At 72.8% G+C, this 112,733-nt stretch carries 106 protein-coding genes and 1 pseudogene (1 of these 107 running past the window's edge); 59 read left to right on the plus strand and 48 right to left on the minus strand.

All coding sequences use genetic code 11. From position 1 onward, the window contains the following. Positions 1-50 precede the first annotated feature (50 nt). Positions 51-836: an electron transfer flavoprotein subunit beta/FixA family protein gene (locus tag AMK29_RS25270; RefSeq protein ID WP_073817265.1), complete on the plus strand. Its 786-nt coding sequence runs from the start codon at positions 51-53 to the stop codon at positions 834-836. A 37-nt stretch (positions 837-873) separates the two neighbouring features. Continuing rightward, positions 874-1,830, plus strand: coding sequence for an electron transfer flavoprotein subunit alpha/FixB family protein (locus AMK29_RS25275; protein ID WP_073817266.1), 957 nt, complete (start codon positions 874-876; stop codon positions 1,828-1,830). A gap of 80 nt (positions 1,831-1,910) precedes the next feature. On the opposite strand, the gene AMK29_RS25280 is transcribed toward AMK29_RS25275, so the two are convergent. The 4 genes from AMK29_RS25280 to AMK29_RS25295 form a co-directional block, all read right to left on the minus strand. Then, positions 1,911-2,300: a zinc ribbon domain-containing protein gene (locus tag AMK29_RS25280; protein ID WP_073817269.1), complete on the minus strand. Its 390-nt coding sequence runs from the start codon at positions 2,298-2,300 to the stop codon at positions 1,911-1,913. Between the two features lie 132 nt (positions 2,301-2,432). Beyond that, positions 2,433-3,104, minus strand: a complete 672-nt coding sequence (locus AMK29_RS25285; RefSeq protein ID WP_198942336.1) for a TetR family transcriptional regulator — start codon at positions 3,102-3,104, stop codon at positions 2,433-2,435. A 138-nt stretch (positions 3,105-3,242) separates the two neighbouring features. Beyond that, a complete protein-coding gene (locus tag AMK29_RS25290) occupies positions 3,243-4,004 on the minus strand; it encodes an SDR family NAD(P)-dependent oxidoreductase (protein ID WP_073817274.1) in 762 nt (253 codons plus the stop codon). A 103-nt stretch (positions 4,005-4,107) separates the two neighbouring features. Continuing rightward, positions 4,108-5,262 (minus strand): acyl-CoA dehydrogenase family protein, encoded by a 1,155-nt coding sequence (locus tag AMK29_RS25295; protein ID WP_073817277.1) that lies wholly within the window; start codon positions 5,260-5,262, stop codon positions 4,108-4,110. A 115-nt stretch (positions 5,263-5,377) separates the two neighbouring features. On the opposite strand from AMK29_RS25295, the gene AMK29_RS25300 reads away from it, so the two are divergent. The 4 genes from AMK29_RS25300 to AMK29_RS25315 all read left to right on the plus strand — a co-directional run bounded on the left by AMK29_RS25300 (position 5,378) and on the right by AMK29_RS25315 (position 8,461). Next, positions 5,378-5,983, plus strand: a complete 606-nt coding sequence (locus tag AMK29_RS25300; RefSeq protein ID WP_073817279.1) for a TetR/AcrR family transcriptional regulator — start codon at positions 5,378-5,380, stop codon at positions 5,981-5,983. A 160-nt stretch (positions 5,984-6,143) separates the two neighbouring features. After that, on the plus strand, positions 6,144-6,779 hold the full coding sequence (locus AMK29_RS25305) for a TNT domain-containing protein (protein ID WP_073817847.1): 636 nt from the start codon (positions 6,144-6,146) through the stop codon (positions 6,777-6,779). Next, positions 6,776-7,042, plus strand: coding sequence for a hypothetical protein (locus AMK29_RS25310; RefSeq protein WP_073817281.1), 267 nt, complete (start codon positions 6,776-6,778; stop codon positions 7,040-7,042). Before AMK29_RS25305 ends, AMK29_RS25310 begins: the two co-directional genes overlap by 4 nt. A gap of 111 nt (positions 7,043-7,153) precedes the next feature. After that, positions 7,154-8,461, plus strand: coding sequence for an ROK family transcriptional regulator (locus AMK29_RS25315; RefSeq protein ID WP_107422692.1), 1,308 nt, complete (start codon positions 7,154-7,156; stop codon positions 8,459-8,461). Between the two features lie 79 nt (positions 8,462-8,540). On the opposite strand, the gene AMK29_RS25320 is transcribed toward AMK29_RS25315, so the two are convergent. The 5 genes from AMK29_RS25320 to AMK29_RS25340 form a co-directional block, all read right to left on the minus strand. Beyond that, complete coding sequence (locus AMK29_RS25320) at positions 8,541-9,677, minus strand: XdhC family protein (RefSeq protein WP_073817284.1); 1,137 nt, start codon at positions 9,675-9,677, stop codon at positions 8,541-8,543. Between the two features lie 45 nt (positions 9,678-9,722). Next, complete coding sequence (locus tag AMK29_RS25325; protein ID WP_073817286.1) at positions 9,723-11,198, minus strand: NCS2 family permease; 1,476 nt, start codon at positions 11,196-11,198, stop codon at positions 9,723-9,725. Between the two features lie 270 nt (positions 11,199-11,468). After that, positions 11,469-13,868, minus strand: coding sequence for a xanthine dehydrogenase family protein molybdopterin-binding subunit (locus tag AMK29_RS25330; protein WP_073817289.1), 2,400 nt, complete (start codon positions 13,866-13,868; stop codon positions 11,469-11,471). A gap of 2 nt (positions 13,869-13,870) precedes the next feature. Further along, the gene (locus AMK29_RS25335; RefSeq protein WP_073817291.1) at positions 13,871-14,467 is read right to left on the minus strand and encodes a (2Fe-2S)-binding protein; all 597 of its coding nucleotides are present in this window, start codon (positions 14,465-14,467) and stop codon (positions 13,871-13,873) included. Between the two features lie 2 nt (positions 14,468-14,469). Beyond that, positions 14,470-15,360, minus strand: coding sequence for an FAD binding domain-containing protein (locus tag AMK29_RS25340; RefSeq protein WP_073817294.1), 891 nt, complete (start codon positions 15,358-15,360; stop codon positions 14,470-14,472). 305 nt (positions 15,361-15,665) lie between these two features. On the opposite strand from AMK29_RS25340, the gene AMK29_RS25345 reads away from it, so the two are divergent. Together AMK29_RS25345 and AMK29_RS25350 are read left to right on the plus strand one after the other, a co-directional pair. Then, positions 15,666-17,363: a PucR family transcriptional regulator gene (locus AMK29_RS25345; protein ID WP_073817297.1), complete on the plus strand. Its 1,698-nt coding sequence runs from the start codon at positions 15,666-15,668 to the stop codon at positions 17,361-17,363. Between the two features lie 291 nt (positions 17,364-17,654). Then, positions 17,655-18,443, plus strand: a complete 789-nt coding sequence (locus AMK29_RS25350; RefSeq protein WP_073817299.1) for a hypothetical protein — start codon at positions 17,655-17,657, stop codon at positions 18,441-18,443. A 45-nt stretch (positions 18,444-18,488) separates the two neighbouring features. On the opposite strand, the gene AMK29_RS25355 is transcribed toward AMK29_RS25350, so the two are convergent. After that, entirely contained in the window at positions 18,489-20,156 is a 1,668-nt protein-coding gene (locus AMK29_RS25355; protein ID WP_073817302.1) for a WD40 repeat domain-containing protein, read from the minus strand. Between the two features lie 212 nt (positions 20,157-20,368). Continuing rightward, the gene (locus AMK29_RS25360) at positions 20,369-21,217 is read right to left on the minus strand and encodes a GntR family transcriptional regulator (RefSeq protein WP_073817304.1); all 849 of its coding nucleotides are present in this window, start codon (positions 21,215-21,217) and stop codon (positions 20,369-20,371) included. A 193-nt stretch (positions 21,218-21,410) separates the two neighbouring features. Between AMK29_RS25360 and AMK29_RS25365 the strand changes: the two genes are divergently transcribed. Both AMK29_RS25365 and AMK29_RS25370 read left to right on the plus strand, forming a co-directional pair. Next, positions 21,411-22,277, plus strand: coding sequence for a (2Fe-2S)-binding protein (locus tag AMK29_RS25365; RefSeq protein WP_073817851.1), 867 nt, complete (start codon positions 21,411-21,413; stop codon positions 22,275-22,277). Between the two features lie 203 nt (positions 22,278-22,480). Continuing rightward, entirely contained in the window at positions 22,481-23,605 is a 1,125-nt protein-coding gene (locus AMK29_RS25370) for a DUF2637 domain-containing protein (RefSeq protein ID WP_073817307.1), read from the plus strand. Between the two features lie 36 nt (positions 23,606-23,641). Here the strand turns inward: AMK29_RS25370 and AMK29_RS25375 are convergent, their stop codons facing one another. The 4 genes from AMK29_RS25375 to AMK29_RS25390 all read right to left on the minus strand — a co-directional run bounded on the left by AMK29_RS25375 (position 23,642) and on the right by AMK29_RS25390 (position 31,215). Beyond that, on the minus strand, positions 23,642-24,046 hold the full coding sequence (locus tag AMK29_RS25375; RefSeq protein WP_073817309.1) for an ATP-binding protein: 405 nt from the start codon (positions 24,044-24,046) through the stop codon (positions 23,642-23,644). A gap of 71 nt (positions 24,047-24,117) precedes the next feature. Continuing rightward, positions 24,118-25,860, minus strand: a complete 1,743-nt coding sequence (locus AMK29_RS25380) for a pyruvate dehydrogenase (RefSeq protein ID WP_073817311.1) — start codon at positions 25,858-25,860, stop codon at positions 24,118-24,120. 27 nt (positions 25,861-25,887) lie between these two features. Next, a complete protein-coding gene (locus tag AMK29_RS25385) occupies positions 25,888-27,330 on the minus strand; it encodes a protein phosphatase 2C domain-containing protein (RefSeq protein WP_073817313.1) in 1,443 nt (480 codons plus the stop codon). Positions 27,331-27,453: 123 nt separating this feature from the next. Further along, positions 27,454-31,215: a S8 family peptidase gene (locus AMK29_RS25390; RefSeq protein ID WP_073817316.1), complete on the minus strand. Its 3,762-nt coding sequence runs from the start codon at positions 31,213-31,215 to the stop codon at positions 27,454-27,456. A 232-nt stretch (positions 31,216-31,447) separates the two neighbouring features. On the opposite strand from AMK29_RS25390, the gene AMK29_RS25395 reads away from it, so the two are divergent. Continuing rightward, positions 31,448-32,431 carry a helix-turn-helix transcriptional regulator gene (locus tag AMK29_RS25395; RefSeq protein WP_073817319.1) on the plus strand — a complete coding sequence of 328 codons (984 nt, stop codon included), beginning with the start codon at positions 31,448-31,450 and terminating at the stop codon, positions 32,429-32,431. 70 nt (positions 32,432-32,501) lie between these two features. Here AMK29_RS25395 and AMK29_RS25400 read toward each other — a convergent pair whose 3' ends face one another. The 4 genes from AMK29_RS25400 to AMK29_RS25415 form a co-directional block, all read right to left on the minus strand. Then, a complete protein-coding gene (locus tag AMK29_RS25400; protein WP_073817852.1) occupies positions 32,502-32,984 on the minus strand; it encodes a DUF456 domain-containing protein in 483 nt (160 codons plus the stop codon). Positions 32,985-33,096: 112 nt separating this feature from the next. Next, positions 33,097-34,455, minus strand: a complete 1,359-nt coding sequence (locus tag AMK29_RS25405; protein WP_073817322.1) for a DNA-3-methyladenine glycosylase 2 family protein — start codon at positions 34,453-34,455, stop codon at positions 33,097-33,099. A gap of 100 nt (positions 34,456-34,555) precedes the next feature. Then, on the minus strand, positions 34,556-35,668 hold the full coding sequence (gene rsgA, locus AMK29_RS25410; RefSeq protein ID WP_073817323.1) for a ribosome small subunit-dependent GTPase A: 1,113 nt from the start codon (positions 35,666-35,668) through the stop codon (positions 34,556-34,558). A 279-nt stretch (positions 35,669-35,947) separates the two neighbouring features. Next, positions 35,948-37,072 carry a YihY/virulence factor BrkB family protein gene (locus AMK29_RS25415; RefSeq protein ID WP_073817326.1) on the minus strand — a complete coding sequence of 375 codons (1,125 nt, stop codon included), beginning with the start codon at positions 37,070-37,072 and terminating at the stop codon, positions 35,948-35,950. 17 nt (positions 37,073-37,089) lie between these two features. Between AMK29_RS25415 and AMK29_RS25420 the strand changes: the two genes are divergently transcribed. The 15 genes from AMK29_RS25420 to AMK29_RS25485 all read left to right on the plus strand — a co-directional run bounded on the left by AMK29_RS25420 (position 37,090) and on the right by AMK29_RS25485 (position 51,713). Continuing rightward, positions 37,090-38,745 carry an acyl-CoA dehydrogenase family protein gene (locus AMK29_RS25420; protein ID WP_073817327.1) on the plus strand — a complete coding sequence of 552 codons (1,656 nt, stop codon included), beginning with the start codon at positions 37,090-37,092 and terminating at the stop codon, positions 38,743-38,745. A 284-nt stretch (positions 38,746-39,029) separates the two neighbouring features. Further along, positions 39,030-40,322 (plus strand): GAF domain-containing protein, encoded by a 1,293-nt coding sequence (locus AMK29_RS25425; protein WP_073817855.1) that lies wholly within the window; start codon positions 39,030-39,032, stop codon positions 40,320-40,322. Positions 40,323-40,496: 174 nt separating this feature from the next. Continuing rightward, positions 40,497-41,066 carry a GNAT family N-acetyltransferase gene (locus AMK29_RS25430; RefSeq protein WP_073817330.1) on the plus strand — a complete coding sequence of 190 codons (570 nt, stop codon included), beginning with the start codon at positions 40,497-40,499 and terminating at the stop codon, positions 41,064-41,066. Positions 41,067-41,210: 144 nt separating this feature from the next. Continuing rightward, complete coding sequence (locus tag AMK29_RS38015; protein ID WP_351188065.1) at positions 41,211-41,294, plus strand: putative leader peptide; 84 nt, start codon at positions 41,211-41,213, stop codon at positions 41,292-41,294. A gap of 135 nt (positions 41,295-41,429) precedes the next feature. Then, entirely contained in the window at positions 41,430-43,127 is a 1,698-nt protein-coding gene (locus AMK29_RS25435) for a nitrite/sulfite reductase (protein WP_073817332.1), read from the plus strand. Then, positions 43,124-43,303, plus strand: a complete 180-nt coding sequence (locus AMK29_RS25440) for a hypothetical protein (RefSeq protein ID WP_073817335.1) — start codon at positions 43,124-43,126, stop codon at positions 43,301-43,303. The genes AMK29_RS25435 and AMK29_RS25440 overlap by 4 nt, the downstream gene beginning before the upstream one ends. Beyond that, on the plus strand, positions 43,300-44,025 hold the full coding sequence (locus AMK29_RS25445) for a phosphoadenylyl-sulfate reductase (RefSeq protein ID WP_073817336.1): 726 nt from the start codon (positions 43,300-43,302) through the stop codon (positions 44,023-44,025). The genes AMK29_RS25440 and AMK29_RS25445 overlap by 4 nt, the downstream gene beginning before the upstream one ends. Further along, positions 44,022-44,588 carry an adenylyl-sulfate kinase gene (gene cysC, locus AMK29_RS25450; RefSeq protein WP_073817339.1) on the plus strand — a complete coding sequence of 189 codons (567 nt, stop codon included), beginning with the start codon at positions 44,022-44,024 and terminating at the stop codon, positions 44,586-44,588. The genes AMK29_RS25445 and cysC overlap by 4 nt, the downstream gene beginning before the upstream one ends. After that, entirely contained in the window at positions 44,585-45,520 is a 936-nt protein-coding gene (gene cysD, locus AMK29_RS25455; protein ID WP_073817340.1) for a sulfate adenylyltransferase subunit CysD, read from the plus strand. Before cysC ends, cysD begins: the two co-directional genes overlap by 4 nt. Beyond that, entirely contained in the window at positions 45,520-46,863 is a 1,344-nt protein-coding gene (locus AMK29_RS25460) for a sulfate adenylyltransferase subunit 1 (RefSeq protein WP_073817343.1), read from the plus strand. The genes cysD and AMK29_RS25460 overlap by 1 nt, the downstream gene beginning before the upstream one ends. A gap of 203 nt (positions 46,864-47,066) precedes the next feature. Further along, the gene (locus AMK29_RS25465) at positions 47,067-48,176 is read left to right on the plus strand and encodes an aliphatic sulfonate ABC transporter substrate-binding protein (protein ID WP_073817344.1); all 1,110 of its coding nucleotides are present in this window, start codon (positions 47,067-47,069) and stop codon (positions 48,174-48,176) included. Between the two features lie 58 nt (positions 48,177-48,234). Then, positions 48,235-49,029: an ABC transporter ATP-binding protein gene (locus AMK29_RS25470; protein ID WP_073817346.1), complete on the plus strand. Its 795-nt coding sequence runs from the start codon at positions 48,235-48,237 to the stop codon at positions 49,027-49,029. Beyond that, positions 49,016-49,909, plus strand: coding sequence for an ABC transporter permease (locus AMK29_RS25475; RefSeq protein WP_073817347.1), 894 nt, complete (start codon positions 49,016-49,018; stop codon positions 49,907-49,909). The genes AMK29_RS25470 and AMK29_RS25475 overlap by 14 nt, the downstream gene beginning before the upstream one ends. A 7-nt stretch (positions 49,910-49,916) precedes the next feature. Then, the gene (locus AMK29_RS25480) at positions 49,917-50,663 is read left to right on the plus strand and encodes a sirohydrochlorin chelatase (RefSeq protein ID WP_073817350.1); all 747 of its coding nucleotides are present in this window, start codon (positions 49,917-49,919) and stop codon (positions 50,661-50,663) included. A 183-nt stretch (positions 50,664-50,846) separates the two neighbouring features. Beyond that, the gene (locus AMK29_RS25485) at positions 50,847-51,713 is read left to right on the plus strand and encodes a D-alanyl-D-alanine carboxypeptidase family protein (protein WP_107422693.1); all 867 of its coding nucleotides are present in this window, start codon (positions 50,847-50,849) and stop codon (positions 51,711-51,713) included. A 53-nt stretch (positions 51,714-51,766) separates the two neighbouring features. On the opposite strand, the gene AMK29_RS25490 is transcribed toward AMK29_RS25485, so the two are convergent. From AMK29_RS25490 to AMK29_RS25510, 5 genes are all read right to left on the minus strand, one after another. After that, a complete protein-coding gene (locus tag AMK29_RS25490; protein WP_073817354.1) occupies positions 51,767-52,393 on the minus strand; it encodes a mycothiol-dependent nitroreductase Rv2466c family protein in 627 nt (208 codons plus the stop codon). A gap of 76 nt (positions 52,394-52,469) precedes the next feature. After that, positions 52,470-53,024, minus strand: coding sequence for a DUF1697 domain-containing protein (locus AMK29_RS25495; protein ID WP_073817356.1), 555 nt, complete (start codon positions 53,022-53,024; stop codon positions 52,470-52,472). A gap of 141 nt (positions 53,025-53,165) precedes the next feature. Continuing rightward, the gene (locus AMK29_RS25500; RefSeq protein ID WP_073817358.1) at positions 53,166-54,458 is read right to left on the minus strand and encodes an ABC transporter substrate-binding protein; all 1,293 of its coding nucleotides are present in this window, start codon (positions 54,456-54,458) and stop codon (positions 53,166-53,168) included. Next, entirely contained in the window at positions 54,455-55,297 is an 843-nt protein-coding gene (locus AMK29_RS25505) for a carbohydrate ABC transporter permease (protein ID WP_073817361.1), read from the minus strand. Before AMK29_RS25505 ends, AMK29_RS25500 begins: the two co-directional genes overlap by 4 nt. Further along, the gene (locus AMK29_RS25510) at positions 55,294-56,238 is read right to left on the minus strand and encodes a carbohydrate ABC transporter permease (RefSeq protein WP_241845707.1); all 945 of its coding nucleotides are present in this window, start codon (positions 56,236-56,238) and stop codon (positions 55,294-55,296) included. Before AMK29_RS25510 ends, AMK29_RS25505 begins: the two co-directional genes overlap by 4 nt. Positions 56,239-56,401: 163 nt before the next feature. On the opposite strand from AMK29_RS25510, the gene AMK29_RS25515 reads away from it, so the two are divergent. Both AMK29_RS25515 and AMK29_RS25520 read left to right on the plus strand, forming a co-directional pair. Further along, on the plus strand, positions 56,402-57,259 hold the full coding sequence (locus AMK29_RS25515; RefSeq protein ID WP_073817859.1) for a phosphotransferase enzyme family protein: 858 nt from the start codon (positions 56,402-56,404) through the stop codon (positions 57,257-57,259). Positions 57,260-57,304: 45 nt separating this feature from the next. Beyond that, positions 57,305-58,129 carry an alpha/beta fold hydrolase gene (locus AMK29_RS25520; RefSeq protein ID WP_073817861.1) on the plus strand — a complete coding sequence of 275 codons (825 nt, stop codon included), beginning with the start codon at positions 57,305-57,307 and terminating at the stop codon, positions 58,127-58,129. A gap of 33 nt (positions 58,130-58,162) precedes the next feature. Here the strand turns inward: AMK29_RS25520 and AMK29_RS25525 are convergent, their stop codons facing one another. From AMK29_RS25525 to AMK29_RS25540, 4 genes are all read right to left on the minus strand, one after another. Beyond that, positions 58,163-58,888, minus strand: a complete 726-nt coding sequence (locus AMK29_RS25525; RefSeq protein ID WP_073817363.1) for a 3'-5' exonuclease — start codon at positions 58,886-58,888, stop codon at positions 58,163-58,165. A gap of 86 nt (positions 58,889-58,974) precedes the next feature. Continuing rightward, complete coding sequence (locus tag AMK29_RS25530; RefSeq protein WP_073817366.1) at positions 58,975-60,258, minus strand: SAV2148 family HEPN domain-containing protein; 1,284 nt, start codon at positions 60,256-60,258, stop codon at positions 58,975-58,977. A 110-nt stretch (positions 60,259-60,368) separates the two neighbouring features. Next, a complete protein-coding gene (locus AMK29_RS25535) occupies positions 60,369-61,712 on the minus strand; it encodes a copper amine oxidase (RefSeq protein ID WP_073817367.1) in 1,344 nt (447 codons plus the stop codon). Between the two features lie 56 nt (positions 61,713-61,768). Continuing rightward, complete coding sequence (locus AMK29_RS25540; protein ID WP_073817370.1) at positions 61,769-62,638, minus strand: Tat pathway signal sequence domain protein; 870 nt, start codon at positions 62,636-62,638, stop codon at positions 61,769-61,771. Between the two features lie 139 nt (positions 62,639-62,777). Here AMK29_RS25540 and glgX point away from each other — a divergent pair, with 139 nt between their 5' ends. Beyond that, positions 62,778-64,898, plus strand: coding sequence for a glycogen debranching protein GlgX (glgX, locus tag AMK29_RS25545; RefSeq protein ID WP_073817373.1), 2,121 nt, complete (start codon positions 62,778-62,780; stop codon positions 64,896-64,898). On the opposite strand, the gene AMK29_RS25550 is transcribed toward glgX, so the two are convergent. Further along, positions 64,867-66,093, minus strand: a complete 1,227-nt coding sequence (locus tag AMK29_RS25550) for an MFS transporter (RefSeq protein WP_073817864.1) — start codon at positions 66,091-66,093, stop codon at positions 64,867-64,869. The genes glgX and AMK29_RS25550 overlap by 32 nt on opposite strands. 90 nt (positions 66,094-66,183) lie before the next feature. On the opposite strand from AMK29_RS25550, the gene treY reads away from it, so the two are divergent. Further along, the gene (treY, locus tag AMK29_RS25555; RefSeq protein WP_073817375.1) at positions 66,184-68,529 is read left to right on the plus strand and encodes a malto-oligosyltrehalose synthase; all 2,346 of its coding nucleotides are present in this window, start codon (positions 66,184-66,186) and stop codon (positions 68,527-68,529) included. 201 nt (positions 68,530-68,730) lie between these two features. Here the strand turns inward: treY and AMK29_RS25560 are convergent, their stop codons facing one another. The 3 genes from AMK29_RS25560 to AMK29_RS25570 all read right to left on the minus strand — a co-directional run bounded on the left by AMK29_RS25560 (position 68,731) and on the right by AMK29_RS25570 (position 71,056). Continuing rightward, positions 68,731-69,228: a hypothetical protein gene (locus tag AMK29_RS25560; RefSeq protein ID WP_073817378.1), complete on the minus strand. Its 498-nt coding sequence runs from the start codon at positions 69,226-69,228 to the stop codon at positions 68,731-68,733. Positions 69,229-69,331: 103 nt separating this feature from the next. Then, on the minus strand, positions 69,332-70,378 hold the full coding sequence (locus AMK29_RS25565) for a cytochrome P450 (RefSeq protein WP_073817381.1): 1,047 nt from the start codon (positions 70,376-70,378) through the stop codon (positions 69,332-69,334). A gap of 129 nt (positions 70,379-70,507) precedes the next feature. Continuing rightward, positions 70,508-71,056 carry a DUF1707 and FHA domain-containing protein gene (locus AMK29_RS25570; RefSeq protein ID WP_073817382.1) on the minus strand — a complete coding sequence of 183 codons (549 nt, stop codon included), beginning with the start codon at positions 71,054-71,056 and terminating at the stop codon, positions 70,508-70,510. 297 nt (positions 71,057-71,353) lie between these two features. Between AMK29_RS25570 and AMK29_RS25575 the strand changes: the two genes are divergently transcribed. Further along, positions 71,354-72,340: a GNAT family N-acetyltransferase gene (locus tag AMK29_RS25575; protein ID WP_073817385.1), complete on the plus strand. Its 987-nt coding sequence runs from the start codon at positions 71,354-71,356 to the stop codon at positions 72,338-72,340. Positions 72,341-72,417: 77 nt separating this feature from the next. Further along, entirely contained in the window at positions 72,418-74,169 is a 1,752-nt protein-coding gene (gene treZ, locus AMK29_RS25580) for a malto-oligosyltrehalose trehalohydrolase (protein ID WP_073817387.1), read from the plus strand. An 18-nt stretch (positions 74,170-74,187) separates the two neighbouring features. On the opposite strand, the gene AMK29_RS25585 is transcribed toward treZ, so the two are convergent. The 4 genes from AMK29_RS25585 to AMK29_RS25600 form a co-directional block, all read right to left on the minus strand. Next, the gene (locus AMK29_RS25585; protein WP_073817390.1) at positions 74,188-75,330 is read right to left on the minus strand and encodes an aminopeptidase P family protein; all 1,143 of its coding nucleotides are present in this window, start codon (positions 75,328-75,330) and stop codon (positions 74,188-74,190) included. 110 nt (positions 75,331-75,440) lie between these two features. Continuing rightward, positions 75,441-76,400: a hypothetical protein gene (locus AMK29_RS25590; protein WP_073817392.1), complete on the minus strand. Its 960-nt coding sequence runs from the start codon at positions 76,398-76,400 to the stop codon at positions 75,441-75,443. A gap of 50 nt (positions 76,401-76,450) precedes the next feature. Beyond that, positions 76,451-77,332 carry a LysR family transcriptional regulator gene (locus AMK29_RS25595; RefSeq protein WP_073817395.1) on the minus strand — a complete coding sequence of 294 codons (882 nt, stop codon included), beginning with the start codon at positions 77,330-77,332 and terminating at the stop codon, positions 76,451-76,453. A 12-nt stretch (positions 77,333-77,344) separates the two neighbouring features. After that, positions 77,345-77,869, minus strand: a complete 525-nt coding sequence (locus AMK29_RS25600) for a tetratricopeptide repeat protein (protein ID WP_073817397.1) — start codon at positions 77,867-77,869, stop codon at positions 77,345-77,347. Positions 77,870-78,178: 309 nt separating this feature from the next. On the opposite strand from AMK29_RS25600, the gene AMK29_RS25605 reads away from it, so the two are divergent. Together AMK29_RS25605 and AMK29_RS25610 are read left to right on the plus strand one after the other, a co-directional pair. Further along, a complete protein-coding gene (locus tag AMK29_RS25605) occupies positions 78,179-78,898 on the plus strand; it encodes a CTP synthase C-terminal region-related (seleno)protein (protein WP_073817866.1) in 720 nt (239 codons plus the stop codon). A gap of 143 nt (positions 78,899-79,041) precedes the next feature. Then, positions 79,042-79,587: a PD40 domain-containing protein gene (locus tag AMK29_RS25610; RefSeq protein WP_073817399.1), complete on the plus strand. Its 546-nt coding sequence runs from the start codon at positions 79,042-79,044 to the stop codon at positions 79,585-79,587. A 43-nt stretch (positions 79,588-79,630) separates the two neighbouring features. On the opposite strand, the gene AMK29_RS25615 is transcribed toward AMK29_RS25610, so the two are convergent. Further along, on the minus strand, positions 79,631-80,257 hold the full coding sequence (locus AMK29_RS25615; protein WP_073817401.1) for a nucleoside/nucleotide kinase family protein: 627 nt from the start codon (positions 80,255-80,257) through the stop codon (positions 79,631-79,633). Between the two features lie 503 nt (positions 80,258-80,760). On the opposite strand from AMK29_RS25615, the gene AMK29_RS25620 reads away from it, so the two are divergent. Further along, positions 80,761-81,168 carry a VOC family protein gene (locus AMK29_RS25620; protein ID WP_073817403.1) on the plus strand — a complete coding sequence of 136 codons (408 nt, stop codon included), beginning with the start codon at positions 80,761-80,763 and terminating at the stop codon, positions 81,166-81,168. Between the two features lie 106 nt (positions 81,169-81,274). Here AMK29_RS25620 and AMK29_RS25625 read toward each other — a convergent pair whose 3' ends face one another. Next, positions 81,275-81,853, minus strand: coding sequence for a TetR/AcrR family transcriptional regulator (locus tag AMK29_RS25625; RefSeq protein ID WP_073817406.1), 579 nt, complete (start codon positions 81,851-81,853; stop codon positions 81,275-81,277). A 91-nt stretch (positions 81,854-81,944) separates the two neighbouring features. Here AMK29_RS25625 and AMK29_RS25630 point away from each other — a divergent pair, with 91 nt between their 5' ends. After that, positions 81,945-82,391 (plus strand): DUF1772 domain-containing protein, encoded by a 447-nt coding sequence (locus AMK29_RS25630; RefSeq protein ID WP_073817409.1) that lies wholly within the window; start codon positions 81,945-81,947, stop codon positions 82,389-82,391. A 284-nt stretch (positions 82,392-82,675) separates the two neighbouring features. After that, positions 82,676-82,921 carry a hypothetical protein gene (locus AMK29_RS37400; RefSeq protein WP_241845708.1) on the plus strand — a complete coding sequence of 82 codons (246 nt, stop codon included), beginning with the start codon at positions 82,676-82,678 and terminating at the stop codon, positions 82,919-82,921. Between the two features lie 178 nt (positions 82,922-83,099). On the opposite strand, the gene AMK29_RS25640 is transcribed toward AMK29_RS37400, so the two are convergent. Beyond that, positions 83,100-83,768 carry a hypothetical protein gene (locus AMK29_RS25640; protein ID WP_073817868.1) on the minus strand — a complete coding sequence of 223 codons (669 nt, stop codon included), beginning with the start codon at positions 83,766-83,768 and terminating at the stop codon, positions 83,100-83,102. Positions 83,769-83,956: 188 nt separating this feature from the next. Between AMK29_RS25640 and AMK29_RS25645 the strand changes: the two genes are divergently transcribed. Together AMK29_RS25645 and AMK29_RS25650 are read left to right on the plus strand one after the other, a co-directional pair. Beyond that, positions 83,957-84,208 carry a hypothetical protein gene (locus AMK29_RS25645; RefSeq protein WP_073817415.1) on the plus strand — a complete coding sequence of 84 codons (252 nt, stop codon included), beginning with the start codon at positions 83,957-83,959 and terminating at the stop codon, positions 84,206-84,208. A 21-nt stretch (positions 84,209-84,229) separates the two neighbouring features. Further along, complete coding sequence (locus AMK29_RS25650; protein WP_079197140.1) at positions 84,230-84,484, plus strand: DUF6332 family protein; 255 nt, start codon at positions 84,230-84,232, stop codon at positions 84,482-84,484. A gap of 87 nt (positions 84,485-84,571) precedes the next feature. Here AMK29_RS25650 and AMK29_RS25655 read toward each other — a convergent pair whose 3' ends face one another. Continuing rightward, on the minus strand, positions 84,572-84,982 hold the full coding sequence (locus AMK29_RS25655) for a RidA family protein (protein ID WP_073817417.1): 411 nt from the start codon (positions 84,980-84,982) through the stop codon (positions 84,572-84,574). A gap of 401 nt (positions 84,983-85,383) precedes the next feature. Here AMK29_RS25655 and AMK29_RS25660 point away from each other — a divergent pair, with 401 nt between their 5' ends. Next, entirely contained in the window at positions 85,384-86,958 is a 1,575-nt protein-coding gene (locus tag AMK29_RS25660; RefSeq protein ID WP_073817419.1) for a S8 family peptidase, read from the plus strand. A gap of 413 nt (positions 86,959-87,371) precedes the next feature. Beyond that, positions 87,372-89,402 carry an elongation factor G gene (fusA, locus tag AMK29_RS25665; RefSeq protein WP_073817422.1) on the plus strand — a complete coding sequence of 677 codons (2,031 nt, stop codon included), beginning with the start codon at positions 87,372-87,374 and terminating at the stop codon, positions 89,400-89,402. An 85-nt stretch (positions 89,403-89,487) separates the two neighbouring features. On the opposite strand, the gene AMK29_RS25670 is transcribed toward fusA, so the two are convergent. Continuing rightward, positions 89,488-89,964: an ATP-binding protein gene (locus tag AMK29_RS25670; protein ID WP_073817425.1), complete on the minus strand. Its 477-nt coding sequence runs from the start codon at positions 89,962-89,964 to the stop codon at positions 89,488-89,490. A 157-nt stretch (positions 89,965-90,121) separates the two neighbouring features. Between AMK29_RS25670 and AMK29_RS25675 the strand changes: the two genes are divergently transcribed. The 11 genes from AMK29_RS25675 to AMK29_RS25725 all read left to right on the plus strand — a co-directional run bounded on the left by AMK29_RS25675 (position 90,122) and on the right by AMK29_RS25725 (position 101,231). Beyond that, positions 90,122-90,979 carry a helix-turn-helix domain-containing protein gene (locus AMK29_RS25675; RefSeq protein ID WP_241845709.1) on the plus strand — a complete coding sequence of 286 codons (858 nt, stop codon included), beginning with the start codon at positions 90,122-90,124 and terminating at the stop codon, positions 90,977-90,979. After that, positions 90,976-91,215 (plus strand): DUF397 domain-containing protein, encoded by a 240-nt coding sequence (locus AMK29_RS25680; protein ID WP_073817427.1) that lies wholly within the window; start codon positions 90,976-90,978, stop codon positions 91,213-91,215. Before AMK29_RS25675 ends, AMK29_RS25680 begins: the two co-directional genes overlap by 4 nt. An 83-nt stretch (positions 91,216-91,298) precedes the next feature. Further along, a complete protein-coding gene (locus AMK29_RS25685; protein WP_073817429.1) occupies positions 91,299-92,084 on the plus strand; it encodes an SDR family NAD(P)-dependent oxidoreductase in 786 nt (261 codons plus the stop codon). Positions 92,085-92,248: 164 nt separating this feature from the next. After that, positions 92,249-92,644, plus strand: coding sequence for a hypothetical protein (locus AMK29_RS25690; protein ID WP_073817432.1), 396 nt, complete (start codon positions 92,249-92,251; stop codon positions 92,642-92,644). 81 nt (positions 92,645-92,725) lie between these two features. Then, positions 92,726-94,978 (plus strand): hypothetical protein, encoded by a 2,253-nt coding sequence (locus AMK29_RS25695; RefSeq protein ID WP_073817435.1) that lies wholly within the window; start codon positions 92,726-92,728, stop codon positions 94,976-94,978. A gap of 31 nt (positions 94,979-95,009) precedes the next feature. Next, positions 95,010-96,407 (plus strand): hypothetical protein, encoded by a 1,398-nt coding sequence (locus AMK29_RS25700; protein ID WP_073817438.1) that lies wholly within the window; start codon positions 95,010-95,012, stop codon positions 96,405-96,407. After that, on the plus strand, positions 96,407-97,735 hold the full coding sequence (locus AMK29_RS25705; protein ID WP_241845710.1) for a serine/threonine protein phosphatase: 1,329 nt from the start codon (positions 96,407-96,409) through the stop codon (positions 97,733-97,735). The genes AMK29_RS25700 and AMK29_RS25705 overlap by 1 nt, the downstream gene beginning before the upstream one ends. Then, entirely contained in the window at positions 97,732-98,937 is a 1,206-nt protein-coding gene (locus tag AMK29_RS25710) for a protein kinase domain-containing protein (protein WP_073817440.1), read from the plus strand. The genes AMK29_RS25705 and AMK29_RS25710 overlap by 4 nt, the downstream gene beginning before the upstream one ends. A gap of 14 nt (positions 98,938-98,951) precedes the next feature. Beyond that, entirely contained in the window at positions 98,952-99,662 is a 711-nt protein-coding gene (locus AMK29_RS25715) for a vWA domain-containing protein (protein ID WP_073817443.1), read from the plus strand. Then, entirely contained in the window at positions 99,659-100,174 is a 516-nt protein-coding gene (locus AMK29_RS25720) for a hypothetical protein (RefSeq protein ID WP_073817446.1), read from the plus strand. Before AMK29_RS25715 ends, AMK29_RS25720 begins: the two co-directional genes overlap by 4 nt. 13 nt (positions 100,175-100,187) lie before the next feature. Then, positions 100,188-101,231 carry a hypothetical protein gene (locus AMK29_RS25725; protein ID WP_073817448.1) on the plus strand — a complete coding sequence of 348 codons (1,044 nt, stop codon included), beginning with the start codon at positions 100,188-100,190 and terminating at the stop codon, positions 101,229-101,231. A 30-nt stretch (positions 101,232-101,261) separates the two neighbouring features. Here the strand turns inward: AMK29_RS25725 and msrB are convergent, their stop codons facing one another. From msrB to AMK29_RS25745, 4 genes are all read right to left on the minus strand, one after another. Beyond that, the gene (gene msrB, locus AMK29_RS25730; RefSeq protein WP_073817450.1) at positions 101,262-101,666 is read right to left on the minus strand and encodes a peptide-methionine (R)-S-oxide reductase MsrB; all 405 of its coding nucleotides are present in this window, start codon (positions 101,664-101,666) and stop codon (positions 101,262-101,264) included. A 28-nt stretch (positions 101,667-101,694) separates the two neighbouring features. Beyond that, positions 101,695-103,086, minus strand: a complete 1,392-nt coding sequence (murC, locus tag AMK29_RS25735) for a UDP-N-acetylmuramate--L-alanine ligase (RefSeq protein WP_073817876.1) — start codon at positions 103,084-103,086, stop codon at positions 101,695-101,697. Between the two features lie 163 nt (positions 103,087-103,249). Further along, a complete protein-coding gene (locus AMK29_RS25740; protein ID WP_073817453.1) occupies positions 103,250-103,732 on the minus strand; it encodes an indole-3-glycerol phosphate synthase in 483 nt (160 codons plus the stop codon). 106 nt (positions 103,733-103,838) lie between these two features. Next, entirely contained in the window at positions 103,839-104,630 is a 792-nt protein-coding gene (locus AMK29_RS25745) for a pyrimidine reductase family protein (protein ID WP_073817456.1), read from the minus strand. Positions 104,631-104,666: 36 nt separating this feature from the next. On the opposite strand from AMK29_RS25745, the gene zapE reads away from it, so the two are divergent. The 5 genes from zapE to AMK29_RS25770 all read left to right on the plus strand — a co-directional run bounded on the left by zapE (position 104,667) and on the right by AMK29_RS25770 (position 109,610). After that, the gene (zapE, locus tag AMK29_RS25750) at positions 104,667-105,752 is read left to right on the plus strand and encodes a cell division protein ZapE (RefSeq protein ID WP_073817458.1); all 1,086 of its coding nucleotides are present in this window, start codon (positions 104,667-104,669) and stop codon (positions 105,750-105,752) included. A gap of 33 nt (positions 105,753-105,785) precedes the next feature. Next, on the plus strand, positions 105,786-106,211 hold the full coding sequence (locus AMK29_RS25755; protein ID WP_073817460.1) for an OsmC family protein: 426 nt from the start codon (positions 105,786-105,788) through the stop codon (positions 106,209-106,211). Between the two features lie 136 nt (positions 106,212-106,347). After that, complete coding sequence (locus AMK29_RS25760) at positions 106,348-107,709, plus strand: alkaline phosphatase PhoX (protein ID WP_073817463.1); 1,362 nt, start codon at positions 106,348-106,350, stop codon at positions 107,707-107,709. Between the two features lie 101 nt (positions 107,710-107,810). After that, entirely contained in the window at positions 107,811-108,692 is an 882-nt protein-coding gene (locus tag AMK29_RS25765; RefSeq protein ID WP_073817466.1) for a PPK2 family polyphosphate kinase, read from the plus strand. A gap of 78 nt (positions 108,693-108,770) precedes the next feature. Beyond that, positions 108,771-109,610, plus strand: a complete 840-nt coding sequence (locus AMK29_RS25770; protein WP_073817467.1) for a polysaccharide deacetylase family protein — start codon at positions 108,771-108,773, stop codon at positions 109,608-109,610. A 6-nt stretch (positions 109,611-109,616) separates the two neighbouring features. Here AMK29_RS25770 and AMK29_RS25775 read toward each other — a convergent pair whose 3' ends face one another. The 3 genes and pseudogenes from AMK29_RS25775 to AMK29_RS37830 all read right to left on the minus strand — a co-directional run. Further along, on the minus strand, positions 109,617-109,802 hold the full coding sequence (locus AMK29_RS25775) for a hypothetical protein (protein ID WP_073817470.1): 186 nt from the start codon (positions 109,800-109,802) through the stop codon (positions 109,617-109,619). A gap of 14 nt (positions 109,803-109,816) precedes the next feature. Continuing rightward, a complete protein-coding gene (locus AMK29_RS25780) occupies positions 109,817-110,467 on the minus strand; it encodes an ABC transporter (RefSeq protein ID WP_073817472.1) in 651 nt (216 codons plus the stop codon). 323 nt (positions 110,468-110,790) lie between these two features. Continuing rightward, positions 110,791-111,594: pseudogene (locus tag AMK29_RS37830) on the minus strand (ABC transporter ATP-binding protein); the annotation flags it as partial. Positions 111,595-111,723: 129 nt separating this feature from the next. Between AMK29_RS37830 and AMK29_RS25790 the strand changes: the two are divergent. Together AMK29_RS25790 and AMK29_RS25795 are read left to right on the plus strand one after the other, a co-directional pair. Beyond that, positions 111,724-112,419: an aminoacyl-tRNA hydrolase gene (locus AMK29_RS25790; RefSeq protein ID WP_073817475.1), complete on the plus strand. Its 696-nt coding sequence runs from the start codon at positions 111,724-111,726 to the stop codon at positions 112,417-112,419. 82 nt (positions 112,420-112,501) lie between these two features. Then, positions 112,502-112,733: the 5' end (the start) of a DUF692 domain-containing protein gene (locus tag AMK29_RS25795; RefSeq protein ID WP_073817477.1), read on the plus strand. It continues 1,235 nt past the right edge of the window; the window shows 232 of its 1,467 coding nt (coding positions 1-232); its start codon is at positions 112,502-112,504; its stop codon lies off the right edge, out of view.

The raw sequence follows: 112,733 nt of genomic DNA on the forward strand, positions 1-112,733 counted from the left end.
CATGGCCCGCAACCTCCCGTAACTCCCTGCCCGTTGAAAGGAGACAGGCCGTGACCCTGAAGATCGCTGTCTGTGTGAAGTACGTCCCCGACGCGACCGGCGACCGCGGTTTCGCCGATGACCTGACGACCGACCGCGAGGCCGTCGACGGTCTGCTCTCGGAGCTCGACGAGTACGCGGTCGAGCAGGCCCTCCGCATCTCCGAGGACGCCGACGACGCCGAGGTCACCGTGGTGACCGTGGGCCCGGACGACGCCAAGGACGCGCTGCGCAAGGCCTTGTCGATGGGCGCCGACAAGGCCGTCCACGTCAACGACGAGGACATCCACGGCTCCGACGTGATCGCCACCTCCGCGATCCTGGCCAAGGCCCTGGAGAAGACCGGCTTCGACCTGGTCGTCTGCGGCATGGCGTCGACCGACGGCACGATGGGCGTGCTGCCCGCGCTGCTCGCCGAGCGGCTGTCCCTCCCCCAGGTGACGCTGCTCTCGGAGCTCTCCGTCGAGGACGGCGTGGTGAAGGGCCGTCGTGACGGCGACGCCGCCACCGAGCTCCTGGAGGCCCCGCTGCCGGCCGTCGTCTCGGTCACCGACCAGTCGGGCGAGGCCCGCTACCCCTCCTTCAAGGGGATCATGGCCGCCAAGAAGAAGCCGGTCCAGGAGCTGGACCTGGACGACCTCGACATCGACGCCGACGAGGTGGGCCTCGCCGGGGCCTGGACCCTGGTCGACGCGGTGGCCGCGCGCCCGGCCCGTACGCAGGGCACGATCGTCACGGACGAGGGCGACGGCGGCAAGCAGCTCGCCGCCTTCCTCGCGTCCCAGAAGTTCATCTGACCGACCGTCAGCCACACCCACTCAGGAGCAACGAATCATGGCTGAGATCCTGGTTCTCGTGGACCACGCCGACGGTGCGGTCCGCAAGCCGGCCCTCGAACTGCTGACCCTGGCCCGCCGCATCGGCGAGCCCTCGGCGGTCGTCCTCGGCGCCGGCCAGGCCGCGGCCTCGATCGCCGCCACCGCCGGCGAGTACGGCGCGGCGACGGTGTACGTCGCGGACGGCGCCGAGTTCACCGAGCAGCTGGTCGTGCCGAAGGTCGACGCGCTCACCCAGCTCGCCAAGGAGAAGGGGGCGGCCGCCGTCCTGGTGACCTCCTCCGGCGAGGGCAAGGAGGTCGCGGCCCGCGTCGCGCTCCGCCTCGGCTCCGGCCTGATCACCGACGCCGTGGAGCTGGAGGCCGGCGAGGACGGCCCGGTCGCCACCCAGTCCGTCTTCGCCGCCTCGTACCAGGTGAAGTCGCGGGTCTCGCACGGCGTGCCGGTCATCACCGTCAAGCCGAACTCCGCCGCCCCGGAGGCCGCTCCGGCCGCCGGTACGGTCGAGGACGTCACGGTCGCCTTCTCCGGCAACGCCGCGAAGGTCGTCTCGCGCACCCCGCGCGTCTCCACCGGCCGCCCGGAGCTGACCGAGTCCGCGATCGTGGTCTCCGGCGGCCGCGGTGTCGGCGCGGCCGAGGGCTTCGCGGTCGTCGAGAAGCTGGCCGACTCGCTCGGCGCGGCCGTCGGCGCCTCCCGCGCCGCCGTGGACGCCGGCTGGTACCCGCACGCCAACCAGGTGGGCCAGACGGGCAAGCAGGTCTCGCCGCAGCTGTATGTCGCGGCGGGCATCTCGGGTGCCATCCAGCACCGGGCCGGCATGCAGACGTCGAAGACGATCGTCGCGGTCAACAAGGACGCGGAGGCCCCGATCTTCGACCTGGTCGACTACGGCGTGGTCGGTGACCTCTTCGAGGTGCTGCCTCAGCTGACGGACGAGATCGGCGCCCGCTGACCGTCCCGCTCGCCCACGACGAAAGGGGCGGGTGGGTGGCACTCTGTGCCACCCACCCGCCCCTTTCTGTCGTTCCCGTGTCAGATCCAGCCGTCGAGCGGGACCTCCTCGCAGAGCCGGACGACCGGCCTGCGGCCGGTGACGCCGACCCCGGAGGAGAGCTTGACCCGGACCCCGGGGCGCACCGCGTGCAGCGGACCGTCGACGCGGCAGCGGACCGTGAAGCCCTCCGTCATGTACACCGGCCAGAGGTCGGCATCGGCCGCGGCGACCCCGCGCCGTACGGAGATCACGCCTTCGCCCTCGCTGAGTTGGGGCGTGAGCTCCGTCGACCCGCAGGTCGGGCAGAGCAGTCGCTGGAACGTCGTGGTGTGGCACCAGCGGCAGCGCTGGAAGTAGAGCTCGGCGTCGGGGGCCGACTCCTCTGCGGCCCGGACGGCGGTCCCGCTCCTCATTCCCGTGTGGAACACGATGCCTTCTCCTTGCACTCGGCGGCTCGACCGTGCATGGAGCAAAGATATGGCACTGAGTGCCATCAAATAAAGACCTGAGTTCCCCGAATTAGAGATACCGCGAACCCCGGCGGCCGCGGCCGGTTCGCGTCAGTCCTCGCCGAGGCTCGATTCCACCTCGCGCACCACGCGCCACATCGGGGTGGACCGCTTGGTGATGACCACCACGACGTCCTCGGTCTCCTCCGCCGGCGCGGCCACCACCGCGTCCGGGCTCCAGGTGGCACGGACGAACTCCAGGGCCCGGTCGACCTCGGCGAGCGGGTCGCCCTCCCCTCCCGAGCGCAGCCAGTGTCGCAGCGCGTGGTTGTGGGCGGCGACCACGGCCGCGGCTGCCACGTTGGCGCGCAGGGTGCCGTCCCTGCGGTCGGCCCAGCGGGTGCGCAGATAGTCGCCGAGGGTCTTCTCGTACCGCCAGACGACGGAGAGCTCGTAGGTGCGGAGCCCGGCCACCTCCCGCGTGAGCCGGTAGCGCTGGACGGAGAAGGTGGGGTTCTCGGCGTACATCCGCATGACGAGACGGGCGGCGCCGCACACCCGGACCATCGGGTCGTCGGTGTCGGCGCTCGCCGCGAGGAAGCGGGTCATGTCGGCGAGGCACTGCTCGTGGTCGGGGAAGACCACGTCCTCCTTCGACGGGAAGTACCGGAAGAAGGACCTGCGCCCGACGCCCGCGAGCGTGACGATGTCGTCGACCGTGGTCTGCTCGTAGCCCCGCTCCAGGAAGAGCTGGAAGGCGGCGGCGATGAGGGAGTCCCGCATCGCTGGCTTCGTGGAGTTCGTCGACGCTGTTCCCATGGGCCGAACCTAACATTCGACACACCAGAGCGCGGCACTAGATGCCGGAGGAATCCGGCACCCAGTGCTCTGCCGAGGGTACGGAGGTTCAGCGCCCCCGGTTCAGCGGGCCGCCATGCGGAGCGCGCCGTCCATGCGGATCGTCTCGCCGTTGAGGTAGTCGTGCTCGGCGACCATGGTCACCAGGCGGGCGTACTCCTCGGGGCGGGCGAGGCGCTGCGGGAAGGTGACGGTCGCGGCGAGGCCGGCCCTGACGTCCTCGCCGAACCCGGCCATCATCGGGGTGTCGACGATGCCCGGGGCGATGGTGACGACCCGGATGCCGAACTGCGCCAGGTCCCGCGCCGCGGTGACGGTCATGCCCGCGACGCCGGCCTTGGAGGCGGCGTAGGCGATCTGCCCGACCTGGCCCTCGAAGGCGGCGATCGAGGCGGTGTTGACGACGAGACCGCGCTGCCCGTGCTCGTCGGGCTCGTGCCGGGCGATGGCCTCGGCGGCGAGGCGCATGACGTTGAACGTGCCGAGCAGGTTGACGTCGAGCACGGTCCGGAACAGTTCGAGGTCGTGCGGTCCCTTGCGGCCCAGGATGCGGGCGGAGGGGGCGATACCGGCGCAGTTCACGGCGAGCCGCAGTGCGGCGCCGTCGGTGTCGATCGCGGCGAGGGCCTCGCGGACCTGCTGCTCGTCGGTGACGTCTGCGGCGAGCAGCCGGACGCCTTCGGGCAGCGGTCCCGCGGCGGCCACGGCCTTGTCGAGGTCGACGCCGTAGACGGCGGCGCCCCGTGCGGCGAGCGCCGCAGCGGTGGCGGCCCCGAGGCCGGAGGCGGCGCCGGTGACGAGAGCGGCGGAGCCGGCGATGTCCATGGAACTCCTCGTTCGTGTCGTGTGTCGTCGTGGTGGTGCGTGTGTCGTCGAGTGTGGGGCGCGGCGCGGGTGTCACACGGGTGCGACCCCCGCAGCCGGGCGGCTACTTCTCGGTGCGGGCGAGTCCCCGACTGATGACGAGGCGCTGGATCTGGTTGGTGCCCTCGAAGATCTGGGTGATCTTGGCTTCGCGCATGTAGCGCTCGACCGGGAAGTCGCGGGTGTAGCCGTAGCCGCCGAGGACCTGGACGGCGTCCGTCGTGACCTTCATCGCCGTGTCGGTGGCGATGAGCTTGGCCGCGCTGGCCTGGCGGCTGAAGGGACGGCCGAGGTCGCGGCGGCGGGCCGCGTCCAGGTACGTGGCGCGGGCCGCGTCGACGGCGGCGGCCATGTCGGCGAGGAGGAAGCCGAGGCCCTGGTGGTCGACGATCCGGCGGCCGAAGGTGGTGCGCTCGTTCGCGTAGGCGACGGCGGCGTCCAGGGCGGCCTGGGCGAGGCCCGTGGCGCAGGCGGCGATGCCGAGACGGCCGCTGTCCAGGGCGCTGAACGCGATCTGGAGGCCCTGCCCCTCCTTCCCGACGAGCCGGTCGGCTTCGAGGAGGGCGCCGTCCCAGTAGGCGGAGGTGGTGGGGACGGCCTGGAGGCCCATCTTCCGCTCGGGGGCGCCGAAGCTGAGGCCCTCGGTGGCACCGGGGGCGAGGAAGCAGGAGATGCCGTGGCTGCCGGGCGCGGTCCGGGCGAAGAGCGCGTAGAAGCCCGCCCTGCCGCCGTGGGTGATCCAGGCCTTGGTGCCGGTGACGCGGTAGCCGCTGCCGTCCTCCTGGCGCTCGGCCTTGCAGCTGAGGGCGGCGGCGTCGGAGCCGGCCTGCGGCTCGGAGAGGCTGTAGCCGCCGACGGTCCGGCCCTCCAGCATCCCGGGCAGCCAGCGTTCCTTCTGCTCGGCGGTGCCGAAGGTGTGCAGCGGGTGGCAGGCCAGGGTGTGGACGCTGGTGGCGACGGCGACGGCCGCCCAGCGCGCGGCGAGCTCCTCGAGGACCTGGAGGTAGACCTCGTACGGCTGGCCTCCGCCGCCGTACTCCTCGGGGTACGGGAGGCCGAGGAGCCCGGCCTCGCCGAGGGTGGCGAAGAGCCCTTCGGGATAGGTCTCGGTGGCCTCGTGCTCGTCCACCCGCGGAGAGAGCTCCTTGTCGGCGATCTCCCGGGTGAGGGCGATGAGGTCCGCTGCCTCGGGGGTGGGAAGCAGGCGGTCGACATCCATGGCGACTCCAGCGGCGCGCAAAGTGGTACTGAGGAAGGTACTGCAGTACCGCCGAGCGTAGCGCAGAAGGGTGCCGCCGTAACCCCCGCCAAAAGCGGCCTGGAATACTGGCCGGGTGATCGAGACCTCAGCCGCCGACACCCCGAAGCTCACGGGTCGCGGTGCGGCGCGCCGCTCCGCCCTGTTCGAGGAGCTCGTCGCCCTCCTCGTCGGCGAGGGCTTCGCCCGGCTGACGCTCGACGACCTCGCCGGGCGCCTGCGCTGCTCCAAGCGGACCCTGTATGGCCTCGCCGACAGCAAGGAGCAGCTGGTGCGTGCGGCGGTCGTGCACTTCTTCCGCCGCGCCACCGCCCGGGTGGAGGCGGTCCTCGCCGCCGAGGCCGACCCGGCGGAGCGGCTCGCGGCCTATCTGCGGGCGGTCTCGGCGGAGCTGGCGCCGGTCTCGCCGCAGTTCTTCGACGACGTGGCCGCGTTCGAGCCGGCGGCGGAGGTCTACGAGCGCAACACCCGCGCGGCTGCCGACCGGGTCCAGCAGCTCATCGAGGAGGGCGTCCGCGCCGGGGTCTTCCGCCAGGTCCACGTGACCTTCGCGGCCGACGTCATCTCCTCGGTGATGGTCCGCATCCAGCGCCGCCAGGTCGCCGCCGCGACGGGCCTGGCCGACGCGGAGGCGTACGAGGAGCTGGCCGAGCTGCTCCTCAGCGGCCTCCGCAAGGCCTGAGACACCCCGACGGACGGGCATGGCCGGTTCTCGCCCTCGTTCGATCACTCTGCGCATCCGATCCATTACCGTGTGCGGCGTCACCGACCACCGCACCCAGGGAGACCTCCACGTGGAGCGCAGCCGTACCGTCCCGAGGATCCGAGCCGTACTCGCCGCCATGGGCGTCACCGTCGCCCTCGCCGCCGCGCCGCCGGCGCAGGCGGCCCCCGCGGAGAGGCCCGCCGCCGCTCCCCCGGCTCCCTGCACCGGGGAGTTCCAGGGCGACAGGCGGCTCGGACCGAAGCACCTGCCGAAGAAGTGGCAGGAGCCGGTGGGGCCGCTGCTCAACCGGTACCACCGGACCGGGCAGCTGTCCCCCGCCGACTTCCTCAAGAAGTACTGGGAGGGTCCCGCCGACACCGGCGGCTGGAAGTACCCGCCCAACGACGGCTTCGGCGAGGTCAACGGCACCGTCGACAAGGCGCCCGAGCTCCTGACGGAGGGCGAGCGCCTGGACCGCTTCGGCTCCGAGTACGGCGCGTACCTGGCGCCGGCCGGTGACGCCTACGCCGAGCGGGCGCTGCCCCCGCAGAACCTCAACACCCGGGACGCCGCCTTCCCCTGCGACTACCACCTGTACGAGGTGGCGCGGTCGTTCGTGGTCTGGGAGGGCTCCATCGCGCCCTGGTTCGAGCAGCCGGGAGGCGGCCGGCAGATCAAGCTGGACCCGGCGTTCCTCGACCCGGGCGAGGGGCAGCGGCTCAACGTCAAGTGGCTGCTCGACCACGGCTACCTGGTACGCGTCGCCGCGTGACCGACCGCCGGGCGCTGGACCGGGCACTCCGGGAGGCCGGGGTGCCCGAGGCGTACTACTGGATCGAGGACGTCCACGAGCCGGCGCCGACCCCGCCCGACTTCGTCTATCTGCGGACGGATCCGGCCGGGGGCGGCTGGGAGACCGGGGTGTACGAGCGGGGCGCGTACGAACCGGTCGCCACGCACGCCACGGAGGCGGAGGCCTGCGCCCACCTCCGGAGCCTGCTGGGGGACCAGGGCGGGACCGCGTTCAGACCCTGAAGATCCACGGGCTCTTATTTCAAGAGGTGACTTAAACCCCAAGAGAAGAGCGCGCCGGGAGCCTGACAACGGTATGTTGGCGTTCAGGACTATTCCACCAGGGGGCTCCCAGTGACCATGCGGAACGGCCGCACGGTGCGTGACCTGCGGCGCGAGAACCGTACCGCCGTCCTCCAGCGCCTCTACTTCGACGGGCCGATGAGCCGCTTCTCGCTCGGCCCCGCGACCGGCCTCAGCTCGGGTTCGGTCAGCAACGTGGTCGCGGAGCTCGTGGCCGAGGGCCTGGTCGAGGAGGCGGGCAGCGTCGACTCGGCCGGCGGTCGCCCCCGCACCCTGCTGCGCGTCACCCCGGGCAGCGGCTTCATGATCGGCGTCGACGTCGGCGAGACCCGCGTCAGGATCGAGCTGTTCGACCTCATGCTCACCGAACTCGCGCGCGCGGACCGGCCCTTGGAGGTCGCCAGCCCTCACCCGCACGAGCGGTACGAGGTCGGGGTGGTCGTCGACCACGTCCGCGAGGGCATCGCCGAGGTCATGCGCATCGCCGACGTGCCGGCGGAGCGTCTGCTCGGTGTCGGTGTGGGTGTGCCGGGGATCGTGGCGCGTGACGCGGAGGACGGTGCGGTGGTGCACGGTCAGACGATCGGCTGGGACGCGGTGCCGTTCGAGCGGCTGTTGCGGGCGGCGGTGGATCTTCCCGAGGCGGTGCCGTACTGGATCGACAACGGTGCCAAGACACTGGGCCAGGCGGAGATGTGGTTCGGTGCAGGGCGGGGTGCGCGCAGTGCGGTGGTGGTCCTGTTCGGCTCGGGTGTGGGTGCCTGTGTGGTGGCCGATCCGCTGGGGCCGGGGCGGGCGATCGAGTGGGGTCATCTGACGGTACGGGTGCGGGGCCGGCGCTGCCGCTGCGGTGCCCAGGGCTGCCTGGAGGCGTACGCGGGCGCGGAGGCGCTGCTCGAACGGTGGCGGGAGGCGGGCGGGCTGCTGCCGTCGGGCGCGGACGAGGAGACGGCCCTGACCGCGATGCTGGCGGCCGCCTACCCGGCCGACCCGGAGGACTCCGACCTGACCGCGCTGACCGTACTGGAGGAGACGGCCGAGTACCTCGGCGCCGGCTTCGCCGACCTGATCAACCTCTTCCAGCCCGAACGCATCCTCGTCGGCGGCTGGGCCGGCCTCCAGCTCGGCACCCGCTTCCTGGAGACGGTGACGGAGCACGCGAAGGAGTACGCCCTGACGTACCCGGCGGCGCGGGTCAGCATCGGCCTCGGCACGCTCGGCCCCGACGCGGTCACGGTCGGCGCGGCGATCCTGCCGCTCGCCGACTTCTTCGCCCGGGGCGGCCGACGGGCCGACCCGGAGACCGCCGGGGAGCAGCCGGCCTGGGCCTCGACCGTCAGGGAGAGGACGGCGCACTGAGCCGCGAGCACACGGCCGGGGACTGTGCCGCCGATCGGGACGGTTCCGCGTCGCGAGCCGGGCGGGCCCGACCGGTGTTCTAGGCGACGGAACCTATCCGCCCCGCGGGTTCGCGGGGCCCGTCGTGGTGGATCGGGGTGTGGGCGCCGGTGAGGGAGACGCCGCTGCCGCCGCGGCGGTTGGCGACGATCTCGGCGCCGATGGAGAGGGCCGTCTCCTCCGGGGTACGTGCGCCGAGGTCGAGGCCGATCGGGGACCGCAGACGGGCGAGTTCGAGATCGGTGACGCCGACCTCGCGCAGGCGCTTGTTGCGGTCCTCGTGGGTGCGGCGGGAGCCCATCGCGCCGATGTAGGCGACGGGAAGCGTGAGGGCGGCCTGGAGGAGGGGGACGTCGAACTTGGCGTCGTGGGTGAGGACGCAGAGGACGGTCCGGCCGTCGGTCTCCGTGGACTCCAGGTAGCGGTGGGGCCATTCGACGACGATCTCGTCGGCCTCGGGAAAGCGGGCCGGCGTCGCGAAGACGGGCCGGGCGTCGCAGACGGTGACGTGGTAGCCGAGGAACTTGCCGACCCGGACGAGGGCGGCGGCGAAGTCGATGGCGCCGAAGACGATCATGCGGGGGGCGGGGACGGAGGACTCGACGAGGAGGGTCAGCGGCTGTCCGCAGCGGCTGCCGTCCTCGCCGATCTCGACCGTGCCGGTACGGCCCGCGTCGAGCATCGCCCGGGCCTCGGCCGCCGCGGTGCGGTCCAGCTCGGGGTGGCCGCCGAGCTTCCCCTCGTACGAGCCGTCGGGACGGACCAGGAGAGCCCGGCCCATGAGGTCCTCGGGGCCGGAGACGATCCGGGTCAGGGCGGCCGCCTCGCCGGTGGCGGCGGCCGCGAACGCGGCGGGGAAGACCCCGCCGCGGACCGGGGTGACGAGGATGTCGATGACACCGCCGCAGGTCAGACCGACCGCGAAGGCGTCCTCGTCGCTGTAGCCGAAGCGCTCGACGACGGTCCTGCCGTCGTCGAGGGCCTGCACGCACAGGTCGTAGACCGCGCCCTCCACACACCCTCCGGAGACCGAGCCGATCGCCGTGCCCTCGCTGTCGACGGCGAGTGCGGCACCCGGCTGCCGGGGCGCGCTGCCGCCGACGGCCACCACGGTGGCCACGGCGAAGTCGCGTCCCTGCTCGACCCACCGGTTGAGCTCTTCGGCGATGTCCAGCATCTCGGTTCTCCTCTGGAAGGTGTGGGGAGGGCGGCGGGGGCGGCGTCAGCCGACGCCGAGCCAGCTCTCGATCGGGTGGATCGCGAAGTACACGATGAAGATCGCGGTGAGGCCCCACATGAAGGCACCCACCTCGCGGGCCTTGCCCTGCGCCACCTTGATGACGGCGTAGGAGATGACACCGGCCGCGACACCCGTGGTGATGGTGTACGTGAAGGGCATCAGGACCACGGTGAGGAACACCGGGATCGCCACGGAGCGGTCGCTCCAGTCGACGTGCTTGGCGTTCTGCATCATCATCGCGCCGATGACGACCAGGGCGGCGGATGCGACCTCGGCCGGAACGATCGCGGTGAGCGGGGTGAAGAAGAGGCAGAGGGCGAAGAAGGCGCCGGTGACGACGGAGGAGAGGCCCGTGCGGGCACCCTCGCCGACGCCGGTGGCCGACTCGACGAAGACGGTCTGTCCGGAGCCGCCGCCGACACCACCGATGACACCGCCGGCGCCGTCGATGAACAGGGCCTTCGACAGGCCCGGCATGCGGCCCTTGTCGTCGGCGAGGTTGGCCTCGGAGCCGACGCCGATGATGGTGGCCATCGCGTCGAAGAACCCGGCGAGGACCAGGGTGAAGACGATCATGGTGATCGTGATGTAGCCGACGTCGCCCCAGCCGCTGAAGGAGACCTCGCCGATGAGCGAGAAGTCCGGTGCGGAGACGGCGCTGCCGTTGAGCTCCGGCGCGCCGGAGAACCAGGCGCCCGCGCCCTTGGCCGGGATGTCGGCCACGGCGTTGACGATCATGGCGACGACGGTGCCCGCGACGATGCCGATGAGGATGGCGCCGGGGACGTTGCGGGCCTGCAGCGCGAAGATCAGCAGCAGGGTGACGGCGAAGATGAGGACGGGCCAGCCCATGAGTTCACCGGCCGGGCCGAGGGACACGGGACCGCCGCCCGGGGCGGGGTTCTCGTGGACGAAGCCGGCCTTGACGAAGCCGATGATCGCGATGAAGAGGCCGATGCCTATGGTGATCGCGTGCTTGATCGCCAGCGGGATCGCGTTCATGATCATCTCGCGGAGGCCGGTGACCACCAGGAGACAGATGATGACACCGTAGGCCACACACATGGCCATCGCCTGCGGCCAGGTCATGACGGCGATGACCTGCGAGGACAGGACTCCGGAGACACTGAGACCGGCCGCGAGGGCGAGCGGGACCTTGCCCCAGAAGCCCATCAGGAGAGTGGTCACAGCGGCGGCGAGCGCGGTCGCGGTGATGAGCGCGGGCTGGCTGAGTACGTTGCCCGCGACGTCCTTGCCGCCGAGGATCAGGGGGTTGAGCAGGAGAATGTACGCCATCGCCATGAAGGTGGTGACGCCGCCGCGGATCTCCGTCGCGACGGTGGATCCTCTCTCCGAGATGTGAAAGTACCGGTCGAGCCAAGAGCGGCCGGCGGGGACGTTGGAGCCGGAGCCCGCGTCCTCCGATGCGGTCTTGGGCTCCACAGACGACTGGGTCATGGGGCCTACTCCCAAGGTTCAAAGGGGCACCCGCATCAGACTTCGAAGGGCTTCTGATCTGGTGAAGCTGCGGGATTTGGGATGCTGCGTGGGCTGCACGACCCGGGGGACGGCCCGAGACGAACGGAGTGAATCGGTACTGCGGGGACTGCGGTGACTGCGGGTGTTGCTGGTACAGCGCGTGTTTCCGGCGGTGCCGGGGTTACTCCGGGCGGCACGGGCGGGGGGAAGTGTGACGTTCCCGGGGAGGCACGTACCGCCCGGAGAGTCCTACAGGGTGCCGGTGAGCGCCTCGGGGCGGACCGGCGTCTTGTTGAGCTCCAGGCCCGTCGCGGCCCGGATCGCCGCGAGGACGGCCGGGGTGGACGACAGGGTCGGGGCCTCACCGATGCCGCGCACTCCGTACGGGGCGTTCGGGTCCGCCAGCTCGAGGTAGTCGACCGGGATGGTCGGCGTGTCGAGGATGGTGGGGATCAGGTAGTCCGTGAAGGAGGGGTTGCGCACCTTCGCGGTCTTCGGGTCGACGATGATCTCCTCCATCACCGCGACGCCCAGGCCCTGGGTGGTGCCACCCTGGATCTGGCCGACGACGGAGAGGGGGTTGACCGCCTTGCCGACATCCTGGGCGCACGCCAGCTCGATGACCTTGACGAGGCCGAGCTCGGTGTCGACCTCCACCACCGCGCGGTGCGCGGCGAAGGCGTACTGGACGTGGCCGTTGCCCTGGCCGGTGACGAGGTCGAAGGCCTGGGTGGGGCGGTGCCGCCACTCCTCCTCGACCTCCACGGCCTGGTCCTCCAGGACGTCGGCGATGGTGGCGAGGGCCTCGCCGCCGTCGGTGACGACCTTGCCGCCCTCCAGGAGGAGTTCGGCGGTGGCCCACGCCGGGTGGTACGAGCCGAACTTGCGCCGGCCGATCTCCAGGACCTTCTCGCGGACGAGCTCGCAGGAGTTCTTGATGGCGCCGCCGGTCATGTACGTCTGGCGGCCCGCGGAGGTCGAGCCGGCCGAACCCACCTGGGTGTCGGCGGGCTGGATGGTGACCTGCTGGACGCCGAGCTCGGTACGGGCGATCTGCGCGTGGATGGTCACGCCGCCCTGGCCGACCTCCGCCGCGGCGGTGTGGACCGTGGCGACGGGCTCGCCGTTGATGACCTCCATGCGGATCCTGGCGGTCGAGTAGTCGTCGAAGCCCTCGGAGAAGCCGACGTTCTTGATGCCGACGGCGTAGCCGACGCCCCGCACCACACCCTCGCCGTGCGAGGTGTTGGACAGGCCGCCCGGCAGCGCGCGGACGTCCGCGCCCTCGCCGGCGGTCTCCCACTGGCGCTCCGGCGGCATCGGGCGGGCCTTGACCAGGCGGAGGAGCTCGGCGACCGGGGCGGGCGAGTCGACCAGCTGCCCGGTCGGCATGATGGTGCCCTGCTCCATGGCGTTGATCTGCCGGAACTCGACCGGGTCCATGCCCAGCTTGGCCGCCACCTTGTCCATCTGCGCCTCGTACGCGAAGCACGCCTGGACCGCGCCGAAGCCGCGCATGGCGCCGCAGGGCGGGTTGTTGGTGTAGAGGCCGACCGCCTCGATCTCGACGTCGTCGACGACGTAGGGGCCGACGGAGAGGGAGGCGGCGTTGCCGACGACCGAGGCCGTGGACGACGCGTAGGCGCCGCCGTCGAGCACGATCTTGCACTTCAGGTGGGTGAGCTTGCCGTCCTTGGTGGCGCCGTGCTCGTACCAGAGCTTCGCCGGGTGCCGGTGGACGTGCCCGAAGAAGGACTCGTACCGGTTGTAGACCATTTTGACCGGCTTGCCCGTGCGCAGCGCGAGCAGGGAGGCGAGGATCTGCATCGAGATGTCCTCGCGCCCGCCGAAGGCACCGCCGACGCCGGCCATCGTCATGCGGATCTTCTCCTCGGGCAGGCCGAGGCAGGGGGCGATCTGCTTGAGGTCCGAGTGCAGCCACTGGGTCGCCACGTACAGGTCGACGCCGCCGTCCTCGGCCGGCACGGCGAGGCCGGACTCGGGGCCGAGGAAGGCCTGGTCCTGCATGCCGAAGGTGTACTCGCCGCGGACGATGACGTCGGCCCGCTTGGCGGCCTCGTCGGCGTTGCCGCGGATGATCGGCTGGCGGTGCACGATGTTCGGGTGCGGGACGTGACCGGAGTGGTGGTCGTCGCGGCCCTCGTGGACCAGGATCGCGTCCGGAGCGGTGGCCGAGGCCTCGTCCGTGATGAGCGGGAGCTCCCGGTACTCGACCTTGATCTTGGCGGCGGCGCGGCGGGCGGTCTCCGGGTGGTCGGCGGCCACGAGGGCGACCGGCTCACCGTGGTGGCGGACCTTGCCGTAGGCGAGGACCGGGGTGTCCTGGAACTCCATGCCGTAGTTCTTCGCGGCGGGCAGGTCCTCGTGGGTCAGGACGGCGTACACGCCGTCCATGGTGAGGGCCTCGGAGGTGTCGATGGAAACGATCTCGGCGTGCGCGACGGTGGACCGCAGGATCTGGCCCCACAGCATGTCCTCGTGCCACATGTCCGAGGAGTAGGCGAACTCGCCGGTGACCTTGAGCGTGCCGTCCGGGCGGAGGGTGGACTCGCCGACGCCGCCCTTGACGTGCTTCTGGGTGACGTCGGTGGGCGTACCCGCCGGAACGGTGCGTGTGTTCTGAGCCATCGTCAGACCGCCTCTCCCTGACGCTCCTGGCGCGCGGCCGCGAGGCGGACCGCGTCGAGGATCTTCTCGTAACCCGTGCAGCGGCAGAGGTTGCCGGACAGGGCCTCGCGGATGTCCGCGTCCGTCGGGGACGGGTTGCTCTCCAGCATCTCGTCGGCCGCGACGAGCAGACCGGGGGTGCAGAAGCCGCACTGGACGGCGCCGGCGTCGATGAACGCCTGCTGGATCGGGCTCAGTTCGACGCCCTCACCGGTCTGGGAGTCCTGACCGGGCTTGGCCTCCCACTTCTTGGCGGCGTCGAGCGAGGTGCCGCAGGCGCCGGAGGCGCAACCGCCGTGCTCGTCGCGCTGCTTGGCGTACTCCGCCAGGCCCTCGACCGTGACGACCTCGCGGCCCTCGACCTGACCCGCGGCGACCAGACAGGAACAGACCGGTACTCCGTCGAGGCGGACCGTGCAGGAACCGCACTCGCCCTGCTCGCAGGCGTTCTTGGAGCCGGGCAGACCCAGACGCTCACGCAGAACGTAGAGGAGGGACTCGCCCTCCCAGACGTCGTCGGCTTCCTGCGGACGTCCGTTGACCGTGAAATTGACGCGCATGGTTATGCAGCTCCCTCAAGCGAGCGGCCGGTGCCGCGGTACTGCTCCCAGGTCCAGCCGAGCTGGCGGCGGGCCATGATCCCGACGGCGTGGCGGCGGTACTTGGCGGTGCCTCGGACATCGTCGATCGGGTTGGCGGCGCCGGAGCAGAGGTCGGCGAACTGCTTCGCGATCGACGGAGTGATGATCTTGCCGCTGTCCCAGAAGCCGCCCTCCTCCAGAGCCGCGTTCAGGAAGGCCTCGGCCTCCTTGGCGCGGATCGGGGTCGGCGCGGCGGAACCGATGCCGGTGCGCACGGTCCGGGTCTCCGGGTGCAGGGCCAGGCCGAAGGCGCAGACGGCGATGACCATCGCGTTGCGGGTGCCGACCTTGGAGTACTGCTGGGGGCCGTCCGCCTTCTTGATGTGGACGGTCTTGATGAGTTCGTCGGGCTCGAGCGCGTTGCGCTTCACGCCCGTGTAGAACGCGTCGATCGGGATGAACCGGCTGCCGCGCACCGACTCGACCTCGACCTCGGCGCCCGCGGCGAGCAGCGCCGGGTGGGCGTCGCCGGCGGGCGAGGCGGTGCCGAGGTTGCCCCCGACGCCACCGCGGTTGCGGATCTGCGGGGAGGCGACCGTGTGCGAGGCGAGCGCCAGACCGGGCAGCTCGGCCCGCAGGTTCTCCATGATCCGGGTGTACGGGACGGAGGCGCCGAGCCGTACGTTCTCCTCGCCGACCTCGTACTCGCGCAGAAGCTCGATGCGGTTGAGGTCCAGGAGGTACTCGGGGCGCCGGTGGTCGAAGTTGATCTCGACCATGACGTCGGTACCACCGGCGATGGGCACGGCCGTGGGGTGCTCGGCCTTGGCGGCGAGCGCCTCCTCCCAGCTGGCGGGGCGAAGGAAGTCCATGGTGGCTCTCTTCTAGTGATTCTGGTGATCGGGGGTCGCGCAGGGTTCCGGGGGGACGGCCGGCCCTCGACTTCATGTTCATGTGCTGTTCACGCGGTGTGTGGCCTAGTACACAAGCCCACGATCGCCCGGGTGCAGTCACCGAAAACATGAAGGAGTTGGCTGGCTCCCGTTGTCGTCTTGTAGATTCGAACGAAAGGCGGGAAACAGCAACCTCGCTGTTTTCCCCTGGAAACGGTGGCACCACTGCACCGTCGACAACGCGACACCTATCACCCCACTCATCAAGGAACGGCGGCGACACGATGCGGCTGCGCGCACTGCTGGAGAACGACGCGCTCGGGCTGCGCCTGCTCGGCGGCGAGGACGAGCTGGACCGCACCGTCCGCGGCGTGATGACGACCGACCTCAAGGACCCCAGCCGGTACCTTTCGGGCGGCGAGCTGGTGCTCACCGGCCTCGCCTGGCTGCGGGAGCCGGCCGACGCCGAGCCGTTCGCCCGCATCCTGGCCTCGGCCGGGGTCGCGGCCCTCGCCGCCGGTGAGGCGGAGCTCGGCGACATCCCCGACGATCTCGTACAGGCGTGTTCGCGCCATCGTCTGCCGCTTTTCGCGGTGAACGAGTCCGTTGCGTTCGCGACGATCACCGAACACGTTGTTCGACAGGTCTCGGGCGAGCGGGCCGGTGACCTCGCCGCCGTGGTCGACCGGCACCGGCGGCTGATGACCTCGGGCCCGGCGGGCGGCGGCCCGGAGGTGGTCCTCGACCTGCTCGGCTCCGACCTGGACCTGCGGGCCTGGGTCCTCTCCCCCACCGGCCGCCAGATCGCGGGTGCGGGCGAGCCCCTCCCGCCGGGTCTCGCCGCCACCCTGGCCGGTGAGCACCTGGCCGCCACCCGGACGGGACGGCGCGGCCCGCACCGGCTGAGCACCGGCGGGACGGCGTACTCCCTCTTCCCGATCCGCAACACCGGCCGGGGTGCCGTCCCGGCCGCCAGAGACGTGCGCGAGACGGTCCTGTCGGACTGGCTGCTCGCCGTCGAGGCGGACGCCGGGGACTGGCCCGCCGCCCGGCTCGACCTGCTCCAGGGCGTCACCCAGCTCATCGCCGTCGAGCGGGACCGGCGCGACGCGGCCCGTACGGTACGGCGCCGGCTCGCCCAGGAGGTCCTGGAGCTGGTGCAGACGGGCGCGGCGCCCGCCGAGATCGCGGCCAGGCTGCGGGTCGCCGCCCCGGTGCTGCTGCCCGGCCTGGGCACGGCCCCGCACTGGCAGGTGGTCGTCGCCCGGGTCGAATGGGAGCAGGAGGCCGGGCAGGGCACCGCCGTGGACGGCGGCCCGGTCGCCCAGGCGCTGCTCGAGGAGATCCTCGTCGACCCGGCGACCGTGGGTGCCGAGTCGGCCGACCGGATCGCCGTGGCGCACAGCGGCGACGAGGCCATCGCCCTCGTACCGCTGGCGGCGGGCCCGCTGCCGGACAGCGAGGACGACGGCCCGGCACAGACCCTCGGCCTGCACGCGGACGCGCTGCTCGCCGCCGTACGGGCGCCGCTCTCGGCCGGCCTCGCCGACGACGGGCGGCTCACCCTCGGAGTCAGCGCGGCCGTGCACTCGGCGGAGGGCCTGCGCGGGGCCCTGGAGGAGGCACGGCACGCCCGCCGGGTCGCCGCCGCCCGCCCGGGCCGGGTCTGCGCGGCCGGACACCACGAGCTGGCCTCGCACGTGCTGCTGCTGCCGTTCGTCCCGGACGACGTCCGGCGCGCGTTCACGGCCCGGCTGCTCGACCCGCTGCGCGACTACGACCGGCGTCACCGCGCGGAGCTGATCCCGACCCTGGAGGCGTTCCTCGACTGCGACGGCTCGTGGACGCGCTGCGCGACCCGGCTGCACCTGCACGTGAACACGCTGCGCTACCGGGTCGGCCGGATCGAGCAGCTCACCGGACGCGACCTGTCGCGGCTCGAGGACAAGCTCGACTTCTTCCTCGCCCTGCGGATGAGCTGAGACTCCCCGCACCGGATTCATCCCTTCGGGCGAGTCCGGTGGAGTGGCGTCCGGGCCGGTGCGGCCCGGACGCCGGGGTGGCCGCCGGGCCGCCCCGGGGCCTGATCACGGGCCTCGCGGCGATCTGACGAGCTGTCGGCCGCGGCGCCGGCGGCGGTACCCCGATCCACCGCCCTCTTGTGAAATCTTTCACCTGACCCCTTGGCCAGGTACTCCCCTTCGTGCTGAGATGCGGGTCTCACTCAACAGCTCAATGGCGCGCTCGGGGAGGGCAATGTGGCGGATACCGCCATGTCTGGTTCCGAATCAAGGGGCGGCGAAGATCCGTCCCTCGCCTACGGCAAGGAGACCCCCGTCGAGACCGCCATATGGCGGCTCCGCTCCCGGGGATGCTGGACGGACGCGGCGGCGCTGCTCGCCCCGCACGCGGCGGAACCGGCCGCCGCACTCGAACGGGCCGCGCTGCTGATCGAGCGCTGTCTCTACACCGAACAGGGCTGGGCCGACGCGGAGGAGGCGCTCCGGGCGGCCGAGGCGGTGGCCCGTACCGACGAGGAGCGCGGGGCCGCGGCCTGCGAACGCGGCTATCTCGCCTACGCGTCCACGCTTCTCGGCGTACGCGACCGGGCCGACGAGGCGCGGATGGCCCTCGGCCGCGCGGCCGCCCTCATCTCCCCCTCCGCCGAGGGCCGGCCCCTGCTCGACCTGCGGCGCGGGCTGATCGCCCAGAACCTCGGCGACTCGCCGCAGGCGGCACGTGCCGCGTATCGCAGGGCGCACGCCGGGGCCGCGGCCCAGGGGGACTCGCTGCTGCTGTCGTCCACCTGGCGGCATCTCGCCGGACTCGCCCTTCGTGAGGGGGAGTTGGCGGAGGCCCGGCACGGCTTCGCCGAGTCGCTCCGCATCCGGGAGGAGCTGGGCTACCTGGTCGGTACGGCTCCGGCGCTCACCGCACTCGCCACCACGGAGACGGAGCCGGAGGCGGGCCGGCTGCGCGCGGAGGCCCGCCGTCTCTTCCGGCTCCTCGGCGGGGTGCCGACCTGGCTGGCGAGCCAGCTGACACCACAGACGGCAGCCTGAAGTCCCGCCGTCGGAGGCCCTGCTGACGGAGCCTCACCGGCGGGGTCAGCTCCTCGGCGCGAGGCACACCAGACTCTCGTCGGTGCCGATGAGCAGGGAGCCGGAGCCGGTGACGGCGACCGCCCGGACCGGGGGGCCCGGACGGAACGACAGCGTCCGGCCTCCCTCGGGGCGATGGAGGGCGACGAGTCCGTCGGCCCAGGCCACGGCGACCAGCGGACCGTGCGGGGTCTGGGTCGCGTGCAGGGAGACCACCGGCGAGGCGCGTTCGGTGAGGGGTTCGGGGCGCGGATCGCGGCCCGGGGTCCACATCCGGACCGTCCCGTCGGTGCCGCCGGAACAGACGAACGGGGTCTCGGAGTCGACCGCCGAGACCGCCGTGACCCGGCCGCTGTGCGAGGCCGCCTGGTGCAGGCCCGTCAGGCCGAAGGCGTGCACGGAGCCGAGCCGGTCCCCCACCACCACCGAGCCCGCGATGGCCGCGAGGGCCGTCCCGGGATGGCGGGCCAGGGTCGTGGAGACCGCCTCGGTGAGGCGATCCAGGTACGGGGCGCGGGGCGCCGCCCCCCGGACGGTGTGGAGCCGGCCCCGGTCGTCCAGGAGGAGCACCGTGCCGTCGGGGGCGGGCGCGAGCGCGGTGATCCGGCCGGGCACGGTGTGGGCGAGGCGCCCGGCGGGGCTCGCGTCGGCCTCGTGGAGCAGGCGCACGGTGCCGGTGCGGTCACCGACGAGCAGCGTGCCCTCCAAGGGCCCGCCGGCCGCGCCGAGGACGGTGACCGGACCCGGCCAGGGCGGGGTCAGATCGCCGCGGTGACGGGCCCAGCGGAGCCGCCAGGGAGAGGCGGCCGCCAACTCGGCCAGGGCGGGGCGCAGTCGGGGGTCGGCGCCGTCGCCGAGGGCGGCGAGCAGGACCGAAGCCCGGTCGGCAGGCGTCTGTTCACGGCAGAGCGACTGTCCGGCCCGCATCCAGGCGGCCCGCAGCCCGCCGTGGTCCTCGGCGGCGTTCTCGCCGGGGCGGGAGGGGGGCTCGGGGCCGTCGAGGGTGCCCGGGAGTCCGGCGGCGGCGGAACCGGTGACGTACGCCGTGGTGACGAGCAGCGGGTCCGCCGTGCAGACGGCCACCGGGTCGGAGAGGTCCGGCTGCGGCCGGCCCCGCTCGTGGGCGGGGCCGTCGGCGGGGTCGGCGTCGCCGTCGAGGTCCACGACGGTCACCCTGCGGTCGGTGCGCAGGGCGTCGGGGGCGTGGGTGCCGCTGCGGGCCTCGACGACGAGACGGATCCGGCCGACACCGGCGAGTTCGGCGATCAGCTCGGTGAGCGCGGCGGGTTCGGCCGCGTCGTGCAGGTCGGTGAGGAGGAGGACGGTACGGCCGGCGGGCCGGGCCTCGCTGGTGGCGAGGGCGTGCACGAGGTCACCGGGCGCCCTGGCCACCACGCCGAGGCGGTCGGCGATCGTCCAGGTCGCGCCGAGGGCGCTCTGGCCCGCGAGCGGCACGAGCACCCGGGCCGCGCGGCGGCGCGGCCGGCCGGCGCGCGCGTACGTGGCGAGCCAGCCGAGCAGGGCCGTCTTGCCGCTGCCGGGGGCGCCGGTGACGAGGCAGAGCCGGGGCGCGTCCGGATCGGTGAGCCAGCCGAGCAGGGCCGTGGCCCCGGCTTCCGTGCCGGTGGCGGGTCGGCGTCCGTCCCATGCCGGGGACGGGGTCGCGGACGGCATGGGACACCTCACGGGCGACGCGGTGCGGGCGGCTGACGTCAACGACCTTAGTGGTCCGGGGCCCTGGGAGGGACCTTGTCGATCAGGCCGGATCAGGGAGCGGCCCGATGCGGAGGCTCCAGGGAGTCTCTTGTCGATCAGGCCGGATCAGGGACCGGCGTCGAGGTGCGGCACCGGGCGTCGCGAGCCCGGCCCGGTGGACAGGACGCCCTCTAGCCGTCCGAGCCCGTGAAGTGCTCCCGTACCAGCGCCTCGACGACGGTCAGGTCCTGGGCGATCAGGGCGTCCAGCAGGGCCGTGTGCTCGGCGGCGTCGGCGACGAGTACACCGTGGCGCAGGGCGGGGGCGCTGAGCAGGGGCCACTGGGAGCGGCGGTGGAGGTCGTCGGCGACGGCGAGCAGCTGCTCGTTCCCCGCGAGGGAGAGGACGGCGCGGTGGAAGGCCCGGTCCGCCTCCGCGTAGTGGGCGCGGTCGCCCCGGGCGGCGGCGGCCGACGTGGCCTCGGCGAGCGGGCGGAGTCCGGCCCAGCGGGCGGCCGGGACCGTGCGGGCGAGCCGCAGCATGACGGGGACCTCGATGAGCGCCCGGACCTCGGCGAGTTCGGCGAGCTCCCGGGGGGTGCGTTCGGTGACGCGGAAGCCGCGGTTGGGCACGACCTCGACGGCGCCTTCGACGGCGAGGCGCTGCATGGCCTCACGGACGGGGGTGGCCGAGACGCCGAAGCGCTCACCGAGGGCGGGGGCGGAGTACACCTCGCCGGGGACGAGCTCGCCGTCGACGAGGGCGGCGCGGAGGGCGTCGAGGATCTGGCCGCGGACGGAGTGCCGCACGACACGGGGGGCGGGGAGGCCGACGGCTTCCGGTTCACCGTGGGTGTGCTCCCCCCGGGCGTACACCCCCTGCCGCCCGCCGCGGGCCTGCTCCGGGACACGGGAGGCGTCGGCGCGGCCGGGGTCGCCGGCACGTCCGCCTTCCGTACATTCCGCGCCCGCGCGGCCGGGGTCGACGCGAGGCGGGGACGGTCTCTCCGTCGCCCGCTCGCGCGCTGCGCCCTGCTCCACCCGGGTCCTCCTGCGGCCTCGTGCCGGGCCCGGCTCGCATCGCCGGGGTCCTCTGTGCACCATAGGCGAACGGACCGGCATCAGGGGTGTGAGGGCTGCCTCGCTGGTGAGGGGCGTGGACCGGTGGTGAGAGGTGACACCGAATCGGGTAAGGTAAGGCTAACCTGCCAACGCTCGCGATTCGGTGGTCCGCATGACCGTCCCCGCCCTGTTGCCCGCCCCTCCGGCCTCGCCCGTCGCGGCCGCCTACGCGCGCCTCGCCGAGGTCTTCCCCCATCTGCGGATAGAGGAACCCGCCCCGGGTGAGCGGCTGCCGCGCGGTGCCGGCTGGGTCGGCGCGGAGGAACTCGCGGCCGGCGGCCCCGATCTCGACGCCTTCCTCGCCTGGGACAACGCGCAGGTGCTGCGCGACTACGGCACCCAGGCCCGCCCCGACGTCGTCGCCAGCTTCGGACTGCACCGGTACGCCTGGCCCGCCTGCCTGCTCGTCACCGTCCCCTGGTTCCTGGAGCGCAGGGTCCCCCGCCTCCCCGCCCGGAACGTCTCGTTCCAGCGCGCGCTCGGCCGGCTCGCCGTACGGGTGGAGGAGTTCGCCTGCCTGCCCGGCGACCCGGCCGCCGCGCTGCCGGGCGCCCGGGTCGTCGCCGACGAGGACGCGCTGCGGGCCGAGGTGCGCGCCTCGCTCGCCGAGCACTTCGAGGCGATCCTCGACGGCTTCGGCTCCCGGATGAGGCGCGGCCGCCGGGCGCTGTGGGGGATGGCGACGGACGAGATCGTCGAGGGCCTCTGGTACGTCGGGACGCTGCTCGGCGAGGAGCGGCGGGCGATGGAGGAGCTCGACCTCCTCATGCCGGGCACGGCCAAGCCGTACAAGCCGTACGCGGGCGCGGCGGGCTTCCGCGAGCTGCCGGGTTCCGAGGGGCCGGACGGGGAGCCGCGCGCCACCCGCGACCGGGCCACGTGCTGCTTCTTCTACACGCTGCGGCCCGACGACACCTGCATCACCTGCCCGCGTACCTGCGATGCCGAGCGGGTCCGCCGACTGGCCGCGACCGCCTGAGGCTCCCGGGTGATCACACCACCCGGACGGGTGGCGTGAATCGAACTCAAAATTCCTTATCGGTAAGGGTGTTCGACCAGATCGCCCCTATTCGTATGTCCCATCGCCCCGATGGCGTGCTCTTGCTCCGAAACCCCTTGAGCGCCCCGCGGGGTCGGCCAGTATGGCGGCCAAACGCCCTACTGCGATGCAAGGGACACCGCATGAGACTGACCGACATATCGCTGGACTGGCTGCTTCCGGGCGGCGTGATGGTGGCCGGAGTCCTGACGGCGGTGGCGGTGCTCGCGCGCGGGAAGCGCGCCGGTGACCAGGCCGCGGCCGAGGACTCCTGGGAACGCAGCGAGGAGCGCCGCAGACGCAAGGAAGCCGTGTACGGCACCGCTTCCTACGTCCTCCTCTTCTGCTGTGCCGCGGTCGCCGCGGCGCTCTCCTTCCACGGCCTCGTCGGCTTCGGCCGGCAGAACCTCAGCCTCACCGGAGGCTGGGAGTACCTGGTGCCCTTCGGCCTCGACGGCGCCGCCATGTTCTGCTCGGTGCTCGCGGTCCGCGAGGCCAGCCACGGCGACGCGGCCCTCGGCTCGCGTCTGCTCGTCTGGCTGTTCGCGGGCGCGGCCGCCTGGTTCAACTGGGTGCACGCCCCGCGCGGCCTGGGCCACGACGGTGCCCCGCAGTTCTTCGCGGGCATGTCCCTCTCGGCGGCGGTCCTCTTCGACCGGGCCCTCAAGCAGACCCGCAGGGCCGCGCTGCGCGAGCAGGGCCTGGTGCCCCGCCCGCTGCCGCAGATCCGGATCGTCCGGTGGCTGAGGGCGCCCCGGGAGACCTTCGCCGCCTGGTCGCTGATGCTGCTGGAGGGCGTACGGACTCTGGACGAGGCCGTCGACGAGGTACGTGAGGACCGACGGGAGAAGGAGCAGAACCGCATCCGCAGGCGCGACCAGGTCAAGCTCGACCGGGCGCGGCTCAAGGCGATCAACCGCCAGCACCGGGCCTTCGGGCTCGGCAGGGGCGGCGGGCGGCAGGTCGAGATGGCCGCGCTCGGCGCCACACCCGGGGCCGGAGCGGGCCCGGGTCCGGGATCCGGCACCGGCCCGGGTTCCGGTTCCGCCTCGGCGTCCGTGCAGGCCGCCGTCGCGGAACCCGCCATAGCGGACCCGGGACAACTGCCTCTTCGGCCCCGGCCCTCCCTCCAAGCCGTCAGGGGTCGTGACCTCCACACGAGCGACTCCCGGACGGTGGACCTCACGGCGGAGGACGACACCCAGACGCTGCCCCGTCTCGACTCCCTGGAGCGCAAGCTCAAGGAGATGGAGCAGCAGTTCGGCTGAGCACCACCGTCCACCGCACGACGGCGGGGCCGCCTCTCAGGCGGCCCCGCCGTTCAGTTCGAACCACACCACCTTGCCCACCTCCTGGTCCTCCACCCCCCAGGAGTCGGCCAGGGCCTCGACGAGGACGAGCCCCCTGCCGTGCGTACCGTCGTCGGCGGGCGGTACGAGCGGCGGGGCGATCCCGGGGACGAAGTCGCGGACCTCGACCCGTAACTGCTCGGGCACGACCGTCGCGGTGACGACGGCCCCGTGCTCGGTGTGGATCAGGGCGTTCGTCACCAGTTCGCTGGTGAGCAGCTCCGCCACGTCGGCGGCGCCCGGTCCGCCCCACCTCCGCAGCAGTTCGCGCAAGGCGTGGCGCACCTCCGGCACCGCGGTGAGATCCGCGCATCCCACCTTTCTGAGCAACTGAGTCGGCTGTCGTGCCTCCCCGGCCATATCCCCCCACCCACAGGTCGCGTCGAACAGGCTCACGGGGATGCATGCCCTGCCGAAACGCCCGCATTCCTTCAGGGCCGGGGCACGTTGCGCAGGTTGGAGCGGGCCATCTGGACCATCCGGCCCACTCCCCCGTCCAGGACGATCTTGCTGGCGGAGAGGGCGAAGCCGGTCACCATGTCGGCGCGGATCTTCGGCGGGATGGACAGCGCGTTGGGATCGGTGACGACGTCCACGAGCGCCGGGCCCTTGTGCTTGAAGGCGTCCTTGAGGGCGCTCGCCAGCTGTTTGGGCTTCTCGACGCGGACGCCGTAGGCGCCGGCGGCGCGGGCGATGGCCGCGAAGTCCGGGTTCTTGTTCGTCGTTCCGTACGAAGGGAGTCCGGCGACCAGCATCTCCAGTTCGACCATGCCGAGCGCGGAGTTGTTGAAGACGATCACCTTCACGGGCAGGTCGTACTGCACGAGGGTGAGGAAGTCGCCCATCAGCATGGAGAATCCGCCGTCGCCGGAGAGCGAGACGACCTGGCGGCCGAGGTCGGTGAACTGCGCGCCGATGGCCTGGGGCAGGGCGTTCGCCATCGAGCCGTGACTGAAGGAGCCGATGATCCTGCGCCGCCCGTTGGGGCTGAGGTAGCGGGCCGCCCACACGTTGCACATGCCGGTGTCGACCGTGAACACGGCGTCGGGGTCGGCCAGTTCGTCGATGACGGAGGCGACGTACTCGGGGTGGATGGGGACGTGCTTCTCGACCTTGCGGGTGTAGGCCTTGATGACTCCTTCGAGGGCGTCGGCGTGCTTCTTGAGCATCTTGTCGAGGAAGCGCCGGTCGCTCTTGGCCCGGATCCGCGGGGTCACGCAGCGCAGGGTCTCGCGGACGTCGCCCCACACGGCGAGGTCGAGCCGGGAGCGGCGGCCGAGGTGCTCGGGCCGGACGTCCACCTGCACGATCTTCACGTCGTCGGGGAGGAACGCGTTGTACGGGAAGTCGGTGCCCAGCAGGATCAGCAGATCGCACTCGTGGGTGGCCTCGTAGGCGGCGCCGTACCCGAGGAGGCCGCTCATCCCGACGTCGTACGGGTTGTCGTACTGGATCCATTCCTTGCCGCGCAGGGCGTGGCCGACGGGGGCCTTGAGCCGTTCGGCGAACTGCATCACCTCGGCGTGCGCCCCGGCCGTGCCGCTGCCGCAGAAGAGCGTCACCCGGTCGGCCTCGTCGATCATCCGGACGAGGGCGTCGATCTCGGCGTCCCCCGGACGGACGGTCGGCCGGGTGGTCACGAGGGCCGTCCCCAGCGCCTTCTCCGGGGCCGGCTGGGAGGCGATGTCGCCGGGCAGCGAGACCACGCTGACGCCCCGGCGGCCGACGGCGTGCTGGATCGCCGTGTGGAGCAGCCGGGGCATCTGCTGCGGGTTGGAGATGAGTTCGCTGTAGTGGCTGCACTCGCGGAACAGCTGGTCGGGGTGGGTCTCCTGGAAGTAGCCCAGGCCGATCTCGCTGGACGGGATCTGCGAGGCGAGGGCCAGGACGGGGGCCATCGAGCGGTGGGCGTCGTACAACCCGTTGATCAGGTGCAGGTTGCCCGGTCCGCAGGAGCCCGCGCAGGCGGCGAGGCTGCCGGTGATCTGCGCCTCGGCGCCGGCGGCGAAGGCCGCGACCTCCTCGTGCCGCACCTGGATCCAGTCGATGCCCCGGGTACGGCGGATCGCGTCGACGACGGGGTTGAGGCTGTCCCCGACGACGCCGTACAGGCGTCGCACGCCCGCGCGCACGAGGATGTCGACGAACTGTTCCGCCACGTTCTGTTTGGCCATGGCTCCATCAACACACGGCCCGGCGGGTTACGCCTCCCAGACGCCCACCCCTGTACGGTCGTCGGCGTAACCGGTCACCCGCAGCTGGGTGTCGGCGAGGAAGGCGGCGAGTCCGGGCGCCTCCGCGTCGGCCCAACGGGCGGCGAGCTCGCGGGCGAGCTCGGGTTCGCCGCGCATCGGCTCGGCGAGGCCGGGCGAGGCGAGGAGCAGGGTGTCACCGGGACGGGCGACGGAGGCCCGGAAGCGGAACGGCTCGGCGGGCGGCGGCACGGGTTCCTCGACGAGCGGCGCGGGAGCGGTGGTGATGCCCAGGTCCATGGTGAGCCGGTCGCCCTCCTCGGTCTCGGAGGCGACGGCCTCCGCGGGCGGGCTCGGGGGCGGCGAGCCGAAGCCGACGACGGGGGCGCCGGTGACGGCGGCCGGCTCGGGCAGGAGCGGTTCGATGTCCTGCCAGGCGCCGTCGCGCAGCCGGAAGAGACCACCGCCGCCGATGCCGAAGAAGACCCGGGTGCGGCAGGCGGGGTCGGCGGGGACGAGCAGGCAGCGGAGGGTCGCGGTGTACTCGTCGGCGGCGAGCCCCCGGTCGGCGGCGCGGGCCCGGAGCTTGCCGTACGTACGGTCGGTGAGCCGGTGCAGTCCGGACTTAAGGTCGCCGCGGCGACCGGTCCTGATGTCCTCGGAGAGCCGGGCGTGGCTGCGGCAGACGGCCTCGGCGATCCAGCGGCAGACGTCGGCGGCGGCGAGGTGGGCGTCCTCGGCGGCGCGGGATCCGGCGGCGACGGCGACGAGGACGAGCGCGGTCTCGTCGTGGCCGAAGCGGGCGGTGAGCAGGGCGTCGCGGCGGGGCTCGCCCCGGTAGCGGGCGGAGTCGCCGCGTACGGAGGCGGCGCGCACGGTGCAGGCGCCGTAGCGGGCGCCGTCGAGGACGGTGTCGGGGACCAGTTCGCCGAGCTCCCCGGGCCGGGCGACGGGCAGGGCGGTCGGCTCGGGCTCGTAGGTGGGCGGGCGGCTGCCGACGAAGCCGGTGCGGGGCCGGGGCACGGAGACCTCGACGGTGAGGTCGGCCTCGGTCTCGGACTCGGCGCCCTGCTCGGCCGCGTCAGGGGCAGCGCCGGGGGGCGGCGGCAGCGGCACGTGGACGGTGGGCGTCTCCACGGGGGGCGGGACGGGTGGCGGCGGTGAGGGGAAGGTGCGGGGTCCGGCCGCCCGCGACTCCCAGGGGGCCCGGCCGTCGGTGACCTCGGCGGGCGCGGGAGGCGTGGGAGGCGCGGGAGGAGCGGGAGGCGCGGGAGGCGTGGGAGGCGTGGAGGCGAGGACCTGACCGGGTGACGGGTCCGGCGGGCCCGTGGTGGCGCGGGTCGCCGCGGCGAAGTGGTCGTCGAGGGTGTCGCCCGAGACCGCCGGGGCCGTGTCCGGCGCCGACTCGTCGTAGAGCTTGTCCCACCAGTTGCTGTCCCCCTGCTGAGTCATGCCCCTATTTTCCACCGCGCACGGCGTCCGAAAACGGGACATCAGGAAAACCGTCGCCGCGAAGGGGTGGTCCGCCGGGCGACCCCACCCCCCACGGGAAGGACGCCCGGCGGACCGGCGTGGTCAGCGCACGTCGTAGGCGCGGACCACGGTCTGGGTGACGGAGTTGCCGTTGGCGTCCGTCAGTTCGGTCTTCAGGGTGACGGGCCTGCCGGTCGCGCCCGTGTGGTTCACGGTCGCGGTCCAGTGACCGCCGTGCTGGGAGACCCGCGCTTCGGTCCAGGTCGTACCCCCGTCGTAGGAGTACGAAAGCTTCGCCGAGGTGAGCGCTGCGGGGGTGTAGCCCGCGTGACCCGTCGCGGTGAGGCCGATGTGCTGGCCGTCGGTCGCGGCGAGGGTCTTGAGTCCGTCCTCCGGAAGATCGTACCGGGGGAAGAGAATCGGGATGCCCTGAGAATAGACGCTCTCGTCAAGCTTGGAGGTGAATTTCCAGATCGAGTTGACGGAAGTGGAGCGGGCCCACACCTTGCTGCCGATCTTCATGGTGTTCTGTTCGAGCGTGTACGTCCCGGCTTCGGCCGGTACCTCGAAGACGCCGAAGGGCCAGGAGTTCTCGCCGAGGAGTTCGCCGTCGCGGCTGAGCCGAACGTTGCCGATGTCGCCGAAGGAGCCGGGTTCCGCGTGGTGGGTGCCGTCGCCCCACATGGCGTTCGCGAAGCCGATGAGGTTGCCCTGCCGTTCGGAGACGAGGACCGGCTCGCCGGTCGTGTCGCGCGGGGCGGTGGGGGCGATGACTCCGTCGTACCAGCGCTCGGTGCGGCGCTCGCCGGGTGTGTAGGCGTGACGGGCGCCGATCATGAGCTCACCGAACGGGAAGCTGCTGTTGACCATCTGGCTCCAGGCGGTGTCACCGGCGGTGTGGTACTCGGTGCGGGTGCCGGGAGCGGGGACGGTCTCGAGGGAGCCGAAGGAGACGGCGACGCCGTTGGGACGGTGGGCGGTGGGGAAGTCGGTGAAGTCGGTGGTGATGCCGGCCGAGCCGTAGGTGGCGTCGGTACGGCCCAACTGGGCGTCGCGGACGCGGTAGTTCCTGTCGTCGCGGAGTGCACGGGTCTCGGGGAACGCGAGGTTGTAGACGTACGGGGTCTTCGCGGTGGCCTGCCAGGCGAGGGTGACCTCGCCCGCCGCCAGCCTGCCCAGGAGCGCGGTCGCCTCCGTGGACGGGACGGAGAGGACCGGCAGGCCGAGGCCGGTGAAGCCTCCGCCCGGGTACCAGCGGCCGGGGGCCGAGTGGTACGCGACGACGGCGACAGCGCCGGCGGCCTTGGCATCGCGTGCGAGGGCGCCCGCGCCGGTGGCGCCGTCGGGCAGCCGGACCAGGGCGACGCGGCCCTGGACGCCGGCGGCCCTCAGCTCCTCCGGGGTGCCGGTGCCCGCGTCGACGAGACGGGCGGAGCCGGTGCCGTCGAGGTTGTCCGAGGCGAGGGAGGCGGTGAGCGGGTGCAGGGTCAGGCCGTCGGTGGTGCGCAGCGAGGTGATCTGCGGGGCGGCGGCGCGCCAGTAGCTGCCGAACTCGAAGTCGCCCTCGTCGGTGGTTCCTTCGACGGAGGCGTAGTAGCCGCGGAGGGTGCGCGGTCCGGCGGCGGTGCCGGCGTGCAGCCAGGTGTCGTCCCAGGAGCGGGCGAACGCGAGGGTGGCGCCGCGCAGTTCGGTGGGCCGGTCGGCGCGCACCGTGAGCCTGTGGGCCTTGCGGGCGTCGAGGGCGACCGTGGTGTCCTTCTTCAGCTCCAGCTGGGGGCGGCCGAGGTAGCTGAGCGAGTCGTTGAGTGTGGCGCCCTCGCCCGCGTCGGGTGTGGTCACGAAGGAGGAGAGGAAGTAGCTGCCGGGGCGCAGGCGGTAGACCTGGTCGGCGGCGCCGTCGTTGAAGCGGCGCTCGCCGCTCGCGTCGTCGGTGCCGATGACGTCGAGGGAGGAGGCGCCCGACGCGGGCCGGCCCAGGCGGTCGATCAGCTTGACGCGGAGGGTGACGGTCTCGGGCTCGACGTGGAGCGAGAACGGGGTGGAGACGTGGACGCCGCCCGTGCCGGTGGCGATCACGCGACCGGTGACGTCGCCGTACTGGGCGCGGTCCAGGTGGGCCGTGGGATCGAGGTGCAGCGGGACCCGGACGGTGGCGCCGGCCGGGACGGTGACGGTGCGCCGGTCGAGCCGCGCCACCGCGCTCCGTATGCGGGAGCCGTCGTTGCCGGTGACCTTCTCGACGGCCAGGTTCAGGGTGACCGGGGCGGCGGAGGTGTTGGTGTACGGGACGGAGACCGTGGTGCGGTCGGTCCGGTCCTGCGGCCAGGCGAAGGTGCCGCCCTGGACGGCGGGCGAGCCGAGGACCGTCTGGTCGATCGCGGCCTTGACGTCGAGGCGGCCGCCGCCGACCTCGCGGACGTCACCGGGGACGGAGCTGTCGGCGGAGGCGACGAGCGCGGACTTGATCTGCCGGCCGGTCCAGTCGGGGTGGCGCTGCTTGACGATGGCGGCGGCGCCCGCGACGTGCGGGGTGGCCATCGACGTACCGGACATCGACCGGTAGGCGTAGACGCCGCGGCCGCCCGCCGCCGCGGCGGAGATGCCGACGCCGGGCGCGGCCAGCTCGGGCTTGAGGGTGTGGTGGACGATCGTCGGGCCGCGGCTGGAGAAGTACGCGGTGGAGTCGTCGCGGTCGGTGGCGCCGACGGTGAGGACGCCGGGGGCGCAGCCGGGCGAGGAGACCGTGTTGAGGGCCGGGCCCGAGTTGCCGGCGGCGACGACGAACAACGTGCCGTCGGTCCGGGCGAGTTCCTCGGCCGCGACGCTCATCGGGTCGGTGCAGTCGGTCGGTACGGAGCTGCCGAGGCTCATCGAGACGACGTCGGCGCCCTGGGCGACGGCCCACTCCATGCCCGCGATGATCCAGGAGGCGGCGCCGGATCCGGAGTCGTCGAGGACCTTGCCGTTGAGGAGGGCGGCGCCGGGCGCGACGCCCTTCTTCCTGCCGTCGCTCGCCGCGCCCGAGCCGCCGACGGTGGAGAGGGTGTGGGTGCCGTGGCCCTGGAAGTCGCCCGTGGTCGGCGAGTCGGTGAAGTTCTGCGAGGCGGTGACGCGGCCCTTGAGGTCGGGGTGCTCGACGTCCGCGCCGGTGTCCAGGACGGCGACCGTGGTGCCCGTGCCGTCGTAGCCGGCGGCCCAGGCCTCGGGGGCGTGGACCTGCCCTGTCGAGCGTTCCAGGGTGGCCTGGACCTTGCGGTCGAGCCAGAGCTTGGTGATGCCGGAGGCGGAGCGGGCCGTGGGGGCGTTCAGCTCGGCCCAGAAGGTGGCGGCCTGCTTCTTCTCCGCCGTGAGCGCGACGCCGTCGACGGCCCTGAGGACCTGGCCGCGGCGGGCGCCGCGGGGGGCGGCGGGGACGGAGCGGGCGAGGTCGGTGCCGTAGACGGCGATGAGCGGGAGCGTGGTGGTGGCGGCGTCGTCGTAGCCCTGGCGGACGAGTCCGGTGACGTTGAAGAGTTCCTCGTCGACGCGGCCGGCGGCGAGCGCGGCGGTGGCGGCCTCGGGGTACACGTACAGGTCCGGGCCGGAGCGGCGGGTCTGGACCAAGGGGACGGTCCCGTCCTCGCGGGGCAGTGCGGTGGCGGCCGGCGCGCCGTCGGCGCCGCGGGTGACCACGACGCGGTCGCCGGTGACCAGGGTCACCGTGGCGGGGCGGTCCCCGGCGCGGGCCTGGGCCTCGCCGCCGACCAGCGGTCGCTTGCCGGCCGTGTCGTCCTGCGGCTCGTTCGCCGCGGACGGCGCGACCGCGGTGACGGCCAGGACGGCGGCTGTCGCCGCCCCCAGGGCCGTACGCGAAATCGGGCGCATCGCTCTCCCCGTCTGATTCCGGAGAACAGGCACAGAACACCCGTCTCCGAAGGCTGTTGATGCTGCGGTGGCGCCACATTGGCAGAGGTGAGGGCGGTGCAGGGATGATGGGGACGGCGGGAATACGCCGTGGCCGTTTCCCGCCAGGTCACCAACGGAACGAATGCCTCCGGTGAATGTCCCGGGAAGATCGGGGACCCTCGCCGGGGGTTCGGCGAGGGGCGGGGCATCCATGCTGGGAGCGATAGGACTCGACGAGCGCCAGGAGTCCGCGTACCGGGCGCTGGTCGCCCTGGGCGCGGCCGAGGTGACGGACCTCGCGCACCGGCTCGCCCTGCCCGAGCGGGACACCGAGCGGACGCTGCGCCGGCTCGAGTCGCAGGGGCTCGCCGCCCAGTCCTCGGCCAGGATCGGCCGGTGGGTGGCGGCGCCGCCGGGGGTGGCGCTCGGCGCCCTGCTGACCCAGCAGCGCCACGAGCTGGAGCAGGCGGAGCTGGCGGCGAAGCTGCTGGCCGAGGAGTACCGGGCGGAGGCGGCGGACGCGGCCGTGCACGACCTGGTGGAGGTGGTGACCGGGGCGAGCGCCGTCACCCACCGCTTCCTCCAGCTCCAGCTGGGCGCGCAGGAGGAGGTCTGCGCCCTGGTGACGGGCAAGCCGGTCGCCGTCTCCGGGATGGAGAACGACGCGGAGGAGCAGGCGGCCGGGCGGGGGGTGCGCTACCGGGTGGTGATCGAGCGTGAGGTGCTCTCGCTCCCCACCGGGCTCCTCGAACTCTCGGCGGCGCTGGGCCGTGAGGAGCGGATCCGGGTCGCGGACCGGGTCCCCACGAAGCTGGTGATCGCCGACGGGACCCTGGCGATGGTGCCGCTGACCGGGCGGGGCGCGGAGCCCGCGGCGCTCGTCGTGCACGCGAGCGGGCTCCTGGAATCGCTGATGGGCCTGTTCGAGTCGGTGTGGCGCGACGCGCTGCCGCTGCGGCTCGGGGCGGGGGCGCAGATCACCGAGGACGAGGCGCCGGGCCCGGACGTGATGGACCTGGAGATCCTGTCGCTGCTGCTCGCCGGGATGACGGACGCGAGCGTGGCCAAGCAGCTGGACCTGGGGCTGCGGACGGTGCAGCGGCGGGTGAAGGGGCTCATGGAGCTGACCGGGGTGACGACGCGGTTGCAGCTGGGCTGGCACGCGTACGAGAAGGGCTGGGTGGCGCGCGGGTGAGGGTGCGCGCGGCCCGCCGGACCTCCCGCGGCCCGGTACCGCCTGGCGCGCCGGGTCCGGTCGGCGCCGTTCAGCCCCAGAGCACCGCGCCCGCCCACGCCCCCACGATCAGCAGGCAGGCGAAGAGCTCGACGAGCACGCTCGTGCCGGCCGCCCGCATGACCGCCCGGGTCGCCGCCCTGGCCTGCCCGTGGCCGCCGAGCCGGAGCCGCTCCGCGAGGTAGATCCCGCCGACGTAGCCGGGGATCGCGCCGACCACCGGGACCAGGACGAAGCCCAGGAGCGCGCCCACCCCGGCGTACGTCACCATCCGCCGGGTGATGCCGACGCCCCGGAACCGGCGCGGCGGCAGCTGCCAGACGACGACCTGGGTGAGCAGCAGCAGTCCGGTGGCGGCGGCCAGCAGGATCCAGGCCAGGTCGGTCCGCTCGTGGAGCGACCACCACAGCATCGCCGCCCACACCAGCCACGTCCCCGGCACGCCGGGGACCAGGACCCCGGACAGGCCGAGCAGCATCACCGTCGCGACCATCAGGAGCTGCCACACACCCACGCTGACCAGCGTCTCCCACATCCCGGGAACGCGCAGGTCGCGGGCGCCGTCCGGGGCCACGCCCGGAGGGGCCGGGCGCCGTCCGGGGCCCGCCCGGAGGGCCGCGGGAGACTCAGCGGGCCGGGGTCGCCGGGGTCCGGGCGAGGTAGCGCGCCGCGTACGAGCGCCACGGCCGCCACTCCTCCGCGTCCGGGCCGGCCGCCGGGGGCACGTCCGGGTCGCCGAGGGACCTCATGCGGATCAGGGCCGCCGCCTCCGCGGTCACCCCGGGGACGGCGAGCAGAGCCCGTTCGGCCTCGTCCCGGTCGGCGCCGGGGTCGAGGCGTACGGCTCCGTCGGCGAGGGCACGGGCCAGCGGGCCGGCGACGGGGTGGCCGGTCAGGGCGGCCGCCTCCGGGAAGACATGGGTGAGGGTGCCGCAGGCCGTGGCCAGGGGGACGCCGTACCGCCCGACGAGCCGGGCGGACTCCTCGGCGCCGAGGACCGCCCGCAGCGCGAACTCCTCGGGGTCGGCGGTGCCCGGGGAGCGCACGCCCGGCCGGGCCGCCACCTCGGCGGCGAGCCCGGGGGCGGCCCCGAGGCGCTCGGCGACCGCGTACGGGTCGGCGTCCAGGTCGAAGAGCCGGCGCAGCCGGTGCACGGCGGTGGTCAGGTCGCGCAGTTCGGTCAGGTGGATGCGGGCGTCCAGCCAGCGGCCTGCGGACCGCTCGTCGACCGAGACGACACCGGTGCCGTACGGAAGGCGGAGCGTGCGCCGGTAGGTGCGGGAGCCGGGGGCACCGACGACCTCCTCCACGCGGGGCACGGCCTCGGCCGCGAGCAGGTCGAACACCTCTCCTGCTGCGTACGGCCCCCGGTGGGCGAGCCGCAGCGGGACTCCGGCGGCGAGCGCGGTACGGGCCCCGGCGCCGCTGCCCGCCTCGGCGCGCAGGGCGGTGGGGGTCCGGGCGTAGACGGCGCGGATCGTCTCGTTGAACTGGCGGACGCTGGCGAAGCCGGCCGCGAAGGCGATCTCGGTCACGGGAAGCCCGGTCGTCTGGAGCAGCAGCCGCGCGGTGTGCGCCCGCTGGGCGCGGGCGAGCGCGACGGGGCCGGCGCCGAGTTCCGCGGTGAGCTGGCGCTGCACCTGCCGGGTGCTGTAGCCGAGGCGTCCGGCGAGGCCGGGCACGCCCTCGCGGTCGACGACGCCGTCACCGATCATCCGCATGGCGCGTCCGACGACGTCGGCCCGTACGTTCCATTCGGCGGAGCCGGGCACGGCGTCCGGCCGACAGCGGCGGCAGGCGCGGAAGCCGTGGCCCTGGGCGGCGGCGGCCGTCGGGAAGAACGCGACGTTCTGCCGTTTGGGGGTGACGGCGGGGCAGCTGGGACGGCAGTAGATCCCGGTGGTCCGGACGGCGAAGAAGAACTCGCCGTCGAAGCGGGCGTCCCTGCTGCTGACCGCCTCGTAGCGGGTGTCGTCGTCCCTCATGGGTCCCAGTGTGCGACCTCCGCCACCCCGCGGCTCGCGGTTTTCGGACACGGCACCCGGGGGACGGCTCCGCTGCCCGCCGTCCCCCCACGGGTCCCGCCTACCGGCTGTGCCCGCGCTTCATCTCCAGGGCCTTGCGGCCCGCCGCGTGCCGGCGCTTCCAGTCCTTGAGCATCTCGGTGCGCAGCCTGGCGTCGGTCTTGGCGACGATCCGCTGGTTCTCACGGAGGAGCTTGCGGTAGCTCTCCAGACGGCGGACCGACAGCGTGCCGTCCTCGATCGCCGCCGCGACCGCGCAGCCCGGCTCCGACTCGTGGCCGCAGTCGTGGAAGCGGCAGTTCCCGGCCAGCTCCTCGATCTCCGAGAAGACCTGACCGACTCCGGTCTCGGCGTCCCAGAGCCCGACGCCCCGAAGGCCGGGGGTGTCGATGAGGACTCCCCCGCCCGGGAGCACGAAGAGGTTGCGGGTGGTCGTGGTGTGCCGGCCCTTGCCGTCGATGTCGCGGGCGGCCTGGACGGTCATGACGTCCTCGCCGACGAGCACGTTGGCCAGGGTCGACTTCCCGGCGCCGGAGACGCCGAGCAGCACGGTCGTACCGCCCGCGACGGTCGCGGCGAGCACGTCGAGACCCTCCCCCGTGGTGGAGCTGAGGGGCAGCACCTGCACGCCGGGGGCGACCGTCTCCACGTCCTCGACGAGGTAGGACAGTCCGACCGGGTCGGGCACGAGGTCGGCCTTGCTGAGGACGACGGTCGGCTGGGCGCCGGACTCCCAGGCCAGGGCGAGGAAGCGTTCGATCCGGCCGAGGTCGAGCTCGACGGCGAGCGAGACGGTGATGACGGCGTGGTCGACGTTGGCGGCGAGGATCTGCCCCTCGGACCGCTTGGAGGACGTGGAACGCGCGAAGGCCGTACGCCGCGGCAGGCAGGCCCGCACATAGCGGGGGTCACGGACGCCGGCGGGATCGACGGCGGCCCAGTCGCCGGTGCAGACGACGCGGAGCGGATCGTGCGGGGTCACGAACGCCGTGTCGGCGCGGACGACCCCTTCCTCGGTGGCGACGTCGCACTGGCCCCGGTCCACGCGGACGACCCGCCCCGGGACGAGCCCCTGGGCGGCGTAGGGCGCGAAGGCGGCGGCCCAGCCGGAGTCCCAGCCGTGGGCGTCGAGCAGCGAGGAGTCGGAGGTGCGGGAGGAAAGCGGGAAAGACAAGGGGGACCCTTCGAAGGGTGGCCCCGGCGGCGCGCTCGGCGCGCGGAAGTCGAGTGGGTGTCAGCCGGAGACCACAGGGGTGGGAACGATGAACTCCTGAATGCGGGCAGAGCCCGTCACCGTGACAGTCATCAATGTCCTCACCTCCTGCTTCTTCTCGACGGCCGACATCCGTTCCCCGGGGAACGGATGTGCAGAACCTTAGCCGCGTCCCCAGGGCGGCGCCACCGATTTAAAGACGGACGGGACGCGTGCCCCGCCGGACCTGCGTCCGGCGGGTCAGTCCTTCTCCCAGCCCGAGTGGAGGCGGGCCTTGACGTCGTCCGGGGGGAGGAAGCGGGACCAGCGTTCGGGGAACTCGGAGGGCATGTCGGGGTCGTCCTCGTCGACGTCCTCGGCCTCGGCGCGCACGCGGGCGACGAGTTCCGCCGCCTGGACGGCACGGGCCCGCTCGTTGGCCTCGCGGGCCGCTGCCGTGGCGACGGAGGGCCAGACACGGTCGATGGCGGCGTTCACGGCGGCGCCGACGAGGACGGCGAAGGCCGAGATGCCGATCCAGAGCAGGACGGCGATGGGGGCGGCGAGGGAGCCGTAGATCGTGGGGCCCTCGACCTGGCTGGTGAGGTAGATGCGCAGCAGGAAGCTGCCGAGGACCCACATGCCGAGCGCGACCAGGGCGCCGGGAATGTCCTCGATCCACGGTGATCTGACGGGCACGGACACGTGGTAGAGCGTGGTGAGGAAGGCGATGGACAGGAGGATGACGGCGGGCCAGTAGAGGACGGCGACCACCTCCGTACCGAAGGGGACGAGTTCGACGACCCGGTCGGGGCCGACCACCGCGAGCGGCAGCACGACGGCTCCGATGAGCAGGGCCACGAGGTAGAGCAGGAAGGCCAGGAGCCGGGTCTTCACGATGCCGCGGTGGCCGTCCAGCCCGTACATGACGGTGATCGTGTCGATGAAGACGTTCACCGCGCGCGAGCCGGACCAGAGGGCGATGGCGAAGCCGAGGGAGATCAGGTCGGCCCGTTTGCCCTGGGTCACGTCGTCCAGGATCGGCTTGGCGATGTCGTCGACGCCCCGGTCGGAGAGAACCGTTCCGGCGGCGCGGAGGATGTTCTCCTGGATGCTCGCCACGGTGTCCGTGTTGGTCCAGTCGTCGGCGTAGCCGAGAAGGGCGATCAGGCCGAGGAGCAGCGGCGGCAGGGACAGCAGGGTGAAGAAGGCGGCCTCGGCGGCGAGGCCGAGGATCCGGTACTCGATGCACGAGTTGACCGTGTCCTTGAGGAGCAGCCAGACCATCTTCCGCTTCGAGACGTTGCGGTAGAGGACGCGCGCGCGGTGGAGCCTGCTCCAGGGCCGACGCTCGGGCCGTTCGGGTGTTTCGCTTGCTGCCTGCACCTGCTTACCGTATCGGCATGACAGGGACCACCCACACCGTGACCAACCAGGCTCCGCCCCTGGTGGGACATGACGTCTTCAGCAGCGATCGAGCGCTGGCGGAGGCGGTCGAACGGCACCTCGCGCCGGACCTCCTCGACGACGCCCGCGGCGACCTCGGCGTGCTGGGGAGGTCGGCCGGTTCGGCCCAGATGCGGATGTGGGGCGAACGGGCGAACGAGAACCCGCCGCGGCTGCTCACGCACGACCGGTACGGCCACCGGATCGACGAGGTCGCGTTCGATCCGGCCTGGCACCGGCTCCTCGGCAAGTCGGTGGGGGCCGGACTCACCGACGCGTGGGGCCGTCCGGGTGGTCATGTCCGGCGGGCCGCCGGGTTCGTGATCGTGTCCCAGGTGGAGGCGGGGCACGGCTGTCCGCTGTCGATGACGCACGCCGCGGTGCCCGCGCTGCGCGCCGAGCCGGAGGTCGCGGAGGTCTGGGAGCCCGCCGCCACCTCCCACGTGTACGAGTGGGGCCTCCGTCCGGTCGCGGAGAAGGCCGGAGCGCTGCTCGGGATGGGCATGACGGAGAAGCAGGGCGGCAGCGACGTACGGACGAACACGACCGAGGCGCGTCCGCTGGCCGCCGACGGGGAGTACGTCCTGACGGGGCACAAGTGGTTCTGTTCGGCGCCGATGTCGGACGCCTTCCTGGTCCTCGCGCAGGCCCCGGCGGGGCTGACCTGTTTCCTGGTGCCGCGGGTGCTCGCGGACGGCTCGCGCAACGCCTTCGCGCTCCAGCGGCTCAAGGACAAGCTGGGCAACCGTTCGAACGCCTCCGCGGAGGTGGAGTTCGACGGGACGACGTGGGCGCGCCGGGTCGGCGAGGAGGGGCGCGGTCTGCGCACGATCATGGGCATGGTGGCGGCGACCCGGCTCGACTGCGTGCTCGGCTCGGCGGCGCTGATGCGGCAGGCGGTGGCGCAGGCCGTGCACCACTGCGCGTACCGCAGCGCCTTCGGCGGGCTGCTCGTCGACAAGCCGCTGATGCGGAACGTGCTGGCCGACCTGGCCCTGGAGTCGGAGGCGGCGACGGTGCTCGCGATGCGTCTCGCGGCGGCCCACGACGCCGTCGACGCCGGCGGCGACGACGCCGCGCGGGAGAGGGCCCTGCTCCGCATCGCCGTGCCGGCGGCGAAGTACTGGGTGACCAAGCGGTGTACGCCGATGGTGGCGGAGGCCCTGGAGTGCCTGGGCGGCAACGGGTACGTGGAGGAGTCGGGGATGCCGCGGCTGCTGCGGGAGTCACCGCTGAACTCGGTGTGGGAGGGCTCGGGGAACGTCCAGGCCCTCGACGTGGTCCGGGTGCTGCGGACCGAGCCCGCCGCCCTCGACGCGTTCCTGCGGGAGGTCGGGGCGGCCCGGGGCGCGGACCCCCGGCTCGACCGGGCGATCCGGGGCGCGCTGACCGAACTGGCGGACCTGGACGGGATCGAGGCGCGGGCGCGACGGCTCACGGAGCGGCTCGCGCTGGTCCTCCAGGGCGCCCTCCTGGTGCGCTGGGCGCCGCCGGAGGTCGCGGACGCGTTCTGCGCGGGGCGGCTCGGCGGGGACGGGGGCTCGGCGTTCGGCACGCTGCCGCACACGCTGGACCTGCGGGCGGTGGTGGAGCGGGCGCGGGTGGAGGTCTGAGGGGACCGACCCCGGCCGGAAGCTGTGCCGCGCGTACCAGGGGTGGACCACGGGGGTCGGCACGCGCGGAAAAGCGGGGGTGGTGCTGCGCCGACACGGCACCACCCGCCGCTGGCATCCAGCTTCACCCAGGGGCCGGGCAGCCGACCAGAGTTGCAAAGGGTTGCAGGATTACCCGAACCGGGCCTCGCCGGGCGGTCCCGAGCGGCACGATGGGCACCGACACTCCGGACATCTGCCTCGTGCGGAACCGATACAGCACCCCGGGTGGCTGGGAGAGACCGATGAAGAACACGCAGCTCGACATGAAGCGCCTCGCCGCCATGGACGCCGCCCAGGCCAGCCGCCTGCTCCACCGGGTGCGTGAGGAGACCCTGGCGGGCCGCACGCCGCCGATCGCGCCCCGACCGGTGATCGACGCCTCCTGGCAGCGGATGGCCCGGCTGGGGCTCGACCCCGACCAGGGCACGAGCAGCGTGCTGCTCCAGCGGGACGAGCTGGAGGAGCGACGGAGGTCCACGCTCCTCTCGGAGGTCATGCAGACGCTGAGCGGCGGGCTCGCCGGGATCGCCGACACCTCGCTGCAGATCATGGTGGTCACCGACGAGCAGGGCCGGGTGCTGTGGCGCCAGGGGAACCTGGCCGTGATGCGGCAGGCGAACGGGATCTGCCTGGAGGAGGGCGCGGCCTGGACCGAGCACACCACGGGCACCAACGCGGTCGGCACGGCCCTCGCCATGGGCCGGGCGGTACAGGTGCACTCCGCCGAGCACTACGTGCACACCCTCCACAACTGGACCTGCGCCGCCGCGCCCGTGCACGACCCGCGCGACCGGCGGCTGCTCGGCATCCTGGACGTGAGCGGCCCCGCGTCCACCTTCCATCCGGCGATGCTGGCCCTGGTCGACTCGGTGGCCCAGCTCGCCGAGGCCGAGATGCGGGAGCGGCACCGGCGGTCGGTCGAGCGGCTGCGGGCGGTGGCGGCGCCGATCCTGTGCCGGGTGGGCGGCCGGGCCGTCGCGGTGGACACCCACGGCTGGACGGCCGCGGTGACGGGGCTCGCCCCGATGGACCGGATCCCGCTGCCGAAGTCGTTCCGGTCCGGCCGGCTGTGGGTGCCGTCGCTCGGCGTGTGCGCGGTCGAGCCGCTGCCCGGCGGCTGGCTGCTGCGGGTCGAGGAGGAGACGGCGGCGGAGGACCCGGGCGTGGAGGCGGCGAGCCGGGTCGTCCTCGACCTGAGCAGGCCGCGCCGCTGGACGGTGTCCGTCTCGGGGGCGGCGGGCAGCTGGCAGCAGGAGCTCAGTCCCCGGCACGCGGAGCTCCTCTATGTACTGGCGGTGCACCGGGACGGGCGGACGGCCGCGGAGCTGGCGGACGACGTGTTCGGGGACCGTACGCGCACGGTGACCGTGCGGGCGGAGATGTCCCGGGTGCGCCGGAACCTGGCCGGGGTCCTGGCGCACCGCCCGTACCGCTTCCGTGAGGAGGTCGCGGTCGAGGTCCTGCGCCCGGAGCGCCCGGCGGAGCTGCTGCCCCACTCGCTGGCCCCGGCGGTCCGGGCGGCCGCGGGAGGCTGAGGCCCGGGCCTGTCCGGGCGGTCGGCCCCTGAGGCCCCGGCTTGTCCGGGCGGCAGGCGGCTGAGGCCCAGCCGACCGTGTGGGTGTCCAGCATATGGACCGCCGTCTTTTCCGTCCGTTCCGGCCGGGCGGACCGCTCTGGGAATCCGGCGCTCCGCATGATGCGATGACCCTATGAGCATCACTCTCACCACCTGGTCCCTCGAACAGACCTCCCCGTCCGACCTGCGCCCCGCCACCCCGCCGGAGGGCGACGACGTGGCGGTCCGGCGCGCCGAGGTGCCCTCGGCGGAGTTCAGCCGCTTCCTCTACACGGCGGTCGGCGGCGACATCCGCTGGTCCGACCGGCTGTCGCTGACCTACAAGCAGTGGCAGGAGATCGTGGAGAAGCCGGGCGCCGAGATCTGGGTGGCGTACGACAGGGGGACGCCGGCCGGGTACGTGGAGCTGGACCCGCAGGACGACGGTGTGGTGGAGATCGTCTACTTCGGCCTGATCCCGGCCTTCCGGGGGCGCCGGATCGGCGGCCACCTCCTCTCCTACGGCGTGGCGAGGGCCTGGGACCTGGCCGAGCGCTGGCCGGAGCGGGAGGCGACGAAGCGGGTCTGGCTGCACACCTGCTCCCTCGACGGGCCGCACGCGATGGCCAACTACGAGCGACGTGGCTTCCGGCTGTTCGACACGAAGGTGGAGCAGGTCGAGGAGAGCGAGACCCCGGGCCCGTGGCCCGGCGCGCACGCCTGAGGCGGGACCGAAGGGGCGTGAGGGGGCCCTGATCAGGGTCCCCTCCGCGTGACCCGCACCACACCGTCTCGACAAGCGAGACGACTTCGTCCGCATTCTGGACGATGCTGGACTGGGTCCAAACTCCCGTGACAGGCTTCCGCCATGTCTGGAACTGGAATTGCCTTGGTGAGTCGGCGGCACGTCGACCTCGGCCGCATGTCCAGCGCCATCTGTTCGGCGCGCTGAGAGAACCAGCACCGCCGCGATCTCTTTCTGCCCGACTCTGCACCATCCTGCTGCGCACTGACGCGCCACCCTCCGACCTGCGCGCCAGTGTGCAGGTCAGAGCCGCCCTCTCGCAGTCCCGAAGGACAAGACGCCATGGCCGCCACCCCGGAAAACCCCACTCCCGCCGCCGCACGCCGCAAGACCGGGCGCCACCGTGGCGAGGGTCAGTGGGCCGTGGGGCACTTCACCCCCCTGAACGGCAATGAGCAGTTCAAGAAGGACGACGACGGTCTCAACGTACGGACACGTATTGAGACGGTCTACTCGAAGCGCGGATTCGACTCCATCGACCCCAACGACCTGCGCGGACGCATGCGCTGGTGGGGCCTCTACACCCAGCGCAAGCAGGGTCTGGACGGCACCAAGACGGGCGTCCTGGAGCCGGAGGAGCTGGACGACGAGTACTTCATGCTCCGCGTCCGCATCGACGGTGGCCGACTGACCACCGAGCAGCTGCGGGTGATCGGCGAGATCTCCGAGGAGTTCGCCCGGGGCACGGCCGACATCACCGACCGGCAGAACGTCCAGTACCACTGGATCCGCATCGAGGACGTCCCCGAGATCTGGAACCGCCTGGAGGCGGTCGGCCTGTCCACCACGGAGGCCTGCGGCGACACCCCGCGTGTCATCCTCGGCTCCCCGGTGGCCGGCATCGCGGCCGACGAGATCATCGACGGCACCCCCGCCATCGACGAGATCTACCGTCGGATCGTCGGCAACAAGGACTTCTCCAACCTGCCCCGCAAGTTCAAGTCCGCGATCTCCGGCTCGCCGCTGCTCGACGTGGCGCACGAGATCAACGACATCGCCTTCGTCGGCGTGCACCACCCGGAGCACGGCCCCGGCTTCGACGTCTGGGTCGGCGGCGGCCTCTCCACCAACCCCAAGCTCGGCGTCCGGCTCGGCACCTGGGTCTCCCTCGACGAGGTCCCGGACGTCTACGAGGGCGTCATCTCGATCTTCCGCGACTACGGCTACCGCCGGCTGCGCAACCGCGCCCGGCTGAAGTTCCTCGTCGCGGACTGGGGCCCGGAGAAGTTCCGCCAGGTCCTCGAGGACGAGTACCTGCAGCGCAAGCTGACGGACGGCCCCGCCCCCGAGCAGCCCGCGGGCCGCTGGCGTGACCACGTCGGTGTGCACCGGCAGCAGGACGGCAAGTTCTACGTCGGCTTCGCACCCCGCGTCGGCCGCGTCGACGGCGCCACCCTGACGAAGATCGCCGCGGTCGCCGAGGCCCACGGCTCCGGCCGGGTCCGCACCACCGCCGAGCAGAAGATGCTCGTCCTCGACGTCGAGGAGGCGCAGGTCGACTCGATCGTCGCCGCCCTGGAGGCGCTCGACCTGCGGGTCACCCCCTCGCCCTTCCGGCGCGGCACGATGGCCTGCACCGGCATCGAGTTCTGCAAGCTCGCGATCGTCGAGACCAAGGGCCGCGGCGCCTCGCTCATCGACGAACTGGAGCGCAGGATCCCGGAGTTCGACGAGCCGCTGACGATCAACATCAACGGCTGCCCGAACGCCTGCGCCCGTATCCAGGTGGCGGACATCGGTCTCAAGGGCCAGCTGGTCCTGGACGACGAGGGCAACCGCGTCGAGGGCTACCAGGTGCACCTGGGCGGCGCCCTGGGCCTGGAGGCCGGCTTCGGCCGCAAGGTCCGCGGCCTCAAGGTCACCGCGGCCGAGCTCCCGGACTACGTCGAGCGGGTCCTCACCCGCTTCCAGGCCGAGCGCGAGACCGGCGAGCGCTTCGCGACCTGGGCGGCCCGCGCGTCCGAGGAGGCACTGTCGTGAGCGAGCGCGCCGCACCGTTCCACTGCCCCTACTGCGGCGACGAGGACCTGCGTCCGAACGAGCAGGGTCACGGCGCCTGGGAATGCGCAGCGTGCAGCCGGGCCTTCCAGTTGAAGTTCCTGGGGCTGCTCGCCCCGGCGACTTCGGGCAACGCCCCTGGGAGGGAAGAGATATGACGGCCACTCAGCACACCGACGGCAGTCAGGACGCCACCGCGACCGACCTCAAGGCACTCGCCGAGCAGGCCGGCCGCGATCTGGAGGACGCCTCCGCGCTGGAGATCCTCCGGTGGGCGGTCGACACCTTCGGCGACAGCTTCTGTGTCACCTCCTCCATGGAGGACGCGGTCGTCGCCCACCTCGCCTCCCGGGTGCGGCCCGGCGTGGACGTCGTCTTCCTCGACACGGGCTACCACTTCGAGGAGACCATCGGCACCCGCGACGCCGTGGACGCCGTGATGGACGTCGAGGTCATCACCCTGACCCCGCGCCAGACCGTGGCCGAGCAGGACGCCGAGTACGGCCCGAAGCTGCACGACCGCGACCCGGACCTGTGCTGCGCGCTGCGCAAGGTCAAGCCCCTCGAAGAGGGTCTGACCCGGTACAGCGCGTGGGCGACGGGCCTGCGCCGCGAGGAGTCCCCGACCCGGGCGAACACCCCGGTCGTCGGCTGGGACGAGAAGCGGCGGAAGGTCAAGGTCTCCCCCATCGCCCGCTGGACGCAGGACGACGTCGACGCGTACGTCGCGGAGCACGGCGTCCTCACCAACCCGCTCCTCATGGACGGTTACGCCTCCGTCGGCTGCGCGCCCTGCACCCGCCGCGTGCTGGAGGGCGAGGACGCCCGGGCCGGCCGCTGGGCCGGACGGGCCAAGACCGAGTGCGGACTGCACGGATGACGGACAATCAGGAAACCCAGGAGAATCACGTGACCGGCGCCACCATCTGGCTCACCGGCCTGCCCAGCGCCGGCAAGACCACCATCGCGTACGAGCTGGCCGGCCGGCTGCGCGGCGAGGGCCACCGCGTCGAGGTCCTCGACGGCGACGAGATCCGCGAGTTCCTCTCCGCGGGCCTCGGCTTCAGCCGCGAGGACCGGCACACCAACGTGCAGCGGATCGGTTTCGTGGCCGAGCTCCTCGCCTCGCAGGGTGTGCAGGTCCTGGTCCCCGTCATCGCCCCGTACGCCGACAGCCGCGAGGCGGTCCGCAAGCGCCACACGGCCGAGGGCACCCCCTTCGTCGAGGTGCACGTGGCCACCCCCGTGGAGGTCTGCTCCGTCCGCGACGTGAAGGGCCTCTACGCCAAGCAGGCCGCGGGCGAGATCAGCGGACTCACCGGCGTCGACGACCCGTACGAGGCACCCGAGACCCCCGATCTGCGGATCGAGTCCCAGAACCAGACCGTGCAGGAGTCCGCGGCGCAGCTCCACGCGCTGCTCACCGAGAGGGGTCTGCTGTGACCACTGTCGCTCATGTCCACGACGCCACCGACAGCCCGTTCGCGCTGTCGCACCTGGACTCCCTGGAGTCCGAGGCGGTCCACATCTTCCGTGAGGTGGCGGGCGAGTTCGAGCGGCCGGTGATCCTCTTCTCCGGCGGCAAGGACTCCATCGTCATGCTGCACCTGGCTCTGAAGGCCTTCGCCCCCGCGGCGATCCCCTTCACGCTGCTGCACGTCGACACCGGACACAACTTCCCCGAGGTCCTGGAGTACCGCGACCGCGTCGTCGCCCAGCACGGGCTGCGGCTGCACGTCGCCTCCGTGCAGGAGTACATCGACGCGGGCAAGCTGCGCGAGCGCCCCGACGGCACCCGCAACCCGCTGCAGACCGTCCCGCTGACGGAGGCGATCCAGCAGCACCGCTTCGACGCCGTCTTCGGCGGCGGCCGCCGCGACGAGGAGAAGGCCCGCGCCAAGGAGCGGGTGTTCTCGCTGCGGGACGAGTTCTCGCAGTGGGACCCGCGCCGCCAGCGCCCCGAGCTGTGGCAGCTCTACAACGGCCGGCACGCCCCCGGCGAGCACGTCCGTGTCTTCCCGCTGTCCAACTGGACCGAGCTGGACGTCTGGCAGTACATCCAGCGCGAGAAGATCGAGCTCCCGGACATCTACTTCGCCCACGAGCGCGAGGTGTTCGCCCGCAGCGGCATGTGGCTGACCGCCGGCGACTGGGGCGGTCCGAAGGAGACCGAGACGGTCGAGACGCGGCTGATCCGCTACCGCACCGTCGGCGACATGTCCTGCACCGGCGCCGTCGACTCCGACGCCACCACGCTGGACGCCGTCATCGCCGAGATCGCCGCCTCCCGACTGACCGAGCGGGGCGCCACCCGCGCCGACGACAAGATGTCCGAGGCCGCGATGGAAGACCGCAAGCGCGAAGGGTACTTCTAATGAGCACGTCCACCGAGCAGCTGTCCGAGCAGCTGGCGGCCACCACCCTGCTGCGCTTCGCCACCGCCGGCTCCGTCGACGACGGCAAGTCCACCCTGGTCGGGCGGCTCCTCCACGACTCCAAGTCGGTCCTCGCCGACCAGCTGGAGGCCGTGGAGCACGCCTCCCGCTCCCGGGGCCAGGAGGCGCCCGACCTGGCGCTCCTCACCGACGGTCTGCGGGCCGAGCGCGAGCAGGGCATCACCATCGACGTGGCCTACCGCTACTTCGCGACGCCCCGCCGCCGCTTCATCCTCGCCGACACCCCGGGGCACGTGCAGTACACCCGGAACATGGTGACCGGCGCCTCGACCGCCGAGCTGGCCGTGGTCCTCGTCGACGCGCGCAACGGCGTGGTCGAGCAGACCCGCCGGCACGCCGCCGTCGCCGCGCTGCTGCGCGTCCCGCACGTGGTCCTGGCCGTGAACAAGATGGACCTGGTCGACTACCGGGAGCCCGTCTTCGCCGCGATCGCCGAGGAGTTCACGACGTACGCCTCCGAGCTCGGCGTCCCGGAGATCACCGCGATCCCGATCTCGGCGCTCGCCGGAGACAACGTCGTGGAGCCGTCCGCGAACATGGACTGGTACGGCGGCCCGACGGTCCTGGAGCACCTGGAGACCGTGCCGGTCAGCCACGACCTCACGGCCTGCCACGCGCGCTTCCCCGTGCAGTACGTGATCCGCCCGCAGACCGCGGAGCACCCCGACTACCGGGGCTACGCCGGTCAGATCGCGGCCGGCGCGTTCCGCGTCGGCGAGGAGATCACCGTCCTGCCGTCGGGGAAGACCTCCACGATCACCGGGATCGACGCGCTGGGCGAGTCGGTGGACATCGCCTGGGCCCCGCAGTCGGTCACGATCCGGCTCGCCGACGACATCGACATCTCGCGCGGCGACCTGCTCGCCCCGAGCGGTGACGCCCCGGCGACCACGCAGGACATCGAGGCGACCGTCTGCCACGTGGCGGACCAGTCGCTCGCCGTCGGCCAGCGGGTGCTGCTCAAGCACACCACCCGCACGGTCAAGGCGATCGTCAAGGAGATCCCCTCGCGGCTGACCCTGGACGATCTCTCCCAGCACCCGAACCCGGGTCAGCTGGTCGCCAACGACATCGGCCGGGTCGTGGTGCGCACCGCCGAACCGCTCGCGCTCGACGCGTACGCGGACTCGCGCCGCACGGGTTCGTTCCTGCTGATCGACCCGGCGGACGGCACCACGCTCGCGGCGGGCATGGCGGGCGAGTCCTTCGCCACCGGCAAGGCCGTCGCGGTCGTCGAAGACGAGGAAGGGTGGGACTTCTGATGGGTCAGGACATGTACGCCACCTTCGCGAAAGAGGGGGGCCGGGTGGGCTCCGGTGCCCTCGGCGCGGGCACGGGAGGTGTCGCGCGATGTGCGTGCTGACCTCGACGCGCCGCGCGAGCGGCGCGACCCCGCACCACCCGCTCCACCCCGAACGACATAGACGCAGACTTCGAAAACGCTGAATCGAGGGGAAAACCTCCCGTGCCTGCCACCACCCGTACCACCCTGCGCCGCGGCATCGCCGCCGCCGCCGCCCTGCCGCTGCTGATCGGCGCTCTCGCCTCCTGCGGCTACGGCTCCGAGAGCAAGAACGACGAGAAGAAGGTGGCCGCCGAGGGCAAGAAGCTCTCCGCCGACACCGTACGGCTCGGGTACTTCCCCAACCTCACCCACGCCACGGCGCTCGTGGGCGACCAGGAGGGCATCCTCCAGAAGGAGCTGGGCGGCACCAACCTGGTGCCCACCACCTTCAACGCCGGTCCGTCCGAGATCGAGGCGCTCAACGCCGGCTCGATCGACATCGGCTTCATCGGTCCTTCGCCGTCCATCAACGGCTACGTCAAGACCAAGGGCACGAACCTGCGGATCATCGGCGGCTCCGCCTCCGGCGGTGTGAAGCTCGTCGTGAACCCGGCGAAGATCAAGACCCTGGACGACCTCAAGGGCAAGCGGATCGCCACCCCGCAGCACGGCAACACGCAGGACGTGGCCTTCCTCAACTGGATCTCCGAGAAGGGCTGGAAGGTCGACGCCGAGAGCGGCAAGGGCGACGTCTCCGTGGTCCGCACGGACAACAAGGTCACCCCGAACGCCTACGCCTCCGGCGCCATCGACGGGGCCTGGGTGCCCGAGCCGACCGCCTCGAAGCTGGTCAGCGACGGGGCGAAGGTCCTGCTGGACGAGTCCGACCTGTGGCCCGACAAGAAGTTCGTGATCACGAACATCATCGTGTCGCAGAAGTTCCTGAAGGCGCACCCCGACGTCGTGGAGGCCTTCCTGCGCGGCACGGTGAAGACCAACGAGTGGATCAACGCCAACCCGGACAAGGCGAAGGCCTCGGCCAACGCCAAGCTGAAGAACCTCTCGGGCAAGGCGCTGGGCGCCAAGGTGATCGACGCCGCGTGGCCGTCCATCCAGTTCACCAACGACCCGCTGGCGGCCACGCTCCAGGCCCAGGCCGATCACGCGGTGAAGGCCGGTCTCCTGGAGAAGCCGGAGCTTGCCGGCATCTACGACCTCAAGCCGCTCAACAAGGTCCTCAAGGCCGCAGGGCAGCCCGAGGTCTCCGACGCCGGACTCGGCGTGAAGTAACCAGGCGTCAGACACCCGCGCAGCAGCCCGAGTTCAGCTTCACCAGGAGGTGACGACCATGGCCACGACCGCGACGCTCGCCAAGGCCGAGGACCGTGCGGCGGTGACCCATGCCGCCCGCATCGAGCATGTCTCCAAGTCCTTCGGCGGACCCGCCGGCGGGCAGCTCGTCCTCGACGACATCACGCTCGATGTCGCCCCGGGCGAGTTCGTCACCCTCCTGGGCGCCTCGGGCTGCGGCAAGTCCACGCTGCTCAACCTGGTCGCCGGGCTCGACCGGCCGTCCGCGGGGTCCATCGAGACCCCCGGCGGCCGGCCGTCCCTGATGTTCCAGGAGCACGCCCTGTTCCCGTGGCTCACCGCGGGCAAGAACATCGAACTCGCCCTGCGCCTGCGCGGGGTGGCCAAGACCGAGCGGCGGACCGAGGCCGAGCGGCTGCTCGAACTGGTCCGACTCAGCGGCTCGTACGACAAGCGGGTCCACGAGCTGTCCGGCGGCATGCGCCAGCGGGTCGCGCTGGCCCGCGCGCTCGCCCAGGACAGCGACCTCCTCCTGATGGACGAGCCGTTCGCGGCGCTCGACGCCATCACCCGGGACGTGCTGCACGACGAGCTGACCCGGATCTGGCGGGAGACGAAGCTGTCGGTGCTCTTCGTCACCCACAACGTGCGTGAGGCCGTGCGGCTGGCCGAGCGCGTCGTCCTCCTCTCGTCGCGGCCGGGCCGGATCGCGCACGAGTGGACCATCGACATCCCTCAGCCGCGCCGCATCGAGGACTCCGACGTGGCGGAGCTGTCCCTCGAGATCACCGAGCACCTGCGTGGGGAGATCCGCCGTCATGGCCAGCACTGAAACGACGCCCAAGGCACAGAAGGCCGACGACATCGCCGGCCTGGAGGCCGGTCTGGACGCCCTGGACAGCGTGCAGATCCGTCGGACCCCGGTCCGCGAGGTGCTGCTCAAGAAGGTGCTGCCGCCGGTCATCGCCGTCGTGCTGGTCCTGGTGGTGTGGCAGCTGCTCGTCACGCTGAAGGTGACCGACGAGTACAAGCTTCCGGCGCCGTCCGCGGTGTGGGACAGCCTGACCACGATGTGGCTGGAGGGCACGCTCCTCGAAGTCCTCTGGACCAGCGTGTCCCGGGCCCTGTTCGGCTTCCTGCTGGCCCTCGCCATCGGCACCCCGCTCGGACTCATCGTCTCCCGGGTGAAGTTCGTCCGGGCGGCGATCGGCCCGATCCTCGCCGGCCTCCAGTCGCTGCCCTCGGTGGCCTGGGTGGCGCCGGCCGTGCTGTGGCTCGGTCTCAACGACAGCATGATGTACGCGGTGATCCTGCTCGGCGCCGTCCCCTCGATCGCCAACGGCCTCGTCGCCGGCGTCGACCAGGTCCCGCCGCTCTTCCTGCGGGCCGGGCAGACGCTCGGGGCGACCGGCCTCAAGGGCGCCTGGTTCATCGTGATGCCGGCCGCGCTGCCGGGCTACCTCGCCGGTCTCAAGCAGGGCTGGGCGTTCTCGTGGCGATCGCTGATGGCCGCGGAGATCATCGCGTCGTCGCCGGACCTGGGCCTCGGCCTCGGCCAGCTCCTGGAGAACGGCCGCAACAACATCGACATGGCGGGCATCTTCCTGGCGATCATCCTCATCCTGGTCGTCGGCATCGCCATCGACCTGCTGATCTTCAGCCCGCTGGAGCGCGCCGTGCTGCGCCGCCGCGGCCTGCTCACGAAGGGCTGAGCCGGCCATGGACCGCCCATCCCTCCTCGTCATCGCCCACGGCAGCCGCGACCCGCGGCACGCCGCCACCGTCCAGGCGCTGGTGCGCCGGGCCGGTGCGCTGCGGCCGGGGCTGCGGGTGGAGACGGCGTTCCTGGACTTCAACCTGCCCTCGGTGACGGGTGTGCTCGACCGGCTCGCCGCCGAGGGGGTACGGGAGGCGGTGGCGCTGCCGCTGCTGCTGACCCGGGCCTTCCACGCGAAGGCCGACGTGCCCGCCGTCCTGCGGCAGGCGCACCCGTCCCTCCGCGTCCACCAGGCGGAGGTCCTCGGGCCCTCGCCGCTGTTGATCGCGGCGGTGGAGCGGCGCCTGTACGAGGCGGGGCTCACGCCCGCCGACAAGAGCGCGACCGGGGTCGTCCTGGCCTCGGCGGGCTCCACCGACCCGGAGGCGATCGCGGTGATCGCAGAAACGGCGCGGGAGCTGCGGCGCACCGGTTGGTGCTCCGTGCGGCCCGCGTTCGCCTCCGCATCCCTTCCCCGTACGGAGGACGCCGTCCAGGCCCTCCGTACGGAGCCGGGCGTCCGGCGGGTGGCCGTCGCCCCGTACGTCATCGCCCCGGGCCGCCTTCCGGACCGCATCGCGGCGGGCGCCGCGGAGGCCGACGTCCTGGCCGACGTCCTCGGCCCCTCCCCCGAGCTGGCCGCGCTCCTCCTGGAGCGGTACGACGGCGCGGTGCGGGCGGAAGAGCTCGTGGCGGCCGTCGCGGGCTGAGGCCCTGTCGGGCAGCGCTCCGGGGTGCTTCGAGGGCGCTTCTGCGGAGTGCGAGGAAGATCACCCTCCTGCCGTACATCCCTGACGCCCTTTCACGCGTCCTCTGTGCACCGGGTCCGTTCGGACCCGGGAGACATCGACTCCTATCGAGGGCAGAGGACTTTGATCACTTCGACACTCGGCGTGCGCAGCGCCGTGACCGTCTCGCTCACGGTCTCGGCCGTCCTGGCCGGGGGCCTGTTCGCGGGCCAGGCGCACGCCGCGCCGCCCATCCCGTCGATCACCGCCCCGGGCGGCTTCGTCATGAACAACGGGACGGGTACGACGCTGTTCGGGAAGGCCGCGGACACCCGCCGGTCGACCGGTTCCACCACCAAGATCATGACGGCGAAGGTGGTGCTGTCCCAGCGGAACCTCAACCTCGACGCCAAGGTCACGATCCAGAAGGCGTACAGCGACTACATCGTCTCCAGGAACGCCTCCTCGGCCCGGCTGATCGTCGGGGACAAGGTGACCGTCCGGCAGCTCCTCTACGGCCTCATGCTGCCGTCGGGGTGTGACGCCGCCTACGCGCTGGCCGACAAGTTCGGCACGGGCACCACGCGGGCCGCCCGGATCAAGTCGTTCATCGGGAAGATGAACACCGAGGCCAGGAACCTCGGCATGCGCAACACCCACTTCGACTCGTTCGACGGAATAAGCAATGGGAGCAACTACTCCACTCCGCGCGATCTGACGAAGCTCGCGAGCAGTGCGATGAAGAACTCCACGTTCCGCACCGTCGTCGGGACCAAGTCCACGAAGCAGAAGGTCACCACGAGGACCGGTGGCTACCGGTACATGTCGTGGAGCAACACGAACAAGCTCCTGAGCACGTACAGGGGCGCGATCGGCGTGAAGACCGGTTCGGGTCCGCAGGCCAAGTACTGCCTGGTCTTCGCGGCCACCCGCGGGAGCAAGACGGTCATCGGCGCCGTGCTCGGCTCGTCGAGCGAGACGAACAGGGCGGCCGACGTGAAGAAGCTGCTGGACTACGGCTTCGCACGCTGATGTCCGGGCTGCCTCCCGAGCCACGGGAGGCAGCCCGGCTCCGGTGGGCGTTCCTAGCCGAAGTCGAGCCCGCCGGTGCGGGTCCGCTTGATCTCGAAGAGGTCCGGGTGGCCGGCCAGGACGCGGAAGCTGTCGAAGAGCTCGGCCGCGCGCTCGCCCCGCGGGATCGCCCGCAGGACCGGACCGAACCAGACGGTGCCGTCGACGTGGATCGTCGGCGTGCCCACGTACCCCTCGGCCTCGGGGTCCTTGCCGGTGTCGTGGCTGCGGCGGACGTCCTCGTCGTGCGCCGGGTCGTGGGCGGCCTCCGCGAGCTCCGCCGGGAGACCGAGTTCGGCGAGGGACTCGGCGACGATCGCGTCGTAGTCGTCCCGCTTCTGTTCGTGGATGCGGGTGCCGTACGCGGTGTAGAGCGGGCGCAGGATCTCCTCGCCGTGCCGTGCGGCGGCGGCCGCGGCGACCCGGACGGGGCCGAGCGAGGCGTCGATGAGCGCGCGGTAGTCCTCGGGCAGGGTGTTGCCCTCGTTGTGCAGGTACAGGCTCATGACCTTGAAGCGGAGGTCTATGTCCCGCCGGCGCTCGACCTCCAGGATCCATCGGGAGGTGATCCAGGCGAAGGGGCAGACGGGGTCGAAGTAGAAGTCGACGGTGGGACGGGCGGCGGTCGGGGTGGTCGTCATACCGTTGAATCTAGACACCGGATGGCCTGTTCTCCTAGTCCAATCGGCGGCCCTCGGTCTGGGCCATTGCGCCCGCTCACCCTTCCCGGGTCATCTCCACCAGCTTCAGGACGGTGTTCCAGTTGCGGGCGGTGACCACCAGGCCCTTGACGACGGACGGCCGGGAGACGGCCTCGGCGAGCTTGGACCTGCCCAGACCTTCGGGGACGTAGAGGTAGAGGACCCGGTCGCCGAGCGCGAAGGCCTGGGGGCGGTGGGCCTCCTGGTCGATCGCGGCGAAGCGCTCGGGACCGGCGGGCCCCGAGAGGTAGAAGGCGTGGAGCTGCTTGCCCTCGACTCCGGCGGTGGGGAAGGGACAGGCCTCCACGACGGCCGCGAGGTAGGCGCCGTCGCGGACGAGGCAGTCGACACGGAAGCCGAAGTGGCGCTCGATCGCGTCCTCGATCCGCGCGGTCAGCTCGTCCTCGCCGGCGGCGGAGTCGGTGGTGAAGACGGCGTTCCCGCTCTGCAGGTACGTGCGGACGTTCGCGTGCCCGAGCCCCTCCAGGACCGCCCTGAGCTCCGGCATGGGGACCTTGCGGTGGCCACTCACGTTGATGCCGCGGAGCAGGAGCGCGTATGTCTTCGCCATGGGTTCACCTTAGGGCGGCCACCGCGCCTCGTGGGGGGCGGCACGGTGGCCGGTTCGAACACTCGCCGATGGAGCCGAGCCGGGAGAAGACCCTTCACCCATCTGTGACTTATTCAACAAGGTTTCGTAATGACGAATCCATCATTTGCGTTGATAGCGGGCGAGGACCCGGTTGCCGTCCTCCACCAGCCGACTGCGCAGCTCGGCCCCGTCGATGGCCCCGCTGTAGTACTCCTGGAAGGCCGGGGTCGCCACCTTGTCCTTCCACTCGGGGTAGCCCCGGACCGACTGCGCGGGCGCGGGCCGGAGGTGTGCGGCCAGCGCCGCCCCGGTCGCCCACCCGGCCTCGGCGGTGTGCAGGGAGGGGTCGGCGAGCGCGGCCGTGCCGGTGGGCAGCATCCAGTCGCCGCGCGCGAGCCGGACCATGTTCGCCGGGCGCAGGAAGAAGTCGAGGAACTCCATCGCCTCCTTCTTGTACGGGCTGTCCTCGGCGATCGACAGGGTCTGCGGGGAGACGCCCTGGGTGAGTCCCGCGCTGCCGGCGGGTGCGGGCAGCACGGTCCACTCGAAGCCCTCGGGCGCCTGCTGGGCGATCTGCTGCCGGTAGGCGAAGCCCAGCGGGACCATGGCGTACTTGCCGGCGAAGAAGCCGGGCAGGGTGTCGGAGCCGCCGCTGCCGAGAGTGGTGCGCGGGGCGGTGCGGTCGGTGACGACCTGGTCGTGGACGGTGCCGGGGACGACGGTGTCGGCCTCGGTGGAGCGGACGGTGACCCGCCCGTCGGCCTCCCGGTGGAAGAGCCGGCCGCCCGCGGAGAGCCCGAGGTTGAGGCTGACGGAGACGGGCTCCTTGAGCGGCCAGGCGACGGCGTACCGGCCGGCGCCCATGTGGCGGGTGAGGTCCCGGGCGATCTGCCGGAACTCGGTCCAGCTCCAGGGCCGCTCCGGGGTGGGGACGCGGACGCCTGAGGATGCGAGGAGCTTCCGGTTGGCGATGATCACGCGCGGTTCCTGGAGGAACGGCACGCCGTAGATCCCGTCGCCGAAGGTGGTGGTCTCCCAGCTGCGGGCGGGGATGTCGGTGCGGAGCCGCTCGGGCAGCAGGGCGCGCAGGTCGGCGAGGTGGCCGCCGTAGGCGAAGTCGGCCAGGTCGTCGGAGGCGTCGTGGATGATGTCGGGTGCCTCACCGCCCTCGAAGGAGGTGAGGAGCTGGTCGTGGACGGAGTCCCAGCTGCCCTGGACGTAGTCGATCTGCACGTCGGGGTGGGCGGCGTTCCACTCGTCCACCAGCTGCCGGTTGGCGTCGACGGATTCCTTCTGCCAGGCGAGGGACTGGAAGCGGAGCCGTACGACCCCGTCCTCGGCCCCCTCGTCCCCGGCGGTGCAGCCGGTGAGGAGCAGGGCCAGCGCGGCGGCGGCGGTCAGGAGCCGTCTCATGACTTCACCGCCCCCGCCAGCACGCCGCCGGCGATCCGTCGTTGGAGGACGGCGAAGACGACGAGCGAGGGGAGGGTGGCGAGGAAGGCCGCGGCGGCGAGGGGGCCGAGGTCGGCGACTCCCTCGGCGCCGAGGAAGTGGGTGAGGACGACCGGCAGGGTCTGCTTCTCCGGCGTCTTGAGCAGCACGAGCGCGAAGAAGAACTCGTTCCACGCGGTGACGAAGGCGAAGAGCGCGGTGGCCACGATGCCGGGGGCGAGCAGCGGGGCGGTGACGGAGACGAGGGTACGGAGCCGCCCGGCCCCGTCGACGGCGGCGGCCTCCTCCAGCTCGGCGGGGACGGCCCGGACGTACCCCATCAGCATCCAGAGGGCGAAGGGCAGCGACCACACGACGTAGACCAGGACGAGGCCGAGGACGCTGTTGATCAGGTGCAGGTTCTTCAGGATCAGGAAGAGCGGGATGATCACCAGGACGAACGGGAACGCCTGGCTGATCACCACCCAGCCGGTGGCCGCGGAGGCGAGCCGGCCCCGGTGGCGGGCCGTCACATAGGCGAGCGGGGTCGCGACGGCCACCGCGATCACGGCGGCCGAGACCGCGGCGACCAGGCTGTTCGCGGCGGCCCTGAGCAGCGGCTGCTCGTCGAACGCCTGACGGAAGTTGGCGAGGGTGGGGTCCTTCGGAATCCAGGTGGGGTGGAGCGACGCCAGCTCGGGGGCGGGCTTGAAGGCGGTGGAGACCAGCCAGAGGAAGGGGAAGGCGAGGAAGACCAGGTACGCGAGGAGGGCGAGGTACTGGCCGATCCGCGCGGGTCTGCTCGTCCGGAGTGCGCTCACCGGTCCTGGTCCCCTTTCAGCCGGCGTACGAGGGAGAGGGCGATGAGCACCGAGACGGCGGCGACCATCACGCAGCCCATCGCGGCGGCGTAGCCGAACTGCCCGTAGCGGAAGGCCTCTTCGTAGGCGAAGAGCATGGGGAGCCGGGTCCGGCCGCCCGGTCCGCCGTTGGTCAGCACGTAGACCAGGGCGAAGGAGTTGAAGTTCCAGATGAGGTTGAGGGCGGTGATGGCGAGCGCGACGGGTCTGAGCGCGGGCCAGGTGACGGCGCGGAAGCGGCGCCAGGCTCCGGCGCCGTCGAGGGCGGCCGCCTCGTGGAGTTCGCGCGGGGTGTTCTGGAGGCCGGCGAGGAGGGCGACGGTGGTCTGCGGCATGCCGGCCCAGACGCCGACGACGATGACGGCGGGCAGCGCGGTGGCGAGCCCGGAGAGCCAGTCGCGGCCCTCCCCGAGGCCGAGGCCGCGGAGGGTCTCGTTGAGGATGCCGGCGTCGGGGTTGTAGACGAGCCGCCACATGATGCCGACGACGACCTCCGGCATCGCCCAGGGGACGATGGCGAGGGCCCGCGCCAGCCAGCGGAAGCGGAGCTTCTGGTCGAGGAGGAGCGCGAGGCCGAGGGCGAGCAGGAACTGCGGGACGGTGACGCCGACGGCCCAGACCACGCCGATGCGGAAGGAGTCCCAGAACAGGGTGTCGTGCAGCAGGTCCTGGAAGTTGAGGGTGCCCACCCACCGGGTGGCCTGGGTGCGGCCTGACTGGGCGTCGGTGAAGGCGAGCGCGATGCCGTAGAGCAGCGGGCCGACGCTGAGGACCAGGATCGGCAGGAGCGCCGGGAGCACCAGGAACCAGGCGCCGAAGTCGGGGCCGCGCGGGTGTGTGCCGTGGGCGGCGGCACGCGGTGCGCGCGTCCCGCCCGGCCGCTTCGTCGCGGTCACCGTCACCGATCGGTCCTCCCGCCCGCCTTGCCCGGACGCCGTCCGGGGCCCCGCCGTCAGGGGAATCCCGCCATGGTCCGTGCCGACCCGTGGGCCGTCAAGGCGACCTGCGCGGTGAGCTGCCCGGATGCGAGACTTTGGCGCAAACGCACTGGTGAGGGAGAGGTCGATGGACGAGGCGCGGGCGCGGGAGATCCTGGCCGCGGCGGGGTTGCCGGTCGCGGAGGCGCGGCTGCTGGCCCTCGGCGAGAACGCGGTCTTCGCCGTGGGCGGTCTCGCCGTGAAGGTGGGCCGCGACGCGGAGGTGTTCGAGCGGGCCGAGCGGGAGGTGGCGCTCGCGGGCTGGCTCGCCGGGGAGGGGGTCCCGGCGGTGCGGGCCGCCGAGGAGAAGCCGCTCCTCGTCGAGGGGCATCCGGTGACCTTGTGGCATCGGCTGCCCGAGGCGGTGCGGCCGGCGGAGCCCCGTGATCTGGGGCCGCTGCTGCGGGCCGTCCACGCCCTGCCGGAGCCGGTGGCTTTCACGCTGCCGCGCCGCGACCTGCTCGGCGGGGTGGAGCGGTGGCTCCGGCTCGCGGGGGACGCGATCGACCCTGCGGACGCGGCGTTCCTGCGGGAGCGGCGCGACGCCTTCGCGCCGGCGGCCGCGGCCCTGACCCCGCACCTGTCGCCGGGCCCGATCCACGGTGACGCCCTCCCCCGGAACGTGCTCGTCGGCCCCGAGGGACCGGTCCTCATGGACCTGGAGACCTTCTCCTCCGACCTGCGGGAGCACGACCTCGTGGTGCTCGCGCTCTCCCGGGACCGGTACGGCCTCGATCCGGCGGCGTACGACGCGTTCACGGAGGCGTACGGCTGGGACGTCCGGGAGTGGGAGGGGTGTGCGGTGCTGCGGGGGGCGCGGGAGACGGCGAGTTGCGCGTGGGTGGCGCAGCACGCGCCGACGAACCCGAAGGCGCTCACCGAGTTCGAGCGGCGGGTGGCCTCGCTGCGGGACGGCGACCCCGAGGTGCGCTGGTATCCGTTCTGACATCATGATCCCCGTCGAACCCGCCTGATCGAACGGGGTGTTGTGATGCGTGTGGAGCTGTCCGAGGTGACGCTCGACGTCGAGGTGAGCGGCGAGGGACCGGCCGTGCTGCTCGTGCACGGCTTCCCCGACAGCCACCTGCTGTGGCGCCACCAGGTGCCGGCGCTGACGGCGGCGGGCTTCCGGTGTGTCGTCCCCACCCTGCGGGGCTTCGGCGGGTCGGACCGTCCCGAGGGCGGCGTCGAGGCGTACCACCCCGCGAAGCACGTCGGGGACCTGCTCGAGCTGCTCGCCCGCCTGGAGGTCGACCGCTTCCACGTGGTCGGTCACGACTGGGGCTCGGGCGTGGCGCAGGGGATCGCCCTGGTCGCGCCGGACCGGGTGGCGAGCGCGACGCTCATGTCGGTGGGGAACATCGCGACGATCCTGGGTGCCGGCTGGGAGCAGCGGCAGCGGCTGTGGCACGTGACGATGTTCCAGCAGGAGGGGCTCGCCGAGGAGTGGCTCTCCCGGGACGACTTCGCGCACCTGCGCGACATGCTCGGTGAACACCCGGACGTGGAAGGGGTCCTGGAGCCGCTGCGCGCTCCGGGGGCGCTGACCGCCGCGCTGAGCATCTACCGGGCGGGACTCCCCATCGAGGTGCAGCTGGCGCCGCCGGCGCCGCTCCCCCCGTTGTCCGTGCCGGTCATGGGCGTCTGGTCCACCGGCGACCGCTTCCTCACCGAGCGGCAGATGACGGCCACCGGCGAGCACGTCACCGGCACCTGGCGCTACGAGCGCGTGGAGGACGCGGGGCACTGGTTCCCGCTCGACCAGCCGGAGCGGGTGAACGAGCTGCTGCTCTCGTTCCTCAAGGAGAACTCCTGACGCGGCCGCTGCCCCGACGAGGACCCGCGGCTGTCAGACGGTGGCCGTGACCGCGCGGCGCAGGGGCCAGACCGGGTCGACGACCGCCTCCGTGTCGCCCTTGCGGCGCAGGAAGTCCTGGAAGTTCTCGGCCCAGAGGCGGTACCAGCCGATCTGCCGCTCGTGCAGTTCGGCCGGGTCGAGCTCGGCGACCTCGCGGTGCCGCTCGGCTATCGCGACGGCGACGCGGACGGCGGCGAGCGCGTCGGCGGCGGCCTGGTGGGCGGCTTCGAGCACCACGCCGTACTCCCCGCAGACGGCTTCGAGGGTGCGCTTGCCGCGCCGGTAGCGGTCGACGGCCCGGTCGATGGTGTACGGGTCGACGACGGGTCCGATGCCGACACCGCCGAGGCGCTCGCTCAGCGAGGGCAGTCCGTGGCGGCGCAGTTCGGCGGAGAGGAGCGTCAGGTCGAAGGAGGCGTTGTACGCCACGACGGGGACGCCGGCCTCCCAGTACTCGGCGAGGACCTTCGCGATCTCGTCGGCCACCTCGCGCACCGGCCTGCCCTCGGCGGCGGCGCGTTCGGTGCTGATGCCGTGGATCGCGGAGGCCTGCTCCGGGATGCGGATGCCCGGGTCGGCGAGCCAGTCCCGCCGGCGCCTGACGTGTCCCCCGCCGTCGACCTCGACGATCGAGGCCGTCACGATACGGGCCTCCAGCGGTTCGGTGCCGGTCGTCTCCAGGTCGAAGCCGACCAGCGTCTCGCCGTGCCAAGCCATCGGGTCCTCCTTACGTGATCTCCCCCGTGGTGCTGACCACCCTCGCACGCACCACTGACAACGCCTTCGGGTCCCCCGGCGGAGCGTCAGGAGACGGGCCGTGAGTCGAGCCAGACGGACTCGAACTCCTCCCGGTATGTCTCGAAAAGTCCGTGATCGCCGTCACGGAGTCCCTGTCCGTGGCGCACCACGTTCCGTCCGCCGCCGCGCAGGACGAGGACCGGCGCCTCCATGCCCCGGGCCCGGCGGAGGTAGGACTGCACGACCCCGACCCCGTCGGGGCCGTCGCCGTCCACCAGGTAGGCGGTGAAGCGGGGGGTCTCGTCGAAGACGTGGATCTGGAAGGCTCCCGGGTCGCGGAGCTTGGAGCGGACCCGGCGCATGTGCAGGATGTTCATCTCGACGGAGCGGCTCAGCTCGCCCTTCTTGAGGCCGAGTTCCCGCTCGCGCCGTTTGACCGCGCTGCTCGCGGGGTTGAGGAAGAGCAGCCGGGTCCGGCAGCCGGACTCGGCGAGGCGGACCATGCGGCGGCCGGAGAAGTTCTGCACGAGCAGATTGAGACCTATGCCGGTGGCGTCGAGGCGGCGCGCCCCGCCGAAGAGGTCCTCGGCCGGCAGCTGCCGCTGGAGCCGCACCCGGTCGGGGTGGACGGAGACCACGTCCGCGTACCGGTCCCCGACGAGGTCCTCGACCGCGTCCACGGGCAGCCGGTCGGCGGACGGCACCCCGGCCCCGCTGCCGAGGATCTCCAGGATGCGGGCGGAGGCCCGCTCGGACTGGGCGAGCACGGTCAGCGAGAGCGCCCGGTTGCGGGAGACCACGTTGCGCGTGACCTCCAGCTCGTCGAGGGCGAGCTCGACCTCGCGCCGGTCGTCGAAGTAGGGCTCGAAGCAGGGCCAGTGCTGCACCATCAGCTCCCGCAGCTGCGGGAGGGTGAGGAAGCTCAGCACGTTGTCGTCGGCCGGGTCGAGGAGGTAGCCCTTGCGCCGCGAGACCTCGCGCACGGCCACGGCCCGCTGCACCCACTCCTGGCCCGCCGGGCCCGCCGCGGCCACCACCCACTCCTCGCCGTGCACCGGTTCGTACACGGGCCGCAGGACGGCGGCGACCACGGCCCGGAGCCGCTGCTCGACGAGGTTCAGCCAGATGTAGGCGCGCCCGGCGCGCTGGGCGCGGGTGCGCACCTCGCTCCAGGCCTCGGCACCCCAGTCGAGCTCCGCCCCGATCTCCACCGGCCGGGTGACGGTGACCGTGCCGGGCGGCACGGCGCCCGGCGGCGCGACCGCGCCGGGCGGCGCCTCGGCGGGGTCGGCCGGACCCCCCTCGTGACCCGCGTCACCTGGGGGCAGCTCAAGACCTCCCGAGCTCACCCGCGCACCGCCTTCTGCTCCTGGACGCCCGTGTCGACCGGTCCGACAACGATCAAGGAAGGGTACTCCGGGAGCGGGAGGCGGTGCAGCAGGATCGTCAGGCTCCTTGCTCAACTCCCCAGATCGGGCTGTCCGTTCTGGGAGGCGAGATCGGCCGGAGTGAGCGGATTCATAGCGGTTACGTCCCTGGGCGCGAGCTGGAAGCCCTGCCAGTGGACCGGCATCGGCTGCTGGTCCTCGTCCCGGGCGACGTGGTGGAACCCGATGTTGACCCACACGGACGGCTTGGTCAGCGTCTCGCCGTTGACCCACTTGTCCACGCTGTCACCGGCGCCCGGGGCGCAGTTGCCGATGTTGTTGCTGGCGAACTGCTCGCAGGCACGCGCCTGCGTGAAGTACACGTCGTGCTTGGTGAAGCCGCGGCCCGCGTGGGTGTCGGTGTGGCCGGGCACGATCTCGTAGGAGCGGGCGTGGCCGTCGGCGTTCTTGCCGGTGCCGCTGACCACCCGCCACCAGCGCATGTTCTTGGCGTCGCCGGCGAGTTCCTTGGTGACGACGGTGCGCTTGGTCTTCACGGTCGGTCCGCCGTCGCCCACGGGTGCGGTGACGGTGGAGTCGAACTGTTCGATCCGGTCCTTGGTGGAGCCGTCGAGGCCGAAGTCGAGCTTCCAGAAGACGTTGTGGGCGTGGCTGGTGGCGTAGGCGCGGGCGCCCTTGCCGATGGGCCAGCCGCGGCCGTCGGTGGCGTTGTAGTCGACGGGCGAGAGGCTGCCGGTGGCGCCGACGTTGGCGCCGATGGTGCCGTCGGAGGAGAAGCGCCACTCGGTGATGTACTCGTACCAGCCGACCTTGTTGACGGTGTAGACGAGCAGGTCCTTGGACTGGGCCTGCCAGACCTTGGCGCCGTTGTCGCTGGCCATGCGGTACGCGTGGCCACGCGCCCGCGTGGTGGTGCACAGGCCCTTGACCTGGCCGACCTCGGGCACCTTGACGGTGGTGAGGGCGCCGCCGGGGCACTCGGCCGGCTTGAGGTTCTGCAGGCCCCAGCCGAAGCCCGCGCCGGTGAGGTCGTCGTACTCGGCGGCGCCGTCGTCGTAGGGCACGTGGATCTGGGCGAGCCGGGCGCTGGTGAGGACCTTGATGGGGTACCTGGCGCCGGGCGGCTGGTAGGTGATCTTGTCGAGCGTGAGCCCGGCGTCGGTGTCGTAGCGCCAGCACATGCGCCAGACGGCGCCGCCGTCGAGCTTCTGGGTGATGCGGTACGCGGCGGAACAGTCGGCCGCGAGCGGCGGGGCGGGCCGGGTCGGGGCCGGCGGGCGCGGCGGGGTCGGGGCGGCGGTGGCCCCGCCGGCGGGTCCGGCGGCGGCGGTGGCGGTGCCGAGCAGGGCGGCGGCGGTCAGGACGGCGCCGCGCCTGCGGGTGCGCGGGTGGGAACGGGTGGTCACGCGGAACATGCGGACGTACTCCCTCGTACGGAGATCGGGCGGGCGGGACCGGTGGCGGGCGGTGGTCAGCCGACGCGGGTGACGGTCCTCGCGGAGAGGTCGACGATCAGGTTCCGGGTGTCGATCCAGGCCCCGTTGAGGACCTTGGTGACGAGCCGGACGCACCGGTGCTCCCCGCAACGGGACAGCTGCGCGGGCACGTTCGCCTCGCGGTAGGTGCGGTAGAGGTCGCCGTTGAACCACAGCTGGGTCGTGGAGGTGAGCTCCTTGCCGGTGGCGTCCTTGTAGTCCTCCTTGACGCCCTTGCCGAGCGGGCTCGCGAGGATCAGCTCCAGGGCCTCCCGCAGTTCCTCGGGATGGGCGGAGGGCTGGACGCCGCGCTGCGTACCCGACTTGTCGACCTTGCCCGTGTCGAGGTTGACGGTCCGGGTGATGAGCTCGTCCCGCGCGTAGTCGTAGAAGCGGACCTCGGCGCGGCGTGTCGCGTCCCCCGGCAGCGGGTCGGCGAGGTCGGTGCCCAGGTGCTGGGGCCCCTTGCCGCCGTCGACGTCCTGCTGGGCGGTGGCACCGGGCGGCGTCAGCGCCAGGCTCTCGGCCCGTACGAGTTCGTCGTCGGTGAGCGGGTCGCCGCCCACGCCCTTCTTCCCCTCGGCCGCCGGGGGCACCACGGTCGCGGGCGCGGGCGCGGTGCCCGTGGTCTGCGCCCCGTCGCCGCCCGTCGCGCCGGCGGCTCCCTGCTGTCCCCCGGCGCCGGCGGCTCCGTCGCCCCCGCCCGTTCCGGCCGCGGCGGCCCGGTCGGCTCCCCGGCCCCCCGGCGTGTCGTCGGCCCCCGCCTGGCCCGGCAGGCTGATCGCGACCGCGACGGCGGTTCCCGTCACCGCCATGGCCGCTCCGGCCACCACCTTCCCCAGGTGGCGGCGCGCTATTTCGTACACACTTCCCCCTCTTTCCCCCTCTTGGTCTGCGGTCACCCGGTAGGACGGGGCGAAGTCCTAGGAGGTTGCCCGACTTTCGGGCAGGATCTGGCCGAAGAGCATCTCCACAAACCCGGACAGAAGAGGAATAGTCGTATCCATGCAGGTCTGGCCGGGACAGGCGTACCCACTGGGCGCCACCTATGACGGAGCGGGAACCAACTTCGCGGTCTTCTCGGAGACCGCCCACAGGATCGAGCTGTGTCTGCTCCATGACGACGGCTCGGAGACGGCGGTGGAACTGCGCGAGACCGACGCGTTCGTACGGCACGCGTACCTGCCGGGCGTGATGCCCGGTCAGCGGTACGGCTTCCGGGTGCACGGTCCGTACGCCCCGGAGCGCGGGCTGCGCTGCAACGCGGCGAAGCTGCTCCTCGACCCCTACGCGCGCGCGGTGTCGGGGCAGATCGAGTGGGGCGAGGCGGTGTACGGCTACCCCTTCGGGCGGCCCGACGCGCGCAACGACCTGGACTCGGGCCCGCACACGATGGCCTCGGTCGTCGTCAACCCCTACTTCGACTGGGGTGACGACCGGCGGCCGCGCACCGAGTACCACCACACGGTGATCTACGAGGCCCATGTGAAGGGCCTCACGATGCTCCACCCGGACCTCCCGGAGGAGCTGCGCGGGACGTACGCGGGGCTCGCGCACCCGTCGGTGATCGGACACCTGAAGGAACTGGGCGTGACCGCGCTCGAACTGATGCCCGTCCACCAGTTCGTGAACGACCACCGGCTGGTCGACGCGGGGCTCTCCAACTACTGGGGCTACAACACGATCGGCTTCTTCGCCCCGCACAACGCCTACGCCTCCTGGGGCGACCGGGGCCAGCAGGTCCTGGAGTTCAAGTCGGCGGTCCGGGCGCTGCACCAGGCGGGCATCGAGGTCATCCTCGACGTGGTCTACAACCACACCGCCGAGGGCAACCACCTGGGGCCGACGCTCTCCTTCCGGGGCCTGGACAACCCCTCGTACTACCGGCTCGACGACGACCCCCGGTACTACTACGACACCACCGGCACCGGGAACTCGCTGCTCATGCGGTCCCCGCACGTCCTCCAGATGATCATGGACAGCCTGCGGTACTGGGTGACCGAGATGCACGTGGACGGCTTCCGCTTCGACCTGGCGGCCACCCTGGCCCGTCAGTTCCACGAGGTGGACCGACTGTCCTCGTTCTTCGACCTGGTCCAGCAGGACCCCGTGGTGAGCCAGGTGAAGCTGATCGCCGAGCCCTGGGACGTCGGCGAGGGCGGCTACCAGGTGGGCAACTTCCCGCCGCTGTGGACCGAGTGGAACGGCATGTACCGGGACTGCGTGCGGGATCTGTGGCGCGGCGAGCCGCGCACCCTCGCCGAGTTCGCCTCCCGGCTCACCGGATCCTCCGACCTCTACCAGGACGACGGGCGGCGGCCGCTCGCCTCGGTCAACTTCGTCACCTGCCACGACGGCTTCACGCTGCGGGACCTCGTCTCGTACAACGAGAAGCACAACGAGGCCAACGGCGAGGGCAACCGGGACGGCGAGAGCCACAACCGCTCGTGGAACTGCGGCGCCGAGGGCGACACCGAGGACGTCGGGATCGCGGAGCTGCGCGCCCGCCAGACGCGCAACTTCATCGCCACCCTGATGCTGTCGCAGGGGGTGCCGATGCTCAGCCACGGCGACGAGTTCGGGCGGACGCAGGGCGGCAACAACAACGCGTACTGCCAGGACAACGAGGTCTCGTGGGTGCACTGGCCCAAGGCGGACAGCGAGGCGGAGACCACCCTGCTCCGGTTCACCCGGGCGATGGTGCGGCTGCGCCGGGACCACCCGGTCTTCCGCCGCCGCCGCTTCTTCCACGGGCGGCCGGTGGAGGGCACCCACGACGAGCTGACGGACATCGCCTGGTTCACGCCCGAGGGCGAGGAGATGAAGGCACGGGACTGGCAGGCGGCGCACGCCCAGGCGCTGACCGTCTTCCTCAACGGCAACGCCATCTCGGAGCCGGGCACCCAGGGGGAGCGGATCGCCGACGACTCCTTCCTGCTGATGTTCAACGCCTCGTCGAAGGAGCTCGAGTTCGCCGTGCCCGACAGTCACGGCGCCTGCTGGCGCACGGTGGTGGACACCTCCGACCCGGAGGGCATGCCGCCGCAGGAGGGCCCGGAGCTGGCGGCCGGGGAGCGGGTGACCCTCGCGCCGCTCAGCCTGACCGTTCTGCGACGGCCGGCCTGAGTTCCCGTACGGGAGGCGTCACCCGTACCGCCCAGGACAGCAGCGCGCAGGCCACGGCCGCCCCCACCGCCACCGCGAAGGCGGCGGGGGCGCCGTGGCCTTCGGCGAGCCGCCCGGAGACGGCGAGGGCGAGGGCCTGCCCCCCGACGATCCCGCTGGTCAGGAAGGCCATGGACTCGGCGAGCCGGGCGGCGGGGACGGTCCGCTCGGTGAGGCCGAAGACCGTGATCAGATGCGGGGCGTACGCGGCGCCGAGGACGACCACGACCGCGTACAGCGCGCCGAGCGAGCCCACGAACAGCAGCGGTACGGAGAGGACGACCAGCCCGGCGGTCGCGGCGCGCCAGCGGGCCGTGAGCCCGATCCCGGCGGGGACGGCCGCCATCGAGAGGCCGACGGCGGCGCTCATCACCCCCATCGCCGCATAGACCAGACCGGCCTGGGCGGGGGCGCCCAGCCGCTCGGTGAGCGCCGTGATCCCGGCCTGGGAGGCGCCGAACATGGCGCCCTGGAGGACCATCGCGCCCCGCAGGGCGTAGGCCGATCCGGGGAGCCGCGTCCGTTCGGCGGCACCCGATCGGGTGGACGCGGGGCTCTCCGGCGCGGTGGCCGTCGCCGTCGGGTGGAGGGCGAAGGCCGTGCCGCAGACGGCGAGCAGCAGCGCCGCGAGGAGAAGGGCGGCGGCCGGGTGGGCGAGGGCGGCGGCGAGGCCGACGAGCGCCGGGCCGAGGACGAAGGACACCTCGTCGAGGGTGCCCTCGAAGGACAGGACGGCGCCGACGCTCCGGTCGTCCGCGCCGGAGCGACGGGCCAGGGCCACCGAGCGGGTCCTGGCGAGCGGTCCGACCTGGGGGACGGTGGCCCCGGCGAGCGCGCCGAGGACCATCAGCGGCCCGGTCGGGGCGCGGCCGAGCGCGGCCAGGACGAGGGCGGTGACGGCGACCGCGTTCGCCAGGGAGGCCGCAAGGACGACCCCGCGCTGGCCGTGCCGGTCGGAGAGCCGGCCGATGACGGGTCCGGCGACCGTCTGTCCCGCGGCGAGCGCGCCGCCCGTGAGGCCCGCCGTGGCGAGGGATCCCGTCGTCTCGGCGACCAGGAGCAGGCTGCCGAGCTGGCACATGGCGGTGGGCAGCCGGCCGAGGAACGACACGACGGGCAGGGCGGGGCCGAGCAGCGAGAGGGTGTCGCGATACATCCGGAGCATCGGGCGAACGTAACGCGATGCACACGAACGGGTGCATGGGGCGATGAAACAGAAGGCCTTCCGCGGGGTACGTACGTTCGCATGACCTCCCTCCCGGCCCTTTCCGCCCTCCCCACCGCGACCTACCGGCTCCAGCTCCAGCCGGAGTTTCCCTTCGCCGCCGCCGAGCGGGCCGTGCCCCACCTCGCGGACCTCGGGATCTCGCACCTCCACCTCTCTCCGGTCCTGGAGGCGGTCCCCGGCTCGACCCACGGGTACGACGTCACCGACCACGCGTCCGTACGGGCCGAGCTCGGCGGCGAGGAGGGGCTGCGGGCCCTCGCCGCGACCGCGCGGGCGCACGGCCTCGGGCTCGTCGTCGACCTCGTGCCCAACCACATGGCCGCCTCGCCACGGCACAACCGGGCGCTGCGCGCGGTGCTCCGCGACGGTCCCGACTCGCCGTACGCCCGCTGGTTCGACATCGACCGGTCGGCCGGGGACGGGCGGCTGCTGCTGCCCGTACTGCCCGCGCGGCGCCCCGAGGTACGGGACCGGCTGCGGGTCTCCGGCGGGGCGCTGCACCTGGACGGCCAGGAGTTCCCGCTGCGGCCCGGCACCGAGAACCTGCCGCTCGACGAGATGCTCGACGCCCAGTGGTACCGGCTCGGGTGGTGGCGCCTGGCCCGCACCGAGCTCAACTACCGCCGCTTCTTCACCATCTCGGACCTCATCGGGGTGCGGGTGGAGGACCCCGACGTGTTCGCCGCGACCCACGCGAAGATCGTCGAGCTGGTCCGGGACGGGGTCGTCGAGGGGCTGCGCATCGACCACCCGGACGGGCTCGCCGACCCGCAGGGCTATCTGGAGGACCTGGCGGCGGCGACCGGCGGGCGCTGCTGGACGGTGGTCGAGAAGATCCTCACCGGGACGGAGACGCTGCCCACGGCCTGGCCGGTCGCCGGGACCACCGGCTACGACGCCCTGCGCCATCTCGACGGGGTGTTCACCGATCCACTGGGGGCCGCCGAACTGGCGGACTTCTACCGCGAGTTCGTCGGGAAGGCCGGCGACAGGGGCGGACACTGGGAGGCGACGGAGCGGCGGGCCGCGTACGAGGTGGTCGGGCACGACCTGGCCGCCGAGACCGCCGTCCTCACCCGGATCGCGGAGCGGATCTGCGCCGCCGACCCCGCCCTGCGGGACCACGCGCCCTGGGCGCTGCGCACCGCGATCCGTGAGCTCCTCGTCCGGGTCCCCGTCTACCGCGCGTACCGGACCGGCGGCGAGGAGGTGCTGACCCTGGAGGCGGCGCGCGGCGCGAAGGCCGCGTTCGCGGTGCCGGAGGAGGCCGCGGTGGTCGACGTCGTGCGCGGTCTCGCGCTCGGCACGCTCGGCGACGGGCCGGAACACCGGGCGTTCCGGGCCCGGTTCGCGCAGACCTCCTCGGCCCTGCGGGCCAAGTCGGTGGAGGACACGGCCTTCTACCGGTACACCCCGCTGCTCTCGGCGAACGAGGTCGGCGGGGACGCGGGCCGGCCGGCCGTGTCGGTGGACGAGTTCCACGCGTACTGCTCCCGGATCGCCCGGGACTGGCCGGGCACCGGCACCGTGCTGTCCACCCACGACACCAAGCGCAGCGCCGACGTGCGGGCGGCGATCGCGGTCCTCACCCAGTGCCCGCAGGTGTGGACCGAGCTCCTCGCGGAGGTGGCGGGGGTGCCCGCGCCCGACCCGCACGTGGCCTGGACGGCCTGGCAGACCGCCTTCGGGTTCGGCGTCCCGGACGCGGAGCGGCTCGGTCCCGCGATCCTCAAGGCCGTACGGGAGGCGGGGCTGCGGACCAGCTGGACCGAACCCGACACGGAGTACGAGCGGGCGGTGGCCGAGTTCGCGGCGGCCGGGCCCGGCCACATCCCGCTCCGGACCGCCTCGGAGGCGGCCTTCGCCCTGGAGCCGCACATCCGGGCGCACGCCCTCGGGGTGCTCCTCGCGCAGCTGACGATGCCGGGGGTGCCGGACCTCTACCAGAACACGGAGCGGGAGTACCGGGCGCTCGTCGACCCGGACAACCGGGCCCCGTTCGCGGTCGGGCCGGACGACGACCGTACGGCCCTGGTCCGGGCCGCCCTCCGGCTGCGCCGCGAACGCCCGGCGGCCTTCGGCGCCACGGGCACGTACACCCCGCTGACCGCCGAGGGGCCGGCCGCCGCGCACTGCCTGGCCTTCGCCCGCTCCGGTCAGGTGGTCACCGCCGTCACCCGGCTCTCGCTGCGCCTCGGGGAGGCGGGCGGCTGGCAGGACACGGAGCTGGTCCTGCCGGAGGGCCGCTGGGGCGACGTCCTGGACGGCGTCCGGGAGTTCACCGGGGGCCCGGCGACGGAGCTCAAGCTCGCGGAACTCTTCGAGGAGCGGCCGGTGGCACTGCTCGCCCGGCTCGGCGACTGAGGGGCGGTGACCGGAGCCGGCGGCCGAGGCCCCGGTGGCTGGAGCTGGACGGCCGGGGCTCGGTGACCGGAGCTCGGTGGCCGGCTCGGTGGGACCGGGCTCGACGGCCGGGGCCCGGCGACCGGGCTTGACGGCCGGGGCGCGGCGACCGGGCTCGGGACCGAGCGAGGCCCCGGGGGTGTCCCCGGGGCCGTCGGGTGGTCAGAAGCGGGAGGCTCGCGAGACCTCGCACTTGGTGTACTCGGAGCCGTCGCCGATTCCGGGGTACGGGGTGGACAGCTCGGCCTTGGCGGACGAGCCCGCCGCGACCGCGATGCCGGTCTTGATGGCGGTCGCCGGGACGACACTGCCGCCCGCGCCGGTGAACTTCATCGTGACGTTGTAGTCGTAGTCCATCGCGCCGTCGTTCTTGACGGTGACCCGGGCGACGAGGTTCTTGGTCGCCGGGTCGTACTTGCACTCGTCGATCGTGACGTCGCGGGCGGCCTTGTCGGCGCTGCTGGAGCCGCCGGGCACGGAGCCGCCGGACGTGCCGCCGGAGGTGCTGTCGTTGTCACTGCCGTTGTTGTTGCTGCTGCTGGAGCTGCCGCTGCTGCTGCTGTTGTTGTCGCAGCCGCCGCCGCCCGAGCCACGGGCACCGGTCAGGGCGAACACCGCGATGCCGAACACAGCGATCGCGCGGACATGACGCTTCTTCATGTTTCAATCCCCGTTGAAAGTGGTACTAAAGAGGGCTCCTTGACGAGCGCACGTCACCCTAGCAGCGGTCGGGGACGCCGCTCGCCGCTCCCCGGAAAGCGCCTCAGCCGCCCGGGCGGACGATCAGGCTGCGCGGCGCCCTGGTGATGAAGCCGGCCTGGGTCGGCCGGAAACCGTCGGCGAGACGGAGCCCCGGCATGGCCGTGAACAGCGCCCGCACGGCGTACTCGGCTTCGAGCCCGGCGAGGGTGACGGCCGGGCAGAAGCCGGAGCCGTACGTGAGCTGGCCCGGGTCGTCGCGCAGCGGGTCGAAGCGGTCGGGCTCACGGAAGCGCTCCGGGTCCCGTCCCGCCGAGCCGACGAGCAGGGCGACGGACACCCCGGCCGGCACCATCCCGCCGCTGACCGGGACTTCGGCACTGGTACGCCGGACCATGACCTGCACCGGCGGGTCCCGCCGCAGCGACTCGGTCCAGGCGCGGCCGACGAGCCCGGCGGGGGCGTCACGGAGCGCGGCGACCTGGTCGGGATCGGTCAGGACGTTCGCCAGGAAGGACGCGAGCGCCTTCTCCCGTACCGCGATCTGCGCGCCGCACTCTCCCGCCAGCGCCCCGGCGGCCCGGCCGCGCACGAGCCGCATCATGTCGCGGTAGGGCACGCCGACGGCGGCGGCGACGGTACCGGCGGGCAGCCAGTGGCAGAAGTCGGCGACCAGGTCGGCCTGCTGCCGCTCGGCGATCCGGTGGGCCAGGACGTGCGCGGTGCGTTCGGTGACCGAGCGCAGCGCCTCCACGTCGACGTCCACGTGGGCCCGCGCGCACGGCGGGTCCCCCGGGCGGTGCCCGTGCGTGAAGCGGCTGTCGGTGAGGGCGGTGGCCACGTCCGCGTACCGGGAGAGCACCCAGGCCCGCAGCAGCGGGTCGTAGGTGAGCGGGAACTCCTCGCGCAGGGTCCGGTGGATCCCGTGCGGGTCGAGCGAGGCCCCGGGGTCGAGGGGGCTCGGCGCGACGGTTCTCGGCGCGGCGGTCCCCGGCGCCGGCCGGACCGGCACCGCCGCCGCCGGGGCCATCGAGGGCAGGCGCGTCCACGGGTCGCCGGACGGTGCCTTCGGCCGGTCGCTGCCTGTGCCGTGCTTCGGCTCGTCGCTCATCGCGGGCCCCTGTCGGTCGGCGGTGGCGCGGCCGGAGATCGTGGCGCGCGTCCGTCCAGCCCATCACCGCCCGCGCCGAGCCGCCCGCCTCGTACCGCCGAACGGGTGAACGCGTCCTGAGGGTGGACCTCAGCCGTGGGACAGCCGGAACGACATCTGACCAAAGCCGACGACGTCCCCCGCCCGCACCACCACCGCGCCGGTGACCCGACGCCCGTTGACGGTCGTGCCGTTCGTCGAACCGAGGTCGCGCAGCACCCACATCCCGCTCTGCAGCGAGAGCTCGGCGTGCATCCGCGACGCGGTCTCGTGGCTCAGCCGGAGTCCGTTCACCGGGTCGCGGCCTATCCGCAGCGGGTGCGGGCCGGGCAGGGGCAGCAGCAGCTTCGGCAGCCGCTCCGCGTGCCAGGCGCGTCCGAGCCTCGCCGTGAACGCGGACATCCGCTCGACCGCGCCCACCACCCGCCGGGTCCAGGTGCCCTCGGCCCTCAGGTCCGCGGTGAGGAGGTCGAGTTCGTCCGGCCGCCGGGCCTGGAGCGCGCGCTCCATCCGGAAGAGGAACGTGTCGTGCGAGAGGCGGCCCTGAGCGGCGCCCTCACGGAGCAGCACCAGCGCGCGGTCCCGCTCGGCGTCGGTCAGCCGAGGTGAGTTCGCCGGAAGCTCGAAAGGGGTCGTCACACCCGTGATTGTCGGTCCGTCGGGCCCGAAGTGTCCAGAAGGGCCCCGTCGGCGCCCCACGCGGGCGCCGGAACCGGTCCCCGCCGGACGCCGGAACCGGTCCCCGCCGGACGCCGGAACCAGTTCCCCGCCGGGCGTCGGAGGCGTTCCCCGCCGGGCGCCGGAACCGTCCCCGCCACACGTCGAAGAGCCCGGTCACCCCCCACCCCCTCCCCGGCCCGGGAACTCCGTATCCCTCCCGCAAGATCGCTGCTACGGTCTGCGACTCCATACCAGATCCCCAGGGGGAACCACGACGTGACCGCGTCTTCTTCGACCACGCACGACCTCGTCATACGTCCGCTCGCCGGACCCGGGGAACTCGACCTGTTCCTCCGCCTGACCTACTCGCTCGACCACGAACTCGCCGACGACCTCGCCACCGGGCGCCGGGTCCCCGGGTGGATGTGGGTGGCCCTCGACGGCGACCGGCTCGTCGGCCGGCTCTCCTGGTGGACGAACAAGGCCGGCGCGCAGCCGCTGGCGCTCGACTTCTTCGACCTCTCCCCCGATCTGTCCGCCGAGGAGCGCGCCGAGATCGGCCTCCGGCTCCTGGAGACCGCGACCGCCGCGGTGATCCCGGCGGGCGCCAGGCGTCCCGAGTTCGGGCGGTTCATGCCGGCGGACTGGCGCGAGGTCCCGGAGACCCGCTCCCTCCTGGAGTCCCTGTTCTCGGTCCTGGAGCGCTCCGGTGCCCGCCCGTTGGTCGAGCGGCTCCGCCTCGAGTGGCGGCCCGGCACCCCCGTACCGGAGCCGACGGGCCGCCTGGAGTTCCGTCCGGTGCGGGACCGCGAGGACCTGGTCACGCTGATGACGCCCGTGATGGAGGGCACCCTCGACGCGCACGGGCAGGCCGACCTGGCCTCCGGCCTCTCGGCGCGGAAGGCCGCGGAGCTGCACTTCGACGAGGAGTTCGCGCACTACACGTCCCCGCGCGAGTGGTGGCGGGTGGCGCAGCTGCCGGGGAGCGGCGAACCGGTCGGCTTCGTCGTCCCCGCGCGCAACAACTACCACCACACCATCGCGTACCTCGGCGTGCTGCCCGCCCACCGCGGCCAGGGCCACATCGACGACGTCCTGGCGGAGGGGACCCGGATCCTCGCCGCCGCCGACGTACCCCGGATCCGGGCGGCGACGGACCTGGGGAACGTGCCGATGGCGGCGGCCTTCGCCCGCGCGGGCTATGTCACCTTCGAACGTGCGATCAACTACGTGTGGGACGCGCCGGGCGTGGAAGGGTCCTGACTGCCAGGATGGACGCGGTGGGCATGCGCTGGCGCGCGGGTCCACCGCGTGGTTGGTCCGTCGACGAGGGGATTTCCGTGCTCTTCGAGGTGTGGGCGCCGAACGCCCGTGACCGGGTGACGCTGCTGCTGAACGGCTCCGGCCATGCCCTGGACCGGGACGTCGAGCGGGACGGCTGGTGGACGGGCGTGGTGCCCGCGGAGGACGGCGACCGGTACGGCTTCGCCCTCGACGACGGGCACGTCCTGCCCGACCCCCGTTCCCGCCGGCTGCCGGACGGCCCCGACGGGCTCAGCGCAGTCGTGGACCACTCCGCGTACACCTGGCGGCACGACTCCCCGCGGCTGCGGCTGCGGGCCGCGGTCCTGTACGAGCTGCACGTGGGGACCTTCACCCCGGAAGGGACCCTGGACGCGGCCGCCGCGCGCCTCGGGGAGCTCGCGGGCCTCGGCATCACCCATGTGGAGCTGATGCCGCTGTGCCCGTTCCCCGGGGTGCGGGGCTGGGGGTACGACGGGGTGGCGCCGTGGGCGGTGCACGAGCCGTACGGCGGTCCGGAGGCGCTGAAGCGGTTCGTGGACACGGCGCACGGGCTCGGCATGGGCGTGGTCCTGGACGTCGTGCACAACCATCTGGGGCCCTCGGGGAATTATCTCCCGTCCTTCGGGCCGTACTTCACGGAGACCCACCACACCCCGTGGGGCGCCGCGGTGAACCTGGACGCGCCGGGTTCGGACGAGGTCCGGGCGTACTTCCTGGGCAGCGCGCTCGCCTGGCTGCGGGACTACCGGATCGACGGGCTGCGGCTCGACGCGGTGCACGCGCTCGCGGACACCCGCGCGCTGACGTTCCTGGAGGAGCTGTCGGCGGCCGTCGACGAGCTGGCGCGGGAGCAGGGCCGTACGCACTTCCTGATCGCCGAGTCCGATCTCGCCGACCCGCGGACGACCGCACCGCGCGCGCTCGGAGGGACGGGCCTGCACGCCCAGTGGAACGACGACTTCCACCACTCCCTGCACACCGCCCTGACCGGCGAGGCCCAGGGCTACTACGCGGACTTCGCCCGCGCCCCGATGGCGGCGCTCGCCAAGACGCTCACCCACGTCTTCTTCCACGACGGCACGTACTCGGCCTTCCGCGGCCGGCACCACGGGCGGCCGGTGGACCGGGAGCGCACCCCCGCCCACCGCTTCCTCGGCTACGCCCAGACGCACGACCAGATCGGCAACCGCGCCCTGGGCGACCGGCTCTCGGCATCCCTCTCCCCCGGTCTGCTGGCGTGTGCGGCGACGCTCGTCCTCACCTCGCCGTCGGTGCCGATGCTCTTCATGGGCGAGGAGTGGGGGGCGACCACGCCCTGGCAGTACTTCACCGACCACACCGATCCGGAGCTCGCGGAGGCGGTACGGCTGGGCAGGCGGCGGGAGTTCGCCGAGCACGGCTGGGCGGAGGACGAGGTCCCCGATCCGCAGGAGCCCGCGACCCGGGACCGTTCGGTCCTCGACCGGACCGAGCGGGAGCGGGACCCGCACCGGCGTCTCCTCGCCTGGCACCGGGAGCTGATCGCGATGCGCCGCACCCTGCCGGACCTGACGGACCCGGACCTTGCGGGGGTGAAGGTGGCCTTCGACGAGGAGGCCCGCTGGCTGGTGTTCCGGCGCGGGGTGCTGCGGGTGGCGGTCAACCTGGGCAAGGAGCCGGCGGTGATCCCGCTCGGCACCAACGGCCGGGACCGGGTCCTGGCGGCCTGGGAGCCGGTCGAGGCCCCGGCGGCGGACGGGGCGCTTCGGCTCCCCGGCGAGTCGGCGGTCGTCCTCACCGACGGCTGAGTCCGCCCCGACGGGCGGCTACTCGACGATCGCCATCTCGTGCGGCGTGTTGTTGAAGCGGAGCCCGCCGCCGTCCTCGGTCGCCGTGACGATGTCCTCGATGCGGACGCCGAAGCGGCCCGGGAGGTAGACGCCCGGTTCGACGGAGAAGCACATGCCGGGGACGATGGGGAGTTCCTCACCCTCGATCATGTACGGCGGCTCGTGGGTGGTGACGCCGATGCCGTGGCCGGTGCGGTGGATGAAGTACGCGCCGTAGCCGGCGTCCGTGATGACCTTGCGGGCCGCCCGGTCGACGTCCTGGCAGGCCACCCCGGGCCGTACCGCCTCGAAACCGGCCTGCTGGGCCTCCCGGACGAGGTCGTGGACCCGGCGCTCCTCGTCGGTGGGCTCGCCGACGTGGACGGTACGGGTGGTGTCGGAGCCGTAGCCGTTCTTGAGGCCGCCGAAGTCGAGGACGACCATGTCGCCGCGCTCGATGACCCGGTCGCCGGCCTCGTGGTGCGGGTCGGCGCCGTTGGGGCCGGAGCCGACGACGGTGAAGTCGACCTGGGAGTGCCCGAAGCGCAGGAGCAGCGCGGCGAGGTCGGCGGCGACGTCGGTCTCCCTGCGGCCCTCGAAGCGGACCTTCAGGATCTCGCCGTACGCCTGGTCGGCGGCGGCTCCCGCGGCCGCGATCCGGGCCAGTTCGTGGGCGTCCTTGACGCCGCGGAGCATCGGCAGGGCCTCGGTGAGGGAGACGTACGAGGTGCCGGGCAGGGCCTGCTGGAGGCCGAGGAGGTGCATGGCCCAGGCGTTGTCGCTGACGCCGAACCGCCCGTCGGCGTCGAGCAGGGGCGCGGTCACGGCGTACGGGTCGTCGCCGTCGGTCCAGTCGCGCAGGGTGAGTACGGACGCGCCGACGGCCTTCTCCGCGTCGGGTGCCTCCAGGGTGGGCACGACGAGGACCGGCTCCTGGCCGGCGGCGAGGACGAGGACGGTGAGCCGCTCGGTGATCGCGGTGGGCCGGTAGCCGGTGAGGTGGACGAGGTCGGGGCCGGGGGTGACGACGACGCCCGCGAGTCCGGCGTCGGCGGCGGACTCGGCGGCGCGGGTCATCCGGGCCCGGTAGTCGGCCGCGGTGAACGGCACGACCTCTTCGACGGCGTCGGTGCTCGGCATGGGGGCTCCTTCTCGGCGGCGTCGTGCCGCGGGCTGTCGTCCCGCGAGGTCTCCCGGACGCGTCCTCGCCGTACAGCATCCTGCCCGGGGGCAGGGGCCGCCGCGACCGCTCAGCGGCGGTCGGGGCCCTGGGCGATGAGCCGCTCCAGGAGCTCCTGGAAGTCGTCGCCGACGACGATCCGCAGGTCCCCCCGTTCCTCGTCGTGCTCGCTGAGCTGGGTGAGCGTGCCGCCGCGCCACCAGAAGACGTACGGGCTGATGGCGCCGGGCACGTCCTCGTAACCCGAGGCGGCGAAGGAGGCCATCGCGCCGAGGGCCGGGATGATCGAGGTGTCACGGATGGGGTGGAAGGCGAGCTGGTGCCGGAAGGGCATCGCGACGAGGGCGCCGTGCTCGCCCAGCGGCAGGCCGGTGACGCGCTGGACGACCCCGTCCAGGTCGAGGACGCGGCTCGCGGTGTAGAAGGAGTCGCCGAGGATGATCTCGAAGCACATCCCGTCGGCGTCGCGGACGGTCTCGTGCTCCTCGACGGGCAGCCCGCGCAGGTTGCGCAGGGCGCGGTCGCGGAGCTTGGCGTGGTCCCCGAGCCGTTCCAGCGCCTCGTCGGTGAGCATCATGACGCTCTCCGGCAGGTCGAGCGCGAGGATCTCGTAGAGGCCGGGGGCGACGGTCCTGGCGTACCCGAAGGCGGCCGCGTCGATGCCGTCGCCGCTGACGACCCGGGGGTAGAGCTGGGAGCGGATCTGCTCGGGCGGCAGGGTGTCGAGCGCGGAGGGGCCGTCCATGGCGCGGACGACCAGGCCGATGTGCCGGTCGATCATGCCGGGCCAGACGCGGGGGCCGCGCCGGTCCTGGTGGCAGACGGCGGCGAGGTTGCCGAGGCCGAAGCGGCGTCCCTTGTCGTCGATGACGTGGTCGGCGTAGACGGTGACCTCCAGGCCGAGTTCGGCGAAGGTCTCACGGACCCGGCCGCGGAAGAGCGCGGCCTCGCGCTGGGAGAAGTACGCGAACTCGGGATCCCTCGGTGCGTCGTCGCCGTCCCGCCTGGGTCCCCGTCGCAGCCACCCCACGCCCGCCCGCCTTCCGTCGCCGTTGCGCCCCAGCGTAGCGACTGCCGGTGTCAGCTCCCCAGCCGTCGGGTGAACTCGGGCAGCGGACCAGGCGGTTCGTCGGGCGCTCCGGCCAGCAGGAGGAGCTCGGTGCGGTGGACGAGGCGGGGCTCGGTCAGGGGTACCGCGGTGGCGCCGGGGGTGCCGACCGCCACCGGCAGGGGCAGCAGCGCGAGGCCGTGGCCGGCGGCGGCCAGGGCGGTGAGGGTGCGGGTGTCGGTGCCCTCGTACCGCAGGGCGGTGCGGAAGCCGCGCCCCGCGGGTCCGCCGTGGACGGCCCTGAGCTGTTCGAGGGGGATGCCGGCGGCGGGGGCGTCGAGCCAGCGGGCGTCGGCGAGGTCGTCGAGACGGAGGCCGGCGCGTCCGGCGAGCGGGTGCGTCGCGGGCAGGAGGACGGCGAGGGGTTCCTCGGCGACGCCGGACGCGGCGAGCGGGGCGATGTCGGGGAGCCGCAGCGGGTCGCTGGGGGCGGCGACGCCGTCGACGAGTCCGGCGTCGGCGTCACCGGTGGCGACGGCGACGGGCACCCGTTCCCGGGGCAGGCCGCGCAGGGTGACGCCGGTGGCGGGGAGGGCGGCGAGGGTACGGGGGTGCAGGGCGAGCGGGGAGGCGGCGACGGTCAGGGTCGCGCGGGGCGCCGCCGCGAACCGGTCGAGGTCGGCGCGGGCCGCGTCGAGGCGGAGCAGCAGGGCCCCGGCGTGCTCGGTGAGCCGCTCGCCCGCCGGGGTCGGGGCGACGGGCCGGCGGGTGAGCAGCGGCAGGCCGAGGTCGGCCTCCAGGGCTGCGACGTGCTGGGAGACGGCGGACTGGGTGTAGCCCAGTTCGCGCGCGGCCGCGGAGAAGGAGGCGAGCCGGACGACGGTGACGTACGTGCGGAGGAGGTGCGGGTCCATCCCGGTGCCCGCTCAGGACCCGTCGGGGGCGGTGAGCAGGGCGCGGGCGTAGTGGGCGAGGGAGCGGTTGTAGCGGGGCAGCAGGGGGGCGAGGGCGCCGAGGGCGAGGGACGCGGCTTCACGGTCGCGCCCGGTGTCGGCGAGGGCGAGGGCGAGGAAGGCGTCGACGGCTCCGGCGAGCGCGGTCTCGTCGGCGTCGAGCCGGTCGGCGGGGATGTCCCGCTCGGCGGTGAGGAGTTCGACACTCCGGTCGGGGCGGCCGAGGTTGCGCAGGCTGCTGGCGAGCTGGATGACGGCCCGGCGGCGGCGGAGCCCGGTGAGGCCCTGGTCGAGGGCCCGCTGGTAGAGACGGACGGCTTCCTCCGGCTCCCCGGTGGAGTCGTGGGCGGCGCCCTGTTCGAAGAGGGCGGCGGCGTCGTCCGCGGGCCGCTCGGCGGCGAGTTCGGCGACGCGGGCACGGAAGTCGGCGGGCTCGTACGCGTCGGGGTCCTCCCAGAGGGCGGCGACGCGGCGCTCCCACTCCTGATCGTTCGTCATGAGGCCAGCCTATCCACGCCGTCATTAGTGTTCGTGATGGAAGGTGCAGGAATCATCGTTGGACGTGAACCGGGGCCGCCGCCCAGCATGATGACCATGCACAGAGACGCCCTTCCGATCGTGACCACGCGCGCCGGGGCGCCCTCCGGGGTGGCCGGGCGCACGGACGCTCCGGCCGCGCGTACCGCCGCACAGCCCGGGGTGACCGCGCGCACCGACGCGCTCCCCGTGGTGGCGACGCGTACCGACGCACCGCCCACGGCGGCCACGCGTACCGACGCGCTCCCCCGCACCCTTCGTACCCCGCGTATCGCCCTGGTCGGCGACCGCTCGCCCCACATCCGCTCCCACGTGAGGATCCCGGTCCTCCTGGACGCGCTCGCCGAGCGGGAGGGACTCGTCCTCGACGCGTACTGGATCCGCACCGGGGACACGGAGGCGCCGGGCGCGGTGCGGGGCTTCGACGCGGTGTGGATGCTGCCGGGCAGCCCGTACGCGAGCGAGGCGGGGGCGCTCGCCGCGATCCGTACGGCCCGTGAGGACGGCGTGCCGTTCCTCGGCACCTGCGGCGGCTTCCAGCACGCGCTCCTGGAGTACGCGCGGAGCGTCTGCGGGCTCACCGCGGCGGCGCACGCGGAGACCGACCCGGCGGCCGACCCGGACGATCTCCTGATCGCCCCGCTCGCCTGCTCGCTCGTCGGCCACGAGGGAGTCGTACGGGTCACCCCGGGGTCCCTCGCCGAGCGTGCCCTCGGCGCGGAGCGGACCACCGAGCGGTACCACTGCGAGTACGGTCCCGACAGCCGTCATCTGGACACCTTGCGGGCCCATGGCCTGCGGTTCACGGGCGCGGACGAGGAGGGCGGGGTCCGGGTCGCGGAACTGCCCTCTCACCCCTTCTTCCTGGCGACCCTCTTCCAGCCCGAACTCGCGGGCGACGGCACCCGTCCGCACCCGCTGGTCCGGGCGCTCGCGGGGGCGGCGGTGCGGCACGTGGCGGCGCGGGAGGCGGCGGCGCTCACGAGGTGAGCCGCGGTCTCGCGGGGCACGGCGGGTGACGGCGTGACGCTGCGGTCGTTCTCCGCCGAGAACGGGAAGCTGGTGGCGGAGCGCAGCAGCGTGACCCCGAGCGCTTCCGCGACCCCAAGGCCGCCGCGGCGACGGCGCAGCTGGTGCCGTACGAGCAGCTCGGGGAGCACGTGGCGAAGGACAGGGCCACGGCCGCCACGGTCCTGGCGGCGGACGGGTACGACTCGCCCGTCTCGCCCTCGGGCGTCGTGGCGACGACCAACGCCGACGGGCTCGGCCTGGCGCGGGCGGACCGCGGCGCCGAAGGGTTCCTGAAGGAGATCGAGTCGGCGGCCCTCCGGAAGGGCAACAACGACAAGCCGGAGCACTGCGACCCCGCCTTCTGGCGGGACGACACCACGCTGGTCTGCCTGCACGACAGCCTCACGCAGGTCACCTTCAGCCCGGACTACCAGCGCGTCACCAAGACCGAGGAGCTGCTCCCCGAGAGCGACCGGGCGACCACGGACCCGACGCTCTCCCCCGACGGCAAGAGCCTCGTGTTCCTGTCCAAGAACGCCGGCGACCAGTGGGTGCTGTACCGGGCGGACTTCGCCTCTCCGGGCGCGCAGCCGGTGAAGATCGCCGCCCTGGACCTGCCCATCGACGGCGCGGACGACCACCGGGTGTCGCTGATCCGCTGGAGCTGAGGGATCTGGGGCGCTGAGGTGCCTGAGGGGTCGCGCTCGTCGGTCAGCTCATCGTCACGACGAGGTGGGCGCGGTCGCGGCCCCGGGCGACCAGGCGGGCGTTCGCCTCGTCCGAGTCGTGGACCCAGCGTTCGGCGTGGGTCGGGTCCTTGCCGAAACGGACGTGCCGCTCGACGAGCCGGGGCACCCGGAGCCGGTCGTCCAGGTCCAGGTACCAGGCCTCGTCGAGAAGCGGCAGGACCGCGGCCCAGGCGCCCTCGTCGTGCAGGAGGTAGTTGCCCTCGGTGACGACGAGCGGCACCTCGGGGCCGACGGCGATCGCCCCGGCGACCGGCTCCTCCAGGGCGCGGTCGAAGGCGGGCGCGTAGACGGTGGTGCCGGGCTCGGGGGCGCGCAGCCGGGCGAGCAGCGCCGCGTACCCGGCGGCGTCGAAGGTGTCGGGCGCGCCCTTCCTGCCGGCCCGGCCGAGGCGTTCCAGTTCGGCCTGGGCCAGATGGAACCCGTCCATGGGAACGAGCACGGCGACCCCGTCCAGTCGGTCGACGAGCCGCGCGGCCAGCGTGGACTTCCCGGCACCGGGCGCCCCGGCGATCCCGAGAACACGCCGCCCCCCTGACGCGACGAGCGCCAGCGCGCGGGCGGCGAGCGGGTCGAGGTCCTGTGGGTCCATGTGGGGGATTGTCGCATCGGGGCCCGACGCAGCCCAGCTCCGCGGGACTCGGGCCAGGGCCGGCCGGCGGGCTACCGACGTCCCGTACGGGCTCACGGGCTCGCGGGGTCCTGGGGGTCCCGGCTCACGGGCTCGCAGGGCCTGGGGGTCCCGGCTCACGGGGTCGCAAGGTCCCGGGCTCACGGGCTCACGGGCTCCGGGGCTCACGGCTCCGGGGCTCCGGGCGCACGGCTCCGGGCTCCGGCTCCGGGGCTCCGGCTCCGGGGCTCCCGCCCACCGGCCACCGGCCACCGGCCACCGGCCACCGGCCACCGGCCACCGGCCACCGGCTCGGGCGTACCCTCTGCCCGACCCCTTCCCAGGGCCTAATGGACCCCTCCCCGAACTCCTCCCGGCCCCCTCTCCGACCCTCGTACGACCCTCGACGTGACGAGGGTCGCATCCGGGTCGTCGCGGGTTGACGCGAGTAGATTCCTGCCGGTTCCGCGTATTACGTTGGGGTAATGCCGTCCATCGCACTCGTGACTCTCGTCGTCCGTGACTACGACGAGGCCATCGCCTTCTTCACCGACGCCCTCGGCTTCGACCTGGTCGAGGACACCGACCGGGGCAACGGCACCCGCTGGGTCGTCGTCCGTCCACGCGGTGCGGCCGGGGTCGGCGGACTGGGCAACACCGGTCTGCTCCTGGCCCGCCCCAAGAACGAGACCGAGGAGGCGGCCGTCGGCAACCAGACGGGCGGCCGGGTCGGTTTCTTCCTCCACACCGAGGACTTCGCCCGCGACCACGCCCGGATGACGGCGGCCGGCGTGAAGTTCATGGAGGAGCCGCGCCACGAGCCCTACGGCTCGGTCGCCGTCTTCGAGGACCTGTACGGCAACCGCTGGGACCTCCTCCAGCCCGCCGCCTAGGGAGTCCGAGGCCGCGCCCTGCGGGCGCGAGTGACCGGCGGCGATACCGCGGGCAGGCAGCGCCGGGGCCCGAGGGGCCCGGCCACCCGCCCGCCGAGAGGTCGCGTCAGACCACGACCAGCCGGTCCACCAGCAGCTCCACCCTCGACTCGGCGTACTCCGGCGGCAGCCGTCCCGCTCGGGTGAGGGTGGCCAGCCCGTGCAGGGCGGCCCAGAACACCTCGGTGAACAGTCCCGGGTGGACGCCGTCCCCGGCGACATCGCCGAGGCTCTCCAGCAGGGCGGCGAAGGCGTCCTTCAACGGCGCGGGGGTGTCCTCGCGCGCGAACGCCAGGCCGCCGTCGAGTTGGAACATGGCGTCGTAGACCGCCGGGTTGCGTGCGGCGAAGGATAGGTACGCGCGGGCCAGGGCGGCGACCCGGTCGCGCGGGCCGTCGACGGCACGGGTCGCGGCTCTCAGCGCCACGGCCATCTCGGCGGCCCCTTCGAGGGCGACGGCGCCGATGATCTCGCGCTTGCCGCGGAAGTGGCTGTAGAGGACGGGCTGGCTGTACTCGATGCGCTCGGCGAGCCGGCGCGTGGTGACCGCGTCCCAGCCCTGCTGCTCGGCGAGTTCGCGGGCGGTCGCCACGATGAGACGTTCGCGGCCCGCCCGCTCGCGCTCCTTGCGTTCCTGTACCGACATGACCTGATCCTAGCACCGCTAGACAATCGAGCGGCAGCAGCGCTAGCTTTGCTTCATCGCCTAGCAATGCTAGAAAACCGGAGGGGTCATCATGCTCACCGCACTCGAGGTCTTCACCACCGTGGTCGTCGGCGTGATGGTGGGGGTGGAGTTCTCCGTCGCCTTCGTCATCAACCCCATCCTCAACGCGCTCCCCGAGGACAGCGGCCAACTGGGCCGCGCCCACGGGGGCCGGATGCTCGGCGCCGTGATGCCGGTCTGGTACATCACGTCGCTCGTCCTCGTCGCGGTGTGGGCCGTCGCCGGACGGCACGACCACGGCACCGGCCTCGTCGTCACCGCGGGCGGGCTGCTGCTCCTCAGCGTGATCATGTCGATCCTGCTGCTCGTCCCGATCAACAACCGGAGCAAGACGTGGACCCCCGAGAACCGGCCCGCCGACTGGAAGCAGCAGCGCGACCGCTGGGACCGCCTCCACTACATCCGCGTCGCCATCATCGTCGCCGCCTTCACCCTGCTGGTCGCCACCCTCACCTGACCCGGCGGACCGAGTACGCCCCTGGCACCCGCGCCCGGCCGGCACGAGGCCGGCCGGGCGCTTGCCGCCTACCGTTAGCCTCTCGTCTCGGGGGTGGGGACATGGAAGAGTCGATCTTGGTCGAGTCCATCAGGTACTCCGCTGTGTGCCAGGGGTGTGGAGCCGAGGCCGAGTGGTGCGGAGTCCAGGCGCTGGTGGGCGAGGAACTGCGGTGGGATGTCGAGACGACGTGTCCGACCTGCGGGTCTTTCTTGGCTGATTGTGGCGGTGAGCTGCCGGACGACATGCGTGGACGGCTGCTCTCCGAGCACGGGCGGGCAACGTTGCATGTGGCACTGCCGACGAGCAGCACCGCCATCATGCGGGTGCTGCGGGCGGAGTTCGGCATCGGTCTGGACGGCGTCCGGGCAGTGCTGGAGCAGGTCCTGACCGGGCAGTACTCAGGAACCCTGCCCGAGATGGAGCTCCTGGCCCGCAAGCTGAGGGCATCAGGTGTCGAGGCGGCCGCCTCACGGCCGGAGCCCGAGTGAGCCTGCCGGGCGGAACGCCTGGGTTCGCCCGGCGTCGCCGAAGGCCCCGCCGGCCTCCCGGCGGACCGCCGTCCGACTCCGCGTCGTCGACGCGATCCGCGACGGAGACGCTTCTCGGGGAGCCGGCGACCGTCGAGTACGGAGGCCCACCAGCCGGAACGTGCGCGTGGGTCAGCCCTCAGTGCGCCTGCGGATAGCCGATCTCGGAGATGTCCTGGGCCAGGTCCGCCAGGGTGACCTCTGCGTTCAACGACGACACGAGTTCCTGGTCCAGCGGCCTCAAGGCATACACGTCACGCACCGCTTCCAGATCCACAGAGACCTCGTAATAGTCCTCGGCGAACCGCTGATACGCCTCGGGTGAGCGGTCGACCAGGAGTGGGAACAGCCCCGTCGCCCCATCAGGGTCGGCATGGTCCGAGGGGAAGTCGATCGCGCCATGACGCCATCGATCATCCGTCACCTCGTGCCACAAGCAGGCCGTCACGACGGGCACGCCGTCCTCGTCGGTGAACGCCGGCTCCTCGACGAAGGGCTTGAAGACCTCGGGAACGTCGTCGATCACTCCCGGCCAGGGCTCGCCGTCGTTGCCGTACGGGCTCATCGGTGCTTCGTGGTCGAAGCCGCGGACACAGGCCCCGGCCGCCGAGAACACGATGGCGTATTCGTCCCCCGATCCGTTACGCATCGACGCCATCTCCGCGCCATCGGCCCAGCCGGCATTGAACGAGTAGTACCGGCTTTCCCAGTCCGGGCTCAGGATCGCGTCGAGCACCGCAAGCGAGCGGCACAGGTCTCGCAGGTCAGCGATGGCGGGAAGCCGACGGGCTACGTCAGAGACAGTCACGGGCTCATCCAACCGGATCCCTCTGACACCAGCCCCGCCCCGCCCGGCGTCGCGGTCCGTGGAACGCTCAGAGTCGGACGGGGGCCACCACCCGGCACTTGCACAGGCGAGCCCGTCCCTACCAAGGCCGCATCTCAGGACCTGAAGGAAGCCCGCGGACATACGCCTTTCCCGGCACACGGGCCGACGTGGCGGCGTACTACCGGACGGTGGCGCTACGACACGGGTGGAGCCCGGACGCCGAGACGCCGCCCGCCGAGCTGTGGTTCGTCAAAGAGACGATGAGCCTGCATATCGCCTTCCTCATTCCCGAACTCCCCACAGAGGATGCCCACGGGAGCCGCCCAGACGTCACCGCCGATGCCGGTTGCTCGATCAGCGTCACCTCGTACGTGGACGGCGCTCTCGCGTCGGAGCGTCGAGACAGCTCTCCGGCTTGACCGTGATGTGAGACTTGCCGCATGGACATGGGGCGTGAGTCGCGGTGGGAGAAGGACGCAATGACGGTCGAGATCGTTTTCGCCTTGGTGACCGCCACCGCGCTGGCCGGCGTGGTCTTCGTCGTCGTTCTTGCTCCCGCACTCGCCCTCGGCGTCTCCGGTCCGGCGCGAGAGGCCGCTTGGATGGGCGGTGCGCTGCTCGGAGCGGTCGCCGGGGTGTGGCGCCTGGTGCGGGTGCTGCGCCGCTTCGACGCGCAGCGCCGTAAGGGCCGCTGACCGCCGGCCGGCCTCTCGGGGGCGCCGCCGCCCTCCGGGTGCGCGGGCCCTGTCGCGGGCCGCCATCCATCCCGTGGACGCGTCGGCTCAGGAGTCGAGCACCGCGGCGACGGCTTCGATCTCTACGAGCTGGCCGTCATAGCCGAGCACGGTGACACCCATCAAGGTGCTGGGCACGTCGTGGTCGCCGAACGCGTCCCGGACGACCTCCCACGCCGTCACCAGGTCCTCCCGCCGGTGAGAGGCGACGAGAACACGGGTGCTGATGACATCGCGCAGTGACGCGCCCGAGTCCGCCAGGGCGGTCCGCATGTTCTCCACGGCCCTGGCCGCCTGCCCCGCGACGTCCCCGATCGCCGCAGTGGAGCCGTCCTCGTTCAGAGGACATGCTCCGGCCAGGAAGATCAGCCGCGACTCGGCCGGGGCTGTGGCCGCGTAGGCGTACTCCGCGACCTCGGACAGGGAGGCAGAGCGAATCAGGGTGACAGCACGCGGCACGGGCTTCCTCTCGCAGCAGGTCCGGGACACTCAGACCCTCTCAGAGGTCGACTCCACCTTCGACACATTTGCCGTCGGTCGGGTGGACGAGCCTTGTCCCGTGGTCTGTTGATGCTGCCTCATGATGCGCGCAGGTGAACTTTTCATGCGCGCTAGTGACATGCACGGGTCTGTTCTGACAATCTTGCGCCAGTTCTCGTGCGTGATTCGCGCATGCACGAGGGCGTCACATCCGTCGTAGATGCCGGTAGTTGGCGACTCGCAGCCCGCGGTCGCCCTCGCGTCGGCGGCCATCGGCCGGGACCCCGGCGTCGAGGCGGTGCCGGGTCGCGTCCGGTTCCTGTCGCCCGTCTGCCGTACTCCCACAGGAGCGCACCCCACCCATGAGAAGGACCCCCCACATGTCGATGATGCGTGACCCGCGTCGCCGCGTCGCCACCGCCGCCGCCATAACCCTCGCCGCCCTCGCCCTCGGCTCCGCGCCCGCCCTCCCCGCCGTCGCCTCTCCCGCCACCCCCGAGGGCGTGATCGAGAACGCCGGAGCGGAAGGCACCGTCGCGGGCAGCTACATCGTCACCCTCCACGAGTCGGCGCGGGCCGAGACCGCCCAGGGCCGCGCCGTGGCGGCCAAGTTCGGCGCGAAGATCAAGAGGACGTACACCTCGGCGCTCAACGGCTACCACGTCGAACTCTCCGAGGCCCGGGCGAAGAAGCTCGCCGCCGACCCCGCCGTGACGTCCGTCGTCCAGAACCGCGTCTTCACCATCGACGCCACGCAGCCCGCCCCGCCGTCCTGGGGCCTGGACCGGATCGACCAGCCGGCCCTTCCGCTGAACCAGAGCTACAGCTACCCGGACTCCGCGGGCCAGGGCGTCACCGCGTACATCCTCGACACCGGTGTACGCATCGCCCACAGCGACTTCGGTGGCCGGGCCTTCAACGGCTACGACGCCGTCGACAACGACAAGACCGCCCAGGACGGCAACGGCCACGGCACCCACGTCGCCGGCACCGTCGCGGGCACGGCGTACGGCGTCGCCAAGAAGGCCAAGATCGTCGGCGTCCGCGTCCTCGACAACTCCGCCTCCGGCACCACCGCGCAGATCGTCGCGGGCGTCGACTGGGTCACCCGGAACGCCGTCAAGCCGGCCGTCGCCAACATGAGCCTCGGCGGAGGCGTCGACCCGGCCCTCGACACGGCCGTGCGCAACTCGATCGCCTCGGGCATCACGTACGCCGTCGCCGCGGGCAACTCGAACTCCGACGCGTCCAACCACTCGCCCGCGCGCGTCCCGGAAGCGATCACCGTCGGCTCCACGACCAATACCGACGCCCGCTCCAGCTTCTCCAACTACGGCAGCGTCCTCGACATCTTCGCCCCCGGCTCCTCCGTCACCTCGGCGTGGAACACCAACAACACCGCCACCAACACGATCTCCGGCACGTCGATGGCGGCCCCGCACGTCACCGGCGCCGCCGCCGCCTACCTCGCCGGCAACCCGACCGCGACCCCGGCGCAGGTCTCCGCCGCCCTGACGACCGCCGCCACCCCGAACGTCGTCACCGACCCCGGCACCGGCTCCCCGAACCGGCTTCTCCGCGTCGGCACCACCACTCCCCCGCCGCCCAGCGCCCCGAAGTTCGAGAACACCGTCGACCACGCCATCACCGACAACGCGACCGTCGAATCCCCGGTCACCGTCACCGGCGTCACCGGCAACGCCCCCGCCGCCCTCCAGGTGCCGGTCAACATCGTCCACACCTACATCGCCGACCTCCAGGTCCAGCTGATCGCCCCCGACGGCACGGCGTACACCCTGAAGGCCTTCGGCACCGGCGGCAGCCTGGACAACGTCAACACCACCTATGTCGTGAACGCCTCCTCCGAGGTCGCCAACGGCACGTGGAAGCTGCGGGTCTCGGACGACTCGTCCGGCGACAACGGCAAGATCGACTCCTGGGCCCTGCAGTTCTGAGCCGGAGAAGCGCGCGGTGAGGGGCGGTCGCCTACGAGCGGTCACCCCTCACCGTGCGGTGACGGACCGCCGGCCGAGCAGCTCCAGCAGCCGGCCCAGCGCGTCCGCGACCGGCCGGCCGGCGTGGAAAACCGCTGTCGCGCGGCGCACCGGGCTCCCTACACTCCCGTCTCGGGCGCACCGGTCGGTGCGCCGCCGAGCCGTCCGACCGAGGGGAGAAGACCGTGCGCAGCCACCGTGCCGTCGCCGTGTCCTCCTCCCGTACCCGGTACGACGTGATCCTCGCCTCCTCCGCCGAGCGGTGGCGGCTGCGCGCCCGCCATCGCCGTCCGTGACGACGTCCTCTCGCTCCTGACGCTCGTCCGGGAATCGCGCTGCCCTGTTCTCCACGCAGCAGCGAAAGGCACGAGACCGTGCGTACCCCTGACATCACCGCCGTCCGCAACCTCGGCATCCTGGCCCACGTCGACGCGGGCAAGACCACCGTCACCGAGCGGTTCCTGTACCTGACCGGCGCCACCCACAAGCGGGGCGAGGTCCACGACGGCACGACCGTCACCGACTTCGACCCGCAGGAGCGGGACCGGGGCATCACGATCTTCGCCGCGGCCGTCAGCTGCGACTGGGCCGGGCACCGGATCAACCTGATCGACACCCCGGGGCACGTCGACTTCTCCGACGAGGTCGAGCGCTCGCTGCGCGTGCTCGACGGAGCCGTCGCCGTATTCGACGCCGTCGCGGGCGTCGAGCCGCAGAGCGAGACGGTGTGGCGGCAGGCCGACCGGCACGGCGTCCCGCGCATCGCGTTCGTCAACAAGCTGGACCGCGCGGGCGCGGAGCTCGACGGCGCCGTCGAGTCGATCCGTACCCGCCTCGGCACCGTCCCGCTGCCCGTCCAGCTCCCGATCGGGCGCGAGGACGGCTTCACCGGCGTCGTGGACCTGGTCCGGATGCGGGCGTACGTGTGGGCCGAGGGCGCCGACACGTACGCCGAGCAGCCGGTACCGGACGGGCTCCGGGACGAGGCCCGGCACCGCAGGCGACGCCTGGAGGAGACGGTGGCGGAGCTGCATCCGGGCGCCCTGGAGGAGTTCTGCGCGGACTCCGCGCTCTCCGAGGGGACGCTGACGGCGGCCCTCCGCGACCTCACCCTCTCCGGCGAGGCCGTGGTCGTCCTCTGCGGCTCCGCGTACCGCAACCGGGGTGTCGAGCCGCTGCTCGACGCCGTCGTCGCGTACCTCCCGGCGCCGTCGGACATGCCGCCGGTCCGCGGGGAGGTCCCGGCGGACCCGGAGGCGCCGTTCACCGCGCTCGCGTTCAAGGTGAGCGCGACCGCCACCGGCCGGATGACGTACGTCCGCGTCTACGCGGGCACGATCGCGAAGGGGGACACCGTGCTGGACGCCGTCACCGGCCGCACCGAGCGGATCGCCCGCATCCTGCGGGTCCAGGCCGACCGGGCGACGGAGGTCGACGTGGCGCGCGCCGGGGACATCGTCGCCGTCGTCGGGCCGAAGACCGCCCGTGCCGGTGCGACGCTGTGCGCGCCGGGCGCACCGGTCGTCCTCGAACCGCCGTCGACCGCCGACCCGGTGGTCTCGGTCGCCGTGGAGGCCCGCCGCAGCACGGACACGGGCCGCCTGGCGACGGCTCTCGCCCGGCTGTCGGAGGAGGACCCGTCGCTGGTCGTGCGCGCGGACCCGGAGACGGGCCAGACGGTCCTGTCGGGGCTGGGTGAACTGCATCTGGAGGTCGCGGTGGAGAAGCTGCGGCGCGACCGGGGGCTTGAGGTCACGGTCGGCCGTCCGCAGGTGGCGTACCGGGAGACGGTGGCGAGGGGCGTCACCGGCCTGCTGTACCGCCATGTGAAGCAGGACGGCGGCGCGGGCCAGTTCGCGCACGTCGTCATCGACGTGGAGCCGCTGGAGTCCGACTCCACCGAGGAGTTCGCGTTCCGCTCGACGGTCACGGGCGGGCGTGTCCCGCAGGAGTACGTCCGCGCGGTCGAGGCCGGCTGCCGGGACGCCCTCGTGGAGGGCCCCCTCGGCGGGCACCCGGTGACGGGCGTCCGGGTCACGCTCACGGACGGCGCCACGCATGCGAAGGACTCGTCGGAGATGGCGTTCCGTACGGCGGGCCGCTTCGCGCTCCGCGAGGCGCTCCGCGCGAGCGCCGTGACGCTCCTGGAGCCGGTGGCCGACGTCACGGTCACCGTCCCGGCGGAGTCCGTGGGGACGGTCCTCGGCGACCTCGCGGCCCGCCGGGGCCGGGTCACGGACCAGACGACCCGCTCCGGTACGGCGGTGGTGGAGGCGACGGTGCCGCTGGCCGAGCTCTTCGGCTACGCGTCCCGCCTCCGCGGGCGCACCCAGGGCCGGGGCACGTTCACGACCCGCCCGGCGGGCTACGCCCCGGCGCCGGACCGCGCGCCCGGCGTGAGGTGACCCGGTCCCCGCCGGCCGGACAGGCTCCAGGGCCTGTCCGGCCGGCGCGGTCGCGCCGCTCAGGTCGGGGACTCGAAAGAGCGCCTCAGTGCTCGACCGCCTGTCGTCGGCGATCCGGACCGAGGTCGAGCTCGGCCCGTACGGTCTTCCCGACCGGTACGCGGTCGAGCACCTCCCACCGTGACGCCAGCGCCTCGACGATGAGCAGGCCGCGCCCGCCCTCGCTGTCCAGGGCACGGACCGGGCCACCCGCCCCGGCGGACGGCCTGCGCTCGCCCCGCGTGTCGGAGACGTCGACCCGGAGCCGCACCCCCGGCGTGTACGAGAGCCTCAGCTCGCAGTCCCGACCCGGTACCCGGCCGTGCGTCACGGCGTTGGCGGCGAGTTCGGCGACGAGCAGCCCGACGGTGTCGGAGGTGACGGAGCCGTACGGGAAGTCCCAGCGGTGCAGTTGGTGGAGAGCGAGCCGACGGGCGAGGCGTGCGCCTCGCGGGGTGGAGCTGAAGCGCTGGACGAACACACGTACGGTGACGGGCACTTCGCGGGTCACGGGGGAGGTCATGGGGCCAATGTGGCGCCGCGCAGAGCCGGTTACCAGGTCAGAAACCCGTACGCTGCGACAGCGTACGGGTTCACACTCTGGACGGTACCGGTCACTACCCGTGAGCATGGTCGCGTTCAGTGCGAGTGCGAGTGCACGGGTGCGGGAGGTGGCCGGAGTGACGGACGAGGTTCCGGGCGAAGTGACGGACACGGCTCCATACGGAGGCGAGCCGGAGACGTCGGACAGCCTGAAGGCCTTCGGGGAGGTGGTCAAGGCCTTCCGTAGACGAGCCGGCCTCACACAGGAGCAGTTCGCCCCGATGGTCGGGTACTCGGTGCCGACGATCGCCTCGATCGAGCAGGGCCGGCGTTTACCGTCCGCCGACTTCGTGGAGCGTGCGGAGCGGGTACTCGACGCGTTCGCGGTGATCCGGGCGGCGGCGAAGCACCTGGCACGCAAGCCGGGGCTGGCGAGCTGGTTCCGCCAGTGGGCGAAGCTGGAGGCGGAGGCGGTGACGCTGTACACGTACGAGAACCGGTTGGTGCCGGGGCTGCTCCAGACGCCGGCGTATGCGAAGACGCTGTTCGACGAGCAGATTCCGGCGCTGGGGGACGACGAGATCGAGTCCCTCCTCACCACGCGCGTCGCGCGGACGAAGCTCCTCACGGAACGCCCCCACACGATCTACAGCTTCATCGTCGAGGAGCATGTACTGCGCCGCCAGACGGGCGGCCCGGAGGTCATGCGGGACCAGATCGATCACATCCTGGATCTCTGCTCCCGGCGCAACATCGACATTCAGGTCATGCCGCAGTCGCGCGGTCACCACGCGGGCCTCAACGGCCCACTGTGCCTCCTCGAAACCCAGGAGAACAGGTGGTACGCCTACTGCGAGGGCCAGGAGACGGGACAGCTCATCCCCGACGCCAAAGTAGTCAGCATCCTGCAGAAGCGATATGCCAGGATGCGGGCACAGGCTCTTTCCGCAGAGGAGTCCGTGAGCCTGTTGCGGGAGATGCGAGGAGCAACATGAGCACCACAGACCTGGCTTGGTTCAAGAGCAGCTACAGCAGCGGCGGCGACGGCGACTGCGTGGAAGTCGCCCTCTCCTGGCACAAGTCCAGCTACAGCAGTGGAAGCGGCGATAACTGCGTCGAGGTCGCCACCTGCCCCTCCACCGTCCACGTCCGCGACTCCAAGAACCCGGACGGGCCCCAGTTCGCCGTGGCGCCCGACGCCTGGACGGGGTTCCTCGCCCAGCTGGCCTGATTCGCGCGTCTGGCAGGATGCGTGTACCTGCCCTCCATCTCACCGGACGGGTGGGTACACGCACGACGCGAGGAGCGACACCCATGAGCACCACCCCCGGCGGCTACCTCTCCGGCCTCTTCTCCCTCGACGGGCGCACCGCCCTCGTCACGGGCGGCAGCTCCGGGATCGGGCGTGCCATCGCCGGGGCCCTGGCGCGCGCCGGGGCGAGCGTCGTGATCGTCGCGCGCAAGGAGGCCGAACTCGTCGCGACCGTCGACGAGCTGACGGCCGACGGCTGTCGGGCCGCCTGGGTGAGCGGCGACCTGAGCACCCGTACGGGGATCACGGAGGTGGCCGAGCAGGCCGCCGCCGTCTTCGGGGAGCCCGACATCCTCGTCAACTCGGCGGGCGTCAACCTCCGTCCGCCGCTCGGCGAGCTGAGCGACGAGGTCTGGGACACGACCATGACCGTGAACCTGGAGGCGCCGTTCCTCCTGGGCCGGCGTTTCGGCCCCGGGATGGCGGAGCGGGGCTTCGGGCGGATCATCCACATCACCTCGCAGCAGGCGCACCGGGCCTTCGTGCAGAGCGGGGCGTACGGGGTGTCCAAGGGCGCTCTGGAGTCCCTGGCCCGTTCGCAGGCCGAGGCCTGGTCGCCGTACGGCGTCACCTGCAACACCCTGGTCCCCGGCTTCGTGATGACCCCGCTCAACCAGCGCCTGTCGTCCGACCCGGAGAAGGTCGCGGCCCTCGCGGCCCGCACGATGGTCGGCCGGAACGGGCTCGCGGAGGACTTCGCGGGCGCGGCCGTCTTCCTGGCGAGTGCCTCGTCCGCGTACGTGACGGGCCAGTCCCTCTTCGTGGACGGCGGCTTCTCCGTCCACTGACCCCCCGTCTCCTTTCCTGCGCCCAGCGAGATCCGGCCATCACGTACCGCGGCGGGCCGACGGCTTTCGGTCATAGTTCGTGGAACCCCTGGCGGTCCACGCGGTGAGCACTTGAATGGCCTCACGTGTGTACGGGGTGCGTACGGGAACAATCGGGGGAGTTCATGGATCCGTTGACGGCCATCGCGGCAGCGGGCGTAGCGCTCGTGGTCAAGGGTGCTTTGGAAGCCACGGGGCAGGAGGCCGGGCGGAGCGGCTGGACCGGTGGGGCGCGGCTGATCGCCCGGATCCGGGAGCGTTTCCGCGGGGACGGCGACGCCCAGGCCGCTCTGGAGCGCGTGACCGACACGCCGGACGACGAAACCGGCCAGCAGGACCTGGAGCGGATGCTCACGGCGCACATGCTGCGTGACCGTGACTTCGAGAGCGACATCCGGCGGATCGTCGACGAGGCCGTGGTGGCCGGGCGCGGTGGGCCGCAGGTCAGCGCCGCACTGATCAAGAACGCTCAGGTCTTCAACGAGAAGGTCGAGATCAAGGGCGACTGGAACGTCTCGTAACGACGTCCGTCCGTCCCTGCTCAGAGAAGGCGGCCGTGCTCGCGCCGTCCTTCGCCGACCCATCCCCGGAAGACCTGTGCCATGAGCGAGGAACCCACCGCCGAGTCGTCGTCCGGCGGTACGAGTGACCGCTCCGATCCCGCCCCCGTGACGCCCGCCCCTTCCGACGCCCCGAAAGGCGCGTCGGAGGGTGAGGCGCGCTCGGGGCAGGCGGAGCAGGACGGCCCCGTCAGCGAGTCCGACGCCCTGCGTTCCCTCACGGAGGGCTCGGCGTCCGACGATGCCGAGCGTTCCGAGGCGCTGAAGGCCGGTGCCATCGCGGACCTGATCACGCAGCGCCTCAACGCCGACGCCTCCGGCACGCGGATCGGGACGCTGGCTCTCTTCAACGACACGGTCAGCTTCGGCGGCGGCTTCCACTCCGGAGGCGAGCGGCACGGCCGCCCCGCCCACCCGGGCGGCGGGTCCGTGCTGCCGCTCGGCGGCGCGGAACTGGTCGATCACACCGAGCTGTTCGTCCCGCCCGAGGGGTACGACTCCGCCCTCGGCGTCCTGTGCGAGCGACGGCTCCTCGTCCTGACCGGGCCGTCCGGCAGCGGTCGCGAGGCCGCCGCCGTCAACCTGCTCGCCGAGGCGCTCGTCCTGGGCGGCGCCGACGGCGGCGGCACCTGCCACCGACTCCTCGACCCGGCGTCGGTGCTCGTGCCCGACTGGGAACCTCCGGTCAGGGACAGCGGATACCTGGTCGCCGTGGAGGACGGGGTGGCCGGCGCGCGGGACTTCGACGCGCTTCCGCGCAGGCTTCCGGCGGTCGTGGCCGCTCTGCGCGCCCACGGCTGCCACCTGGTCCTCACCGGCGGCCAGGACCTGGCGGTGGCCGTGCGCGGCGACGGCGCCGAGTCGGTGGCCGTGCACGCCCTCGCGCCCGTCGACCCGGTGGCCGTCCTCGAACGGCGGGTGCTCGGCCACGGCGGCGCGCCCGAGGCCCGTACCGAGCTGCGGGCGATGCTCGAGAGCGGCGGGGTCGTGGCCGCGCTGCGGGAGATGCCCGCGGCCCGGCACGCCGCGCGTCTCGCCGCCGACATCTCCGCGGGCCGGGACGTGGCCGCCGCGGCGGCCGCGCTGCGGGACCCGAGCGACCAGGTGCGGACGTGGTTCGACCGGCACCGGAACCCGGAGGCGGTGGCCTTCGCGCTGGCCGCCGCCGTCCTGGAGGACAGCGGCTACCTCACCGTGTCCGAGGCCGCCGTCAAGCTTCGGGCCGCGCTCGCGCTGCCCGAAGCCTCGCCGCCCGACGTCCGGTTCAGGGACCGGCTCGGCGACGAGCAGCAGTGGATCCGCCTCGACTCCGACGGGTTCGGGCCGCCCCGGGTGCGCTTCCGGAACGCGATGCTCGGCCAGGTCGTCCTGATCTACGCCTGGACCGGACTCGACGGCTGGCGCGAGCCCCTGCTCACCTGGCTGCGCCGGCTCCTCGACCACAGCGACCTGGAGGTCCGCGCCCGCGCGGCCGTCGCCGCCGGGATCCTCGCCTGGGCCGACCACCACTACGCGGTGCACCGCTTCCTCACCACCTGGGCCGCCTCGGACTCCTGGCAGCTCCGCCAGGCCGCCGCGACGGCGCTCGGTGTGGCCGGGAGCCGGGACGACTCGGCGGAGGCCGTGTGGGAACTGCTGCACGGCTGGGCACGCGGCGGCAGCTCGGTCCGGCAGCGCCGTCTCGCCGGGACCGCCGCCAACACGGCGGGCGGGCTCCTCGGCCGGGAGGCGCCCGAGCGGGCGGTGGCCGTGCTGCACGACGCCCTCGACCGGGACGGCGACTGGGGCACACTGCCGTCGGTGGCCTGGGGCGGCGTCCACCTCGTCCACCAGGGCCGGGCCAGAGAACTCCTCGACGCCTATCTGGACTGGTCCGAGCCGCAGGACCTCTCCCCCATGGTCGTCAAGGCGCTCTCCGCGTTCCTCTTCGCGGCGGGACGCCCGTACGAACCGACGGGCGACGGACCGGTGGACGGCGTGCCCGGGGTGCCGCTGCTGCTGAGCGGCCTTCCCGACCACGAGGACGCGATCGCGGAGCTGTGGGCGCGCGCGCTGGCCCGCCGCCCGATGCAGGACACGGCGCTCCTCGCCCTGCGCGACTGGATCGACGTCTACGCCGCCCGCGGCGGTCGGCGCACCCTCGAAGCCCTCAACCGCCTGCTGTGGGACATCTCGCGCAAGCGGGGCTCCCACCGCGAGCGACTGCTGTGGTGGCTGGACACCTGGGCGCGGGACCGCGAGGCACCCTCCCCCAACGCCGCGCTTCTCCACGCGGCCCTGGCCCGTACGACCTGAGCGACACGCCCCGAGGAAGGGGGAGGAACCGGTGGAAGCACAGACCTACGATCCGGTGCTGTCCTACGAGGAGCTGCCCAAGTGGCGGCTGACGAGTCCCGTCCGGCCGCCGCGGCCCGGCCGCGCCCTGGTCCTGGTCAGGGACAGCGGCCCGTCCCTGACGATCCGCAGCGGTGAGGAGATACCGTCCTCGCGCTTCGGCGCGTACAGCGGGATGTACACCGTCGACATGACCGAGCACCGGCTCGTGCTCGACATCCCGCTCCTCAGCCGCGACCCCACCTTCTCCTTCCGCAGCCGGGTCGACCTGGTGTGCCGGGTCGCGGACCCCGCCCAGGTCGTGTCGCGCGGCATCCGGGACATGAGCGCGACGCTCTTCGACTACCTCCGCAAGACGCTCCGCGAGGTCGCCCGGGACTACGACATCGCCGACTTCCACCAGGCGGAACGGGCGTTGAACGGGACGGTGGCCGGGTTCACCGGCGACGACGCCGTGCGTCTGCGGAACGTGCACGTCGAACTCCTCGTCGACGAGGACGAGATCGCCACCAGCGGCCGCGCGTACCGGGACGTCGTCCGGGAGACCCGGCTCTCCGGGATGCGGCGCGGACGGCACCTGGACATGATCCGCAAGGAGGGCCTCGACGGTCTGATCGCCGAGATCATGGAGAAGGAGGGCCCCCGGGCCGCCCTCACCTGGATCGAGAAGAACGAGGCCGAGAAGCGCGAGGTGCGGCGCGAGATCATGCGCCTGGTCCTGGAGCGCGGCGACTCGGACCGGGAGCCGTTCGAGCAGGCCGAACTGGAACGGACCGTCCTGGAGGAGGTCCTGCGCGAGGGCGACGGCCTCTTCGACGGGGCCGCCCGGCGCGGCCGGCTGCGCGGCTCGCTCGCACGGGCCTCCGACCCGGCCCCCGCCCTTGAGCCCGCGCCCGAGAGCGGGCGCGAGCGCCGCGGGGCGCTGCGCGGCGAAGTGGTGCGGGAGGAGGCGGCGGGGGACGCGACTCGTCCCGGCGGGCGGGTGTCGGGGGCGTACGGCGAGGGGCGCACGGAAGGGTACGGCTCCGGCCGCCGCGCCGGACGGGCGGCGGACGCGGGCGGACGGGACCGGGACGCCGGGGTGTCGCGGGACGCCGGGCGCTCCGGGTACGCCGGGCGCTCCGGGCATGCCGGTCCGCCCGAGGACGAGCCGCTGCCGGACCCGCGCGAGGGGCGGGAGAGGTACCGGGACGGAGGGCCGTACCGGGACCGGGACCGGCCGGGTCCCGACCCGGGCGCGGACCGGGACCGCGAACGTGACGCGGACCGGCCGGGAGTCTCGTCGGCGTCCGGCGGACCGGCCGCGGAAGGGACGCCGCCCCGGGTGAGCAGGGTGCGGGGCACCACCAGGCGGGACACTCCTCGACCCGGACCCGACAGGGAGCGCTGATGGCAGATCACGACCACGGGGCACGGCACGCCGGGCCCCCGCACCACCCGGAGCGGTGGCCGCACGCACCCGTGTCCTCGGGACCGCCCGCGCCGCCGGGACCACCCCCGCCGCCGGGGCCTCCGGCCGCGGAACCGCTGAGGCACGCCGTACCGCCGCCCGCCTCCGTACCGTTCATCGGTCCGGGTCCCATGGCCGCCGCCAGGCCGGCGGACGGGCCCCCCGCGCCGCCGGAACAGCCGGCTCCGGCCGACCGCGAGCTGCCGCGCCAGGCGATCTGGGCGACACGGGGAAAGATCAAGGGGCTGCACGCGCTCTCCGTGTGGACCGAGCAGGTTGCCGGTCACGGCGAGGACGCCGAGCCGTTCGTCGTCCACCACTGGGAGTCCCACCAGGGGATGATCGCCGTGTTCGACGGTCTGGGAGGCGCCGGCGCTGCCCCGGTCTGGGAGGGGCCGGACGGCCTCCGGCACACCGGCGCCTGGGTCGGGTCGCGGGTCGCGCGCCTCGCCACGGACTGCTGGTTCCGCGAGCTGGCACAGGGGAGGGACAGCCCCGAGAACCTGCACACCTACCTGAGCTGGTTCCTCTCCATGGCACCCCAGCGGCGCAGCAAGATCGGCGGCACCATGCGCCGGCAACTGCCGACCACCCTCGCCGGAGTGCACTACCGCGTCCACGGCCCGCGGGGCACGGTCGAGCTGCGCCCGCTGTGGACCGGCGACTCGCGGGCGTACGTGCTCACCCCGACCGGCGGACTGCAGGTCCTCACCCGGGACCACACCCACGAGAGCGACGCCCTCGAACTGCTCCGCAGCGATCCTCCGATGACCAACATCATCTGCGCGGACCGGGAGTTCACCGTCGACACGCAGCACCTCGCCTCGTTCGACATGCCCTGCGTCCTGATCGCGGCCACGGACGGCTACTTCGGCTATGTGCACACCCCGGCCGACTTCGAGCACCTGCTCCTCAGCACCCTGCGCCAGGCCGACAACGAGTACGAGTGGGCCGATCTGCTCCGCCGCGGAGTCCAGGAGTACACGGGGGACGACGCCTCGCTCGCCCTGCTCGCCCTCGGGCACGGCGACTTCGCGAGCCTGGTCGCCACGTACGAGCAGCGGTTCTCCGAGCTGACCAGACGCCACCTCCGGGGCAGACCGGCCGCCCTCGACCGGACCGCCCCGGGCCCCGCCGACGGGGCCGCCGGGCAGGAGGACGACCGGGAGACCCACGCCCGCGTCCGCGCCTGGCAGGACCAGAGCTGGCAGACGTACCGCGCCGGATACGAGACCTACCTGCCGTCCGCGGCCGAGGAGTACCGATGAAGAAGGGCGACACGATCGCGGGCTACCGCATCGTCACCGACAAGACCAACGCCAACGGGGGCAAGTGCGTCTGGGCCTTCGCCGAGAAGGACGGGGTCCAGTACTTCATCAAGCAGTTCCTCGAACCCAAGCGCCCCCGCGACGACGCCGCCGACTCGGCGAGCGTGCGGATCCGCCGTGAGGTGGCCCGGGAGTTCGAGCAGCGGCACCGCAAGATCATGAAGCGGCTGCGGCCGGACACGCTCGGCGGGGGCAACCTCGTGCTCGCCACCGACTTCTTCTACGAGGGCAGCACCTACTACAAGGTCACGGAGCGGATCGACACCTCCAGCCTCGACCAGCCCGACACCCTGGAGCCGCGGCCTAAGATGGTGCTGCTCAAGACGCTCGGCGCGAGTCTCAAGCAGCTCCACGAGACCGGCACCGTCCACGGGGACCTCAAGCCGCTGAACGTGCTGGTGCAGAAGCGGGAGGGGGCCGCGTTCCACTCGGCGCGGCTCATCGACTTCGACGACTCCTACGACTCCGGGGACCCCCCGAAGCCGGACGACATCTCGGGCGACTCCGTCTACGGCGCACCGGAGTGGCGCCGCTATCTCCAGGACGACGGCTCGGCCGGCCCGAAGGACCTCACCTGCGCCGTCGACATCTTCGCGCTCGGCCTCATGACCCATCTGTACGTGGTGGGTCACCTCCCCTCGTACGACGAGAGGTTCGGCTCGCCCGCCGACGCCGTGAACGCCGGGGAGGAGCTGCGGCTCGACCCGCGCCTCTCGGACGAGCTGCTCGGTCTGCTGCGCCGGATGACCGCCGCCGACCCCCGTACCCGTCCGGACGTCTCCGTCTTCCTGGCCACGCTCGCCGACCCCGCCGTGTGCACGCTCCAGCACCGCCGGCCCGGCACGACGGCCCCGGGGGTTCCGGCGCCCCGGCCCGGGTCCGCCGCCACGTCCACCTCCCCGCCCGCGTCCGGGGAGCGGCGCCCGAGCCGTATCAAGTCCAGCTTCGGGCGGCGGAAGGAGACCACCGCGACCCCGCCGCCCGCCGCCCCCGCGCCCACGCCTCCTCCCCCGGCGGCCGAGAAGCCGGTGCCGGCACCGGCACCGGCTGCGGAACCGGAGGCGGCACCCTCCCCCGCGCCGGGCACGTCCCGCGTCCGCATCAACCTCGGCGGTCGCCGCGGCGACCGCCGCACCCCCTGACAAGGAGAACCACCATGAACGACTCCCGCGGGCAGTACCAGGGCAATCTGCAGTACGCCGTCGACATCGCGCTGTGCATCGACGCGACCGGCAGCATGAACCCCGTCCTCGGCACGGTGAAGTCGAGCGCCCTCCAGTTCCACCAGCGGCTCGACGACGTGATGGCGAAGAAGGGGAAGTCCATCAGCCAGCTGCGGCTGAAGGTCATCGCCTTCCGTGACTTCGGCGACGACCCGTCGGACGCGATCGAGGAGACCGACTTCCTCCACCTCCCGGCCCAGGCCTCCGAGTTCGAGCGGTTCGTCAGCGGCATCGAGGCCGGAGGCGGCGGCGACTACCCGGAGTCCGGCCTCGAAGCCCTCGCCCTGGCCATCAACTCCCCCTGGGAGACCGGACTCGACCGCAGGCGCCATGTGATCGTGATGTTCACGGACGCGTCCGCGCACGCCCTCGGAACGGTCGGCGCCGACGCCGCCACCTACCCGCGGCACATCCCCCGCAGCATGGACGACCTGTTCGAGCAGTGGGGCTACGCCCGCAGCCAGTCCTCGGTCATGGAGCAGTCCGCCAAGCGTCTCGTGCTGTTCGCGCCGGAGGAGGCCCCCTGGTCCGACCCGATCGCCGAGGAGTGGGACCTCACCCTCCACTTCGCCTCCAAGGCGGGCGAGGGCCTGGAGGAGTTCGAGATGGACGAGATCATCGAGACGATCGCGAACAGCCTGTGAGTCTGGAGTGGGACGGCTTCCACCTGACCCTGGGGCGTGACGGACTCCAGTTCGTCTGGGGCGGCAGAAGCATCTTCGAGGCCGGGGTGACGGACTGCGTCTCGGCCTCGCTCCGCCGTCCGAAGGAGGCGGGCGAGGGGCACCGGCTCGTCTTCCGGTTCCGGTTCCCCGGCGTCGCCGCGGGGACCGAGTCGGTCGTCATCCGCGTCGACGTTCCTCCCGCCGCCGTGGAGCCGGCCCAGCGCTTCATGGGCGTGCTCTGGAGGGACTACTCGGTGCCGGACCAGGCCGACGCGGAGATAGAGGCGGAGGCCGGGGGCGAGCCCGAGAAGGGGGCCGAGCAGGAGACGGCCGCCGACGCGGGTCCGGGAGCGGTGGCCGAGACGACCTCGGACGCACCCGAGCTGGCGCGGGTCCCCGAGGGGCGCGGCTGGATCGTCAATCCCGTCGGGCCGCGGTCCGAGGAACTCTTCCGGGACGTGATGGCGCGTCTCGTGAACAGCGAACGCTAGGAGGGACGACAGGGTGGCGGGCTCTGCCAAGTGGAAGTGCAAGGACTGCGGCAGCAACACCGCGGCGGGGGCGGCGCCGTGCGACATCTGCGGGTCGACGCGCAAGGAGCCGATCGCGGCGGCGCCCGCCCCGTCGCGCCCGGCGGCGAAACGCCCGTCGCCCGCGCGCCCCTCCGGCGACTGGCTGTGCACGGTCTGCCGCGCCACCAACCCGTCACGGCGGCTCGACTGCGCGGGCTGCGGCAAGAGCTGGAGGACGAGCGGGGGCCCCGCCCCGAAGAAGACGACGCCGAAGCCGACGACCGCGAAACCCGCGACTCCGAAACCGGCGACGACCAGGGCCACACCGTCCAAGGCGACACCGCCCCGGCCCGGCACCACCAGGAAGACGGCCCCCAAGCGGCCGACCCCGAAGCGGCCGGTCCCGCCGCGCACCGGCACCACGGGCGGGACCGGGGCCGGGGCCACGGGCCTCCTGTACCCGCCGCCGAGCAGCACCGGCTACACCCCGGCACCGCCGCGGACCACGCCGCCGCCCCGGCGCACCCCGCCCGTGTACACCCCGCCCGTGTACACCCCGCCGTACCGGCCGCCGGCGAAGAAGAAGTCGAACGGCTGCATGGTCAGCTGTCTCAGCGTGGTGGGCGGTCTCGTCCTGCTCGGCATCCTGAACGGAGGGATCACCGCGATCGTCAGCTCCCTCGACGAGGCCGACCCGACGCCGACGACGAGCACGGGGCCGACCGGCGTCGCCTGCCCCTCGCGGGTCGCGTCCACCCTGCCGAGCGGCGAGGGCGCCACGCTGGTCGAGGCGTTCCGCACGGACGACCACCGGATCACCCTCTGCAAGACGACGGCGGGGAAGCTGTACTACTTCGGCGAGTTCAGAGACGGGCGCGAGAAGGGCATTTCGATGCCGGCGAAGAAGACGAGCGACGGGTACGAGGCGCGGAACAGCCCGTACCGGTACGTCATCAGCGGAGGCACCGTCTCCGTCTACAAGTCGGGCTCCCGCATCGCGCACGAGGAGCTCACCCCGGAACCCTCTCCGAGCTGAGCCCCTCGCCCGACGCGTCCGTGCCTGCGGCTACGCCTTCGGCTCCAGCCGCAGCGAGATCGAGTTGATGCAGTACCGCTGGTCCGTGGGAGTGGGGTACCCCTCGCCCTCGAACACGTGGCCGAGGTGCGAGCCGCAGCGGGAGCAGCGGACCTCGGTGCGGAGCATGCCGTGGGAACGGTCCTCGATCAGCTCGACGGCGGAGCTGTCCTTCGGGTCGAAGAAGGACGGCCAGCCGCAGTGCGACGCGAACTTCTCGTTCGACGTGAACAGCTCCGCGCCGCAGCCCCGGCAGGAGTAGACGCCCTGGGTGGTGGTGTCCGTGTACTCACCGCGGAAGGCGGGCTCGGTGCCCGCCTGGCGCAGCACCTGGTACTCCGCCGGGGTCAGCTCCGCACGCCACTGCTCGTCCGGCTTCTCGACGTCGTACGCCATGAGCTCGCTCCCTCTGCTGTTGCGACCGCTACTTCGACAGGTGGTCGAGGATCCGCGGACCGAGGTCCGTGACGTCTCCCGCGCCCATCGTCAGAACGAGATCACCGGGCCCGGCCATTCCCGCCACGACCTCCGGCACCGCGTTCTTGTCGTGGACCGGTGTCACGTCGGCGCCGGCCTGCCGCGCGGCGGTGATGATCAGCTCGCTGGTGATGCCCGGGATCGGGTCCTCGCGGGCCGGGTAGATGTCGAGGACCACGGACGCGTCGGCGAGGGCCAGCGCGTCGCCCATCTCCTTGCCCAGCTCCTGGGTGCGGGAGAAGAGGTGGGGCTGGAAGACGACGAGGAGCCGGGAGGCGCCGGCGGCGCCGCGCATGGCCTCCAGGTCGGCGGTCATCTCGGTGGGGTGGTGCGCGTACGAGTCGATGACCTGGACGCCCCTGGCCTCGCCCTTGAGCTGGAGGCGGCGGCCGACGCCGGTGTAGGCGGTGAGGGCCTGGGCGAGCTCGGCCGGGTCGATGCCGACGCGGGCGCCGGCGGCGAGGGCCGCGGCGGCGTTGTGGGCGTAGTGGCGGCCCGGGACGGAGACGGTGAAGGTGTGCTCGACGCCGTCGAGGGCGACCGTCACCTCGCTCTTCATCCCGTTCGGGACGATCTTCAGGATGCGGGCGTCGGAGTCCTCGGTCTCGCCGACCGTGACGATGCTCAGGCCCTCGCGGTCCGCGACCCGGCGGGCCAGCTCACGGGCCCCCGCGTGCTCGCCGACGACGAGGGTGCCGCTGGGGCGGATCTTGGCGGTGAAGGCCTCGAAGGACTCGTAGATCTCGTCCATCGAGGCGTAGTTCGCGTGGTGGTCCAGCTCGACGTTGAGGACGATCGCGACCTCGGGGTCGTACTTCTGGAAGCTGCGGTCGCTCTCGTCGGCCTCGGCGACGAAGACCTCGCCGTCGCCGTGCAGGGCGTTGGTGCCGGGGCCCGCGAGGTCGCCCCCGATGGCGTACGAGGGGTCGAGACCGAGCTCGGTGAGGGCGACGGCCAGCATGGAGGTGGTCGTCGTCTTGCCGTGGGTGCCGGCGACGGCGATGGCGCGCAGGCCGTCCATGAGGGAGGCGAGCGCGTCGGACCGGTGGACGACGGGGATGCCGAGCTCGGCGGCGCGGGCCAGCTCGGGGTTGTCGGCGCGGATGGCGCTGGAGACGACGACGGCGGAGGCGTCGTCGGCGAGGTGCTCGGCGGCGTGGCCGATGTGCACGGTGACGCCCAGGGCGCGCAGGGACTCCGCGGTGGCGGACTCCTTGGCGTCGCTGCCGGCGACCTTGGCTCCGCGCTGGGCGAGGATCTTCGCGATGCCCGACATTCCGGCACCGCCGATGCCGATGAAGTGCGGCCGTTCCATGGCGGCAGGGATGGCGGGTGCCATGCGGATCTCTCCCCTGGGTGCGTTGCTGCGCACGTCGTCGTGGGTCGTCATGTGGCGTTGTGCGTCGTTGTGCGTCGTTGCGTGGAAGCCCCCAGCCTAGTGGCTTCCGCCGGGTGGCCCCGGGTCCGCGCCCCTGCGCGGGGCGTGGACCCGGGCGGGGTGGCTACTCGTCCGGCTGCTCGCTGTGGGCGAAGAGCTTGAGCACGGGGACCCCCACCTTGTGGCGGGCCCTGGAGGCCCAGTCCCGGTGGAAGAACTCCTCCACGTAGTGCGGGGCGGTGAGGACGATCACCTCGTCCGCCTTCGACTCGTCGACCACCGCCTTCATCTTGTCGAGCGGGTGGTCCTCGACGACCTGGCCGACCGCTTCGCAGCCGGCGTCTCTCAGGGCCCGGAGCGAGTGCTCCAGGGCCAGCTCGGCGGGGACCCTGGCCTCCTTGCCCTCCGGCTCGTCGCCCTCGCGGGCGGCTTCCTTCAGTTCGCCCATGGCGACGTCGTCGATGGCACGCAGCAGTACGTCGGCCTGGTCACCACGCGGCTGCATCAGAACGATGAAGGACATGCCCTCGTCGCCGTGCAGCGTGGTGACGAACTCCACGTCGACGGACGTGAGGGGCTTCTCGATCATCAGAACGCTTGTGAACACCTCTGGAGCCCTTCTGCGGAAACCATCCTTCCCCGTGCCCGCACGGGGTCTGCGACAGTAAGTGTGCCCAGCGGACGGTAAGCGGAACGACAAATTCCGCCGATTGTCAGATCCGACGGTATCGGGTGAAGAGGAAGCCGTCCCGCTCCAGCACCGATGCCACGGCGAAGCGTGTCGGGACGGCCACCGAGGGGCCCCCGGCGATCCTCTGGGCGCTCCCCGCCGTCATCGTCGGCGAGACCGTCAGGCACAGCTCGTCGAGTGCGTCCGCCGCCACGAACTGCCCCAGCAGCCTGGGCCCGCCCTCGGTCAGCTGGCGCCTGAGTCCCCGCTCCGCGAGCACCGCCCTGGCACGGACCGGCTCCACCCCCGCCCCGTCGCCCGCCACCAGCACCTCGGCGCCGGCCGCGCGGGCGGCCGCGACCCGGTCGGCCGGGGCCGCGGCCCCGGTGAGGACCAGGGTCGGCACCAGCGGCGCGGTGAAGAGCGGAAGCGAGAAGTCCAGGTTCAGGGAGGCGCTGACCACGGCGATCACGGGCGCCGGCCCCTGCCCCGCGTCCGCGCGCCGGGCCGCGAAGGCCTCACGCGCGCGTGCCGGGCGGTAACCCTCCAGGCGTACCGTTTCCGCACCCACGACGACGACGTCGGCGAGAGCCCGCAGGGTGCCGAAGATCCGCATGTCGGTCTCGGAGGAGAGCGGCTGGGAACGCCCGTCGTGCTGCCCCGCCCCGTCGAGCGAGGACACCATGTTGGCCCGCAGCCACGAGCCCCCGGCGGGGAGCTCGGGATAGACGTAGGCGTCGGCGAGCTCGTCGAGGGACCACTCGCGGGCCTCGCCGGCCCCCTCGGCGGCGGTCTCCCGGGCTGTCATGTCCGTCACAGGGAACAGTCGTCGCATCCTCGCAGTCTGACATGGCGCTTACAGTGGGGAACTGTGTCGACCCGTGCCCTCACCGAAGCCGCTTCCGCCTCCGCGGCCCCGCTCTCGCTCTGCTCCCGAGAGCCCCACGTCCCCGCGGACCGTCTCGTCGCGGAGATGGTGCCGCCGCCGCGCTTCGACTCCGTACGGTTCGACACGTACCTCCCCGACCCGAACCAGCCCAGCCAGACGGACGCCGTCAAGGTCCTGAGCTCCTTCGCCGAGGGCCTGGGCGGAGCGCACGCCTCCGGTGCCGGGAAGCGCCGCTGGTTCGCCAGGAAGCCGGCCGCCCCGACCGGGCCGCGCGGGGTATACCTGGACGGCGGGTACGGCGTCGGCAAGACCCACCTGCTCGCCTCGCTGTGGCACGCGACCCCCGCGGAGCCCTCGCTGAAGGCGTTCGGCACCTTCGTCGAGCTGACCAACCTGGTCGGCGCGCTCGGCTTCCAGCAGACGGTGAAGACCCTCAGCGAGCACCGTCTCCTCTGCATCGACGAGTTCGAGCTCGACGACCCGGGCGACACCGTCCTCGTCTCCAGCCTGCTCGGCAAGCTCGTCGAATCGGGTGTCGCGCTCGCCGCCACCTCCAACACCCTGCCCGGCAAGCTCGGCGAGGGCCGCTTCGCCGCCGCCGACTTCCTCCGCGAGATCCAGGGCCTCTCCGCCCACTTCCGGCCGCTGCGGATCGACGGCGAGGACTACCGCCACCGCGGTCTCCCCGAGGCCCCCGCGCCCTACTCCGACCAGGTCGTCACGGAGACCGCGTACGCGACGCGCGACGCCTCCCTCGACGACTTCCCGCACCTGCTCGAACACCTGGCCAAGGTCCACCCCAGCCGGTACGGCGCGCTCACCGACGACCTCGCCGCGGTCTGCCTCACCGACGTGCGGCCCGTCCCCGACCAGTCGACGGCGCTCCGCCTGGTCGTCCTGGCCGACCGGCTGTACGACCGCGAGATACCCGTCCTCGCCTCCGGCCTGCCCTTCGACCGGCTCTTCAGCGACGAGATGCTGAACGGCGGGTACCGCAAGAAGTACTTCCGGGCGATCTCCCGGCTCACCGCGCTCGCCCGCGACGCGAAGGGGCTGGTCGCGCAGTAACTTGGGGGCCGTACCCGATCGAAAGGGATTCACATGGCCACCGTGCGTCACGCACACACCGTCTGGCAGGGCGACCTCCTCAAGGGCTCCGGAGTCGTCACCCTCGACTCCTCCGGTCTCGGCTCGTACGACGTCTCCTGGCCGGCCCGGACGGAGGAGCCGAACGGCAAGACCAGCCCCGAGGAGCTGATCGCCGCCGCGCACTCCTCCTGCTTCTCGATGGCCTTCTCCAACATCCTGGCCAAGGCCGGCAACGCGCCGACCCGCCTGGAGACCAAGGCCGACGTCACCTTCCAGCCCGGCGAGGGCATCACCGGCATCCACCTGACCACGCGCGGCGAGGTGCCGGGGCTCGACGCGGACCAGTTCCAGTCGCTCGCCGAGGACGCCAAGAAGAACTGCCCGGTCAGCCAGGCGCTCACGGGCACGACGATCACCCTCACCGCCGAACTGGTCTGACCGACCGTCAGCTCCGGCGCCACATGAGGCCGTTGTGGCCCGCATGGTTCACGTGTCACCACAGTGCGTGATACACACATGCGGGTCACACGTCACAGCACACACCTGTCCGCCAACAGGAAAAGTGGGTTGCCTCATGTCCGCGACACGACGTCAGATCCTCTCCCGCACCGGCGCCTCCGCCGTCGGGATCGCCTTCACCGGCGCGCTCTCCGAACTCTTCGCCGGCAGCGCGGCCGCCGCCGGGAGCAGGGGCGGCTACGGCCCCCTCGTCCCCGACCCCGCCGGACTCCTCGACCTCCCGGCCGGCTTCCGCTACAAGGTGCTCTCCCGGCAGGGCGACCCGCTCCGCTCCGGCGAGGGGGCCGTCCCGAGCAACCCCGACGGCATGGCCGCCTTCGCCGGCCGCCGCGGCCGGGTGCACCTGGTGCGCAACCACGAGAACCGGGTCACCGCGGCCGCCGGCGTCCCGACCATCCCCGGCCTGACGTACGACCCTGCCGCCAAGGGCGGCTGCACGGCCCTCGAACTCGACGGCCGCAACAACGTCCTCGGCGAGCGGGTCGCCATCGCCGGGACCGCCGTCAACTGCGCGGGCGGCCCGACCCCCTGGCGTACCTGGCTGACCTGCGAGGAGACCGAGGACAAGGCCGGCACGAACGGCTACGCCAAGGACCACGGCTTCATCTTCGAGGTCGACGGCGCCGATCCGCACCGCACCGGAGCCGTCCCGCTCACCGCGATGGGCCGCTTCCAGCACGAGGCGATCGCGATCGACCCGGCCAGCGGCATCGTGTACGAGACGGAGGACGCCTTCCAGCACCCCTTCGGCCTCTTCTACCGCTTCCTCCCCCACCGGCCGCTCGGCGGCACCGGTTCGCTGCGCGCGGGCGGCGCGCTGGAGGCCATGCGGGTGCCGGGCGTGGCGGACCTGTCGGTGATCCAGGAGACCGGCGCCCGCTTCGAGGGCGTCGAGTGGGTCCCCGTACCGGATCCGCAGGCGGTGGAGACCCCCATCAGGCTCCAGGACTTCGGGCCGAGGGGCATCACGCACGCGCAGAAGCTGGAGGGCTGCTACTGGGGCGGGAACGCCGTGTACTTCGTGTCGTCCTTCGCGCGCGAGCGGGACGGCTCCGGCGCCACCCACTTCGGGCAGGTCTGGAAGTACGAGCCGCACCGGCGCCGGCTCACGCTCGTCGTCGTCTTCGGCCCGAGCACCGACATCCAGCTCCCCGGCGAGTCGCCGGACAACATCTGTCTGGCGCCGACCGGGGGCCTGATGGTCTGCGAGGACGGCGACGGGGCGCAGCACGTCTACGGGGTGAGCAGGAAGGGCGAGGTGTACGCGCTCGCCCGGGGCGCGCGGAACATCGGCACCCCGGAGGCTCCGGAGTGGGGGGAGTTCGCGGGCGTCACCTTCTCGCCCGACCGGCAGACGATGTACGTGAACTGCTACACCCCCGGGACGACGTTCGCCGTGACGGGTCCGTGGTGCTGACCTGACCCCGTTCCGGCCCGGCCGTCCGCACTCGCGGGCGGCCGGGTTCCGTCGCAGGATCAGGGGAAGACGGGCGGCGACGCGGCGGAGAGGGGAACGGGATGCCGAAGCACGACGGAACGGGCAAGCGGTCGACGCGCCCGGAGCCGGCCCTCCGGGAGGTGCTGCGGGTCCCCGGCGGCGACCGGGTCGACCTCACCGCGTACGACCCCTCGGCGATCCCGGCCGGCCCCGCCGGCAAGACGGCCGGCCTGGCCGCCACCGCCGCCCTCGCGCCCCGTCTGGCGGACCTCCAGGAACGCCTGTACGCGTCGAGCACGGCCGGCGACCGCCGACGCGTCCTGCTGGTCCTCCAGGGCATGGACACCAGCGGCAAGGGCGGCACGGTCAAGCATGTGATCGGCCAGTTCAACCCGTCCGGCTGCCGTGTCCACGCCTTCAAAAAGCCGACCCAGGAGGAACGGAGCCACCCCTTCCTCTGGCGGATCACGAAGGCGCTTCCCGGTCCGGGCGAGATCGGCATCTTCGACCGCTCGCACTACGAGGACGTCCTCATCGCGCGCGTGCGGGAGCTGGTCCCGCGAGCGCAGCTGGACCGCCGCTACGAGCAGATCAACCGCTTCGAGGCGTCCCTCGCGGAGGAGGGCGTGACGGTCGTCAAGGTCTTCCTGCACCTCTCGTACGAGGAGCAGCGCGAGCGGCTCCTGGAGCGGCTGGACAATCCCGAGAAGCACTGGAAGTTCAACCCGGGCGACATCGAGGAACGCGCGCTGTGGCCGGCGTACCGCGAGGCCTACGAGATCGCGCTCGCACGCTGCAACTCCGACGAGGCCCCCTGGTACCTGGTCCCGGCGGACCGCAAGTGGTACCGCAACTGGGCGATCAGCACGCTGCTCCTGGAGCACCTCCAGGAGCTGGACCCGCGGTACCCGCCGGGGGACTACGACGTGGACGCGTGCCGGCGGCGGCTGCTGGAGACGTGACGCGAGGGCACTGCCACGTTGCGAGCTTGAGCCACATTGATCGGATAACTTCCGATCGTGAACACTTCTGTACGAAAAATGGCGGCGCTCGGTCTGTTGGGCGCCGTTCTCGTCGGTTGCGGCGGGGGTACCGCCGAGACCACCCTGTCCGGGCGGCCGGCCGCGCCGTCGGCGGGCGCCGCGGTCGGCGGCCCGAAGCCCGCACGCGTCCCGGCCGCGCCGCCCACCATGGCACCGGGGCCCGGCGGGCTCACCCCCGTCTACGAGCGCCGGACGAAGGGCACCGAGAAGGTCGTCGCCCTCACCTTCGACGCCGACATGACGGCCGACCAGGGGCCACGGGCCGCGCGCGGCGAACGCTTCGACAATCCCGAACTCATCGCGACCCTGCGCCGGCTCAAGGTGGACGCGACCGTCTTCATGACCGGCCGCTGGGCGGAGGAGTACCCCGAGCAGGCCCGGTCCATCGGCGGCGACCCGCGCTTCGAGATCGCCAACCACTCCTACAGCCACTACGCCTTCGCGACCCCCTGCTACGGGCTCCCGACCGTCCCGGGCCCCGACATGACGGCCGACGTCCAGCGGGCCTTCGACGCCTTCCGCGACGCCGGGGCCCTCAACGTCGTCCCGTACTTCCGCTTCCCCGGCGGCTGCTACGACGACGCGGCCCTGCGCGCCCTCGCGCCCGCCGGGGTGACGGCGGTCCAGTGGGACGTGGTCAGCGGGGACGCCTTCGCGAAGGACGCGGACGCCGTCGCCGAACAGGTCCTGGACGGGGTACGACCCGGCTCCCTGGTCGTCCTGCACTGCACGCGCAGCGCCGCGCCCGTCACCGAGCGGGCGATCCGCCGGATCGTCCCGGAGCTCCGGGCCCGCGGCTACCGCTTCGTGAAGGTCTCCGAGCTCATGAGCCGCTGACGGGGCTCAGCCGGAGCAGGCCGTGCGCTCGGCCTCCCGCCATTCACACACGGGGCACAGCGTGATGCCCTTCGTCGACTCGGCGTACTCGGTCGGCTCCTGGCACAGCACGCACGCGGCGAACGGTCCCTCCGCCGCCGGTTCGGGCCTCGGGCCGGGCTCGGGCGCGCAGGACGACGTGGATTCGCTCATGTCTTCGAGCGTACTCACTCCAGCCGTGCGGTGGCCCGGCAGGCGAGGGCGGCAGCGGCGGCGGCCAGGAGCACGGCACCGGCGCACGCCAGCCACGGCGGGTCCGCGGTGGCCGTGCGGGAGCCGCTGATCAGGGCCGTCATCGCGTGCTTCGCCGGGGAGCCGGTGGTCACCAGGGCGAGCAGCGAGCCGAGGACGAGGGCCGCGAGCGACCAGCCGGCGGCGGGGACGAAGGGCCGGGAGCTCAGGGCGCCGACGGCGGCGCCCGTCAGGGCGCAGGCCAGGGTCGCGAGGAGACCCGTGGTCGTGGCGGCGAGCGCCGTGATGCCGCGCCGGTTGCACAGCGCCGTCACCGCGAGCACGGCGACCGCGCCGACCAGCGCGGGCAGGGCGGTCCCGGTGAGGAGCGCCGCGAGATGCGCGCGGTCCCGGCCGGCCGCCGCCGCGACCACGCTCCGGGCCGCGGGCGGCTCCTGCGTCAGACAGATCCGCACGGACCAGGCGGTCACCGGAAGGAGAGCGGCGGCCGCGAACCCGAGAGCGCCGAGCACCGGCTCGCCCGGGTCCACGCCGACGCCGACGAAGGCCGCGTACAGGAGGAACGGCGCGAGCCAGCGCTGCGAGCGGAGCAACAGACCGGTCTGGTAGCGCAGGAGCGCCGTCATACCCGTACGCCTTCGGTGGTGAGGTGGTGGATGTGCCAGGACGCCGCGAGGAGCGCCCCGAGCAGGGCGTCGGAATGGGCGGCGTCCACGGTGAGGACGGTGGTGGTGTCACCGGGCTCCGGCACGGAGACGACGGGATCACCGGGCAGCCGCCGGGGAAGCGGCCCCGCCCCACCGGAGACGGCGATCCGCACGAGGGAGCCCGATCCGGGGGCGGGACGCCCGGGGGCGGCCGTTCCGTGGCCGGGCGCGGCGGTGAGGTGCCCGGGGGAGGCCGTTCCGTGGCCGGGCGCGGGGGCCGGGTGTCCGGGGGTCCCGCGGCCGGGCGCGGGGGTGAGGCGCCCGGGGGAGGCCGTTCCGTGGCCGGGCGCGGGGGCCGGGTGTGCGGGGGTCCCGTGGCCGGGCGCGGGGGTGAGGCGCCCGGGGGCGGGGGCCGGATGTCCGGGGGCGGTCGTTCCGTGCCGGTCACCCGGCACCGCCGTCCCGTGCGGCCCCGTGGGGGGCCGGTCCGGCTGTCGCGTCTCGCGTACGCGGCCCGACTCCACCGCGTACACCGCGTCCGCCTCGCCCGCGAGCCTGCGGGGGTCGTGGTCGACGAAGACGACCGTCGCGCCCGCCGAACGCCGCTCGCGGACGGCCGCGTCCAGCTCCGCACGCGCGCCCGTGTCGAGGCCCGTCCAGGCCTCGTCGAGGACGAGCAGGGCCGGATCGGCGAGGAGCGCCTGCGCCACGGCGATCTTCTGGCTGCTGCCCTTGGAGAGCCGCGCCATGTCCGTGCCGGCGTGCTCGGCCGCTCCGAGGCGCTCCAGCCACTCCCCCGCCGCGGCCCGCGCCGCCGCCCGGCCGAGGCCCTGGATCCGGGCCAGGTGGACCAGGTAGTCGGCGGCCGTGAACGGCAGGGCCGCCGGGAAGCGTTCGGGGACGTACGCGGTACGGGCCGGACGGCCCGTGACCCGGCCCTCGCCGGGCGCGTCGACCCCGGCGACGAGCCGCAGGAGCGTGGACTTGCCGGTGCCGTTGGTGCCGACGATCCGGACGAGCGTCCCGGCGGGCAGGTGGAGGTCGACCTCACGCAGCACCCACGGCCCCCGGAGTCCGTGCCGGCGCCCGACCCGCTCCAGCCTCAACCGGCCGCGTTCTTCCGCGGGGTGGCCTCGCCGGGGCGGACGATCACCAAGCTCTTCATGGGGGCATCCTGGCCCGGAAGGGACGATCACCACAAGAACGGCTCGTCACCGCGATGGCAGACTTGGCGGGTGAGCAGCAACGACACCGATCTCCGCGATGAGAAGCCCCAGTTCGTCCTCCCCCTGGTCGTCCGGATGGAGCGGGAGGCGCCCCCGTCCCGTACCGACGCCCTGGAGACCGCCGCGCGCGCCGTCCTGGAGATCCTCACCGACGCCCGTTCCCTGGGCGACGGGGAGTGGGCCCAGGTCATGACCGACTGGCAGGACGCAAGGATCCGCAAGGTGGTGCGGCGGGCGCGCGGCGCCGAGTGGCGGCGGGCGGACGCGCTGCCGGGGATCACGGTCACCGGCGAGGAGGCGGAGGTACGGGTCTTCCCGCCGGTCCCGCTCGACGGCTGGCCCAAGGACCTGGCCCGGCTCCAGGTCTCGGGCACGGAGCTCGACGACCCGGCCGCGCCCGGCCCCGTCCCGGAGGGGGCGGCGGTGCTGTGGTTCAACCCCGGCCTCGGGATGTCGGCGGGCAAGGCGATGGCGCAGGCCGGACACGGGGCGCAGCTGCTGTGGTGGGCGATGACGGAGGACGAGCGCGAGGCCTGGCGGGAGGCCGGGTTCCCGCTCGCGGTCCGGACGGCGGCGGCCGGGGACTGGGCCGGTCTGACGTCGAGCGGTCTGCCGGTGGTGCGGGACGCGGGGTTCACGGAGATCGCCCCGGGCTCGTGCACGGTGGTGTCGGCGTTCCCCCGGCCGCGTCGCAACCTCAAATGAAGCTCTGAACGTCCCCCTCCTGGGGTTCGAACGTTCCCGCGAGGGCCATCACGTGGGTGACTGAGGACCGAAGGAGGGGGACATGACGGAACTCGGCATCGGCATCGGCTGGCGTCCCGAGATCGCGGAGGCGGTGGAGGGACTGTCCGGCGTCGACTGGGTGGAGGTCGTCGCGGAGAACATCTGCGTGGGCCATCTGCCCGACTCGCTGACCCGGCTGCGCGAGCGCGGCGTGACGGTCGTCCCGCACGGCGTCTCGCTGGGGCTCGGCGGCGCGGACCGGCCCGACCCGGCGCGGCTCGCCGCGCTCGGGG

It is taken from the genome of Streptomyces sp. CB02261, from assembly GCF_001905665.1.
In the GTDB taxonomy this organism is placed as follows: domain Bacteria; phylum Actinomycetota; class Actinomycetes; order Streptomycetales; family Streptomycetaceae; genus Streptomyces.

What these genes read in the sequence shown, in the direction of transcription:
- AMK29_RS25305 (WP_073817847.1), top strand. Translation starts at nt 6,144, where the DNA reads ATGGGCGTCACCGTCGCCCTCGCCGCCGCGCCGCCGGCGCAGGCGGCC.
- AMK29_RS25320 (WP_073817284.1), bottom strand. Translation starts at nt 9,677, where the DNA reads ATGCTGGACATCGCCGAAGAGCTCAACCGGTGGGTCGAGCAGGGACGC.
- AMK29_RS25395 (WP_073817319.1), top strand. Translation starts at nt 31,448, where the DNA reads ATGCTGGGAGCGATAGGACTCGACGAGCGCCAGGAGTCCGCGTACCGG.
- AMK29_RS25685 (WP_073817429.1), top strand. Translation starts at nt 91,299, where the DNA reads ATGAGCACCACCCCCGGCGGCTACCTCTCCGGCCTCTTCTCCCTCGAC.
- AMK29_RS25650 (WP_079197140.1), top strand. Translation starts at nt 84,230, where the DNA reads ATGGACATGGGGCGTGAGTCGCGGTGGGAGAAGGACGCAATGACGGTC.
- AMK29_RS25690 (WP_073817432.1), top strand. Translation starts at nt 92,249, where the DNA reads ATGGATCCGTTGACGGCCATCGCGGCAGCGGGCGTAGCGCTCGTGGTC.
- AMK29_RS25380 (WP_073817311.1), bottom strand. Translation starts at nt 25,860, where the DNA reads ATGGCCAAACAGAACGTGGCGGAACAGTTCGTCGACATCCTCGTGCGC.
- AMK29_RS25370 (WP_073817307.1), top strand. Translation starts at nt 22,481, where the DNA reads ATGAGACTGACCGACATATCGCTGGACTGGCTGCTTCCGGGCGGCGTG.
- AMK29_RS25470 (WP_073817346.1), top strand. Translation starts at nt 48,235, where the DNA reads ATGGCCACGACCGCGACGCTCGCCAAGGCCGAGGACCGTGCGGCGGTG.
- AMK29_RS25495 (WP_073817356.1), bottom strand. Translation starts at nt 53,024, where the DNA reads ATGGCGAAGACATACGCGCTCCTGCTCCGCGGCATCAACGTGAGTGGC.
- AMK29_RS25680 (WP_073817427.1), top strand. Translation starts at nt 90,976, where the DNA reads ATGAGCACCACAGACCTGGCTTGGTTCAAGAGCAGCTACAGCAGCGGC.
- AMK29_RS25490 (WP_073817354.1), bottom strand. Translation starts at nt 52,393, where the DNA reads ATGACGACCACCCCGACCGCCGCCCGTCCCACCGTCGACTTCTACTTC.
- AMK29_RS25500 (WP_073817358.1), bottom strand. Translation starts at nt 54,458, where the DNA reads ATGAGACGGCTCCTGACCGCCGCCGCCGCGCTGGCCCTGCTCCTCACC.
- AMK29_RS25745 (WP_073817456.1), bottom strand. Translation starts at nt 104,630, where the DNA reads ATGCGACGACTGTTCCCTGTGACGGACATGACAGCCCGGGAGACCGCC.
- AMK29_RS25755 (WP_073817460.1), top strand. Translation starts at nt 105,786, where the DNA reads ATGGCCACCGTGCGTCACGCACACACCGTCTGGCAGGGCGACCTCCTC.
- AMK29_RS25435 (WP_073817332.1), top strand. Translation starts at nt 41,430, where the DNA reads ATGGCCGCCACCCCGGAAAACCCCACTCCCGCCGCCGCACGCCGCAAG.
- AMK29_RS25385 (WP_073817313.1), bottom strand. Translation starts at nt 27,330, where the DNA reads ATGACTCAGCAGGGGGACAGCAACTGGTGGGACAAGCTCTACGACGAG.
- AMK29_RS25695 (WP_073817435.1), top strand. Translation starts at nt 92,726, where the DNA reads ATGAGCGAGGAACCCACCGCCGAGTCGTCGTCCGGCGGTACGAGTGAC.
- AMK29_RS25560 (WP_073817378.1), bottom strand. Translation starts at nt 69,228, where the DNA reads ATGAAGAAGCGTCATGTCCGCGCGATCGCTGTGTTCGGCATCGCGGTG.
- AMK29_RS25565 (WP_073817381.1), bottom strand. Translation starts at nt 70,378, where the DNA reads ATGAGCGACGAGCCGAAGCACGGCACAGGCAGCGACCGGCCGAAGGCA.
- AMK29_RS38015 (WP_351188065.1), top strand. Translation starts at nt 41,211, where the DNA reads ATGTCTGGAACTGGAATTGCCTTGGTGAGTCGGCGGCACGTCGACCTC.
- AMK29_RS25340 (WP_073817294.1), bottom strand. Translation starts at nt 15,360, where the DNA reads ATGGACTTCCTTCGCCCCGCCAGCTGGGAGGAGGCGCTCGCCGCCAAG.
- AMK29_RS25535 (WP_073817367.1), bottom strand. Translation starts at nt 61,712, where the DNA reads ATGTTCCGCGTGACCACCCGTTCCCACCCGCGCACCCGCAGGCGCGGC.
- glgX (WP_073817373.1), top strand. Translation starts at nt 62,778, where the DNA reads ATGCAGGTCTGGCCGGGACAGGCGTACCCACTGGGCGCCACCTATGAC.
- AMK29_RS25430 (WP_073817330.1), top strand. Translation starts at nt 40,497, where the DNA reads ATGAGCATCACTCTCACCACCTGGTCCCTCGAACAGACCTCCCCGTCC.
- AMK29_RS25420 (WP_073817327.1), top strand. Translation starts at nt 37,090, where the DNA reads ATGACAGGGACCACCCACACCGTGACCAACCAGGCTCCGCCCCTGGTG.
- AMK29_RS25780 (WP_073817472.1), bottom strand. Translation starts at nt 110,467, where the DNA reads ATGACGGCGCTCCTGCGCTACCAGACCGGTCTGTTGCTCCGCTCGCAG.
- AMK29_RS25285 (WP_198942336.1), bottom strand. Translation starts at nt 3,104, where the DNA reads ATGCGGGACTCCCTCATCGCCGCCGCCTTCCAGCTCTTCCTGGAGCGG.
- AMK29_RS25350 (WP_073817299.1), top strand. Translation starts at nt 17,655, where the DNA reads ATGTCTGGTTCCGAATCAAGGGGCGGCGAAGATCCGTCCCTCGCCTAC.
- AMK29_RS25325 (WP_073817286.1), bottom strand. Translation starts at nt 11,198, where the DNA reads ATGACCCAGTCGTCTGTGGAGCCCAAGACCGCATCGGAGGACGCGGGC.
- AMK29_RS25425 (WP_073817855.1), top strand. Translation starts at nt 39,030, where the DNA reads ATGAAGAACACGCAGCTCGACATGAAGCGCCTCGCCGCCATGGACGCC.
- msrB (WP_073817450.1), bottom strand. Translation starts at nt 101,666, where the DNA reads ATGGCGTACGACGTCGAGAAGCCGGACGAGCAGTGGCGTGCGGAGCTG.
- AMK29_RS25375 (WP_073817309.1), bottom strand. Translation starts at nt 24,046, where the DNA reads ATGGCCGGGGAGGCACGACAGCCGACTCAGTTGCTCAGAAAGGTGGGA.
- AMK29_RS25355 (WP_073817302.1), bottom strand. Translation starts at nt 20,156, where the DNA reads ATGCCGTCCGCGACCCCGTCCCCGGCATGGGACGGACGCCGACCCGCC.
- AMK29_RS25345 (WP_073817297.1), top strand. Translation starts at nt 15,666, where the DNA reads ATGCGGCTGCGCGCACTGCTGGAGAACGACGCGCTCGGGCTGCGCCTG.
- AMK29_RS25275 (WP_073817266.1), top strand. Translation starts at nt 874, where the DNA reads ATGGCTGAGATCCTGGTTCTCGTGGACCACGCCGACGGTGCGGTCCGC.
- AMK29_RS25715 (WP_073817443.1), top strand. Translation starts at nt 98,952, where the DNA reads ATGAACGACTCCCGCGGGCAGTACCAGGGCAATCTGCAGTACGCCGTC.
- AMK29_RS25770 (WP_073817467.1), top strand. Translation starts at nt 108,771, where the DNA reads ATGGCGGCGCTCGGTCTGTTGGGCGCCGTTCTCGTCGGTTGCGGCGGG.
- AMK29_RS25550 (WP_073817864.1), bottom strand. Translation starts at nt 66,093, where the DNA reads ATGTATCGCGACACCCTCTCGCTGCTCGGCCCCGCCCTGCCCGTCGTG.
- murC (WP_073817876.1), bottom strand. Translation starts at nt 103,086, where the DNA reads ATGGCACCCGCCATCCCTGCCGCCATGGAACGGCCGCACTTCATCGGC.
- cysC (WP_073817339.1), top strand. Translation starts at nt 44,022, where the DNA reads ATGACGGACAATCAGGAAACCCAGGAGAATCACGTGACCGGCGCCACC.
- AMK29_RS25625 (WP_073817406.1), bottom strand. Translation starts at nt 81,853, where the DNA reads ATGTCGGTACAGGAACGCAAGGAGCGCGAGCGGGCGGGCCGCGAACGT.
- AMK29_RS25595 (WP_073817395.1), bottom strand. Translation starts at nt 77,332, where the DNA reads ATGGACCCGCACCTCCTCCGCACGTACGTCACCGTCGTCCGGCTCGCC.
- AMK29_RS25765 (WP_073817466.1), top strand. Translation starts at nt 107,811, where the DNA reads ATGCCGAAGCACGACGGAACGGGCAAGCGGTCGACGCGCCCGGAGCCG.
- AMK29_RS25445 (WP_073817336.1), top strand. Translation starts at nt 43,300, where the DNA reads ATGACGGCCACTCAGCACACCGACGGCAGTCAGGACGCCACCGCGACC.
- AMK29_RS25630 (WP_073817409.1), top strand. Translation starts at nt 81,945, where the DNA reads ATGCTCACCGCACTCGAGGTCTTCACCACCGTGGTCGTCGGCGTGATG.
- AMK29_RS25390 (WP_073817316.1), bottom strand. Translation starts at nt 31,215, where the DNA reads ATGCGCCCGATTTCGCGTACGGCCCTGGGGGCGGCGACAGCCGCCGTC.
- AMK29_RS25295 (WP_073817277.1), bottom strand. Translation starts at nt 5,262, where the DNA reads ATGGATGTCGACCGCCTGCTTCCCACCCCCGAGGCAGCGGACCTCATC.
- AMK29_RS25585 (WP_073817390.1), bottom strand. Translation starts at nt 75,330, where the DNA reads ATGCCGAGCACCGACGCCGTCGAAGAGGTCGTGCCGTTCACCGCGGCC.
- AMK29_RS25520 (WP_073817861.1), top strand. Translation starts at nt 57,305, where the DNA reads ATGCGTGTGGAGCTGTCCGAGGTGACGCTCGACGTCGAGGTGAGCGGC.
- AMK29_RS25460 (WP_073817343.1), top strand. Translation starts at nt 45,520, where the DNA reads ATGAGCACGTCCACCGAGCAGCTGTCCGAGCAGCTGGCGGCCACCACC.
- AMK29_RS25335 (WP_073817291.1), bottom strand. Translation starts at nt 14,467, where the DNA reads ATGCGCGTCAATTTCACGGTCAACGGACGTCCGCAGGAAGCCGACGAC.
- AMK29_RS25775 (WP_073817470.1), bottom strand. Translation starts at nt 109,802, where the DNA reads ATGAGCGAATCCACGTCGTCCTGCGCGCCCGAGCCCGGCCCGAGGCCC.
- AMK29_RS25525 (WP_073817363.1), bottom strand. Translation starts at nt 58,888, where the DNA reads ATGGCTTGGCACGGCGAGACGCTGGTCGGCTTCGACCTGGAGACGACC.
- AMK29_RS25705 (WP_241845710.1), top strand. Translation starts at nt 96,407, where the DNA reads ATGGCAGATCACGACCACGGGGCACGGCACGCCGGGCCCCCGCACCAC.
- AMK29_RS25620 (WP_073817403.1), top strand. Translation starts at nt 80,761, where the DNA reads ATGCCGTCCATCGCACTCGTGACTCTCGTCGTCCGTGACTACGACGAG.
- AMK29_RS25480 (WP_073817350.1), top strand. Translation starts at nt 49,917, where the DNA reads ATGGACCGCCCATCCCTCCTCGTCATCGCCCACGGCAGCCGCGACCCG.
- AMK29_RS37400 (WP_241845708.1), top strand. Translation starts at nt 82,676, where the DNA reads ATGCGTGGACGGCTGCTCTCCGAGCACGGGCGGGCAACGTTGCATGTG.
- AMK29_RS25330 (WP_073817289.1), bottom strand. Translation starts at nt 13,868, where the DNA reads ATGGCTCAGAACACACGCACCGTTCCGGCGGGTACGCCCACCGACGTC.
- AMK29_RS25290 (WP_073817274.1), bottom strand. Translation starts at nt 4,004, where the DNA reads ATGGACATCGCCGGCTCCGCCGCTCTCGTCACCGGCGCCGCCTCCGGC.
- AMK29_RS25615 (WP_073817401.1), bottom strand. Translation starts at nt 80,257, where the DNA reads ATGGACCCACAGGACCTCGACCCGCTCGCCGCCCGCGCGCTGGCGCTC.
- AMK29_RS25515 (WP_073817859.1), top strand. Translation starts at nt 56,402, where the DNA reads ATGGACGAGGCGCGGGCGCGGGAGATCCTGGCCGCGGCGGGGTTGCCG.
- AMK29_RS25405 (WP_073817322.1), bottom strand. Translation starts at nt 34,455, where the DNA reads ATGAGGGACGACGACACCCGCTACGAGGCGGTCAGCAGCAGGGACGCC.
- AMK29_RS25600 (WP_073817397.1), bottom strand. Translation starts at nt 77,869, where the DNA reads ATGACGAACGATCAGGAGTGGGAGCGCCGCGTCGCCGCCCTCTGGGAG.
- AMK29_RS25365 (WP_073817851.1), top strand. Translation starts at nt 21,411, where the DNA reads ATGACCGTCCCCGCCCTGTTGCCCGCCCCTCCGGCCTCGCCCGTCGCG.
- AMK29_RS25710 (WP_073817440.1), top strand. Translation starts at nt 97,732, where the DNA reads ATGAAGAAGGGCGACACGATCGCGGGCTACCGCATCGTCACCGACAAG.
- treY (WP_073817375.1), top strand. Translation starts at nt 66,184, where the DNA reads ATGACCTCCCTCCCGGCCCTTTCCGCCCTCCCCACCGCGACCTACCGG.
- AMK29_RS25660 (WP_073817419.1), top strand. Translation starts at nt 85,384, where the DNA reads ATGTCGATGATGCGTGACCCGCGTCGCCGCGTCGCCACCGCCGCCGCC.
- AMK29_RS25475 (WP_073817347.1), top strand. Translation starts at nt 49,016, where the DNA reads ATGGCCAGCACTGAAACGACGCCCAAGGCACAGAAGGCCGACGACATC.
- AMK29_RS25670 (WP_073817425.1), bottom strand. Translation starts at nt 89,964, where the DNA reads ATGACCTCCCCCGTGACCCGCGAAGTGCCCGTCACCGTACGTGTGTTC.
- AMK29_RS25760 (WP_073817463.1), top strand. Translation starts at nt 106,348, where the DNA reads ATGTCCGCGACACGACGTCAGATCCTCTCCCGCACCGGCGCCTCCGCC.